Source organism: Marinobacter albus, assembly GCF_030238305.1.
GTDB lineage: Bacteria > Pseudomonadota > Gammaproteobacteria > Pseudomonadales > Oleiphilaceae > Marinobacter > Marinobacter albus.
This window is the reverse complement of record NZ_JASSQD010000002.1, coordinates 632,573-745,786: the sequence shown is the minus strand read 5'-3', so window position 1 is coordinate 745,786 and position 113,214 is coordinate 632,573. Positions and strand designations below refer to the sequence as shown.

The window sequence follows — 113,214 nt, the reverse complement described above, 5'->3', positions numbered from 1 at the left end:
CCCGGCTTACTGCTTGTTTCGAGAGGGCGCATTCTACACCGAACCACCTCTCTGTCAACCGCTTTCTGAAGAATTTTCAAACTCGATTTCTTCAGTACTTTCAAACGGTTATCTTTCGATTTCCGGCCCGCCTCAGTGGCGTTCCCCTCGAAAGAGATGCGCATTCTACAGACCTGCTCAGAGGTGTCAACGGCGATTCTGAAAAAAACTCAAAACCGCCGAAAATCGGTCACGCAGTAATCACCACCCGGGCGATTTTCTTCTTCCCCGCCTGGACGACGCAATCATCTCCCTCAACAAACATACGATTACCGTCGAACTGCTCACCATCTACAAAGACTGCACCGCGCTTCAGGACATCTCTGGCAGCAGCTCCGTTCTTCACCAGGTCTGCAAGACGCAAAACCGCAGCCATCGGCATTTCTGCCTGCCCTTCCAGGGAAACCTCAACCGTTGGCACATTGTCCGGGATCTCGCCAAGCGCCACGCGGTTGCCCGCGGACTTGTGCGCCGTCTTGGCCGCTTCTTCATCATGGAAGCGGGTGATGATCTCCTCGGCCAGCAGCTTTTTATAGTCCTGCGGGTTGGCACCAGCCTCGACAGCCTTGCGGAATTCCTCCACCTCAGCCAACGGGCGGAAACTCAGCAGTTCGAAATACCGCCACAGCAAGGCATCCGGCATAGAGAGAAGCTTGGTGTACATCTCGCCCGGCGAATCGTTTACCCCGACATAATTCCCCAATGACTTCGACATCTTCTGGACGCCATCCAGGCCTTCCAGAATCGGCATGGTCAGGATGGCCTGGGGCGACTGGCCGTAAGCCTTCTGCAGGATACGGCCCATCAGCAGGTTGAACTTCTGGTCGGTACCGCCCAGCTCGACGTCAGCTTCCATGGCAACCGAGTCGTAACCCTGCACCAGGGGATAGAGGAATTCGTGAATGGCAATGGGCTGCTCGGCGCGATAGCGCTTGGTGAAATCGTCCCGTTCCAACATCCGGGCAACCGTGTACTGGCCCGCCAGTTTGATCATGTCGGCCGCGCTCATCTTGCTCATCCACTCGGAGTTGAACATGACGCGCGTCTTTTCCGGATCGAGGATCTTGAACACCTGCTCTTTATAACTGACGGCATTGTCTGCAACCTGCTCCTCGGTTAATGGAGGGCGCGTCGCACTTTTTCCTGTGGGATCGCCGATCATGCCGGTGAAATCACCAATCAGGAACATGACCTCGTGGCCGAGATCCTGGAACTGCCTCAGCTTGTTGATAAGAACCGTGTGCCCAAGATGGAGGTCCGGCGCCGTGGGATCAAAGCCCGCCTTGATACGCAGGGGGCGACCTTCCTTTAGTTTTTCAACCAGCCCCTCTTCCGGAATCAGTTCGTCAACGCCGCGCTTGATTACGGCCAACGCCTCATCAATAGATGCCATGAACAACACGTCCCCAGTTTTGATCTCGATAGATTCTGACAGTTACAGACCTCTACAAAAGAAATCTGTGAGTTACCTGCACTCCTGCTAAAGTATAATCGTACAGTTTTTAAGCAATGCTGGATGAACAGGGCGGCGCATTATAGCAGTGCCGTGTGCAAAAATCCGGGGGTCATGGATCAGCAATCGTAATGTTCCATACTGTCCCACATACCGTTTATACGGTAACCTGTTTATCTATACTTAAATAACAGCTTTAATTAGGTAGCTCAACCTACCGTAATACCGATTAAAACGGATGCGATACGTGCTTAAAATGCTCCCAAAGACACACATTACCATTGCCGCCACTGCAACGGTCGTAGTGACCGCCGCCATTCTCATGAGCCCGAGTGCCGACGTGGAAGCCAAGCGCATGTCATATGCGTTGGACCTGGAACAGGGCACTGTCTCGGACAGTGGCACGGCGGAAAAGGCCCAACCCGATATCACGGACCGCAAAGCGATAGATGAAAAGGCGCCGGTGGTGTCCGCGAACCAGAAGGCCAAGGCAGTAGAACCCGCTGAACCAACGCTTGACTGGGATACGTTCGAGATCAAGTCCGGCGACACACTATCGTCTCTGTTCAAAAAAGCCGGCTTCAATGATGGCATCATGCTCTCGGTCATTCACGGAGAAGGTGACGCCGAACAACTTCAACGTCTCTACGCGGGTGAAACCATCCGGTTTGCCAAAGGCGAGGAAGGAGATCTGGCGGCGATTGAGCTTCAGCGCAGTCTGCTCGAGTCTCTCAAAATTGAGAAAACCGAAAACGGTTTCACCGGGCAGAAGGTTATTCGCGAACCAGAGGCTCGCCCGGCGTTTGCCTCTGGCACTATTGACGGCTCCCTTTATCTGGCCGCCCGCGAGGCGGGCCTGAATGATCGCCTGACCATGGAGCTTGCGGGCATCTTCGGCTGGGAAATCGACTTTGTCTACGACGTTCGCAAAGGTGACCACTTCGAGGTCGTATACGAAGAGCTGTACCTCGACGGCGAAAAGTTCGATACCGGACGAATTCTCTCCGCCCGGTTCATCAATCGTGGCGAGGACAACACAGCCCTGCTCTACACCGACAGCAACGGCGAGAGCGATTATTACTCCCCCAACGGCAAAAGCATGCGCAAGGCGTTTCTGCGCACCCCCATCAATGCCCGGGTCTCATCGCCTTTCAATCTCCAGCGCCGTCACCCGGTGCTGGACGTCGTGCGCCCCCATGAAGGCACCGACTATGGCGCGCCGACGGGCACTCCCATCAAGGCAGCCGGATCCGGCAGGGTACATTTTGCTGGCTGGAAAGGGGGCTACGGTCGTACTGTCATCCTTCAGCACGGTGACAACATCTCGACCCTTTACGCTCACATGAGCCGTCTTGGCCGGGGCATTAAGAAAGGCACCCGGGTAAAGCAGGGTGAGACCATTGGATATGTCGGTTCATCCGGCATGGTGACCGGTCCGCACCTGCATTATGAGTTCCGCCTCAACGGTTCACCCCGCAACTCCCGGACCGTAAAGCTGCCGGATGCCAAGCCGGTGCCGTCCTCTGAGATTGCGCGCTTCAAGCGTTATACCGAGCAGCGTCTGGCCCAGTTCGACGTCTTCCGCGAGAACTACCAGCAACTCGCTCTCGCCTCAGAAGAGTAGACGCCATGGAAGCCTGGATAGGGCTCATGTCAGGCACCAGCATGGACGGCATCGACGCCGTGCTGGTGTCCTTTGATGACCAGTCGGTCAACGTGCACGCCTCGGAAACCCTGAACTACCCGGACGATCTTCGACACCGGCTTCTGGCGGTCAGCCAGAACCAGGGCACACCCGACGAGGTCGGAGAACTGGACACACTGGCCGGAGCGCTTTTCGCCGATGCCGCCAGCAGGGTCATCAAACGCTCCGGCATCTCACCCTCGGCCATCCGCGCCATCGGTTCACATGGCCAGACGATTCGTCATCAGCCTTCCGGATTCGCTCCGTTTTCCATCCAGATTGGTAATCCTGCAGTTATTGCTGAAAGAACCGGCATAACGACCATCGCCGACTTCCGGCGCCGGGATATGGCGGCGGGAGGCCAGGGTGCGCCGTTGGTCCCGGCTTTTCACAAAGCTTTCTTCAGCTCCGACTGCGAGGACCGCTGCATCCTAAACCTCGGCGGTATCGCGAACATAACCTGGATTCCCGCGGATTCGACGGAACCGGTCACCGGCTTTGATACCGGCCCGGCCAACGCGCTGATGGATGCCTGGTGCCTGAACCAGACCGGACTTCCCTACGATACCGACGGTCACTGGGCTGACGAGGGTAGCGTGAACCAGGAGCTGCTTAAGGACATGCTGTCCGACGCCTATTTTGCGAGGTCAGCCCCCAAGAGCACCGGTAAAGAAAGGTTCAATCTGGACTGGGTGAAGACCCAGGTGCAGCGGCACCCGGATATTCCGGCTGAAGACGTTCAACGTACCCTGCTGCAACTGACCGTCACGAGCATTATCCACCAGTTGCCGGCCGTACCGGCCATGAAAATCTATGCCTGCGGCGGTGGAACACGGAACCCTTTACTGATGAGGGAACTGGAGCAGGCGGTGAGCCCCGCCTCCCTGGCCGTCACTGCCGAACTCGGACTGGATCCCCAATGGGTCGAACCGGTTGCGTTCGCATGGCTCGCACAGCAAACCCTCGCCGGCAATCCCGGCAACCTGCCGGATGTGACCGGGGCACGAGGGCCTCGGATTCTCGGTGCAATCCACCACGCCTGACGGCCCAGGCCGCAATGCCAATACAAAAAAAGGAGAGCACAATGCTCTCCTTTTTTGTTCCGTCCCTGGTCAGTCTGAACAAGTCAGATTGAAAACGAACTACCGCAGCCGCAAGTGGAACTGGCATTCGGATTCTGAACTACAAACTGAGACCCCTGAAGCCCCTCCTGATAATCGATGGTTGCGCCCACCAGGTACTGATAACTCATCGGATCCACCAGCAAGCTGACGCCATCCCGCTCGATCACGGTGTCCTCTTCATCCTGACTGTCATCGAACGAAAAACCATACTGGAAACCGGAGCAGCCACCACCCGTTACAAAGACACGGAGCTTGAGATCAGGATTTTCCTCCTCCTCAATCAACTCTCGTACTTTGGCAACGGCACTGTCACTGAAGAACAGCGGCGCGGCCATTTGTTGCTGAACTACACTCAAGTTCGCCTCCGGATCAGTTATGAACAACTCGGACGATTATGGTATTCCTGACTAAAACAATCAACTATTCGGACTTTCCACCACTCTCGACTTCAGCCTCAGCCTCTGCAGCCACAGATCTGTCGTCGGACGAAAAGCTCTCGGATTTCACTCGCGGCTTATCCTGAGTCAGCAGCCCTGCCGGTTCCCGCTGGTGGACCAGGTTACCGTTGACCGACGCACCCATCGCCATCTCAATCAGGTTGTAGTACACATTGCCGTTAATAGAGGCCTTTTCGGCCAGTTCAAGGTGAGCCGAGGCATAAACGTCGCCATGCACCGTGCCGTTGATAATGACATGGGGCGCGACAATGTCTCCGGCGATCTCACCGATCTCCGAGATCCTCAGTACGGCATCGCTGCCCTCTTCAGCTACGACTTTGCCATGGACCTTGCCATCCACGTGCAGACCGCCGGAAAACTGAACGTCGCCCTCGACCGTGGTGCGGGACGAAATCAGCGTATCAAAGTGGCCCGTTGGCCGACGCGGTTTCTGCTTTTTCTTTCCAAGCATGTCAATTCTCCGTTAAGTCATCCCAGTCAAATGTTCGTTCTGCCTGCGAGGATTTGCGGCCTTCGGCCTGGGCCACCACCTGGATCTCCAGCGGTTCGAAATCGTCCGGGAGCACCAGTAGACCTTCCACGTCCTGGAAGTAGCGGAAGCGGAATTTCACGCCGAGGTCTTCGATATCCTGAGACAGGTCGCGCAAGGCAATGACTTCTTTTTCTTCGTCGCGCAAGCCGATGACGTTCACCGCCACCACACCTGCTATGTAGCTTTTATTATTTCCCACCTGGGTCAGTACCAATTTGAAATCAAAGGCACCGGGCTGGCGATCGGGAGCCAGTGAGAAGCTGTCTACCTGAAGCCCCTTACTGGTTTCCGAGGGAGCCATGATATTTTTATAGAATGTCAGATCGGATTTCAGTGAAGCAATCCGGGTTTCAAGTTCAACGATGGTCTTTCGGGCCTGATTCAACGCCTGCTCATCGATGGCCCGGCCACGGTCCAGGTTGATCACCTGTTGTCGAGCCTCGGTGTAACTGTCCCGGAGCTTATCCAGCTCCTCTTCCAGAACGTCATTGGAGGCTTCGACGCTGGAAAATCGAAACCCGCCCTGGGCCAATCCGGCGGCATAGCCGGCAATGGCGGCAACAATGGAGAATACCAGCAGAATGGCTGTCCGCCGAAACCGGTAGCCCGGCCGGTGGCGGATCACGACATACTCTTGTGCCGGCTTGCGGTCCTGACTCACAGCAACGCCCTACGGAAGCAGCGCCGGGGCCTCGAGCCCGAGCGTTTCATTCAGATCGAACATAATGTTCATGTTCTGGATGGCCTGCCCGGCGGCGCCTTTCACCAGGTTATCGATGACTGACGAGACAATCACGATATTGCTCTGTTCCTGGCGATGGAGGGCCATCCGACACTGGTTAGCTCCGCGAACGCTGCGCGTCTCGGGATGACAGCCAAATGGCATGACATCAACAAAGGGCTCGTCCCGGAAACGGTCCTCAAAAAGCGACTGAAGCCGGTCAAACTGGCCCGGATCCTTGAGTTCCGCGTAAAGCGTCGCCTCGATGCCGCGAATCATGGGGATCAGGTGAGGCACAAACGTGATCCCGACCCCGGAGCCGGCCGCCCCGCTCAGCCCCTGACGGATTTCCGGAAGGTGACGATGACCCGAGGCACCGTAGGCCTTGAAACTCTCCCCGACCTCGCCGTGCAGCATGGCGATCTTACCCTGTCGGCCGGCACCGCTGGCGCCGGACTTGGCATCGGCAATCAATCTCGCCGGATCGACCAGGGCGTTTTCCAGTAACGGCAGGAAGCCGAGTTGAACGGCGGTCGGATAGCACCCGGGATTCGCCACCAGCTGAGCCTTTCGAATCTCTGCACGCGCCACTTCCGGCAGGCCATAAACCGCCTGCTCGGCCCACTCGGCGCTTTCGTGGGCCATACCGTACCAGTTCGCCCAAACATCCAGATCCTTCAGCCGAAAATCCGCCGACAGGTCAACAACCCGAACACCAGCGGCCATCAACTCAGGCACCATGCGCATGGCGACGCCGTGCGGCGTGGCAAAAAACACCAGGTCACAGGCTTTCAGTACGGTCGCATCTGGCTCTGAAAATGCCAGATCGTAATGCCCGCGCAAATTCGGGTACATGTCGGCCACAGGCATGCCTGCTTCCGACCGGGAGGTAATGCAACGCACTTCAACTTCCGGATGAACTGCCAGAATTCTCAGCAATTCCACACCGGTATAGCCGGTGCCACCAACGATGCCTACTTTAATCACCACTTTCTCCAGCGACGTCGTATCAGAGTTTGGACGAATAACGCCGTAGTCTACCATGATAAACCAAGGACTTATTGCAGCCCTCAGGGCGGTCGCTACAATGATGGCAGAATCGCTCCTTCACTTCATCGCACCCAACCGGAAATCCGGCGTTCATGCAAAGACTCTGGCACCAGATTACCGAGCATCTTATCCCTGTTTTCCGGCGCAGGTTATCGGGTGTCGATGCACTGCCTCAACTGGCGGTGCTCGGACTGTTATCCGGCCTGATCACCGGCGGCGTTATCCTGGTGTTCCGGCTTGCCATCGAGTGGCCCCTGGAACACTTTCTCCCCGGCGAAGGCTCTGAGTCCTTCGAAGAGCTGGACCTGCTTACCCGCGGCCTGCTGCCTCTGACCGGGGCGCTGCTGCTGGGGTTCATGCTGCATCGCCTTGCGATTCATGACCGCAAGGTGGGGATTGTGCACGTCATGGAGCGCCTGAATTACCACCAGGGGTACATTTCGCTCCGCAGCGCCATCGTGCAGTTCGTGTCCGGGGTCGCGACCGTAGTGACCGGCCAGTCTGCCGGTCGTGAAGGTCCGGCGGTCCACCTGGGCGCGGCTTTTTCAAGCCTGATGGGGCAATGGATGCGGCTGCCCAACAACAGCATCCGCACGCTGGTGGCCTGCGGTTGTGCCGCGGCGATTTCGGCCTCGTTCAACACCCCCATTTCCGGCGTTATCTTTGCCATGGAAGTGGTAATGATGGAGTACACCATTGCCGGGTTTACTCCGATCATCCTGGCGGCGGTCAGTGCGGCCATCGTGACCCAGGCCGTCTACGGCTCGGAACCCGCCTTCAGTGTGCCGGCCCTGACCATGAATTCCCTGCTGGAAATCCCTTGGGTCCTCGCCATTGCGGTCATCATTGGCATCGCCGCGGCACTTTTCATTCAACTGGTGGACACCATGGGCCGTCACCACCAGCGCCCGGTGATGCTTCGGATCGCGTTGGCAGGCCTGTTGATGGTTCCCTTTGCCATCCTGATGCCGGAAACAATGGGGATTGGCTACGACACGGTCGATGACACCATCAATGGTCAGTTGGGTTTCTGGCTGTTGCTGGGAGTCGGCGTTTCCAAGCTGTTGGTGACGTCACTCACCCTCGGACTGGGCATGCCGAGCGGCGTCATCGGCCCGACCCTGTTCATGGGAGCCACCCTTGGCGGTGCGATGGGGCTGGTGGGGGCGCAGATCTTACCCGAGCATGCCTCGTCCGTCGGGTTCTACGCCATGCTCGGCATGGGCGCGATGATGGGGGCCGTGCTGCAGGCGCCATTGGCCGCACTGATGGCCCTGATGGAATTGACCCGCAATCCGAACATCATTCTCCCGGGCATGCTGATTATCACCACCTCTACCCTGGTCACGAGTGAGGCTTTCGGCAAGAAATCGCTGTTCCTTACCATTTTGAAAAGCCAGGGGCTGAGCTACCAGAATTCGCCGGTTATCCAGGCGTTGCGACGGGTGTCCGTGGGCGCCATCATGGATCGGAGCCTTCTGCGTACGGAACGCCATCTGACCGTCGACGAAGCCAGGAAGGCGCTGAAGTCAGAGCCAAAGTGGCTGTTGGTCGAGGGCAGCAGTGGGCCCACCGCCCTGTTGCCCGCCGTCGACCTGGCGCGGTACCTGGAGGACACGGACAAGCTGGTCGCCGAGGACGAGGCTGAAGCCCCGGAATCCGTAGACCTGATGGACATTCCGGCCAATCGCCGGGATGTCGCGCCGGTCCAGTACCAGGCCACCCTCGAAGAAGCCCTTAATGTCTTCGATTCAAGCAATTCCGAGGCCCTCTACGTACAACGGCACGTAGCCCCGATGATTCAGCGGGTGTACGGGGTGATCCTGAAATCTGACATCGAAAGCTACTACCAATACCGACGGAGCTGATGAATGCTTTGGGTTAAAGCCTTCCACATTATCGCCATGGTGTGCTGGTTCGCCGGCATTTTTTACCTGCCACGATTGTTTGTATACCACGCCGCCTGCGAGGACGAGGCTGGCCGCGAACGATTCAAGGTAATGGAACGCAAGCTGTACCGGGGAATCACCACTCCCTCCATGATTGCCACGCTGATCTTCGGACTCTGGCTCATCGGTTACAATGTCTCAGGCTATTTCAGCCAGGGCTGGCTGCCCGCCAAACTGCTACTGGTGGGTGCGCTGATCGTTTACCATTTCTACTGCGGGCACCTGGTCAAGGTTTTCCGTGACGATCGAAACACCAGAAGCCACGTGTTCTACCGCTGGTTCAACGAACTGCCGGTGTTTATCCTGCTGGCGGTCGTGATCCTTGCCGTTGTCAAACCCTTCTAAGGAGTCGAGCCATCAAACGCTATACCCGACCTCAGGTTCTGATATTGTCCGGCCTTGATCCCTCCGGCGGCGCGGGCATTCAGGCTGACATTCAGGCGATTACGTCGCTGGGCTGCCATCCTCTGCCCGTCCTCACCTGCCTGACCGTGCAGGATACGACCAATGTTTATGGCGCCGAAGCGGTCGATGCCGAACTGATTCGCAAGCAATTGAAGTGTGTTGCCGACGATGCCCCGATTCACGCGATCAAAACCGGAGCCCTCGGCAACGCCGCCATTGTCGATGTGCTGGTGGAGTTTATCCACCAGCACCCGGGCATCCCGGTGATTACCGATCCGGTGATAAAGGCCGCCGGCGGTGGCGATCTTGCTGATGACGAACTGATCAACGCCATGAAACAGCGCCTGTTCCCACTGGCCGAAATGATTACCCCAAACGGGGTCGAATTAAGCATGCTGGGCGACAGCGCAAACCCGGAACAGGCCGCCCGGAACCTGCTGGAGAGTGGCTGCTCATCAGTCCTCGCGACCGGCGGGCACGGAACGGGACTGCATATCACCAATACACTCTTCAATCATGCCCCGGAGCCCATGACCTGGGAACTCGAACGTATCGGCGGCGAATATCATGGCACCGGATGCACGCTCGCTGCGGCTATTGCCGCTGGACGTGCAGCAGGCCTGTCCCAGCGTGCCGCTATCTCGCAGGCACAGAATTACGTGAACCGGGCGATCCTGCACGCGTTGGACGTGGGCAAAGGTCAGCCGGTTCCAGACCGGGGCATTCCGTGGGAACGGTGACCCAAGCCCTGCGGCCCGGACTGTATGCCATTACCGACAGCCGCCTGACGCCGCCGGAAACACTGATCGCCTCGGTTGAAGCTGCCCTGCGGGGCGGTGCCGTTCTGGTACAATACCGGAACAAGAGTGCCTCCATGGCCGAACGGCTCCGGCAGGCTCTTGACCTGCAGGCGGCCTGCTCCAACGCCGGTGTCCCGTTGCTGATAAACGACGATGTGGACCTTGCCCGGCGCTCGGGCGCGGCCGGCGTGCATCTGGGCCAGACCGACGACTCGCTGGCAAGCGCACGCCAACTATTGGGAGAAGACGCAATCATCGGCATCACCTGCCATGCGGACCTCGAACTGGCACAAACGGCCTATGCCGCAGGTGCAGATTACCTGGCCTTTGGCCGCTTCTACACCTCCGGCACCAAGCCCGATGCACCGGCGGCCGACCCGGCCGTGCTGACCGCAGCCCGGCAGTTTGACCGGCCGCTCACGGCCATTGGTGGGATTACCACCGAGAACGGTGCGCCCCTGATCCGAGCCGGTGCAGACATGCTGGCCGTCGTGGGCGGTTTGTTCGGCGGCACTCCGGACGACGTTGAGAATCGTGCCAGAGCCTTTGCCCGATTGTTCCAGCAACATCATCCACTTTTTTCAATTTCCAGATAACAGGACTACAGACCCATGACTCACTCCGAAACCCTGTTCGAAGAAGCCCAGAAATACATCCCCGGCGGCGTCAATTCCCCGGTCCGGGCTTTTCGTGGCGTGGGCGGCACCCCGGTGTTCTTCAAACACGCCGAGGGCGCTTATCTGTACGATGAGGACGACCGCCGATACATTGATTACATCGGCTCCTGGGGCCCGATGATTCTTGGCCACTCTGACCCGCGCATCAAACATGCCCTGCATGCTCAGGTGGACCTCGGTATCGGGTACGGTGCGCCCACCTCTCTCGAAACCGAAATGGCCAAAAAGGTCTGCGAGCTGGTCCCGTCGATTGACCTGGTCCGCATGGTGAACTCCGGCACCGAAGCCACCATGAGCGCCGTGCGTCTGGCCCGCGGCTACACGGGCCGGGACAAAATCGTCAAGTTCGAAGGCTGTTACCACGGCCACGTGGACTCCCTGCTGGTGAAAGCCGGTTCCGGCGCCCTGACCCTGGGCCAGCCCAACTCCCCCGGCATCCCCGCCAGCCTGGCCGAACTCACACTGACTCTCAATTTCAACGACATCGACAGCGTGCGGGAAACCTTTGCGAAGATGGGCGACGAGATCGCCGCAATTATTGTCGAGCCGGTGGCCGGTAACATGAACTGCATACCGCCCGTGCCAGGATTCCTCGAGGGACTGCGGGAGGTGTGCGACGAGCATGGGACGGTACTGATTTTTGACGAGGTCATGACCGGTTTCCGGGTATCCCTGGGTGGGGCCCAAGGCCTCTATGGGGTCACCCCAGACCTGACCGCTTTGGGCAAGGTTATCGGTGGCGGCCTGCCGGTTGGAGCCTTTGGTGGCAAGCGGGAAATCATGGAGCATATTTCGCCCCTTGGACCGGTCTACCAGGCGGGCACCCTGAGTGGCAACCCGCTGGCCATGTGTGCCGGCCTGACCACACTGAACGCCATCTCCGAACCGGGTTTTCACGACCGGCTGACGGAAAAAACCGTTGCCGTACGCGATGGCATCAAAGCTGCCGCCGACGCCGCTGGCATCCCTCTGGCCGTCCAGAGTGCCGGCGCCATGTTCGGTTTCTTTTTTACCACCGAGGAATCTGTCACCCGGTTCGATCAGGTGATGGCCTGCGATGTCGAGCGCTTCAAGAAGTTCTTCCAGGGCATGCTCAAAGAGGGCGTTTACCTGGCACCTTCAGCCTTCGAAGCCGGCTTTACCACGGCCGCGCTGTCCGACGCCGACATCGAGCACACCATCAATGCCGCGCATAAGGTCATGGCGACGCTCTGACCGCCGATCGATTGGAAACCCCACCCCCGGTCCCGCTGGCACATTCCATTGACGTGTCATGCGGGGCCAACCGGGTGACCCCTGTCACAACCTGAACACCTGCCCGGCCAAAGCGCCTCTCCGGACATTGACTTGATCCCCGGACCGCCAAACTATAGTCAGATCTCATTAGAGATAGTCTGACGGCAACAATCTAACAATCACAACACCGAAGTCAGCGCACGGAAGCCCTTATTCTGCCCTAGTAGGCAGATGCAGTAAGAGAAGCAGTCTCTGGAGCAGCCCGTTAGGTTGAGCCGCAGTTTGAATAACAAACACAACATCAAACTGTAGGAACGACAATGAAACTCTGGATCAAAGCAATGGCTCTGACCCTCGCGGTTGCGTGGTCAGCCCCCTCCGCCGCCTGGTGGTGGGACTCTACTCCCTCGAATTACACCGATACCCGTTATCCGATCGTGCTGGTACACGGCATGTTCGGGTTCGATTCCCTTGCCGGCGTGGATTACTGGTATGGCGTGGCGGAGGACCTTCGCAAGTACGGCGCGGATGTCTATACGACCCAGGTGCCGGCACTGGACAGCACCATCGCACGGGGCGAGGCCCTGTTGCCGCAAGTGCAGGCCATTGCCGCTGTGTACGGCAAGGTTAACCTGATCGGCCACAGTCACGGTGGTCCGACCGCCCGATACATTGCCCGGGTCAGACCGGATCTGGTGGCGTCGGTTACGTCCGTGGGCTCCCCCCACAAAGGCTCACCGGTGGCCGACCTGATCTACGGCTCCCCGGCCGAGAGCCTGGCGGCCTCTCTGGGCAATGCCCTGGGCGGACTCATTGATCTGCTTTCCGGTGGCGGCTACAACCAGGATCTGCGCTCGAGCCTTCGATCCCTGACCACCCAGGGCAGTGCCGAATTCAATCGCTTTGCGCCCGCGGGCATGCCCACCACATCCTGTGGCGAAGGTGCGCATTCTGCCAATGGTGTCCGGTTCTATTCCTGGGGAGGGACCGGCGTGCTTACCAACGTTCTTGATCCTTCGGATGCACTGCTGGGGACCACCAGTCTCGCCTTCGGTTTCAGTCAGAACGATGGCCTGGTGGGACGCTGCAGCAATCACTTTGGCAAAGTCATCCGGGATAACTACTTCATGAACCACCTGGATGAAGTGAATCAGGCATTGGGGCTGCACAGCCTGTTTGAAACCGATCCCAAGTCGGTATTCAAACAGCACGCCAATCGGCTGAGAAACGTCGGGCTCTGAATCTGCACCTGACTGGCCCCGGCCTCTGGCCGGGGCTAGAAACTCCCTTCCAGTGAGGCTATCAGGGTGTGGCGACGATAGTCGTAGCGGTCAATCCGGCTGTCATTGTCCTGTACCTGCCATTCTGCGCGAACCAGCCAGTTGCCAGTGAGCCGACGCTCGGCAAACACTCCTGCCTCGATCCGGCTATCAACTCGAATTTCGCTCACCAGGGCATTACCCTCGAGCAAGACGTGGGCATCCTGGTAGCGACTGTAACGGTATGCGCCGATCCACCCCAGAGTCAGATCCGGACGGAGACGGTAACGCCCCGTCAATTCCAGGGTGTGGTGCTGGGGCGACACGCTGATAAACTGGTCTCCGGCCCGAAAGTCCTTCCTGTCATTGACTTCCCATCGGTAGTCGCCGTCCAGCAACCAGCCCCTGAACCGGCGCATTGCGGACAAACGAAGCCGGTACCATTCGCCGTCGTAACCCTCGAAACCGTCGCCACCATCAACATGTGCCGCTGCCAGTGCGACCGAGCAGCGTTCCAGCACCATGAATCCACCACAGGCTGACCAACGCTGAAAACCTTCCACTCCGTAACGGCGCTCAAGCGCATCGGCATCGTACCAAGACTGACTCATGGTGAGGCTGGCCCCCTGGACCGACGACGCCAGGGTTCGTGACCAGATCAGTTCCCCCTGCAGAAGGGAGGTGTCGTATTCATCGTTGGCGGGGTAGTGACGGCCATAGGCGACGCCGCCAAGCCTTAGCCGGCCTTCGCCAAGCTCTCCAACCGTCGTTGAGGCGGCAGCCAGGACCTCACCAAAGATGCCCCCCTCACTGGTGGCAGAGGTGTCGGGCAAGCCGGCAATGTTGCTGTCGTAGCCGACGGAGGCCGCCAGGTAGCCCATACGTGAACCCCGGGAATAGTCCTCGGTGGCGTGGGGGGCCAGCTTTTCAAGCTGGACCTCGGCCAGCGCCCGAAGCTTTTCCGGCGTGCTCGGTGTCGCTACCCGCGCGAACCAGTGCCGCGCGGCGGGTTCTTTGCCCTGGGCCAGCGCGACAAGCCCGAGATTGTAACTGGCAAGGGCCTGGTGCTCCGTATTCAGAAGCTCATGAAAGGTCCGCTCGGCAGACTCATAGTCACCCAGACGGTAGTAAACCACACCCAGGTTGTAGACCAGCGAAACCGAGCTGAGACCACCGGCCCTGGCCGTCTCGAACGATTCGCGGGCCCCTTCCAGATCGCCCGACTGGAACTGCTCGACGCCAAACCTGAAGGTCTGAGCGGAAGAATCGTGTTCGGATGCAGCGACCCAGGAGGACGCCAGAGGAAGCAGCCAGCACAGAAGAGTTAGCCGAAATGCCAGCAAGGGTACTCTCCGGATCAACGAATGAGTCAGCAGGCTGGCGGAAGGACATACCAGCGCTACCGGGCGATAACGCTGGAGAGTATAGCAAGGAGGGCACTAAAAAAAGGGGAAGATCGCCTGACGATGCACAGACTCAGCCGATCGGATTACCGGTCCAGGCCTGGCGGGGTTTTACCCCGGATATCCTGTGCACGATCTTTTGCATCAGACGAGACCTCAGGGCGCTCAGGTTTCTGGGGAGCGTTAATTTTCTCCGGAAGCTCCGGCTTTTCCCGCACCGCGTCGACACTCCCTCTGGCGCCACGGGCGTCATCGGCAACAGACTGGCCGACTTCCCGACTGCTGTTCAGGCCATCTTGCGATGAATCCGGGTTCGACACCGATTTTCCCCTCTGCAATTCGGACGGGGTAGCCATGGGCAACTCAATCTCCCGGACGACGGATTCCGTTAATTCGGCATCGTCCAGAACCATGCGCATGGTGACATCAAGATCCTCTGCGGCCGCAGCGCCCAGGGACACAGACAATCCAGCGGCCATTACACAGGCACGAAGGAATACAGCAGTTCCCAAAGTACGATACATCACGACGATGGCCCCTCTTTCATTGGCATAGCGTTCTCACTCTCCGGAATCACTGCCCTGAATGTTTTCTGGCGATCACCGGTATCAAGCTTGGCAACCAGCTCTCCGGAACCGGGGAACAGAACCTTGAGAGGCAAGGACAAAACGTTCTCGCCGGCATCCAGGCTGACCTTCCAGCTCAACTCATGCTGGCCAGGCCAGGAGGCAAGCTCCACGTGGGGCGGCAGCTCAAGGGTCAGAGTGACATCTTCAAGCGCTTCACCCGAGCGGAAGGCCAGGCGGACGGTGCGCTCGGTCGGCTGACCAACCTCCGCCAGACTACTTTCGGGCTGACTCTCGCCCGCAGATTCAGCGCTCGCGACCGGCGTGTCCGGAGACGGTGACCGCTCGTCCAGCATCACACCCAGACCGATACCGAGTGCCAACGCAGCGGCTATCGCGCCACCCAGGACAGAGTGACTCCAGCCCTTGCCAGTCTCGGGCGCGCTACCGGTTGCCGCATCAAGCACCCGCGTCTCAAACCCACTCGACGGCGCGGGAATGGCAGCCTGGCGCCGTAGCGCACCGGTCAGAACCCGCTCGGATTCGAGCCAGTCACGACACAGCGAACAGGTGTGCAGATGCCGCGCAATCTCTTCAGTGCGTGCTTCTGAGAGCTCATTGTTGCTGTAAGCAGGTAGGCTTACACGAATTTCCCGACACAACATAGTCATTACCTCACTCTCCTACACGCCCGGACCCGGAGATTGGTTCCAGCTCCCGCTGCAATTTTTTTCGCAGCATTGCGCGGCATCGGTGCAGTCGGGATTTCACCGTACCGAGGGGTATTTCGAGTACCTCTGCAATGTCCTCCTGTCGCCAGCCATCGACGTCGTGCAGCAACACCAACGTGCGCTGGTCCGGAGAGAGTGTTTCCAGAACCCGGTCCAGTACCGGCCCCAGGCGTTCCTGCTCAAGCAGGGCCTCGGGACCTTCCTCCTCCGATTCGAGGCTGTCCAGCCAGTCCGCGTGGCTATCGCCATCAATCAACTCACTCAGTGGGCGATCGCCCTGACGGCCCTTGCGTCTGACCTGATCAATGAATTGTCGGTACAACACGCGGTTCAGCCACGGGCGGAGTTGTTCAACGGACTCGAGCTCTTCAAGCCTGGGGTAGAGTTTGACTACCACATCCTGAACGAGATCCTCGGCGTCGTGCTGCTGCCCCGCCAATCGATAGGCAAAACGGTACATCACCTCCAGATGTGGCTGCACAAGCGCTTCGAAACGCCGGGTCTTGGAAAGCCTGAACGGAACTAGGGACAAAACCGGTACTACCTGCGTGGTTTTTATTCGGCCCCGCAGTTTATAACAGTTACCTCCCCACTGCATTCACCGGCTGCTCCGGAAGCGGGTTCATGACTGAACCATGAGGAAACGTTAACAAAAATTGCGGAACTCTAAGGATTTCGCGAACGTGATAGTGACGTCACATAGCGATTTTTTTCGGCTATACACCAAGAAATAAACCAAGGGGGTTTATATGAAGCGTTCCATCCGTTTTTTCACCGTCTCAGCCCTGGCTGCAGGTATTGCCGCCTGCGGCGGTGGTAGCGATGGCTCAGGCTCAACCGGAACAGTTTCCTTTGACGTGACCGACGCGCCGGCCATGGAATTTTCCAATGTAACCGTGGCGTTCACCGGGATTTCCCTGAAACCCGAGAACGGCGAATGGGTCGAGTTCACTTTCGATGAGCCGAAAACCTGGGACCTCCTGGACCTGCAGGGTGGCATGAGCGAGCCGCTCATCACCGATGAAGAAGTGCCGGCCGGCCCCTACAGCGAGCTTCGCCTGCTTGTGGACACCGAAAGCTCTTTCCTCGTGCTGAAAGATCAACCCGACATCCAAAAAACCCTGGCAGTACCCTCTGGCGAGCAGAGCGGCCTGAAGCTCAAGGGTGACTTCCTGGTGGCAGCAGACACCACCACAGACTTCACCATCGACTTTGATGTCAGGAAGTCCATTGTGAACCCGCAAGGTGAATCGCTGGCAGACTACCTGGTTAAGCCGTCCCTGCGTCTGGTCAACAACCTGGAAGTGGGCTCGATCAGTGGTGAAGTGGATTATGTAACCATCAACTCCACCCGGTTGAACAGCGCCGAACTGGCCAACTGCTCAGATGGTTATGAAGGCTCCGCCTACGTCTATGAAGGCGCCGACGTAACGCCGACCGACATCAACGTGAACAGGGAAGAAGACATCGGTCCGTTGATGGCCATCCCGGTCACGGACGCCGATAACGACGGCATTCACTCCTACACTGCCGCGTTCCTGACTGCGGGCGAGTACACCGTCAGCTACAGCTGCCAGCTGGATGACAACGAGTCGGATGATTCTATCCAGTTCGAAGGTACGCAGAACGTGACGGTTGTTGTGAATACCGAAGCAAAAGCAGAGCCGATTCCGCTGGTGCAGTAACCAGAAGAATCCTCTGAACTGAAAAAGCCCCTGCCTTGGCAGGGGCTTTTTTTGTTAGAGCGCCGCAGCCCTCTCTTCGGCCTGATCTGCCCCCGCAACGTTACCACGGGCTCTTCGTATGTCCGCCAGCAATAACCAGCCCGCCCGTTGCATCTGGGCATCATTGCCAGCCAGCGAGAGACCTTTCAGGGTGAACTGCTCCGCCGCTCCCAACTGATTACTCGCCACATAAGCCTCTGAGAGCTTGAAGTAGACCTCGGCAGAACGGGGCGCAATTCGCTGGGCCCTCTCGAGCCGGGCGATGGCCGCAGGCGCGTCACCCCGGGCAAGCAGGCCGTCCGCCTCCCGAATCAGGCTGAGCGCGGCCGGAGACAGGCTCTCCCCGGAATCCCGGTAGCTTGGAGACGTACTGCGCGGGCTCGACTCCACCGGCTCGGACGTCTCCGGCTGCTCACTTTTTCGCCAAACCCTTGGCTCTTCGGGCTCACTCGTTGTTCGGGGCGGCTCCGGCGCCCTCGGTGCATCGCCACCAATGGGCACATAAATCGACTCTCCCGGCGACGAAGCACAGCCCGCAAGGGCAAGGAACGCCGTCATCGAACCGGCGCAAATCAGAAAACGCGTATTCATTGGAAAAATCCTTCAAACCAGCCTTGGATTCGACGCTGCAGGGTACCAGAACACGACACCGTTTGATCGGGTTCACTGCCGGCGATCAGTGGCACCAGCCGGGCATTGTCACAGTACTCGTCGGTCAACGCCTGCCTTTCGCTATTGACCCAGTGATAATTGACACCATCGGGAACGACCGGTGACAGGCCATGCTGGGGAACCCGGGCCATAAACCGCGACCAGACCGGCAGTGCGCCGCTGGCACCGGTCAACGACGTCGGGCCATTATCATCCCGGCCAACCCAGGCGACGGCGAGCAGATCGCCACTGAAGCCGGCAAACCAAGAATCGCGACCGTCGTCGGTGGTACCAGTCTTGCCTGCCAGGGCAAGCTCCTTCGGCAGCGTATAATAGGCTGACCGGCCGGTTCCTTCCTGCATGGTCTCCTGCATGGCGTACTGCACCAGATGCACCGCCGCCGGGTCAGCCACCTGATCAACTTCCAGGCTGTAACGGGAAAGCGCCTCACCACCGGAATCGGTTACTTCGCGAATGGTACGCAAGGGTGTATTGAAGCCGGATGTCGCCAGACCCTGGTACATCTGGGCCACGGTCACCGGATTCATGGACACCGATCCCAGCAGCATCGACGGATACTCGGAGATGCTGGAGGTGACCCCGAACTCCTGGAGGGTTTCCTTGACCACGTCCACCCCGATGTCCAGCCCTACGCGCACTGCAGGCAGGTTGTAGGAGTGCGACAGAGCCTCGTGCAGGGGTACCTCACCACGCTCCTTGGTATCGTAGTTCTTCGGTTCCCAACGCCGGCCATCATCAAACTCAAGGACAAAGGATTTATCGAGCACCGGCGTGATGAGTGTGTAGCGCTCGGGTTGCTCCAGGGCAGACAGGTAGATGAACGGTTTGATCAGCGAGCCGATAGGCCGATTGGCGTCGAGGGCCCGATTAAACCCGGCAAACTGGGGATCACGCCCACCCACCAGTGCCAATACCTCGCCGCTGTCCTTGGCCGTAACCACCAGCGCAGCCTCCAGCGCTTTCCGGGTTTCACCACTGGCCAGCCTGGGCAAGGTATCCGTCACCGCGTACTCTGCCGCGTACTGAATGGACGGATTGAGGGTCGTGAAGATGCGCAGCCCTTCGCTGCGAAGATCTTCCTCACGGTAATCCCGCGCCAGGTGTCGGCGAACCAGGTCGATATAGGCCGGATAACGGTTTTCGGAATAGGAGGGTTTTCCGCTGACCCCGAGTGGCAGCCCACGTGCGCGCGCCGCGCGCACGGAATCAATCAGGCCGGCTTCCTCCATTTCCGAGATCACGAGGTTCCGGCGCTCCGTGGCCCGGTCGGGATGGCGTCGCGGATTGTAGTAGCTAGGCCCCTTGACCATACCCACCAGGAGGGCAACCTGATGCACGTCCAGATCCTTCAGGGACTCCCCGAAATAGAACTGACTGGCCAGCCCGAAGCCGTTGATGCTGCGAGTGCCCGCCTGCCCCAGATACACCTCGTTCAGGTAGGTCTCAAGGATGTCCCCCTTCTCGTAATGCAATTCCAGAAGAATCGACATGAGGGCCTCATTGCCCTTGCGCAGCAGGGTCTGATCCCGGGTCAGGAAGAAGTTCTTGACCAGCTGCTGGGTCAGGGTGCTACCGCCCTGGACAATCTGCCCGGCGCGAATGTTGGCGAGCATGGCACGGGCTATGGAAAGCGGTGCGATTCCGAAATGGTCATAGAAGTTCCGGTCTTCTACCGCCATCAGTGTGGCCGGAAGCAGTGCCGGAACCTCCTCCAACTGCACCAGGATCCGGTCCTCCTTGTGGGACGGGTAGATTCCGCCGATCTGCGCCGGTTCCAGGCGCACAATGGGCGATGCTTCGCCGTTCAGCACCGAGAAATCCTGAACCCGGTCACCATAGATATTGAGCGCCAGCCGGCGCTTCGACTCGCTGCCATCCGGGAACCGGAATCCCCGGGTGCTGATGACAAAATGCCCGCCGCTGCGGCGATAGGTGCCGGCACGGTTACCATCCCCCTTGCGAAAGCCCGAGAGCTGGAGTTCCCGTTCCAGGGCGCCAGAACTGATACCGGCACCATCGTACAACTCCAGAGGGCGAGCGTAGACCCGGGAGGGCACTTCAAACCTTCGACCCTCAAAGCGCGAGGTAATAACCGCGTCAAGGTATACCGTCCAGCCAACCAGCAGAACGAATCCGATGGCGGCAAAACGGCCAAAGAACCGCCAGAACCATGGTCGGCGACCGTTCCTCGGTGACTTTCGGGGTGATTTCCTGCGTGATCTGGACGATGAGCTAGATTTTTTCATGACCGGATTATAACGAAGGCCATCGCAGTAAAGGCAGGCCAACTGTGTGTTATTTCTGTAATCTGGCGGCTATGATGGGCCGGTTAAAATTCAATGAGTTCAGGGAAAGTTAGGAGAACACCGTGAGCGAGACATCCTCAGAAATGCTGGTTCGGGCACTGCAGAATCCTGAGCTTTACGATCACCCAGTCAACGGATTTCAGGTCATTGAGACTCACATTTCGCAGGTTATCCTCACGGGTGACTACGCCTACAAAATCAAGAAACCGATGAATTTCGGGTTCCTGGATTTCTCGACCCTGGCCCGGCGCAAGCATTTCTGCGAGGAGGAGCTCAGGCTGAATCGCCGACTCGCCGAGCCACTGTACCTTGAGGTCCTGCCCATTACCGGCACACCAGACCAGCCAGTGCTTGGCGGGACCGGCGAGGCCTTCGAGTATGCCATCAAGATGCGCCAGTTCGGACAGGACCAGTTGTTCGATCGGTTGCAGGAGCAGGGCAACCTCGATCCCTCACTGCTGACGGACCTCGCCCGACAGGTGGCCGATTTCCACGACCGGCTGCCCACGGTCCCCGACGACAAGCCCCTGGGCACCCCGGAGGCGGTGTACGCCGCCATGCAGGAGAATTTTGACCAGATTCGTCCGATGATCGACGACAAGGACCTTCTGTTGCAGCTGGATAACCTCGAAGCCTGGACCGAGACCACCTTTGAACGGCACCGCGACCTGATTGCCCAGCGCCGGGCCAATGGCCTGGTTCGCGAATGCCACGGTGACCTGCACCTGGCGAATATCACGCGTTTTGAGGACAAGGTTACGGTATTCGACTGCATCGAATTCAATGAACCGTTCCGCTGGATTGATGTGATCAACGATCTGGCGTTTCTGCTGATGGACCTTGAGTCCCGACGGGAGCAGGCCCTCAGTAACTTGGTACTCAACACCTACCTGGAATACCGGGACGATTTCGACGCACTCCCGCTGCTGCCACTCTACAAGGCTTATCGTGCCATGGTGCGGGCCAAGATCGCCCTGTTCACCATGGGCAACCCGTCTTTGAGCGATGCGGAGAAAGCCGGGCTGATGCAGCGTTACCGTGATTACGCTCAGCTGGCCGAGGATTACAGCGCCATCCCCAACCCTTACCTGCTCGCCACCACGGGCCTGTCTGCCAGCGGAAAGTCCTGCGTGTGTTCGGCCATGGCCGGCGAACTGGGCCTGATACGACTGCGGTCAGATGTGGAGCGCAAACGAATCCACGGACTGGCTCCCCTTGCAAACAGCAAATCCCCCACCCGCGGCAACCTCTACACCCCGGAAGCCACGGAGAAAACCTACCGGCGCCTCGCGGATGTTGCCGGCAACCTGCTCGCGGCCGGGCTTCCAGTGGTAATAGACGCAGCCTGCCTGAAAGAACAGGAGCGTTCCCTCTTTGCCAAGGTCGCCGAAGAGCAGGCCGTGCCTTTCGCCCTGCTGCACTGTGAGGCACCGGAGGAATTGCGCCGGGAATGGATTCGCAAGCGTACGAACGACGCGTCCGAGGCGACCGAGGAGCTCCTGGACGAACAGCAGAGCTGGTTTGAGCCACTGACGACCGAGGAACGCAGTCACACCATCCACCTGCATACGGATCAGGAGCATGTGGCCGAGGCCGTCGCTGACCGGATTCGTCAACACTTCGGTTTTGGCCCGCGCTGACCGGGGAAGGATGCGTTCATGACCTCGACGCCAGCCAGCCCGTGGCAGCCAGTCTGCCGTCGGGACGAAATTACCGCGGAGCGAATCGTGGAGTTCCGCATTCAGCGCCCGAATGCGGAACCCGGCTCAATGCCACTGTCCGGGTTCCTGTTCCTGGACGGCGACGAGCTCCGGGCCTATGTCAATCAGTGTCCCCACCTGGGCATTGAACTGAACTGGATGCCCGGTCGGTTCATGGATTCCGACAACCTGTTCATTCAATGCTCGACCCACGGGGCGCTGTTCAAGCCCGGCACCGGCGAGTGCATCGCCGGCCCCTGCCAGGGCGACGCGCTGACCGCCCTCGATACAAGAATTGAAAACGGGGAGGTTCAGATCAGATTTCAAGAATGACCGGCACCGAATCGGTCAGGCTCATCACTCCCGTCGGGTTACCGCTCTCGCCCATTAGATCGGCCCGATAGGCAATCACCTCGACACCGGCGTCGCAGGCTTCCCTCAATAACTGTCCGTAGGTCGGATCAATATGGTCCGCCGGTCGAACGGTCTCGATGCCCGTGTGATTCACCACAAAAAACAGCACGGCCCGGTCGCCCGCGGTTACCTGAGCCATCAGTTCCCTCAGGTGTTTCTGCCCCCGGGTCGTCACCGCGTCGGGGAAAAAACCTTGACCGTTCTCCGCCAGGGTGACGTTTTTCACTTCCACCCAGGCATCCGGCTCGCTGCCATGCCCGGATAACAGAAGGTCGATACGGCTTTTCTCGGAGCCGTATTTCACTTCTGTCCGGCAAGATTCGTAGCCGGTGAGTTCGGCCACCCGGCCACTTTCCACCGCCGAGCGAGCCTGGGCGTTCGGCCGGACAGTATTGATGCACGCGAGCGCACCCGGCGCAGTTTCGACCAGTTCCCAGGTGAATTGCAGTTTGCGCTTCGGGTTATCACTCCGACTCAACCAGACCCTGGCATCGTCGGGCTGGCACCCGAGCATCGAGCCGGTGTTCGGGCAATGTGCCGTCACCTCGCTTCCGTCTGCAAGACGCACGTCTGCGAGGAAGCGCTTATATCGGCGAATCAGACGCCCTTCAACCAAAGGTTCTGGAAACTTCATGTGATCTCCGTACAAAAGTAGTTGTCACAAGGCTGGCACCCCCGTGACTAATCTGCTATTTTCCGCAAATTCCCGTTTTCAGGACGTCTGCTTCATCCAGGGTTCAACCGCTCAGCCACGGGGGCTCAGGCGGTGGGAAGCAAAGCGTTCTTGTGAAGTACAAACAAGAGGCCGGGTTCAATGGCAAACACTGCAGAACAACCACGCGAACGTTTTACTAACTTCACCCCTTACGAAATGAAGAAGGGTGAAGAGTACATGAGTGCAGACATGCTGGAGCACTTCAAGAATCTGCTGCGGCAATGGAAGCAGGAGCTGATGGAAGAAGTGGACCGCACCATGCACCACATGCAGGAAGATGCAGCAAATTACGCGGATCCCAGCGACCGCGCAACCCAGGAAGAAGAATTCAGCCTGGAACTGCGGACCCGCGATCGCGAGCGCAAACTGATCAAGAAAATCGATCAGACCATCGACCGTATCGACAAGGACGACTATGGCTTCTGCGACCAGTGCGGTGTCGAAATAGGCATCCGTCGTCTGGAAGCGCGCCCGACTGCAACCCTGTGCATCGACTGCAAAACACTCGCCGAAATTCGCGAGCGCCAGACCGGCATCTAAGCCAGGCCAACCCCCAGCAGCCGGCACCGCATTTATTGAGCGGCCGGCTGACTGACTGCCCATGACACCATCACGTTACCGGGGCCGTTTCGCGCCCTCCCCAACCGGCCCGCTGCACTTCGGCTCTCTGGTCGCGGCGTTAGCAAGCTATCTTGAAGCCCGCCAGCATCAGGGCATGTGGTTCATCCGCATTGAAGATCTGGACCCTCTGCGAGAGCCTCCCGAGGCTACCGGCCAAATTTTGCAAAGCCTTGAGGCCCACGGCCTGATGCCCGATGAGGCGGTACGCTTCCAGTCGAGACGGCACGACGCCTATCAGGCTGCCATCGAACGCCTGCTCGCCAGTGGCAATGCGTACCGCTGCGCCTGCTCGCGCAAAGAACTGAAACTTCATGGCGGCCGTCACCCCAATCACTGCCGGGAGGGCAACATCACGCCCGGTGATCGGCCGTACGCCATTCGCTTCGCGCTGAACGACGAGACCAGCCATTGGCAGGACCAGCTTCTCGGCCCCCAGGTCCAGCACGTTACGGCGGAACTGGATGATCCGGTGATTCTCCGCAAGGAGGGGTTCTACGCCTATCAACTGGCGGTGGTGGTGGACGACATCGGCCAGGGCATCACCGACGTGGTCCGCGGCTCCGACCTGCTGGACATGACCGCCCAGCAACAGCAGATCTACCGGGCGCTGGGCGCCGAGCCTCCCAACTGGCTGCACATTCCCGTAATTCTCAACGAACAGGGGCAGAAGCTGAGCAAGCAAACTCATGCACCGCCCCTTGATGACGACCACCCGGCGGAGAACCTGGTTCAGGCGCTGGACGCCCTGGGGCAGCAACCACCAGGGACGCTCGGCAAGGAGACTGTCGACACGATTCTTGACTGGGGCGTCAGGCACTGGCGGCGGGGAGCCATCCACCTGACATCAAGGTAAGCGACATGGTATAAAGCCTTTCACAAACCTCAGCGCGGATGGCATACCTGATGTATATCTACCGTCTGGTCTTCCTGTTGGTCCTGGCCATCTACATTTTTTCGCCGAACATCCTCGATTGGTGGACGTCACCGGGAAACGCTTGGTACAGCCCTTATGCGATCTGGGCCGGACTCATTGCCGTAGGCTTCTGGCTGGAATGGCGACGGGACCCCAATGAGTTTTAGCGCCGCCGGGCTGCTATTCGCCAGCCTGTTCTACCTGGTTATCCTGTTCGGCATCGCCTGGATCACCGAACGCGGCGTGCTGCCCCGACACTGGGTCAGGCACCCCCTGGTGTATACCCTCAGCCTCGGCGTCTATGCCGGCATCTGGGCCGTTTACGCGGCCGTCGGCGTGGCCGCCGAAACCGGCTACGGCTTCCTCGCCTATTACCTTGGTATCAGCGGCGCCTTCCTGCTGGCTCCGGTCCTGTTGAACCCGGTGCTGCGTATCGGCCGCGCTTACCAACTGACCTCCCTGGCCGATCTGTTTGCTTATCGCTATCGCAGCCAATGGGCCGGCACCCTGGTCACCCTGTGTTCCGGCGTCGCGATTCTGGCGCTGCTCAGTATGCAGATCCAGGCGGTCACCACGTCGGCCAGCATTCTGGCGCCGGACACCTCGCCCAACGTCATCAGCGTGATGTTCAGCCTCACCGTCGTGCTTTTTGCCATGCTGTTTGGCGCCCGCCGGGATCAGACCTCCGAAAACCATCAAGGGCTGGTCCTGGCTATTGCCTTCGACTCCCTGGTCAAACTGGTGGCCCTCCTGGTCCTCGGTGGTGTCATCCTGTTCAGCGTGTTTGGCGGCATGGACGGCCTCGATGCCTGGCTGCTCAGCAACAGTTCGTCGGCGACCACCATGACCCTCAACGTCGACGATGGCAGCTGGCGAGCCCTTATGCTGATGTCGTTCGCCGCCGCCCTGGTGCTGCCTCATATGTACCACATGACATTCAGCGAAAACCCCTCGCCGAAGGCACTTGCCAAAGCCAGCTGGGGGCTGCCCCTGTACCTGTTGCTGCTCGGCCTGCCGGTCCCGCTGATACTCTGGGGCGGCCAGGAATTGGCCGTCACCACCGGCTCAAGCTTTTACACCATTGGCACAGCCCAGGCGCTGGGCAGTCGCGGTCTGACCCTGTTCATGTTCATTGCCGGCCTGTCCGCCGCCAGCGGCCTGATGATTGTCAGCACCCTCGCCCTTGCGGGCATGGTCCTTAACCATGTGGTGCTTCCCCTGAAGACACCGCGTGAACAGGGTGACATCTACAGCTGGCTGCAGTGGATCAAGCGCCTGCTGATCGCCGTCATCATCTTTCTTGCGTTGCTGTTCCACGAAACCCTGGGCAAGAACCTCGACCTCTCAATCCTGGGTATCATTTCGCTCTCGGGGATGCTGCAACTCCTGCCCGGCGCACTCGGCGTCATTTACTGGCCGGAGGGCAACCGGCGCGGACTCATCGCCGGCCTTTTGGTGGGCCTGACGATCTGGACCGCCACCCTGGTTCTGCCGTTCTCCCACACGGCGAATCTGCTGGCCGTTCTGGGCGCTCCGATCATCCCGGATTACAGCAACTGGCACATCTTCGTCTTTGTCAGCCTGACAGCCAATGTCACGGTGTTTGCGCTGATCTCCATGCTGAGCACCAGCACCGGAGAAGAAGCCAGTGCCGCCCAGGCCTGCTCAATGGGGGCGCTCTCCCGCCCGCAGCGGCGGGAACTGCTGGCAACATCATCAATGGAATTCGCCAAGCAGCTGGCGGAACCGCTTGGCTTTGGTGTGGCCAAGCGCGAAGTGGAACGGGCGCTGGCGCAACTCAAACTGCCCAATGTCGAGTATCGCCCCTACCAGTTGCGCCGGCTGCGGGATCAGGTGGAAATCAACCTGTCCGGCCTGCTCGGGCCTTCCGTCGCACGGGATATGGTGAAGCGTTACCTGGGTTTCAAACCCATGACCAGAGGCGGCACCGCGCAGGACATCCGCTACGTGGAACGGGCACTGGGCGAGTACCAGAACCGGTTGACCGGCCTGGCCGGGGAACTGGACAACCTGCGACGTCATTACCGGCAAACCCTTCAGAACCTCCCCATTCCCGCGTGTTCTGTCGGTGAGGATGGCGAAATCCTGATGTGGAACAACGCCATGGAGAGCCTCACCGGCATCACCGCAGACGACGTGGTCGGTGCCCGACTGCTGGCACTGCCCGAACACTGGCACCTGCTGCTGGATGACTTCAACAGCGGCGAGGAGTTGCACCGGTACAAACACCGGCTCGACCTGCGGGGCAAGCCCCACTGGCTGAACCTGCACAAGGCAGCGCTCAGCGGCCCGGACCACCCGGAAGGCGGCAGTATCATCCTGGTGGAGGACCAAACGGAGACCAGGCTTCTGGAAGACGAACTGATGCACAGCGAGCGTTTGGCGTCTGTTGGTCGACTCGCCGCGGGGGTGGCCCATGAAATCGGCAATCCGGTAACCGGCATTTCCTCCCTGGCCCAGAACCTGAAACTGGAAACCGATAATCCGGACATACTCGACACCGCGGAACAGATTCAACAACAAACCCGCCGGATTTCCACCATTCTGCAATCGCTGATGAATTTCGCCCGTACCGGCAACCATGCGCAGGCCAACCACTACGAGCCAGTCACAATCCGACGCTGCGTGGACGAATCCATCAACCTGCTGTCGCTAAGCGACAAAGGCCTGCGCATCCACTTCATTAATGACTGCCCGGCGAACCTGCAAGTGCTGGGGGATGAACAGCGCCTCGTCCAGGTTTTCGTCAACCTGTTGGCAAATGCCCGGGACGCGTCCCCCGATGGCGGCACCATCCGGGTCAGTGGAAACGGTGACGGCTACTCCGCTATTATCGAGGTCATTGATGAAGGCTCAGGCATTCCCCAGGATCAGCTCGACCACATCTTCGAGCCGTTTTACACCACCAAGGCACCCAATAAAGGTACAGGGCTTGGCCTGTCGCTGGTGTACAGTATTGTGGAAGAACATTACGGTAACGTTCAGGTGGAAAGCCCGGCCGCTTCCGGCAAGGGAACCTGTGTACGCCTGAGACTGCCCGCCTTCGAACCGGAAACCGGCATTACGCCCATCAGCCAGAACGAAAGGTCATAACACTTATATGCCTCGCATTCTGATCGTAGAAGATGAAGACATCATTCGCTCGGCGGTACGAAAGCTGCTGCAGCACGCCGGTTACGAAGTGTCCGACGCCGGCTCGGTAGAAGAGGCTGAGCAAAACTTTGAACCGGAACATTTTGACCTGATCATCTCCGACCTTCGGTTACCGGGCGCCGCTGGCACCGAACTGATTAACCGCGCGCCAAATACCCCGGTGCTGATCATGACCAGTTACGCCAGCCTCCGTTCGGCGGTGGATTCGATGAAGATGGGGGCGGTGGAATATATCGCCAAGCCCTTTGATCACGACGAAATGCTGGCCGCAGTCGAGAACATTCTGGCCCGTCAACCCCCCACTCCGGGCAAGTCCGACAATCAGGGCAGCTCCTCCTCCGCACCGGAGGACGGTGATCCGGCCAACGTCATGTTCGGCCAGTGCGACGCCATGGAGCGGGTGTTCACCCTGATTCGCAAGGTGGCGCCAACCGAGACTACGGTACTGATTCGGGGGGAATCCGGCACCGGTAAGGAACTGGCTGCCCGGGCACTCCACCTTCTCAGCCCCCGGGCCTCCAAGCCCCTGATCTCGGTCAACTGCGCAGCCATTCCCGAGAGCCTGATTGAATCCGAACTATTCGGCCACGAAAAAGGCGCTTTCACCGGTGCCGTATCGGCCCGGACCGGGCTGATCGAGGCTGCCGATGGGGGCAGCCTGTTCCTGGACGAGATCGGTGAACTGCCAGCCGAGGCACAGGCCCGGCTGCTCCGAGTCCTGCAGGAGAGTGAGATCCGCAAGGTGGGCTCGACCCAGAGCCGAAAGGTGAACGTCCGGATGATTGCCGCAACACACCGGAACCTGAAAGCGATGACCCGGACCGGAGAGTTCCGCGAGGACCTGTATTACCGTCTGAACGTCATGCAGATTCGCATACCACCATTGCGCGAGCGCCAGGGAGACACCCTCGGGCTGGCCCGGCGTTTCCTGACGCGCCAGGGCGAGAAGATGGGCAAACCCAACCTCAACTTCAGCCCGGAAGCCATGCGCGTCCTGGAACGCCACCGCTGGCCCGGCAATGTTCGTGAGCTTGAGAACGCTATTGAGCGCGCCACCATTCTTTGCGACGGCGATGTCATCACGCCGGCGCTGCTGGACCTGGACAGCGAAGTCGGCGACGAACACATTCCGGAAACCCTGGTGGAAGGCAACAACGAACAGAGCCGAGCCAGCGATGTCGATTCCTCCAACGATCTGTCGCTGGAGGATTACTTTCAGCACTTTGTGCTGGAAAACCAGGATCGGATGAGTGAAACCGAACTGGCCCAGAAGCTCGGAATCAGCCGGAAATCCCTGTGGGAACGCCGTCAGCGCCTCGGTATTCCCCGGAAAAAATCCTCAGGCAACTGAATTGGCGAAGACCGGGCCGCGCCCGACTTTGGCCTGGCCCGGCAAAAAGTGTGAACCTCTGCTCATTTGTTACCTGCCTGTTCCTGTCGGTAACACTCCATCCAGAATTAACGTGACCTGAGTAACACTTTGGTTGGGTACGGGGTAACACTTACGACCTAAAAATTCGTAACGTGCTGTTAATAAAGCAAATCCAAAAACTGGCACACCGACTGCACTCTATTAAGCGCACAACAACAAAAACAACAATGACAACGCAGCGCTAAAACAAAAACAAAAAGCTGCAGAGAAACGTTCAGCAACAAAAACAAATACAGAACGTGAGCGAACTGAGTGTTTTGGGTACTTTGCTTTTTAGTGGTCCCACGGCACGTGTGAGTTGTAGATGTAGAGAAGAATCGTCGACAGGCGACGCTGCAGCTACCCCTGACTCGCCCGATGTCCCTAGCCGCTCTATGTATTCAAAGCTTTCCGTTTGCGCTGCTGAGATGCCCCGTTGTTCGGGGATATGCAGTGGGGTACAAAAATCAAGAAAAATCCCGGTAACAACAACAACAATGCAGATCGTCAACGCTTTCAGGGCGGATTCGTGAAAACGGATCCGCCTTTTGATTTTCTGGCCTTCCTGTATTTAAACGCCACTTTCCCGGCCAGACGTGGGCAAATCCTGCGCAAACCGTTAAACTCTCGGTTTTTGCTCATCGCAACCACGGATTTCAATGCCTAAACGACTCGTCGACAAACTCCGTTCTTTCATTCCCGGCAGCGGAAACAAGAAGCCTCGCCCCTATCAACGAAGGGAAATTCCGCGCGACCAGCACAATGTCTCCCGCTCGGTAATCAGCGACCCCGCGAAAAAGGTGCTCAACCGGCTGAACAAGTCCGGGTACGAGGCGTACCTCGTTGGCGGTGGTGTGCGCGACATTCTCCTGGGCGGAACACCGAAAGACTTCGATATCGCCACCAATGCCACTCCCGAAGAAGTCCACGATCTGTTCCGCAATTCGCGGCTGATCGGCCGCCGTTTTCGCATAGTGCACGTGGTATTTGGCCGGGAGGTCATTGAGGTGACCACCTTCCGCGGGAACGCCGCCCAGGCTGATGACGACACACCGGATGATGACCGCAGAACCAGTGAACACGGACTGCTGTTGCGGGACAATGTCTATGGCAGCCAGGAAGAAGATGCTCTGCGGCGGGATTTCACAGTCAACGCCCTTTACTATTGCATTCGCGACTTTACCGTCATTGATTTTGCCGACGGCATTGAGGACCTGCGCAATCGCCAACTCCGGCTGATCGGTGACCCCGAAACCCGTTATCGGGAAGACCCGGTCCGCATGCTCCGGGCCATCCGGTTCGCCGCCAAGCTGGACTTCGACATCGAACCGGAAACCGAGGCACCGATCCGGGAGTTGGCCCCCCTGCTGACCCATATTCCTCCGGCGCGGCTGTTTGATGAAGTCCTGAAGCTGTTTTCCGCCGGCCAGGGCGAAGCTACCTACGATCTCCTGATCCGTTACAACCTGCTGGCCCCCCTGTTCCCCGAAACCGTCCGGGCCATCGACAATGGTGAACCGGACGAGCTGATTCGCCAGGCGCTGCAAAACACCGACGCCCGCATTGCCCAGGGCAAGTCCGTCACCCCCTATTTCCTGTTTGCGGCCATGCTCTGGCCAGCCCTGCAGGCTGAATGGACCCGCCGCCAGGATCATGGCGATCCGGTGCAGCCTGCACTGCATGGGGCCATCGGCAAAGTCATTGGGCGCCAGGTTCAGGCCACATCCATACCCAAGCGCTTCTCCGGCCCCATGAAGGAAATCTGGGAGCTGCAGATGCGTCTGCCCCGCCGCCAGGGCAAGCGCGCGTTTGTCACCATGAGCCACCCTCGCTTCCGGGCTGCCTATGACTTCCTGCTGGTGCGGGAAGCGGCCGGTGAAATCGAGCCCGGTCTCGGTCAGTGGTGGACCGATTTCCAGCAAACGGACGAGCGCGGGCAGGAGCGCATGCTTTCCGAACTGGGCAGTGACGCGCCGAAGAAGCGCCGGCGTCGCGGCAAACCACCGGTGAAACGGCCCGCCCAGCAATGATGACTGACGCCTTCATCGGCCTCGGCAGCAACCTCGAAGATCCGGCGGCCCAGTTGGCGCGGGCGGTGACGGCACTGGCGACATTGCCGGAGTCCGTGCTCGTCGCCCAGTCACCCTTCTACGCCAGCCGCCCGGTTGGCCCCCAGGATCAACCGGATTTCGTCAATGGCGTTGTCTGGCTGCGCACCTCACTTACGCCACATGCACTCCTCGATCACCTGCAATCGATTGAACAGCAGCATGGGCGGGAGCGACTTCGCCACTGGGGCCCCAGGACCCTGGACCTCGATCTGCTGATCTTTGGCGACCAGACCCTTGAGGACGAACGGCTAACCGTCCCCCACAAAGAACTGCCGAACCGCGATTTTGTGCTTCAGCCCCTACTGGACCTGAATCCGGACCTGACACTTCCTGACGGCCGGAGCATCAGCGCACTTCGCCAACACTGTACCGACAACCGGCTGCGCAAGCTTCCCCCGATCAACAGGGATCCCCTCGCCCCATCTTGAGAAAGGCCTGGGCGCCAGGACAGACGGGCCTATCCGCGCCAGGGTTCGTGCTACTATTGCCTCAGACATACCCCCGGATTACCCTTAGCACTGAATGCCGGCAGACCCCGGCCCGGTCTTGGCCCATCCACCCACAAGGCAAGGATTTTATGGCTGTTACCATCAATACCCTTCGGGAATACAAGCAGAAAGGCGAAGCCTTTTCTGTCCTCACCTCCTACGATGCCACCTTTGCCCAGCTGGTCAGTGAAGCGGGCGTTGATGTCATTCTGATTGGAGACTCCCTTGGCATGGTTCTGCAGGGGCACGACAGCACCCTGCCCGTCACCATGGACCAGATGGTTTATCACACCAGCTGCGTTGCCAAGGGCAACCGTGGCGCACTGATCATGGCCGACATGCCGTTCATGACCTACGGCACCGTGGACGCCGCACTGGAAAACGCCGCCGAACTGATGCGGGCCGGCGCCCATCTGGTCAAGCTCGAGGGTACCGACTGGATGAAAGACACCATCAGCGCGTTGAGCGAGCGAGGTGTCCCGGTCTGTGCTCATCTGGGCCTGACTCCGCAATTCGTCAACAAGTTCGGTGGCTACAAGGTACAGGGGCGTGATGAGAAGGCGGCGGAAATGATGATTGAGCACGCCTGTGAACTCGAAGCGGCCGGGGCCGATGTCATCCTGCTTGAGTGCGTCCCGGCACCCCTGGCGGCTCGTATCACCCAGGCGGTCAAAGCCCCGGTTATTGGCATTGGCGCCGGTGCCGACACCGACGGACAGGTCCTGGTGCTGCACGACATGCTGGGCGTAACCACCGGACGCAAACCCCGTTTCGTGAAAAACTTTCTGGCCGAGACCAACTCGGTTCAGGAAGCCCTTGCCGCCTACGTTTCCGCAGTACGCGAGCGCACTTTCCCCGCCGAGGAGCACACGTTCAAGGCATGAGAACCGTACATTCCCTAAAAGAACTGCGCACCATTCTCCGCGGCTACCGGCAACAGGGTAAAACCATCGGTCTGGTTCCGACCATGGGCAACCTGCACGAGGGTCACATTTCACTCGTTCGCAAAGCTGCCGAGGCCGCCGACGTGGTCGTCACCAGCATCTTTGTCAATCCGATGCAATTCGGTGCCGGCGAGGATCTGGACAAGTACCCACGCACCCTGGCCGAAGATCAGGAACAGCTCGAAGCGGCTGGCAACACCCTCGTGTTCGCTCCCGGCGTCGATGAAGTCTACCCAGAAGGCCTGGCCCAACAGACCCAGGTCGTCGTGCCCGAGGTCAGCGATGGCCATTGCGGCGCCAGCCGACCGGGGCATTTTGAAGGCGTGGCGACTGTAGTGACAATGCTGTTCAATATGGTCCAGCCAGACCTTGCCGTGTTTGGCGAGAAGGACTTCCAGCAGCTCGCGGTAATCCGAAAAATGGTCAGGGATCTGATGATGCCCGTGGAAGTTGTCGGCGCCCCCACCGTCCGGGAAGACGACGGTCTGGCGAAAAGCTCCCGCAACGGTTACCTCTCGGCGGACGAACGCAAAATAGCTCCGGCAGTTCACCAAACCCTGCAGGACACTGCTCGGGCGCTGTCCGAGGGGCGTTCCGATTTCCAGACTCTTGAGGACGAAGCCCGGGACAAGCTCAGCAAAGCCGGGATGCGCCCCGATTACTTCAATATCGTGAACAGCCGGACCCTCAAACCCGCAACCGCAGAAGACACCGAAATCACTCTTTTGGCAGCGGTATTTCTGGGCACGACTCGCCTGATAGACAATCTTTCCATCACACGGTAATCAAGCAAACCCGACAGAGAAAGGATGTTCTGATGCCCGACACCGCGAGCAAGCTGACCTCCAAACCGGAATGGAAGGCATTGGAGCGTTTACAACAGCAGCTTCTGGCCACGCCCATGACCCGACTGTTTGCGGATGACCCGGGCCGGGCAGAGCGGTACTTCATTGAGGGCGCCGGCCTGTCTCTGGATTTCTCCAAGAACCGGATCACCGACGACGCCTTCAACGGCCTGCTGGCACTGGCGCGGAGCTGCCAGCTGGAAGATCGTCGGGACGCCCTGCTCCGGGGTGACAAGGTCAACACGACGGAAGACCGACCAGCCCTGCACACCGCCCTCCGGAACCCGGGCAACGCGGCCATAATGGTGGATGGCGTCGATGTGGTCGAGGAAGTCCGGAACACTCTGGATCGCATGGAGACCTTTGTGACCAGCGTTCTCGAGCAATCCCGAACCGGATACAGCGGCAACCCCCTGACCGACGTGGTCAGCATTGGAATCGGCGGCTCTTACCTGGGCCCGAAGCTGGTGGGCGAGGCTCTGCAACCTTATTGGCAAGGCAGTATGCGCTGCCATTTCGTGGCCAATATTGACGGCACGGACATCTGCGAAACGCTCAAGCTGGTCAATCCCGAGACCACCCTCTTCCTCATTCAGTCGAAATCCTTCCGCACTCAGGAAACCCTGGAAAACAGCGCCGTGGCACGACAGTGGTTTCTCGATCACTGCGGTGACGAAGCCGCCATTGCCACCCACTTTCTGGCCGTAACGGCCAACGTGGCAGATGCGGAAGCCTTTGGCATCGATGCCGACAACGTATTTCCGATGTGGGACTGGGTGGGCGGAAGGTACTCGTTGTGGTCCGCTATCGGCCTTCCCGTGGCGTTGGTTGTAGGCATGGACAACTTCCGGAAGCTGCTGGCCGGCGCTCACGCCATGGACAGCCATTTCCGGGACGCGCCACTGGCGCAGAACCTCCCGGTAGTAATGGGGCTGCTGAGCGTCTGGTACAACAACTTCTGGGGCGCCGACACCCACGCCATCCTGCCGTATGACCACTACCTGCGCAGCCTGCCGGACCATTTGCAACAGCTGGACATGGAAAGCAACGGCAAAAGCGTGAACGAAGCCGGCGATCCGCTGGGTTATGAAACCGGGCCAGTCATCTGGGGCGGCACCGGTTCAAATGGCCAACATGCCTATCACCAGCTGATTCATCAGGGCACCCGGCTGATACCGGCAGATTTCATTATTCCCCTGAAGACCCACAATCCGGTCGCCACCCACCATGCCGATCTCTTTGCCAACTGCCTCAGTCAGGCCCGTGCCATGATGGCCGGCAAGTCCCTGGAGGTGGCCCGATCTGAATTGAAGGCGGAAGGACTGGCGGACACCGAGATCGAACGGCTGGCCCCCCATAAGGTGATTCCCGGCAACAAGCCCAGCAACATGCTGATCATGGACAAGGTAACGCCGGAAACGGTCGGCGCGCTGATAGCCCTCTACGAGCATCGGACCTTTGTGCAGGGTGTGATCTGGGGCGTGGATTCCTTCGATCAGTGGGGGGTGGAGCTGGGCAAGCAGCTGGGCAAGGGCATTCTCCCGCGCCTGCTGGGTGAGGGCGAACAGACGTCAGACAGTGACAGTTCGACCGACCACCTGATCGACCTGTTTCGGTCAGCGGGCGGCCAGTGAGATCCGGCGGCCCTTCCAGGTGAAATCCACGGGCCAGAGTTTCTGGCCCGTATTGTAGTCGTTCCACAGCTCCCGGTACTTCCGGCCGCAAACCGGATGCTCAACCTCCGGCGCAATATCGGCCAGAGGTCTCAGGACAAAGGCGTTCTTGAGAATCTCCCCGCGAGGAAGCTCCACACCATCGATCTGACCTACCTGATCACCGTAGGTCAGGATGTCCAGATCCAGGGTTCGGGCACTGAACTTGGGCACATCGCGACGGCGCCCATTGTCCGCCTCGAGCTGCTTGAAGCGACGGGACAACTCGCCGACCGACAGGGTTGTGGTTACTCCAACCACCAGATTCAGAAACGGAGACCCGTCAAAGCCTACAGCTTCACTTTCATAGACCGGTGATATATCCAGTTCGCCAAACCAGGCCCCAAGCGCATCCAGCGCCGCGGACACATAGCGTTCCCGGTCGATGTTGCTGCCAATGCTGATGTACACCCGGACCTGACCGGCCATTAACGTGCTCCCCTTTCGATTCGGACACCCACCGCCTGCGCCGCCGGCACGGCCCCGGGCTTTCTGAGTGTCAGTCTGAGCCAGGCGATCCCGAATACCTCCTGCAATTCCGCCGCAAGCCGTTCGGCACCGTGTTCCAGTAACTGGGGCCTGAGCGCCTGCAGGCACGACACCACCCGTTCAGTGACGGCGGAATAATCGAGAGCATCATTTACGTCGTCGGATGCCCCCGGAATCCGGTTGTCCCAGGCCATCTCCAGGTCCACCAGCAATTGCTGGTCAACCTTTCGCTCCCAGTCGTAAACGCCGACGACGGTTTCCACCACCAGACCTTCAATGAGCACACTGTCTGCCAAAGGAACTCCCGGAGTATTCCACTCTTTGCTGATTGAATAACACACAACCAGCGGATACTGTGTTAACGCCGGCCTGCGATTTCAGGGCCGGCATTTTCGCACACAACACCCTGAGACGTCTCCGCCTTAGAGCCGATACCATGAATCTGCCCAGTGACCCGGTTGTAACCGTCCTGCTTTGCGCAGCCGCCTATCTTGCCGGTTCCGTGCTATTTGCCCTGCCGGTATGCCGGCTGTGGAAATTGCCAGACCCCCGGGCTCAGGGCTCCGGCAATCCCGGAGCGACCAACGTCTACCGCACCGGAGGCTGGCCGCCGGCCATAGCGACACTGATCCTGGACGCCGCCAAGGGCTGGTTGCCGGTTTGGCTGGCGCACGCTAGCGGGCTCTCGGTGATGGTACAGGCCATGGTAGCCCTGTTCGCGGTAACCGGGCACATGATCCCCGTGTTCTACCATTTCAAGGGCGGCAAGGGCGTGGCGACAGCACTTGGTGCCGGCCTGGCCCTGGCTCCTGTGACCACCCTGGTGATGGCGGCAATCTGGCTGCTTGTCATGTGGCGCTGGCGCATCTCTGCCCTTGCCTCCCTGATCGCCATCATCAGTGGCCCCATCATCAGCGCCTTTCTCGAACCCAAAACCTTGCCGCTGTTCGGTCTGCTGGCGATCCTGATTGTCGTTCGCCACCGGAACAACCTGATTCGACTGGCCCAGGGCCGGGAGACAGGGCTTTAAGGGCCAACCTCAGTCCACCAACCCTTCAGAGCGGGGCTCGGTGATCGGCGGCAGCGTGTTCATCGGCCAACGGGGCACGGCAACGATTCGTTCGCCATCCCGCTGGCCTGCTTTCAGGCGCTGGGCGCCGGCGTAGGCAATCATGGCACCGTTATCGGTGCAGAACTCCGGCCGGGCATAAAAGACACCTGCCTTCAATTTGGTCGCCATTTTCTCCAGCCCGGCTCGTAACCGCTTGTTGGCACTGACACCACCGGCGATCACCAGGCGCTTGCAGCCGGTCTGTTCCAGTGCACGTCGACATTTTATGGTCAGTGTATCGACGACCGCCGCTTCAAATGCCAGGGCAATATCCGCACGAGTCTGATCGTTAAGATCGCCGGCTTCGCGGGCGGCGTTGACCGTGTTCAGGGTGAAGGTTTTCAGTCCGCTAAAACTGAAATCCAGTCCCGGGCGGTCGGTCATCGGCCGCGGGAACCGGTAGCGGCCGGGTGTACCCTGCTCCGCCAGGGCCGCAACCCGGGGTCCGCCGGGATAATCCAGACCCAGCATTTTAGCGGTCTTGTCGAATGCCTCACCGGCCGCGTCGTCCACCGATTCGCCCAGCATTTGATAGGCACCGATGCCGTCGACGCGCACCAGCTGGGTGTGCCCTCCGGAGACCAGCAAGGCGACAAATGGAAAGGCAGGTGGATTGTCTTCGAGCATTGGTGCCAGCAGATGGCCTTCCATGTGATGAACGCCCAGAACCGGAAGCCCGAGGGCAAACCCCAGGGAGTGGGCGACCGAGCCACCAACCATCAGTGCCCCGATCAGCCCGGGACCGGCGGTGTAGGCTATGCCGTCCATGTCGGCCCTGGTCTTGCCGGCCTCGGACAGCACCTGGTCGCACAGGGGTAGAAGCTTGCGCACGTGATCCCGGGAAGCGAGTTCAGGTACCACGCCACCATAATCCGCGTGCATGTCGATCTGACTGAACAGCGCATGCGCCAACAGTCCCTGCTCGCTGTCATACAGCGCCACACCGGTTTCATCGCAGGAGGTTTCAATACCAAGAATCAGCATAATGTCCAGGCCACGTTGGTTGGCTATAATAAAGAGAGCGGCATTTTAGCAGAAACCCGAAACGCGCTGTCAGTTTGGTCGAACAAACATTGACCTCGCCATAAGGCAAGCGCTATCATTGCCGCCCTAAAATATGCACTGGTCGAGTTTTAGCCAATCTGACCAGGGATCGAACCAGTCTGGCCCGGCCAGATGGACAAAATTGAAACCGAATCTATCAGGTAGGTGATTTCCGAATGCCAGCTGTTAAAGTGAAAGAGAATGAACCGTTTGACGTAGCACTGCGTCGCTTCAAGCGTTCCTGCGAAAAAGCGGGTGTACTTTCCGAAGTACGTCGTCGCGAGCACTATGAGAAGCCGACCGCTGTTCGTAAGCGCAAAGCAGCCGCTGCCGTTAAGCGTCATCTCAAGAAGCTTCAGCGGGAACAGCGCAAGTTTGAGCGTCTGTACTAAGTTTTAACCGACGCCGCTTGACTGCAAAGCACTGATTGCCTGTCCAGCCGCAGGCTGCACAGAGCGACTCACAAAATGCCGCCGAGGCCTGGCTTCGGCGGCATTTTTGGCTATGGCCGAACCCGACAAGTCCTGGTTGATCTGGAGTCTCCATGAGTGGACTGATCCCTCAACGTTTCGTTGAAGACCTGCTTGATCGTCTTGATCTGGCGGAGCTGATCGGTTCACGCATCACTCTCAAGAAAGCCGGCGCCAACTACAAGGCCTGCTGCCCGTTCCATGATGAGAAGACCCCGTCTTTCAATGTAAGACCAGACAAAGGCTTCTATCACTGCTTCGGATGTGGCGCCCATGGCGATGCCATCAGCTTTGTCCGGGAGTTCGAGGGCCTCGGCTTTACCGAGGCGGTCGAGGAACTGGCCAAGCGGGCCGGCCTGGAGGTGCCCTACGACAAGGCGGCCAAACAGGAAATCCAGCAGGCGCGGACACTGACCGATGCCCTGGATTTTGCCAACCGCTTCTATCAGTCGGCACTGGGCGGCCAGCAAGGGGCCTACGCGCGGGATTACCTGAAACAACGGGGCCTTGACGACGCCATCGTGCAGCAGTACCAGATTGGTTATGCCCCGGCGGCTGGCACGGCGCTGTTCGATGCCGCCAGCAAGGACCTGAAGGGCCCGCTGGTTGAGACCGGCACGGTTTCCGACAAGTACGGCCGGCCACGCGACCTGTTCCGCAATCGGGTCATGTTCCCGATCCGGAACAGCCGGGGCAAAACCATCGCGTTTGGCGGACGCACCCTTGGCGACGACAAGGCGAAGTACATCAACTCCCCGGAGTCCGATGTCTTCCACAAGAGCCGGGAGATCTACGGACTCTTTGAAGCCAAGCAGGCACTGAGACAACTGGACAAGCTGCTCGTTGTCGAAGGCTACATGGACGTGATTGCACTCGCCCAGCACGGCATTCATTACGCCGTCGCGACACTGGGCACCGCAACGAACCAGGACAGCCTGACCGCCCTGCTCCGGCAAGTGCGACACATAGTGTTCTGCTTCGACGGTGACGAGGCCGGGTTCAGGGCAGCCGATCGCGCCATGGACAATGCGCTCGAATTGATCGCCGACGGCATGCACCTCCAGTTCCTGATGCTGCCACAGGGCGAAGACCCGGACACACTGGTTCGCAAGGAAGGCCCGGAAGCCTTCCAGAAGCGGATCGACGCGGCAACGCCGCTGTCCCGATACCTGTTTGACCGGCAGAGTGAGGGTCTGGACCTTCAGTTGCCGGAACACCGGGGTGAATTGCGGGCGCGGGTAGAACCGCTGCTGAACAAAATGCCCAAGAGCACCCTGCGGGATGCCATGTGGCATGAAATGCTGCGCCTGTGTGGGGGCCGTAACCAGTGGCAGAACCGGCAGAAAAACCAGGGCGGCCAATGGAAAGGTGAGCGCCGGAACCGCATCGCAGAAGAACGGATCGACGTAAAGCTCAGCAAAGACAGCATCCTGTGTCTGGCATTGCTGGAGGCACCGGATATGGCGACTGAGGTCATCGAACTGTCGAGAAGCTCACGCCAGTTCGATCAGGCCCGCAACTTTGCGGGCTGGATTCTGGAGCAGGACATCGGGGACCGTAAAACCCTGGTGCGCTGCCTGGCCCTGAACAATCAGGCCCGGGATCGCTTCTTTCACCTGTTCGACGGGATTGAGCACATTCCCGCGCGGGAGAGCACATTGGCGGCGGCACGGGAATTACTGAGTCCCAATGAGGAAACATCGCGCCAGCAGCGCCTCGCGGCACTGTTGCGCAATTTTTCGAACCTTACGACCGAGGAACGGAAAGAATTGAGGGCCCTGAGTAGTGGCACTCAGGACTAACAGCACTTGAAACTAGACGCATTGATCACCATCTAACCATTCGGTGGCAGTGCAACTGAGCGACAGCTATAATGGCTGTTTAACTTTTTTTCCTTCTAAAAAGCGAGTTCACAGGGTGTCTATGTCAGGCAATTCGCAGAAATCACGTTTAAAAGACCTCATCGCACGAGGCAAGGAACAAGGTTACCTGACTTACGCCGAGGTAAACGATCACCTCCCGGAAGACATCGCCGACCCGGATCAGGTCGAAGACATCATTCGCATGATCAACGATATGGGTATTCAGGTCACGGAAGAAACGCCGGACGCCGATACCCTGCTGATGACCGAAGGCGATTCCACCGCTGACGAGGCGGCCGCCGCCGAAGCCGCCGCCGCACTCGCCGCCGTAGAAACCGACGCCGGTCGCACCACCGATCCGGTCCGCATGTACATGCGGGAAATGGGCACCGTGGAACTGCTGACCCGTGAAGGCGAGATTGTCATTGCCAAGCGCATCGAGGAAGGCATTCGCGATGTCATGGCTGCGGTTGCACACTTCCCCGGTACCGCCGGCACCGTCATCCAGGCCTACGAGCGCATCATCGAGAACGAAGGCCGAATCAATGACATCGTGACCGGCTTTCTCGACCCGGACGACGCCGAGCCGTTCATGGGCGAAGAAACCCAGACCGAAAGCTCCGACGATGCCGACTCCTCGTCCGACGACGATGATGATTCCAACGACGAAGAAACCGAAAACGGTCCGGATCCGGAAGAGACCCGGCTGCGCTTCGAGCTTCTGAAAGAGAAACTGGATGCCGCCGACAAGGCGCTCGCCAAGCATGGCCGCTCCGACAAGAAAACCCAGGAAGCCCTGAATGAGCTGGGCCAGGTGTTTGCACCGTTCAAGCTCGCCAACAAAGCGTTCGATGAACTGGTTAACGTGGTCCGCTCCACCAACGATCTGGTGCGCGAGAACGAGCGCGCGATCATGCAGATCTGTGTTCGCGACTGCAAAATGCCGCGCAAGGATTTCATCAAGTCGTTTCCGGGCAACGAAGTGAACCTGGACTGGGCCGAGAAGATCGCAAAAAGCAAGAAGCCCTACGCCGCACCGATGGCCGAGCGCATTGACGAAATTGTTCGCCTGCAGAAACGCATCCAGAACGTTCAGACCGAAGTGGATCTGGATGTGGCGGACGTCAAAGAGATCAACCGTCGCGTGTCCATCGGTGAAGCCAAGGCCCGCCGCGCCAAGAAAGAGATGGTCGAGGCGAACCTGCGTCTGGTTATCTCGATCGCCAAGAAGTACACCAACCGTGGCCTGCAGTTCCTCGACCTGATCCAGGAAGGCAACATCGGCCTGATGAAGGCTGTCGACAAGTTCGAATACCGCCGCGGCTACAAGTTCTCGACCTATGCCACCTGGTGGATCCGTCAGGCCATCACCCGCTCCATCGCGGATCAGGCCCGTACCATCCGTATTCCGGTACACATGATTGAGACCATCAACAAGCTCAACCGTATCTCCCGCCAGATGCTGCAGGAGATGGGCCGCGAGCCGACCCCGGAAGAGCTGGGCGAGCGCATGGAAATGCCGGAAGACAAGATTCGCAAGGTCCTGAAGATCGCCAAGGAGCCGATCTCCATGGAAACACCGATCGGCGATGACGAAGACAGCCATCTCGGTGATTTCATCGAAGACATCCAGGCGCTCTCGCCGGTGGATTCCGCCACTGCCGAAGGCCTGCGCGAGTCCACCCGCCTGGTACTGGCCGGCCTGACCGCCCGCGAGTCCAAGGTACTGCGCATGCGCTTCGGCATCGAGATGAACACCGACCATACCCTGGAAGAAGTCGGCAAGCAGTTCGACGTAACCCGGGAGCGGATCCGCCAGATCGAAGCCAAGGCCCTGCGAAAACTGCGCCACCCTTCCCGCTCCGATCACCTGCGCGGGTTCATTGACGATCAGGGCAACCAAGGTTAATTGCCCGAACAGTAGCGGGCGCCACACCTCACCGGTATAATGGCGCCCGCTTTGTTTTCCCTACCAGGAAACATCCTTCAAAACAGCATTTTGCTGCTTGGGCCTATAGCTCAGTTGGTTAGAGCAGGGGACTCATAATCCCTTGGTCGCTGGTTCGAGTCCAGCTGGGCCCACCATTTTTCAGGCGTTACCCAAACCTTCCCTTCTCCGCCAGGACCGCTCCAGGCGAGCTGGTTTCGAGCGGGCATAAAAAAGCCCCGGGAGTACCGGGGCTTTTTTTCTTTTTTGTCTGTCAGTCTCAGGATTTCATGAATCGACGTCTGCATCCAAGAGCAAAGAGACCTACCCCCAACAGGGCAAGAGTGCCTGGCTCCGGCACATCGACGGTTCCACCGATCGGTGCAATATGACTGATCGTGAATCCGTCGCTGGGCAGATTGAACCCGGCGGCGAGCAGTGAGGTGTCAATCACAGCCCAGTCCAGTTCAGGGGTGTTCTCGAAAAGCCCGTACCACCCCGCATTCTTGATGAAGAAATACTCTGTCGGACTCGACAACGCGAACGCAATGACGGTGGAGCTGCCATCAACCGTTGAGTACGGCTGCGTTTCGACCTTGTCGCCCTCTTCATAAGTCGTTGTACCTCCGCCCAGACTCGACAGAAGGTTGTTGATCCAGCAAAGCTCGGTGGTCGGGCTGTTACCGGAACCACAGGTGCCAGTGGGATTGGCATTCAGATCGTCGGTTTGTCCCAACAATGTGTCTGCTCCACCGACATCCTCGGTTCCGATCATGTAGGCCGAGGCCGGAACGACCCAGGCGAGGCTTGCAGCCAGAACCACAGATTTAGTTAATGCCTTCATATCCTTATCTCCCCCAGTAGGGACTATCAAATCCAACCGCTTGATCCTGTTAAAGTTACAGGCCCTCCAAGCGAGTTACCACTGATGCCACCCAGAACTCCAGGCGAGTGATTACACGCGTTCGTCCTATTCATGCACAGTCCGCGCCAAGAATTGATTACCGGATTAAATACAGGACAATGCTGAAGCTTCGGAAAAACGTCACTCGGGGCAGTGTAAAATTCCTCGACAGACGATTCCCTCTGCATTACAGCGCTGCCCGTCTTGCGCAATCTCACATTTCGGCCAAAGAACCACACGACTTCCATACAGAACGAAACGTGAATTCTGCGATTAAGACCTTGTTTTCCCGTTACTTTTAAATGCCACTTGTGCCTACGTGGTTTTGCAGACACCCACCTGTGTCAAACAAGCCAAAGTCCTGATAAGACAAGCCTCATACACTAAACCTGAACAAACGTACCAGTCGTGATCCCGCTCCGGCCAACGACATGCGTATAAAAACAATGAAATGATGGAGTGTATCGATGATTTCCAACTCCCGGTTTTCAGTACGGGCGATGTCCCTCGCCGTTGCAACACTATCTGCCGGCCTCTCGATGCCAACTAACGCCAGTATGGGCAACCTCGGTACTACCTATGGGGTCATGCCGGTGGACGTTGCTACTGCGCAATCGCTTTCCATGTTCAACGACCAGGTATCAGCGACCTACTACAACCCGGCCTACCTCACCCAGGACACACGGGGTGAGCTGACCACAGGCATCCTTCATGCCGATCAGGAACTGCGATCAGCCAATCCGAACGCCGACGGCGATGTGCTCTCCAATTCCCCGAGCCAGCACGTACTGATCGGCATGAAGACCAACCTCGGCTCGTTGACCCGTTTCGACCATCCGATCTACCTGGGCTTCATTGCGGGCGTCGAGAAATATGGCAAAGAAATGCTGGCTTTCAGCTCGCAAACCACGGAAAGCGGACAGTTTCTCCAGTACGGCAAGGAACCCCTGTTCCTTAATATCGGCGGTGCCACGCCCATTTGGCGCGGAATTTCAGCCGGTGCCTCAGTGAGAATCACCCTTGAGGCGGCGGCCAAACTTGATGCAGTCTCGACGCTCGGCGGTGAAACCAGTCGCGAGAGGCTGTCGGTTAACGCCGAGCCCTCGCTCAAGAGCATCCTGGGCACCAACATCGATCTTGGCCGCACTTTCTGTCCCAATTCCGATTGTTTCCTTGATGGCTGGGAAACCGCACTGACCTACCGAACCAAGTCCGCCGCCTCCACCGCCATCGATTCCAACATCATCGTTACCCAGACCATCCCGGACCCTGGCCTGAGCCTCGCGGTGTCGACCATCGATTCGTTCCAGCCCGAGACCCTGGCAATCGGCACTCAATACCGGGGCAAAAACTGGCGCGTGGGTGGTTCGATTGAACAGCAGAACTGGTCGGAACTGGAGGATGAATTCGCCGCCGACACCATCAAGGACCAGCAGTCCGCAGCCCCCGGGGATCGCATCAAAATTGATGACATTGTCATCCCCAGGATCGGCGCGGAGTACGAACTCAACAAGAACTTTGCCGTTCGTGCCGGGGTAGCCTTTGAGGAATCCCCGCTGAAGTCCACCCGCAACCCCGAGATCAACTATCTGGATACCGACAAGATCGTATTGGGTCTTGGCTTGAGTGTCACCTACGACCGTACCCGCCTGCTTGCCTACCCGGTGCGCCTGGACATTGGTTATCAGTACCAGCAACTCCAGGAGCGGGATTTCACACTGGTGGATTACGACGGTAACGAAACCGACGTAACCGCCGAAGGCGATGTTCATGTAATCAGCGGCTCCATCACCCTGAAGTTCTGAGGAGAGGTTCTGCCATGAAATACAACAAGACTCTGGCATTGATTCCAGCCATGCTGCTCGCAGCCTGTGGCGGCGAAGAACAAACCGTGAACAAGCCGGCGATTCCGGGTTCGGTGGTCTATTCCTACCCGGCGGATGGCCAGTCCGGCATCAGCCCCACAGCCAGCATCGTTGTCCGTTTTTCTCATGCCATTTCGGACAAGGAAGCAGACCTGCAACAAAAGATTCTGGTGACGGATGGCAGCACCCCCGTTGCCTTTACTGTCACCAAGGTGGATGGCGGCCGGAGCCTGAAACTGACGCCGACCAGCGAACTGACGACAGGCACCGACTACTCGGTAACCTTCACTGACCCACTGCTCGCCGAAGGCGCCCGGGAAGTCAGTACCCCGAACGCCCAGGGCCCCGACGGCATACAGTTCTCCACCCGGGGCGGTTTCACCGGCATCGCGGACCTGGACAGCCTGAGTGGTGAGTTTGGCGTTGCTGAACTGATTCCCTCCCCCAACGATCAGTTCAAGCCCATGAACTTCTCGACATTCCGGCTCACGCTGACCCAACCGGTGCATCCGGAATGGCGAGCAATGGGCGGCCAGATCACATTGGAGAATGGCGAGGGCGAGACCGTACCGACCACAGTCCTGGTTGATGGCCGCCGCATCACGGTCGATCCATGCACGGTTGGGGCAAAGGAACTTTGCGGCACCAAAGACGATGCGCTGACCGCCGGTGAAACCTATACCCTCCGGATTCAGGGGCTGCCAAGCCAGACCGGGGCCGGCACACTGGACTTCACCCAGGTGTTTGTCCCCCGTGAAACCGGGCCGACCGTCGTCCTGTTCCAGGAAGTGATCGATTCCGGATTACTGGCAGGGGCCGACGAATCCGGGGCCCAGAAGTCCGTACTAAACGGCCAGATCATCAACGGGGTCACCCTGAACTCTGTTTTGCAGGGCGTGGCGGGCCCGTCACAGCAAACCGGCGGTCTGTTCGCGGAACTTGCCTACGCCCCCTCATTCTCGGCGGATGAACCCTTGCCGCTTCGGGTCCCCAAGGGCAGCGTCCTGACCAGCAGCAGCCTGGACGTGAGAATCAATGGCAGCGTGCCCGTTCTGGACGCCGGCACCGGACAGCTACAAACCACTGGCGACATCAACGTCACCATGCTTTCCGATGCGACTGGCTATCTGTCCCCCAACCCCTATACCGATGACCTGAGTGCGCCACGCCATGTGAAGCTGTTTATGGATGTGGCCATGAACACGGAAGAGGCGCAACCGAATGCCTCCCTCTCCCAGGATCTGCTCGGTGTCGAACTCAGCGGTATTGCCCTGGTCAAGGACGGCGTACTGACCATTGACGCTATTGGCGTCGTTGAGCCGGAGCTGTTGGGCCAGGAGTACACCGATTCCACCATCGCCTTTCAGATCGAAGCGGCGACGGACGCCAATTCGGTTCTGGATGCGGAGCAGCTCTGGACCCCGGACACCACCAGCCCGCAACTGGTCAGCTGGATGCCCGGCCCCACCGATGCCATTCCGGCCACGCGCCAGTCCATGCAGCGGCCCGGCGACCCGGTGATTCTGAACTTTGACGAGCCGCTGGATGGCGAAACGTCAAGCGCAGCGTTTACGCTCTTCGAAGAAAACTCGACGGTGCCTTTTAAGACACGTGTGGACGGTACGACGGTCACGATAAACCCAGAGGGAGGACTGAAGCATGGGGTTGATTACAGTCTTCTAATCAGCCCCGAGCTGACCGATCTTGCTGGAAACGGTGCAACCGAACAGACTCTGAGGTTCTCACTACCCGCTATCCGTGACGGCCAGGAAGCCTCGTTCCCCTCACCGATTGCGCTGACGACCTATCCCGGTTTTCCGTGCGTCACCGAAAATCTGGACATCGCAAACGGCGAACATGGAACCTGCATCGATGACGCACCAGGCGACACTGTTCGAGACCAGATCCCTGTTATGACGATGCCCCGGGATCGCCCAATTGTAGTGAAATTCTCGCAATCCATGGATCTGGCCTCGATCAACCCCCAATCCTTTGTGGTCGAAAAAATTGCTGACCCTTCGGCTCCCGGGCCAGTCGGGTCCGAAACAATTCTTTCCGGACGCCTAGAGAAGAACAACCAGCACGTACGCTTTTACCCGGATCAGCCTTGGGAAATTGGCGAAACCTATCGCTATACAATGCGCTCAGAAGTCGACGGCGACTGTTCATCAGGTTCATTTATTTGCTCCGAAGAAAACCGCCCGCTTCAAACTGACTTACTAGTCGCACCAAGTGATTTTGGCGGCCCTGACCTGTCAATCTATTTTACTGGGTCAACGGCATTGGATAGCGTATTTACCCCTTTGCGGAACCTACCAATTCGGGACACCAACTCGAACTACATGGTTGATTGCGATTCACCGCAAAATGAAGGTTGCCTCGAGCCGTTTGACCATGAAACGGACGGTAACGGCGGTTTTTTACCTTCGGCCAATTCCAGCAAGTTGACCATCGTGAATGGGGAAAGCTCTCAAGGTCCAGCCAGGGTTGGTTGCTCACCCGACGGGGCGGACTGCCCAACCGAGAAGTTCATCTACCAAACCTATGGACTGGATACAGAGGTTATCGGCCCTGCTCTTGACGATTCTGGGAACACAATTGGAGTCAGGGTATTGTTATATCCGACTTTGCTCGCTACCTCTTCAGCCAGAGTGATTGTAAGTGCCAACCTTCTGCTGGGAAGCGACATCACTTCTGATACCGGCACACAAATCCTGCGTATGACCTATGGCGAACCAACGGATGATAATCCACTCGGATTGGTCGAGGGGGTCATCGTGGAGGGTGCAAATGGCGGCCCCGTTTTTAAAACCGAGGCAAACCTGACCTTGGACGCGCCAGAACTGAGTGGCGTCGACAGCCACGACGTATACAGCAAGCCCCTCACCCTAAAGCTCGAAGGGCCTATTACCTTCTTCGACGATGGACGCATGCAAATCGAGCAGCGCAACGTAGTGCAGGAAGATATCATCGTCAATGCAACGTCATTCGGCTTCGTTGACGTAAAAATTCCACTGAGAATCCCTGCTTTAGGGACTTATCTCAATTTCATCTCCAACCCTATAAAGGAAATTCCGGCACAGCAATAACCTCAGGCCCGTGCCTTTCAGGCCAGCCTACACAGCTGGCCTTTTTTGTGCCCGAAGTGGCCTGGGGACCTTTTCCCATCCCTGTGCTTTCCTGCTAATCTGGTTGCACAATGAAACTGCCTCGTTCACAACAATAACCTGCCAGGAGAGAGCATCCATGGAAAACGGCACTCACTACCGCACCTGCCATCTTTGCGAAGCCATGTGTGGCGTTGCGATAGAAATGAAGGATGGACACATCGCGTCTATCAAGGGTGACGAAGAAGACCCGTTGAGCCAGGGACACATCTGCCCGAAAGCCGTGGCCCTAAAGGATCTCCATGAGGACGCTGACCGGCTGCGAAAGCCCGTTCGGCGCACCGACAATGGCTGGCAGGAGATGGAGTGGGACGAGGCATTCGACCTGGTGGCGGACAAGCTGCATCAGACCCGAAAGGAACACGGTCGGAACAGTGTGGGTGTCTACCTGGGTAACCCGAATGTCCACAATCACGGCTCTCTCGTGGCGACCATGCCATTTTTGCGAGCCATCGGCACCCAGAACCGGTTCTCGGCCACATCCAACGATCAGCTTCCTCACATGCTGGCAAGCCTGGAGATGTTCGGCCATCAGGTACTCTTCCCGATTCCGGATATCGACAATACCGATCTGTTCATCTGCATTGGCGCCAACCCCATGGCCTCCAACGGCAGCCTGATGACGGTTCCCGACTTCCGCGGCCGGATAAAGCGAATGAAGGGCCGGGGCGGAAAACTGGTGGTGGTCGACCCCCGGCGAACCGAAACCGCCAAGCTCGCAGACCAGTTCCATTTCATCCGGCCCGGCAGCGATGCCCTGCTGCTGATGGCCATGGTGCACACGCTGTTTGCCGAGGATCTGGTCAACCTGGGGCCCGCCGAACACCTGGTCAAAGACGCCGACCTCCTGCGACTGGCGTCCCTGGCATTCACCCCGGAAGCCGTGAGCCAACACACGGGCATCGCCGCCGACGAGATCCGTAACCTTGCCCGACAGCTGGCCTCCACGCCCAAGGCCGCCTTATACACCCGTATGGGCACCAGCACTCAGGCCTTTGGCGGCGTGGCCACGTGGCTCGCTTACTGCCTGAACATTCTGACGGGCAAACTGGATACCCCGGGTGCCATGCTGTTCACCCAGCCCGCCATCGACCTGGTTACACTGGGTGCCATGGCGGGACAACACGGCCATTTCGGCAAGCGCCACAGCCGGGTCAAAGGGCTGCCGGAGTTTGCCGGGGAATACCCGGCGAGCACCATGGCGGACGAAATCCTCACCCCGGGCGAAGGTCAGGTCCGTGCCTTTGTGACCGTGGCCGGCAACCCGGTGCTGTCCAGCCCCAATGGCAAGCGCCTGGAACAGGCCTTCAGCGGGCTCGAGTTCATGGTCTCCGTGGACTACTACCTGAATGAGACGACGCGCCACGCGGACGTCATTCTGCCTCCGACGGCGGCGCTGGAGCGCAGTCATTACGACCTGATCTTCAGCATGTTCGCGGTGCGAAATTTCGCCAAATACAGTGAGCCCCTGTTCGACGCCGGTCCCGACAGCCGCCATGACTGGCAGATCCTGCTGGAGCTGGCGCATCGGCTGGAAAAACGGCGCAAGGGCGGGCGTCTCCCACTGCGCTCGGAACTCGGATGGCGGGCTTTCAAACAGGTCGGACCGGACCCGATCCTGGACCTGTTATTGCGAACCGGGCCCTATGGCTCGGATGCAGGTCGTGTTCGCGGGTTGGTTCAACCGGCCATTGATCTGGTGATGGACGTTCTGCCCACGCGGCACCCACTCCGGGGCCTGGCAAATCTCAGTCCGCTCAACCGGCGCTGGAAGGCACTGCCGAAGGGCCTCTCCCTGCCGGCGCTGAAAGACAACCCCAACGGTGTGGATCTCGGCCCCCTGCAGCCGTCATTGCCCGACCGCCTGTTCACCCGGGATGGCCGGATCAACCTCGCCCCGAGACTCTACCTTCAGGACCTGGACCGTTTGCACGAACACCTCGCCCAACCGGCAACCGACACGCTGGTACTGATTGGTCGGCGCCATGTCCGCAGCAACAATTCGTGGATGCACAACAGCCAGCGCCTGGTCAAAGGCAAGGACCGCTGCACGCTGATGATCCACCCCAAGGATGCCAGCCGGCTGGGCCTTCAGGCCGGGGACTCCGCCGAAATTTCCGCCGAGACCCGAAAGATTGTGCTGCCGGTGGAGATCACGGAGGACCTGATGCCCGGAGTCGTATCCATTCCCCACGGCTGGGGTCACAACCGCCAGGGTACAGGGCAATCGGTTGCGGCCGCTCATGCCGGCGCGAGCATCAATGATGTCCTCAGTGACGAGCAGATTGATCCGCTGGTCGGTACGTCCGTATTGAATGGGCAGTCGGTAACTGTCAAAGTCTGGCGTCCAGAACGACAACGCAAACGCGCCTGAATCGAAACGAGGAGACCAGAATGCCATCGTGGCTGCAGTGGACCCTGATTATCGCAGGACTGATTGCCATCACTCTGCTGCTGGCCTTTATCCGGCGCCAGGTTGGCACCCTTTCCGAGGGCCGCCGGCGCCGGCTGAAAGCCGAGGCGTTCCAGCAGAAGCGCCGTGAAGACATGATCGACAGCATTCGTGTGATCGCGATGGCGGTCGAAACGGAGCAGGTCGAGTATTCCGAGGCCTGCCTCCGTATAAAAGGCCTGCTGGATCATGTTGCGCCCGAGCTGCTCGAACAGACACCTTTCAGGGTTTTCCAGGAAGTGCACGAAAAGCTGGAACACATGCCCACCCATCGGGCCCGCCAGGCGACCGACACTCGCTTCGTCGAAAAGATGGACAAGGAGCGGTTTGAAGTGGAAAAGGTCCACGCAGACGAGATCCGGCGGGCGGCTACCGCCATTCGCCATCATCAGTTTGATGCCAGGTAGGCAAAGTTATCTCGTTACCTGGTCAGACCGCCTTTTTGTAACTTTTTGTAACCGAAAAACCAGTCAACAGTGCAGGTTAGTCCTGAAAATCAAAAGCTTCCAGAGGACAGAAAAGTTGACAGCAAACTCATTCCTTGACACCTGCAACTATTGACTTTTCTTTTCCCTTCCTTCGGCTAAATTGAAGTCAGGGCGTTGCCTAAATCTGCGACGGCAACAGTCCTTCGTTGTTTTCTCCTGAAAAGTTTGGACGACTCTGCAACAAGCGGGTGAGCTTGCCGGCCTTAGGGCCGGCTTTTTTTGGGGAACTGTTTCAGGCGGTCGTTTGGTGGCCCATCATTCCGGCCATGGTCATGATGCTGCTTTTGCTCTTCACCAGCTCATCGAACTGTGCCTCCACCTGCTCACGATCAAGCCCGAGTTCATCGTACACTGCCTGGCTGACTGATTCCCCCGCACCAAGGGCAACGCCTCTGGCGGTCAGCAGCTGGCGGCCCAGCCAGAGCAGCTTGGCGTAGACGCTGTAAGGGCCATTGTAGGCCCGGTTTTTCTGGTAGCGAATTGCCATGATTACCTCATCCGGCATGCCCCAGTTTTCCATCAGCTGGGCCGCAATCTGCTCCCGCGTGATGCCCAGCAAATAGTGTTCAGTAACCGATGAGTCGATCTCTGGATTAACCTCGAGAGACCGGCAGACCAGCTTGAAATGGGGCGGAAAAACCTGCGCCAATACCAGATGACCAAAGTTGTGCAGCAGGCCACCGAGGTAGGCAAGCCCTAATAATGGTCGTTCACCGCGGGGCATCATGCTGGCAAGGATACCTGCGGACTGGGCCTGCCAGATCGCCTGCTGCCAGTAATCAACGTAACCCTCCGGGTGATCCTGAGGTTTTTTCAGGGCGCGGCCAAGAGACAGGCCCATCGCCAGGTTCATCACCAGATCAAAGCCCAGCACCCGGGAAACCGCGTCATGAACGGATCGCACCTGCCCTGCCGCCGCATAAAACGACGACGAAGCCCAGCTGACAACCTGGGCCGCCAGACTCGGATCACTCTCGACAATATCGACGAGGTCTCCCATTACGGCATTGGGGTTCACCCGCAGGTGGATGATGCGCTGGGCGGTTTCCGGAAGCGGTGGCAGTTCCAGCGTGTCTTCAAGACGCTGTTGAATGCGCAGGCCGGTGAACTTCTTGATAGCACATTGCAACTGATCCCGATCCCGGCCGTGATCGTCCAGGTTGACTGCGATCGACTCCGGATCCACCGCAAAATCCAACCGATCGGCACCGCTCGTCAGCGCCTGAAATTCGTTTGCGGGGACCACCATGGCCAGGTTCTGTTCTTCCAACTCCAGTGCCACAGCGGGCAATGCATCAACACGGCTGTCAACGACGGTCGGCCAGCCCGTCAGGGAGGGCAAGGCCGGCAGGGTCGTTAATCCTGCCCGCTCGTGGACACGGACCTGCTCACGGCGTTTCATGACCCGGAAGTCCCGCCCGAGCCGCTTGTTCAGTTCTTCAAGATCAATCAGATCGTCTTTGCGACAGATCACCTGGAGGTTGCCGCTCCCGTCACTCAGCAACGCCATCCGCAGTAGTTGATCCTTGTCTGCCTGGCACGCACTGCGCAGCGACACGCCTGAGACCGAATCACCAAGGGCTTGCTGGACTGCGACAGGTAGTTCCATAGTCTGCTCCATTTCTTGCTGCAGGCTGGCTTCCAGCCTTTCCTTGAAGGGTCAGGGTCAGTATAGGCAAACCCGACAGCTCAACGGGCATTCTCACACATCACCGTAGCGAATTCTTTCACCCAACCAACGGCGTATAAGGGCTTGAACCACGTCCCGGTCCGGCATCAGCCGGGGGGCCATTTCTCGGACCGGCTCAATCCAGCCCTTATCGCGCTCAAAATCGGCGAGTCGAAACTGCATCATGCCAGTCTGGCGAGTACCTAGCACTTCACCCGGCCCGCGAATCTCCAGGTCTTTCTCGGCAATAAAGAAACCATCCTGGCTATCCCTGAGCGCCTGCAACCGGGCCTTGCCATTGCTGGACAGGGGCGGGTGGTACATCAGAACACAGAAGCTGGCCATTTCGCCTCGTCCCACCCTGCCCCGCAACTGATGCAACTGGGCCAGGCCCAGGCGTTCCGGATTTTCAATGATGATCAGCGACGCGTTGGGAACATCTACCCCAACCTCAATAACCGTGGTGGCCACCAAAAGGTCCAGCTCGCCGTTCTTGAACTGTTCCATAACCCCGGCCTTTTCTGCCGCCTTCAGACGACCATGGACCAGGCCAACTTTGAGGTCTGGCAAACGCTCCGACAATTCCAGCGCCGTGACCTCTGCGGCCTGGCACTGCAATGCTTCCGACTCCTCGATCAGAGTGCAAACCCAATAGGCCTGCCGCCCCTCACGGCAAGCATTGCGCACCCGCTCGATCACATCTTCCCGACGGCTGTCCGGGATGACAATGGTTTCAATCGGCTTCCGCCCGGGCGGCAGCTCATCTATTACCGAGGTGTCCAGGTCGGCATAGGCGCTCATGGCCAGGGTTCTCGGAATCGGGGTCGCCGTCATGATCAGTTGGTGAGGCGCAAGCCTGGCGCCAACACCTTTTTCACGAAGCGCCAGGCGCTGGTGAACGCCAAACCGGTGCTGCTCGTCGACAATCACCAATGCCAGGCGGTCAAACACCACATCGTCCTGAAACAGGGCGTGAGTACCGATCACCACGCTAACCGAGCCCGCCTGCACGGACTCCAGGGCCTGCTGGCGCGCCTTACCCTTCACCTTGCCAGAGAGCCAGGCCAGATTGATACCCAGGGGCGCCAGCCAGCTGTGAAAGTTCTGGAAATGCTGCTCGGCCAGTATCTCGGTCGGAGCCATCAGCGCGACCTGCGCACCGGCGCCAATCGCTTGCAAGGCTGCCAGTGCCGCAACCACGGTTTTGCCAGACCCAACATCGCCCTGAACCAGCCTCAGCATCGGCAGCGGTTGGCTCAGATCCTGGCGGATATCCGTCATTACATGACGCTGGGCACCGGTGAGCTGAAACGGCAACAAGTCCAGGAACCGGTCGGAGAGATCACCCGTTGGCAACAGGGGCAGAGCCTCCCGCGCCTGGATCTGTTCCCGAACCTGCAACAGACTGAGCTGATGGGCCAGCAATTCCTCCATGACCAGTCGTTGCTGGGCCGGATGGCGACCTTCCATCAGCAGGTGGACCGGCGCGTCTGCCGGGGGCGAGTGCACCAGTTGGACGGCCTCAGTGATTCCGGGCAACTGGTAGTCTGCCAGTAAAGATGGAGGCAGCCAGTCCCGGATCGGAAAACGCTGGAGGTAAGCCAGCGCCTGCCGGCAGAGTCCACGCACCCGGGGTTGCTGAATGCCCTCGGTGAGGGGATACACCGGTGTCAGGGTGGCTTGCCCCTCAGCGGGCATAGGTGGGGGATTGACCTGATATTCGGGGTGATAGAATTCGTAGCCGGCACGACCGGGCCGCACTTCACCAAAGCAGCGCACCCGGGCTCCTTCCGTGAGCTGGTTTTTCTGGGCGGCGTTGAAATGAAAGAACCGCATGACCAGAAAGCCGCTGCTGTCCTTGAGGGTAACCTGCAGGCTGCGACGCCGGCCCATCACCAGGTCCGCCTTCATCACCTCTCCTTCCGCAACCGCCACATCGCCGATCCGGAGACTGCCCATCGGGACGATCCGGGTACGGTCTTCATACCGGTGAGGGAGGTGAAACAGCAGATCCTGCAGCGAGGCGATGCCCAGTTTGGCGAGCTTTTCCGCCAGGGCGTTGCCGACTCCCTTGAGCTGGGTGACCGGAATGTCATCCAGTGACGTCATGCGGAGACTCAGGCGCTCTCGGCCACGGCCGGCGTGTCTGTTTTCGCCTTCTCAATGACCCGGCACTGGCTCGCCGCTAGAGACAGGACGTCGATCGCTTTTGGCCTTGGGAAGGTCACTCGCCAGGCGAGCGCAACGGTCCGGAACGGCACGGGAGGCGCGAACCGGCGTACCGCCAGAATGTCCTCTTGATACTGCATGGCGGTCGCCGCCGAAAGCGGCAGAACCGTGATCCCGAGGCCGGAGGCGACCATGTGCCGAATGGTTTCCAGGGAACTGCCCTCGGTCACCAGCGACGGTGACGCCGTGTCCACACGCCGGGTGACGGCTTCAACCAGCGGCGGGCAGGATTCCAGAACCTGATCCCGGAAGCAGTGTCCCGGCCCGAGCAACAGCAACTGTTCCTGCGCCAGCTCCTCGGCCGTCAGCTGGTCCTTCTTGGCCAGCGGGTGCCCCGCCGGCAACAACACCACAAACGGCTCATCGTAGAGTGGCAGGGTAAGAACCTCTGGTTCCTCGAAGGGCAACGCAATGATGATGGCGTCGAGTTCGGACTGGCGCAGCTTCTGGCGCAGGGTTGCCGTGTAGTTCTCTTCGATGTACAACGGCATATCAGGCGCCGCGCGGCGCAGTTCCGGCAAAAAATGAGGAAACAGGTAAGGGCCGATGGTGTAGATGGCCCCGACTTTCAGCGGGGAATTCAGCTGATTTTTGCCGTCCTGGGCCATGTCCTTGATCACACCGACCTGGTCCAGTACCCGCTGGGCCTGTTCAATGATACGCTGCCCGGTCTCGGTCACCCGAATGCTGCTTTTGCTGCGCTCAAACAGGGGAATGCCGAGTTCGTCTTCAAGCTTTTTGACGGCGACACTGAGCGTTGGCTGACTGACATGACAGCGCTCGGCAGCGCGGCCAAAATGCCTTTCTCGGGCAAGCGTAACGACGTATCGTAACTCGGTGAGAGTCATGTTGAGCTCCGGTCAAATGGGTCCAGGTCGAAGTTTCGCTTATTTATGGGTTCAAGCATAAGGATTGAAATTGTCTATGGCAATGACTGAAACCACGAACACTCCCAGGGTTCTTGTAGCCGGCTGCGGCAACCTCGGAGGCGCCATTGCCAGCCTGCTGACCGACTCCGCCACCGTCTATGGGCTGCGGCGAAATCCTGACCGCATTCCCGTCGGCATTCACCGCCTAAAAGCCGACCTCATGCACCGGCATTCCCTGGAAGCGACGGTGCCCGAGAACCTCGACGTTGTCATCTATTGCCTGACCCCGGCCAGTTATGACGAGCAGGGCTATCAGGACGCGTACGTGAATGGCCTTAGCAATCTCCTGGCGACGATCGCAGGGCAGCCGATAAAACGGGTCATCTTTGTCAGCAGCACCAGCGTCTACGCCCAGGACGACGACAGCTGGGTCGATGAGACCAGCCTGACTCAACCACGGCGCTTCAGCGGTGAGAAAATCCTGGCCGGCGAACAAACCGCTCTGGAATCCGGGCATCCTGCCACCGTGGTGCGCTTCAGCGGCATCTACGGTCCGTCCCGACGACGGTTCCTCGAGGAAGTTATTGAAGGCCGAATGGATCCACAAAAACCGGCTCCCTACAGCAACCGCATCCACGAAGAGGATGCCGCCCGGGTCGTCCAGCATCTGGTGGAACGGGTACTGTCTGGCCAATCCTTGCAGGAACTCTACGTGGCCAGTGATTGCGAGCCGGTTCGGCTCGACGAGGTGGTTGACTGGGTGCGCCAACAAACTCCCTGCGCAGAGCCGGCCGAGGGCGCCAGAAAGGGCGGACGTGCAGGAAGCAAACGCTGCAGCAACCAGCGTTTACTGGAAACCGGCTTCCGGTTCCGATTCCCGAGTTTCCGGGACGGCTACCGGGGCATGATTGCAGACCGGTAGTTTGGCAGACACAAACAAAAAGGCGGCCGTAGCCGCCTTTCCTACCCTAATGGTTTCGGGTGCCAGCTCACTCAGCTGAGCACCATCACCGCTTCCATCTCAATGGGCACACCTTTGGGTAGCGCCGCAACGCCCACGGCGGCCCGGGCCGGGTAAGGCTCCTCGAAATACGTCGCCATGATTTCGTTTACGGTGGCAAAGTTGGCGAGGTCCGTCATGTAGATGTTGAGCTTCACGATATCTTTGAGCTCGCCACCAGCCGCTTCACACACCGCCTTGAGATTTTCGAATACCTGCCGTGTCTTGGCGGCAAAATCTCCGGCAACCACTTCCATGGTTTCCGGTACCAGCGGAATCTGGCCAGACAGGTACACCGTGTCACCGGCTTTCACAGCCTGCGAGTAAGTGCCAATCGCCTGCGGGGCGCTTTCAGTCTGGATAACGGATTTGTTGGTCATGACTTTGGAATTCCTCTCTTTCAAAACGCCAATCGTCACCTCTCGGCGCTGCGACTGTCAACCAGCCATTGGTCCGTATCAGTGGCGGACACGGCCGATGTGGGTGACCGCCCGGATGTTACGGACGCGCCGCATGACACGGGCCAGGTGCCGGCGCCCGTTGACGTGGAGCACCAGGCTGACGATGCTGAACTTGGCGTTCTGGTCTTCTACGTTGATCCGTTCGATGTTGCCGTCGGCCATCGCCACGGCATTGGCCACTTCCGCGATCACGCCCCGCTGCCGCTCAAGCTCGACCCGCAATTCCACAGAGAACTCGTCGGTGATGTCCTTGGCCCATTTGAGGTGGGTCAGCCGCGCACGTCCCTCATCGTCATCGGGTAGACGGGCGCAGGTATCAGAATGAATCACCATGCCCTTCCCGGAGTCCATCATACCGACCACCGGGTCGCCCGGAATCGGTTTGCAGCAACTGGCGAACCGAACCAGAAGCCCCTCGGTACCCCGGATGGTGACCGGGCTGTGATCACCATTGCGATGAACATCCCTGGCAACGTCGACACTGGGTTCCGATTCCGCGCCGGTCAACAGCTGCCGCGCGACCAGATAGGCCATGCGATTCCCGAGGCCGATGTCGCTGATCAGATCGTCAAGGCTGTTGACCTGATTGTGATTGACCACCGCCTGCACCTGGGCATCGCTGATGTCGGCCAGACGGGCACCAAAGCCCTTAAGGGATTTCTTCAGCAGGGTTTTACCCAGATCCAGGGATTCGGCCCGTTTCTGACTCTTGAGCACATGCCGGATACTGCTGCGGGCTTTGCCCGTGACGACAAAGCTGAGCCATGCCGGGTTCGGGCGAGCGCCTGGAGCGGTAATAATCTCAACGGTCTGACCGCTCTGCAGCGGCTGGCTCAGTGAGCTGAGGTTGCGGTTGATGCGGCAGGCGACGGTGGCGTTGCCGATATCGGTATGGATGGCGTAGGCGAAGTCCACCGGGGTAGCCCCGCTGGGCAACTCCATGATCTTGCCCTTCGGCGTGAACACGTATATTTCGTCCGGGAACAGGTCGACCTTCACGTGCTCGATGAACTCCAGTGAGTCATCGGCCCGTTCACGCATTTCCATCAACCCCTTGACCCAGCGGTCGACACGGGCCTGATTGGCATTGGTTACACTGCTCGGCTCATTCTTGTACATCCAGTGGGCCGCGATACCGTTATTGGCGATATGCTCCATTTCCTCGGTGCGGATCTGGATCTCGATGTTGACGTGCATACCGAACAGCGTCGTGTGCAGGGATTGATAGCCGTTGGCCTTGGGCATCGCAATGTAGTCCTTGAAACGACCAGGCAGGGGCTTGTACAGGCTGTGGACGGCGCCCAGGATACGGTAGCAGTCGTCCTCGGTATCGGTAATGATCCGGAACGCATACACGTCCATGATTTCGTGAAAGGATTTCTGTTTGAACTTCATCTTGTTGTAGATGCTGTTCAGATGTTTCTCGCGCCCCAGGATACGGCCCGGCAACCCCCGCTCCTCCAGCTTTTCCTGCAACTTGCCACGAATTTCTTCGATGATTTCCCGATGACTTCCCCTCAGCTTGTCGACAGCCTTCGAAATGTATTTTGACCGCATCGGGTACAGGGAGGAAAAACCGAGGTCTTCGAGCTCGGTACAGATCGAATGCATGCCGAGACGATTGGCAATGGGCGCGTAGATGTCGAGGGTTTCGGTGGCGATACGCTGGCGTTTCTCATAGGGCATGGGACCCAGGGTGCGCATATTGTGCAGGCGGTCCGCGAGCTTCACCAGGATGACGCGAATGTCCCGAGCCATCGCCAGTGTCATCTTCTGGAAGTTCTCGGCCTGTGCTTCGGCCCGCGAACGGAATTCGATCTGGGTCAGTTTGCTGACGCCATCCACCAGCTCTGCCACATCCTCGCCAAACTGCTCAGAGAGGGCATCCTTGGGAATACCGGTGTCTTCAATCACATCGTGGAGCATGGCCGCCATCAGACTCTGATGGTCCAGTCGCAAATCGGCAAGGATGTGAGCGACTGCAAGGGGGTGGGTAATGTAGCGATCGCCGCTTTTGCGCATCTGCCCTTCGTGGGCCTGCTCGGCATAATAGTAGGCCCGACGCACCTGATTGATGCGGCTTTTATCCAGATAGGTACTCAGCTCTTTCGCGAGCCCTTCAACTGTAGCCTCTGCCGACACCGCGCCTCCGTATACTCCAGAATTTCAGGGACAAAAAAACCCGAATGCACGCATCCGGGTCCTTCCTGATCCTGCCAACGACGTTCTATAGCTACACTATAAAAGCGCGGGGCCAGATTTCAATGCTTCCAAGGTACGGATACGTACTTGTACCCGCGACGGCGTTACTCGTCGTCTTCTTCCTTCAGCAATTCACGACCGACCTTGCCCTCGGCGATCTCGCGCAGTGCGATAACCGTCGGCTTGTCGTTTTCTTCCGCCACCATTGGTTCCGCACCTTTGGTCGCCAACTGACGGGCACGCTTGGTGGCCAGCATCACCAGCTGGAAGCGGTTATCAACGTTTTCCAGACAATCTTCAACGGTAACTCGTGCCATAACTTCCCCGAAAATAAAATGACTGATTCAGCAGACCGCGTAGTTTACTGCGGCCGGCTCATTTTGTATACAGCTACAATCGCTCCCGGCACTATTGCGAAAGTCCCGCCAGAAGCTCGCCGTGACGCTCCTGCTGTACCGACATCCGCAGGCGTTGACTGCGGACAACCGCCAGCAGATCCGCCAACGCCACCGCGAACTGATCGTTCACCACCAGGTAGTCAAACTCAAGGGCGTGCCGACACTCCTCAGCCGCCTCGGCGAGCCGGCGCTCCACCACCTCCGGCGCGTCCGTTCCGCGTCCGGTCAGGCGCTCCCGAAGGACGTCCGACGAGGGGGGCACGATAAATATGCTAACGCATTCCGGCATCAAACGGCGCACCTGTTCGGCGCCCTGCCAGTCGATCTCCAGGATTACGTCCCGGCCTTGCGCAAGGGTGTCGCGAACCCATATGTGGGAGGTGCCGTAGTAGTTCCCGAAAACATCGGCGTGTTCCAGAAAATCGCCCCGCCCGATCATTGCCTCAAAGGCTTCGCGACTCACGAAGTGATAATTCACACCGTCCTGTTCACCCTCGCGCATGGGGCGGGTGGTGTGGGAGACCGAGACGCAGAGCTTCTCGTCATTGCGCAGCATTGCCGCCACAAGGCTGGTCTTCCCGGCACCCGAGGGGGCAGAAACGACATACAACGTACCTTGCTCACCTGCTTGACTCATGAACAAACAACTCCAACCCGCGTGTATTCAGACGGCCGCCCGAAACCGCATCAGCGCCGCGAAAGCGCAGGATTATACGATTTTCGGTCCGCGCCCGCACCTCATTCGAGGTTCTGCACCTGCTCGCGCATCTGCTCGATCAGCACTTTCAGGTCCACCGCAGCGCGGGTTACCCGGGCATCGATGCTTTTGCTGCTCAGCGTGTTGGCCTCCCGGTTCAGCTCCTGCATCAGGAAATCCAGCCGTCGCCCGATGGCGTCATCGCTCTTCAGGGTGTCGCCAACTTCACTGATGTGGGCATCCAGCCGCTCCAGTTCTTCGGCGACGTCACTCTTCTGGGCCAGCATCACCATTTCCTGGGCGACGCGCTCAGGATCCAACTCCACCTTGGCCTTCTCGAAACGGTCGCGCAGACTCTGCTCCTGGGCCACAAGGAGTTCCGGCATCAACTCCCGCACCTCGGATACCAGACGACTCATGGCATCCAGTCGGTCCTCGAAAAGCGGCCTGAGGCGCTCTCCTTCCCGTTCGCGGACACTCACCAGCTCACCGACCGTCTCCTCGAAGAGTTCGGCGGCTGCAGCCCGGGCCGGACCATAATCCTGCTCAGGCACCGACATCACCCCGGGCCAACGGAGGATATCCAGGGCGCTGATGTGCGCGGGATTGTCGAGAATGCGGTTGACGTGATTGGCGGCTTCATTGAGCGCCTTCGCCAGATCATCGCTGACCTCGAAGCTCTGGGAGGACGTATCGGCTGACTGCAGGCGCATGGATACATCGACCTTACCCCGTTTCAACTGCCTTCGAAGTTCTTCGCGGAACTGATTTTCAAGTTCACGAAAGGCCTCCGGCAAGCGAAACGACGGCTCCAGGTACCGATGATTGACCGTGCGAATCTCGCAGGTCAGCGTGCCCCAGTCTCCTTGGGCGTCCCTTCGCGAAAATGCGGTCATACTTCGGATCATGGCAGCTCCGGTCATGGTTGTTGGCATGGAAATCGAGTTTAGCAGGCTCCCAGCGCTGCCGGCGAGTGCAACCCGAGCCAAAGCCATCCGGGCCTTGATCGACGTGTTATACTCCCACTCCTTTCAATACACGCTCAACCGGGACACGTGCCCGGACACCAACTTCAGACTTCAGGAAATACTATGCGACCAAGCGGCAGAACGCCCGAGCAACCCAGAGACGTTCGAATCACCCGTAATTACACCCGTCATGCCGAAGGCTCGGTACTGGTGGAATTCGGGGACACCAAAGTGATCTGCACTGCCTCCGTCGAAAACAAGGTTCCCCCATTCCTGCGCGGTGAAGGCAAAGGCTGGATCACTGCCGAATATGGCATGCTCCCACGCTCCACCGGCAGCCGCATGGGTCGGGAAGCAGCACGCGGCAAACAGGGTGGGCGCACCGTGGAAATCCAACGGCTCATCGGCCGCTCACTCCGGGCCGCCGTCGACCTGAGCGCACTGGGTGAGCACAGCATCACAATCGACTGCGACGTCATCCAGGCAGATGGTGGTACCCGAACCGCCGCCATCACCGGCGGCTGCGTGGCATTGGTGGATGCGCTGAATTTTCTGGTCGCCGAAAAGCGCCTGAAGAAATCACCACTGAAACAGATGGTTGCCGCGTTTTCGGTAGGCGTCTACAAGGGCACTCCGGTGGTCGATCTGGACTACCCGGAAGACTCTGAGGCTGAAACCGACATGAACGTGATCATGACCGATCAGGGAGGGTTCATTGAAATTCAGGGCACCGCCGAAGGCGCGCCTTTCGTTCAGGAAGAACTGGACAGCATGCTAGGCTTGGCCAAGCAGGGAATCGAGAAGCTGTTTGAGATTCAGAAGGCAGCGCTGGAAGGCTGACCCGTCAGTCCGGGGCGCCGTAACGGCACTCCGGACCTAAAACCCGATTTCGATGTCGTAATCCATGATCACGGGTGCGTGATCCGAGAACCGGGTGCTGTCGTCAATCCAACCATCCTGGATGGTATTCCGGATGCCCGGCGTCAACAGTTGGTAATCCACCCGTATACCCGCATTCTTACGTGCACCCTCGGCCTGTTCCGGCCACCAGGTAAACTGATTACTCTGTTTGTTGATTTCCCGGAACGCGTCAATAGAGCCCATCTCATCAAAAAGACGGTCCAACCACGCCCTTTCATGGGGCAGGAAGCCAGAGAAATCATGCTTGTGGTAGAGCGGGCTCGCATCGGTTACGTGGTGAGCAGTCTGCAGGTTGGCGCAGAAGATAAACTGGCGGCGCTTGCGCAAGGTCTTCTGCATATGCAAGCCGAAGGCGTCCATGAATTCGTCCTTGTGATCCAGCACCGTGAGGTCATCCTCACCGAGAAGCTCTTCCTCACGCCCCAGCGCACAAGGAGCCAGCACACAGGCAACCGAAACCTTGTCAAAGTCCGCCTGAATAAAGCGGCCTTCACGGTCCGCCTGCTCGTTGGCGAAACCGTACATGATGGCCTTGGGAAAATGCCGGGTGTAGATACCGACGCCGCCATCTGCGTTGTTTTCGCCGTCAATGAAGTAGGCCTCGTAACCTTCCGGGATGAGATTGTAATCCTCAATCTCGTAGGCCCGCATGCGGTGATCCTGAACGCAAACGACGTCAGCGTCCTGATCGGCCAGCCAGTCGAAGAAACCTTTATCAACGGCCTGCGCAAGACCATTGACGCTGATTGATACTACCCGCATACGTGTTCCCTGATTCGGTTTGTGTGTATGATACCGGTTTTACGCGCTAATTAAAGATCCACACCCGCCAGAAGCCTTGCCATGCACGACTATCAGCAAAATTTCATCGAATTTGCCATTCGCCGGAACGTACTTCGCTTTGGTGAATTCACGCTCAAATCCGGCCGTACCAGTCCGTACTTTTTCAACGCGGGGCTGTTCAACACGGGCGACGACCTCCTTCAGTTAAGCAAAGCTTATGCCGCCGCGATAGAACGCAGTGGGCTGGATTATGACATTATTTTCGGGCCTGCCTATAAGGGCATTCCGTTGGCCACCGTGACGGCCATGGCGCTCGCTACAGACGGTAACAGCAAACCCTTTGCCTTTAACCGCAAGGAAAAGAAAGATCACGGTGAGGGCGGCAATGTGGTCGGCGCGCCATTGCAGGGCAAAGTCCTGATTGTCGACGACGTCATTACCGCAGGCACTGCCATCCGGGAATCCATTGACCTGATCCGCAGCGCCGGCGCCGAGCCGGCAGGTGTGCTGATCGCTCTGGACCGCCAGGAAAAAGGCAACGGGGAGCTGTCCGCCATCCAGGAAGTCGAGCAAGAATTCGGCATCCCGGTTGTCAGCATCATCCGCCTCGAACAGGTTCTGGACTACCTGAAGGCCAATCCGGAATTTTCCGACCACGCCGCGAAGGTGGCCAGTTATCGGGATCGCTACGGAGTCTGATTCATGACCAACCGTTTAACTCCATTCAAAATCGCAGCTGCGATGACGTTGGCACTGGGAATTGTTGCCACCGCTCACGCTGGCATGTACCGGTACACGGATGAAAACGGTCAGGTCGTCATCAGCAACACCATCCCCCAGGAAGCCACCCAGCGGGGTTACGACATTCTCGGCAATAACGGCCGGGTCATCGAAACTGTCGATCCGGCGCCGACCGAAGAAGAAATCGCCGCCCGGGAAGCCGAAAAACAGCGACAGAAAGAGCGGGAAATCCAGCGTGAAAAGGACCGCCTGCTGCTGAAGCGCTACAGTCATCCAGACCAGGCCGTTCGTGCCATGCACCGCAAGGTTCGCGAACTGGAAGGCCTGATCCAGCTGAAGCGGGGCAACATCGCTGTCATCTCGAGCCAGCTGGACAATGAGCAAAGCCGCGCAGCTGACATGGAGCGCGCCGGTCGCGACATTCCGGAGGCCTCGCTGGAAAAGATCCGGCGACTGGAATCCCAGATTCGCGACCTTGAACGGGAAATCGATGTCCAGAACCGGGAAATTGACGCCCTCAAAGCCGATTTCAAAGCCGATATCGAGCGTCTGGAAGAAGTGACCGGGGAGCCGCGCACGCTGTCACTGAATGGGACGGACAAGGACTAGCAGTCGACCGTCCGAAACAAAATGTCCGGACACAAAAAAGGGCGGAGGTTATCAACCTCCGCCCTTTTTACTGAAGACCACCGACACGCGGCGTTCCATCAGGCGTCTTAGGCAGACGCAGTCGTCTTCTTCTCAGAAGAAGTGGTCTTGCGCGTAGTGGTCTTGCGCGCAGCCGGCTTCTTGGTTGTTACTGAAGCCTTGGCACTTTGCGCAGCACTGGTCACTTCGTCAGCGGTTTCGGAGACGGTATCCGCCGCTTCCTTCTCCAGCTTGGCAACCAGATCGGCGGCAAAGTTGCCGAAGCGGCTGTTCAGGCTGCGCAGCTGGTCGAACAGGTTTTCGCTGTACCCGTAGTAACGCTTGCGCAGAGTCTTGACGCTGTATTCGCGAGCTTCGGACTCCAGCTTCTCAGCATAATCAAACGGCTTCGAAGCCAGTTTTTTCTGCTGCTCTTCGGCAGTGTTGATGCCTTTCTCAACGATTTCCTGAATCTGTTCCTGATACGATTTTAGTTTACCCATAACATTTCTCCTTAGGTTTTCTGAAAGCACTTTCGGTCCAGCGGCCTAGCGTCGACTTCCGGCCTTTTCTGAATTTCGACTTCCAAGGTACGGAGAAAAATTAGAATGTTCATACTAAAAGCTGACAGGTGACCCAAGCTCACCGAATTTCCCGATTCCAGACCGGGCACCAGCCACACCTACCAGCGAAACAGCACCCAGCTCGGCACCAGCATGTCGGACTCGGTTTCCCGGATCCAGCCGCCCCCGTCCGAAGGGACGAGGTAGTATTCCGGGCCGACCTCCGGTACCACCTTGATCTCCATGAGCTGGCCGTTCACCCGGTACTCGTAGAAGACCTCATTCTCTCCGGGTCGAATGACAATCTGCGGGCCGTCGCTGCTGGGCTGGTAATCCGAGATCACCACGGGCTCGTCCGGAGTTTCCACGAGCGTCTCATCCAGGGCACCGTCATTCTGGGCAATAACCACTCCGGAAAAACACGCAAGCAGTAACGCTCCGGGAAAGGCGAATCGTTTCATTTTCGTGATACCCTTTTGCCAATTGAATTAAGTACAGATTTGCACAAGCCAACCAACGCTTCAATCAGAATCCGGACCCGTTTTGACATGACTGAGCAAAAGACTCCGCCTGTGGTTCTTGTGGACGGTTCGTCCTACCTTTTCCGCGCCTATCATGCACTTCCCCCGCTCACCACGAGCAAAAACCAGCCGACTGGAGCCATCAAGGGCGTAATCAGCATGCTGCGGCGACTGGAACAGGATTTCCCGGGCTCGAAGATGGTGGTGGTGTTTGACGCCAAGGGCAAAACCTTCCGCCATGACATGTACGAAGAGTACAAAGCCAACCGCCCGCCGATGCCGGACGACCTTGCCTGCCAGATAGAACCCATCCACGAGATCGTGAAGGCCATGGGCCTGCCGCTGCTGATTGTCACCGGCGTGGAAGCGGACGATGTGATCGGCACTCTCGCCCACGAAGCCACCAGCAAGGGCATAGATGTGGTGGTATCCACCGGTGACAAGGACATGGCCCAACTGGTCAGTGATCACGTCACCCTCATCAACACCATGACGGAAACCCGCATGGATCGGGACGGTGTGCGGGAGAAATTCGGGGTAACGCCCGAACAGATCATCGACTATCTGGCGCTGGTCGGCGACAAGGTCGACAACATTCCGGGCGTCAACAAGTGCGGCCCGAAGACGGCGGTAAAGTGGCTTGAGAGCTACCAGGACCTCGACAACCTGATTGAGCACTCGGATGAGATCAAGGGCAAGATCGGCGAGTATCTTCGCGAAGCCACGGAGACCCTGCCCCTGAGTCGGGAGCTGGCCACGATCAAGACCGACGTGGATCTGGACTTCGGGCTCGAAGACCTGAAACTCAGGCAACAGGACGATGACCTGCTCCGGGACCTGTTCAAGGAATACGAGTTCCGGAGCTGGGTCGCGGAGCTGGAGCAAGACCATGGCAACGACGAATCCGCAGATCCGCCTGATGCCCCGAGCAGCCCGCCCGGGGAAAAGAACTATGCCATCATCACCGACCAGGCTGAACTGGACAGCTGGCTGAAACGGTTAAAGGACTCGGATCTGTTCGCCTTCGACACCGAAACCACCAGCCTTCGGTACAGTGACGCCGAGGTGGTCGGGGTATCCTTTGCCGTTGTGCCCGGCGAAGCCGCCTACGTACCCCTGGCGCACGATTACATGGGCGCGCCCGAGCAACTGGACCGTGACGCGGTACTGGACCAACTCAAACCACTGCTGGAAAACCCGAAACAGGCCAAGGTCGGCCAGAACCTCAAGTACGACAAGAACGTACTGGCGAACCACGGCATCAATCTGGAAGGCATCGCCGAGGACACCATGCTGGAGTCCTATGTGCTCAACTCCGTCCTCACGCGCCACGACATGGACAGCCTGGCGCGGCAGTACCTGGATGAGAGCACCATTACCTTCGAGTCCATTGCCGGCAAGGGCGCCAAGCAGCTGACGTTTAACCAGATTGAACTCGAAAAGGCCGGCCCCTACGCGGCTGAAGACGCCGACATCACCCTGCGCCTGCACCAGACGCTGAAACCTCTGCTGAAAAAAACCGGCAGGCTGGAATCGGTATACCGTGAGATCGATCTGCCTCTGGTACCGGTTCTGTCCCGGATGGAACAGCGGGGCACCCTGATCAATGCCGGCACGCTTCGCAGGCACAGCCAGGAGCTGGCCGAACGCATGGCCGAACTTGAGCAGGAAGCCCACGAGGTCGCCGGAGAAACGTTCAATCTCGGCTCCCCGAAGCAACTGCAAGCCATCTTCTACGACAAAATGGGCCTGCCGGTCGTCAAGAAGACCCCCAAGGGCGCCCCCTCAACGGCCGAGCCAGTGCTCCAGGAACTCGCCCACGAACACGAACTGCCACGACTCATTCTTGAGCATCGCAGTCTGAGCAAACTGAAATCCACCTATACGGACACGCTGCCAGAGCTGATCAGTCACCGCACCGGCCGGGTTCATACGTCTTACCACCAGGCAGTTACGGCCACCGGTCGCCTGTCCTCATCCGAGCCCAACCTGCAGAACATCCCGATTCGCAGCGAACAGGGCCGCCGGATTCGTCAGGCCTTCATCGCTCCGGAAGGCTACAAGCTGGTAGCGGCTGACTACTCCCAGATTGAATTGCGCATCATGGCACACCTGTCCGGGGACAAGGGCCTGCTGAGTGCGTTCGAACAGGGCGAGGACATCCACAAAGCGACCGCGGCCGAAGTGTTTGGCGTCGCCGTGGACGAGGTTTCAGGGGACCAACGCCGCAGCGCCAAGGCCATCAACTTTGGCCTGATCTACGGCATGTCCGCGTTCGGCCTGTCCCGCCAGCTGGATGTCGAGCGCAAAGTCGCGCAGGCGTACATTGACCGTTATTTCGAACGCTACCCGGGCGTACTCAGATACATGGACAATATCCGCAAACAGGCCCATGAGGATGGTTTTGTGGAAACCCTGTTCGGCCGGCGCCTCTACCTGCCGGAGATCAATGCCCGTAACAAACAAATGCAGCAGGCTGCCGAACGAACGGCGATCAACGCCCCGATGCAGGGTACGGCGGCCGACATCATTAAACGGGCCATGATTGAGGTTGAGGACTGGCTACTCCGGGAGCATGCCGACGAGGCCAGGATGACTATGCAGGTCCACGACGAACTGATCCTCGAGGTCCGGGAAGCGGCGCTGGACAAAGTCCGGGATGGACTGGTGAAACGGATGTCAGCGGCGGCCAGGCTCGATGTTCCGCTCGTCGTGGAGGCGGGCGTCGGAGACAACTGGGACGAAGCCCATTAACTAACCGGGCTGTCCCGCTCTGTCAGACAACACCGGGCCAAAGCCCGGTGCTTTTCCATTAACGCCCCCAAAACAGGGCAACAGCTCACAAAATGCACCTTAAAAAAGCGTAACCTTCCGACCAAGACGCTGAATTTTCTCCGCTCTCCCCTCCTCCCGACCTTTGATAACAGCACTCCACGGCTTTCTTTCAGAAGCGGCACGAAATTCGCTTTATTTTTCAGTGTCGGCGTTCGCCCGTCCCACTGAAACCAGGCAGCGCCATTCGTGACACATCCAGTCCGAGGTCGTAACCATGACATCTATGGCATCTGAACGAAGCTGGCTGCTGGATCCGGGCCTGCTCAAGCTGGTTCACCAGTGCCGCCGCCTGATTCGCTCCGAATTCGGCGTCAAATTGCACCTCACAGAAGAACATCTGGAACAACAGCTGGCGGAATACGCGAGCAAAACGCGCTCCAGTCACCTGACCCGTACCTGGGAGGCATTGCAGGAAAAGGTGCCGCAACTGTGTGTGGCAATTGACGATGCAGAAGCGCCGAAACGGATGTATCGGGGCCAGGAAATCGCTGAGGACAACAGGCCTGCAGTAGAGGCAAGCGAAGCGGATACAGAAGCGGACCAGGCACGGAAGAAGAAGGTCATCTACCGCGGCCAGGTCATCGGCTGATCAGCAGACGCTGATCAGCCCTGCATCATGATTAGAAGGCCTTGCTGACCTGCACTGACGCACTCCAGGCACTCAACTCGTAAGCGCCCTGATAATTGGCGACCGAGCTCGGCCGGGTCGGGTTCTGGTGCGTGTAGTACCGGTCATCGACTTCCGCGTCATCGGCAAAAATCAGTGTACCAATCGCCGCATCGACCGCCCAACCACTTTGGACATCCTTCCACTGGGCACCCAGGGTCAGCCAGTGCCGGTCTTCCGAGGGAATGCGGGCGGTAACGAACTGGTCAACGGGTGACTCGTCCCAGGCGTAGCCTGCCTTGAACGCCCATGCCGGGGTCGCCTGCCAGATTCCGCCAAGGTTGAACTGCCAGGTGTTCTTCCACTTCTCGGTAATGTGGGTGATGTAGGCTCCCGGGACGCCAGCAATCTCTCCGTTCGGATCCCGGCTGATGATATCCAGCTCCTCGAAACGCCCCCACCTGGCGTAGGTCGCCCCTGCCAGAACCGTGACCTCGTCGGTCAGCTGGTGCCGGGCGCCAAAGGTCACGCTCTCGGGAATCGCCAACGGCACGGTCACCTTTTCATTCAGGGTTGTAGTGTCAGTGAAGGTCGGCGGTACCGGCACATTACTGATTTCCGCATCCCCCTTGAGTTCCAGCTCGGTTCCGGTCTGGGCTGTCAGGCCGAACTGAGTCCGATTCGAGAGCTCATAGAGGAAACCCACCCGGAAGGTAACAGCCACATCATCGCCTTCGATGTCGGCGTAGGGCTCGGGCAGGGCAAGCGCAGCCGGTCCGGCTGTCGAGCTCAGATCCTGATAACGGGTAAGACGGCCCTCGGCGTAGATCAGGTTGAGGCCCGCGCCCATAGACAGTCCCTGGCCGTTGCTGACTGAGACGGAAGGTGTAAAGGCAATGGCCGTCAGCTCGGTCTTGTCGGCAAAGAAGCGACCGGCGAAATCGTCGTCGTAATCGGCGGCCAATCCGTAGGGCGCGTGAATACCGAAGCCGACGTCGATCTCGTCACTGACTTCGTGGCTCAGGTAAAAGTTGGGCAGGACCGCAGGGTCGGAAATATCGCCACCGTTGGTGGCAGGCCGCACCGGAACTGCAGGGTTTTCACGGGTTGCGGAAATGCTGTCCTGCTTCGCTTCGGCATCAATATCCAGTACTGCGGCACCAAACGAGACATTGGTCCCGGACAGCTGGCTCATGCCAGCCGGATTGAACAGCACCGTGGTGGCATTTTCCGGGTTGGCCGCCGCACCGGCGTTCGCCGTGCCCATAGCACTGGCACTTTGCTCATTCAGGGAAAAACCGCCAGCCAGCGCCGTGGCCGGCCCGGTGATGGCGGCCAGAGTGGTCAGGCGAACGGCTCGCGCAAGCAGTGTGGATCTCATGTGCAGGTATCTCCTTTTTAATTCGGCGCGGAGTATACGCAGCACGGGCTAATGGCCTCAAATGCCAATCCTACTGGTTCGCGAGACTAACAATTTACGACTTTTGTCTAATCACCCTGGATCGACAGCTTGTCGACTGTCGAGGACAACTGATCCGCTCCCTGGGCATCGGCACCCAACTTGATCATCAGACGCAGATCGTTGGCGGAATCGGCGTGGGCGAGTGCATCTTCATAGGTAATCGAACCTTCCGCGTAAAGCCGGTAGAGTGCCTGATCAAAGGTCTGCATGCCCGATTCGGTGGATTTGGACATCAGTTCCTTGAGCTTGTGCACCTCGGCCTTGCGGATCATGTCGGCCACCAGAGGCGTATTGATCAGGACCTCGATTACCGCCTTCCGGCCCTTGCCATCCGGTGTCGGGACCAGTTGCTGGGCCACGATCGCCTTGAGGTTGAGGGACAGGTCCATCCAGATCTGGTTGTGCTGTTCGGGCGGGAAGAACTGGATAATCCGGTCCAGCGCCTGGTTGGCGTTGTTGGCGTGCAGGGTCGCCAGGCACAGGTGGCCGGTTTCGGCAAACTGAACGGAATACTCCATGGTCTGGCGGGTCCGGACCTCGCCGATCAGGATTACGTCGGGCGCCTGACGCAGGGTGTTCTTCAGGGCCACCTCAAAGCTTTCGGTATCGATCCCCACCTCACGCTGGGTAACGATGCAGCCCTGGTGCTGGTGGACGAATTCGATCGGGTCTTCGATGGAGATGATATGCCCCCGGCTGTTCCGGTTCCGATGCCCCAGCATCGCCGCGAGCGACGTTGACTTGCCGGTACCGGTGGCGCCCACGAACATGATCAGGCCCCGTTTGGTCATCGCCAGGTCCTTGACCACCTCCGGCAACGACAGGTCATCGATCTGGGGAATCTTCACCTCGATCCGACGCAGCACCATGCCGCACAGGTTCCGCTGGAAGAAGGCGCTCACCCGGAAACGGCCGATGCCCCTGGCACTGATCGCGAAGTTGCATTCGTGGCTTTCCTCAAACTCGGCCCGCTGCTTGTCGTTCATGGCACCGTAGACGAATTCCCGGGTCTGTTCCGGAGTCAGCGCATTCTTGGTGACCGGTAGCACCTTGCCGTTCACCTTCATGCTGGGCGGAACTCCTGCCGTGATGAACAGGTCCGAGCCCCCTTTTTCAACCATCAGACGAAGCAGCTTTTCAAATTCCATGAGAATACCTGTGGCGGTTCTTGTTTCTTGTCAGTCGCGGATCAGAAGTTGTCCGGCATCTTGGCTTTGGCTCGTGCCGCATCCCTGGAGATCAGCCCCTTCTGCAGCAGGCGCTCCAGGCACTGGTCCAGGGTCTGCATGCCCAGGGAGCCACCGGTCTGGATGGACGAATACATCTGGGCGATCTTGTCTTCTCGGATCAGGTTTCGAATGGCCGCAGTACCGATCATGATCTCGTGGGCCGCGATCCGGCCACCGCCCATTTTCTTCATCAGCGTCTGGGAAATAACCGCCTGCAGCGACTCGGACAGCATGGACCGGACCATGGACTTTTCTTCCGCCGGAAACACGTCGACGACCCGGTCAATGGTCTTGGCGGCCGAGGTGGTGTGCAGGGTGCCGAACACCAGGTGGCCGGTTTCGGCCGCAGTCAGCGCCAGCCGGATGGTCTCCAGGTCCCGCAGCTCGCCCACCAGGATGATGTCGGGGTCTTCCCGCAGGGCGGAACGAAGCGCTTCGTTAAAGCCCAAGGTATCCCGGTGCACTTCCCGCTGGTTCAACAAACACTTCTTGGATTCGTGCACGAATTCGATCGGATCCTCGATCGTGAGGATATGCTCGTAACGGGTGTCGTTGATGTAGTCAATCATCGCCGCCAGCGTGGTGGACTTACCGGAACCGGTCGGTCCGGTCACCAACACGAGGCCACGGGGTACCGAGGCAATATCCTTGAAGGTCTGGCCCATGCCCAGATCTTCCATGGTCAGGACTTTGGAGGGGATGGTCCGGAAGACCGCACCGGCGCCACGGTTCTGGTTGAAGGCGTTGACACGGAAGCGGGCGACCCCCGGCACTTCGAACGAGAAGTCGGTTTCCAGGAATTCCTCGTAGTCCTTACGCTGCTTGTCGTTCATGATGTCGTAGATCAGCCCGTGAACCTCTTTGTGCTCCATGGGCGGCAGGTTGATCCGACGGACATCGCCGTCAACACGAATCATCGGCGGCAGGCCAGCAGACAGGTGCAAGTCAGACGCACCCTGTTTGGCCGAAAAGGCAAGCAGTTCAGTAATATCCATAGGAATCCTCGGAAGGCTTTTTCTTTTATTCCGGCAGCGCCGGCCCGGCGGATTCCCCGATGCAGTTCACTTGGCATTTCAGTGACCTGTGGGTAACGTGTCACCGTACAGGTGGCGGACCGGACGTGGCGATTTCACAGTATGAGCAGCATAGCAGACAACATCGGGAGCGTAACCCGACGCATACAAAAAGCAACATTGCAGGCGGGCCGGGAGCCCGGCTCTGTGCACCTGTTGGCAGTCAGCAAGACCCGTCCGGCCGAAGATCTCCGGGAAGCGATCGCCGCCGGCCAGACCGCGTTCGGGGAAAACTACCTTCAGGAAGCCCTCGACAAGATAGACGCGCTTGCCGACCTGCCGGATATCCACTGGCACTTCATCGGCCCGATCCAGTCAAACAAGACCCGCCAGATTGCCGCCGCATTCTCCTGGGTACACAGCGTGGACCGTCTGAAAGTAGCCCGCCGGCTCAGCGAACAGAGAGCCGCGACCATGGGGCCATTGAATATCTGCCTTCAGGTCAACATAAACGAAGAAGACAGCAAGGCGGGATGTGGGCTAGAGGAATTGCCCGACCTGGTCTCCGAGATCGGCGAGCTGCCAAATTTGTCTCTGCGTGGCCTGATGGCAATCCCTGATCCCGACCAACCCGAAGCCGATCTGCGCCTCAGCTTCCGCAAACTCGCTGGGGCGCTGAAGGATCTGAAAGCGAGACACCCGGGCGCAGGCCCCCTCGACACCCTCTCCATGGGCATGTCTGGTGATCTGGAGCTGGCCATTGCCGAAGGTGCTACCTGGGTGCGGGTTGGCACGGACGTTTTCGGGGCCCGCCCGGCGAAGAGCTGAAACCGCCCGTTCCTGCTATGATCAGGTCCGGACGTTTAACCGATCAACCGTTGGAGTGAACCTTGAGCACATCACCAACCATCTCATTCATTGGTGCCGGCAACATGGCCAGCGCCATCATTGGCGGTATGCTGGACAGCGGCTATAAGGCCGCTGATATCTGGGTCAGTGCCCCGGACGATGGCCACCTGCAGTCCATCCGCAAGAAATTCGGCGTAAGCGTCACAACCGACAACCGATACTGCGCCCAGCAGGCAGACATGGTGGTCCTTGCGGTCAAACCGCAAGTCATGGCGGACGTTTGCCGCGATATCGCTCCCGTGGTGCAGAACACCCGGCCATTGATGGTCTCCATCGCGGCCGGACTGACAGCAGATACCCTCGATGGTTGGCTGGCCGGCGGCCTCCCCCTGGTTCGGGTCATGCCCAACACCCCGTCACTGGTTGGCAAGGGCGCGGCGGGCCTGTTCGCCAACGACCAGGTTGAGGAAGAGCAGAAGAAGATGGTCCAGTCGGTGTTCGAGAGCATCGGTTCCGCGCTGTGGGTCGACGACGAAAACCTGCTGCACGGTGTCACAGCCCTCTCCGGCAGTGGCCCGGCCTATTTCTTCCTGATGCTTGAAGCCTTGGAAGAGGCGGCCACCGAAGCGGGCATCGCCCCGGACACGGCCCGCGAACTGGCTATTCAGACCATGGCCGGGGCCGCGGAAATGGCCGCACGCAGCGAAGACGACCCCGGTCAGCTCAAACGCAACGTCATGTCTCCTGGCGGCACCACCGAACAGGCCATCAACACCTTTGAAGAAGGCGGCATGCGCGATCTGGTCCGCAAAGCGTATAAGGCGGCCTTCAGGCGCTCGGAAGAAATGGCCAGTGAACTGGCAGGCAAACAGTAACCGATAACGGAGACACGGCTTCATGCTGGCAGAAATCCTGATTACGATCCTGCTCATCGCGTCCACCTTTTACATGACCATTGTCCTGCTGCGGTTCCTGCTGCAGCTGGCCCGTGCCGATTTCTACAATCCTATTTCCCAGTTCGTGGTCAAGGCCACCAATCCGCTGCTGCGCCCCCTGCGCCGTTTCATTCCGGGCTGGGGCGGCATTGATGGTGCCTCGCTCGTCCTGGCCATCATTATCCAGGCCATCACCTTTTTCCTGATCCTGATTGCCCTGAACGGCGGCATTCCCGCCATCAACCCCGTCACCTTGCTGGTTTGGGCGGTGCTCAGCGTCCTGGACCTGATCGTGAAGATCTACTTCTGGTCGGTGATTGCCGTCGTGGTGGTGAGCTGGATTGCTCCGGGCAGCGGCCATCCCGCGATTCAGCTGGTGGCCCAGATCACCGAGCCGGTCATGCGCCCGGTGCGCAATATCATGCCGTCCATGGGTGGCCTGGACCTTTCACCCATCATCGTATTCCTGATTCTGAACGTGATTTCGGTCGTCATTGAGCACATGAAAATGGCCGCCGGGCTCGGCTCAATCGGCCTCGGAATGTAAACCGCGTCTCACTGATACACTTCGTAACAGTTCGCGACGAAATCCAAAATACCGAAGCTGCAAAGTCATCCCTCTGATTTTGCAGCTTTTTTATTGTAATTCCTGCCGATTTCAACGACAGTCTGCAAAGCACCCGCCCACAAAGATCCGGTTAACAGGATAGTATTACCGGTAATTAATCCGTTACCCGAAAGCATTGTGCCCCAAGCACCCGGTAGTCGCGCAGAAGGAAGATCCAATGAAACAACAGGGAACTCTGTCGCAGCAGGTAGAGGCATACCACAACTGGAAAAAAGAGCTGATTCGCCAGATCGGCCGATACCGGTTATGGCTGCAGGACAACAACCTGTTTTCCGACGATGTCAGCACCCGAATCCGCCACGGCCTTGAGCTGCTGATTGAAGACGAACTGACCATCGCTTTCGTGGGTGAATACTCACGGGGCAAAACGGAGCTGATCAACGCCCTGTTCTTCTCGGAATATGGCCAGCGCATGCTGCCGTCCCAGGCGGGGCGGACTACCATGTGCCCTACAGAACTATTTTTTGACCGGAACGCCAATCAGAACTACCTGCTGCTACTGCCCATTGAGACCCGAACCGGGGAGCTGTCCCTGCAGCAGTTGCGCAAGCAACCGGAACGCTGGGTCAAGCACGAACTGGACGAGCGTGACCCGGAGATCATGCGTGAGGTTCTGGCCGAGGTGGCCCGGGTCAAGAGCGTCCCCCCCGACGAGGCCCGAAACCTCGGCTTCGACGAGGACATGCTGGAGCACGACCGTAACAACCCCGGCAACGTTCTGGTACCGGCGTGGCGCAATGCCCAGATCAGTATTCGCCACCCACTCTTTGAGCGGGGCCTGCGGATTCTGGACACACCCGGCTTGAACGCACTGGGTTCGGAACCGGAGCTGACCATCAGCATGCTGCCCCGGGCACACGCCGTCATCTTTGTGCTGAGTGCCGATACCGGCGTAACCGCCAGCGACATGACCATCTGGAAAGAGCACATCGATACCGAGCACGCCGATCACCGTGCCGGGCGCTTTGCGGTGCTGAACAAGATCGACGTGCTCTGGGACGACCTGCAGGGCGAAAAGCACACTCAGGATGCCATTGATCGGGTCCGCACCTACACCGCCGATCATCTCGGCATCCGCCAGCACGACGTCATCCCACTGTCGGCCAAACAGGGCTTGGTGGCCCGTGTCCGGCAGGACGAAGACCTGTTTGATCGCTCCAACATCGGGCGGCTGGAACAGCTCATTATCCAGCGCATCCTGATGCACAAAGAACAGCTGATCACCCAGAGCCTGATCAATGACCTCCTGGGCATGCTTCAGAACAGCCAGGCCGCCATGCAAACCCGGCTCGATTCCCTGGAGGAAGAGCTTGAGGCCTGTTCCGGCGTCACCATGGACAAACAAGCCCTGAGCCGACTGGCCGACCGAGCCCAGAAGGATTACGACTTCTACTACAAGAAGCTGATCACCCTGCGTTCCAGCCGCCGCCTGATGAATTCACAGGGTGAGCTGCTGAAAAACCTGGTCAGCGAGGAGCGTTTCGAGGGCCATGCCGACCGGATTCGCCACTCCATGTCGAAAAGCTGGACCACCGCCGGAATGAATCGTGCCATGGACCAGTTTTTTGAATTGCTGGAAAGCGACCTGACCAACCTGCTGAGCGAAGGGCATCTGGCGGAGAAAATGGTAGGCGCCATCTACCGTCGCTATAACGAAGACACCCGGGCCCGTCATCTCGAGCCGATTCCGCTGCGGTCGGGCCGGCACGTAATCGCCATTCGCGAACTTCGCAAGAAAGCCCGGCGTTTCCGCATCAGCCCCAAGAACCTGCTGACCGAGCAATCCCTGCTGGTGCGCCGTTTCTTCAACGTCATGGTCGGCGAAGCCAGGACGCTGCATGGCCGGGTCCGGGCCGATGTCGAGCGCTGGCCCCAGGAGGCGCTGCTGCCCATCATGCAGTACTCCATGGAACAGAAGCAGCTCCTGGAGCACCAGATCCGGCGCTTGCGGGACATGGTTCGCAGTGACCGCGATGGTCGGGCCGAGCGGGAACGACTGAACCACACCATTTCAGACCTGCGGCGCCAACTGGAACTGGCCGACGCCATGCAGCGTCAGATCCGGAAACCGGCTCCGACCTTGATCCAGCAGAAGGTCGTCAATATCTCCGGGGCAGTCTAAGCTCCGGCGCCCACAGCGCCTCCGGTTGCAGCCATGACGGCCCGGCTTTAAACTGCTGGGCTGGCAATGACTTTGTCATTGCTGTTCCAGACACTTACGGATCGAACCAGGAACCTGTCGCGCCAATGCCCGATTCCCTCCCTGCGGATTCTGTCGGGATTGTTTCCCCGCAGATTTATCATTTTGATACGCCCATAGATCTGGCCTGCGGTCAGGCGCTGGACAGCTACGACCTGGTTGTTGAGACCTACGGCGAACTGAACGCGGACGCCACCAACGCCGTCCTGATCTGCCATGCTCTGAGCGGGCATCACCACGCCGCCGGTTACCATGCCATGGACGAGCGCAAGCCCGGCTGGTGGGACAGTTGCATTGGCCCCGGCAAGCCCATCGACACCAATCGATTCTTTGTGGTGAGCCTGAACAACCTGGGCGGCTGTCACGGCAGTACCGGGCCCAGCAGCAACAATCCGGCCACGGGCAAGCCCTATGGCCCGGATTTTCCGGTCATTACCGTCGGCGATTGGGTAAAGAGCCAGGCCCTGCTCGCCGACCGGCTGGGCATCCAGTGCTGGGCCGCCGTTGTCGGCGGGTCGCTGGGCGGCATGCAGGCGCTGCAGTGGAGCCTGGATTATCCCGACCGACTCAAACACTCGGTGGTGATTGCGTCCACACCCAGACTGACGGCCCAGAACATCGCGTTCAACGAGGTCGCCCGACAGGCGATCACCTCGGACCGGGAATTTCACGGCGGGCGCTACTACGATTTCGACGTCGTGCCCCGGCGCGGCCTGATGCTGGCCAGGATGGTGGGGCACATCACCTACCTGTCCGACGCCTCCATGGGCGAAAAATTCGGTCGCGAACTGCGGGACCAGGCCTACAAGTTTGGCTACGACGCCGAGTTCCAGGTGGAAAGCTACCTTCGATACCAGGGCGAGCGCTTTTCCGAAACCTTCGACGCCAATACCTATCTGCTGATGACCCGGGCGCTGGATTACTTTGACCCGGCCTACGACTACGGCGGCGATCTCTCCCGGGCCCTGGCCGGCACCAAATGCGAGTTTCTAGTGCTGTCCTTCAGCACCGACTGGCGTTTCAACCCGGGTCGGTCCGAGGAAATGGTCAATGCCATGATCGCCGCCCGCCGGAAAGTCAGTTATTCCGAGATTGACGCGCCCTGGGGCCATGATGCCTTCCTGATTCCAACCCCGAGGTATACCGATGTCTTCACCGCCTATATGGATCGCGTTGCACGGGAGGTAGGCGCATGAGACCGGACCTCGAAATTATCCAGCAGTGGATCAAGCCCGGGCATCATGTGCTCGATCTTGGCTGCGGCGACGGCACCCTGCTCGACTACCTGCAACGGGAACGCGGCGCCAGTGGTTTTGGCCTGGAGATCAACCCGGAACACATAACCACGTGCATGGGCCGGGGCGTGGCGGTGATCGAGCAGAACATCGACACCCAGGGACTCGGCAATTTTGATGATGCCAGCTTTGACACCGTCCTGATGACCCAGGCCCTCCAGGCCGTGCGCCGGCCGGACAAGGTGCTGGATGAAATGTTGCGGGTAGGCCGCGAAGGCATCGTCACCTTCCCCAACTTTGCCCACTGGCGACTGCGCTGGGGACTGGCACTCAGCGGTCGCATGCCCGAATCCGAAGCACTACCGTATAAATGGTATAACACCCCCAACATCCGGTTGTGCACCTTCAAGGATTTTGAAGCCCTGTGCCGCCAGAAAGGCATTCGCATCAAGAGCCGACGGGTGGTTGATGGCCAGCACCAGAACAGCTGGCTGGCCCGACTGTGGCCCAACCTGTTGGGGGAAATTGCCATTTACCGCATCACACGGGAGAACGAGCAATGATCACCGCAAGGCGTCGAACCCTCATCCAGTTTGCCCTGTTCGCACTGCTCTGGCCTGGATTCTCAATCCACGCCCAGGCGGCCGGAAACACCGATTTCGGGGACTACCAGGTGCACTGGAGCGTACTGCCCAGCACGTTCATAGCGCCGGAAGTTGCCCGGGCCAATGACCTGCAGCGAAGCAAAGGCATTGGCATCGTGAACATTTCCATCATGAAAGAGAATGACGATGGAACTCTATCCCCAGTCAGTGGTCAGGTTGAAGGCAAGGTCACCAATGACGTCCAGCAGGTGCGGTTCCTGGCGTTCCGGCGGATCCAGGAAGGTGATGCGGTCTACTTTATCGCGGAATATCAGTACAGCTCCGGCGAACTTATGACCTTCAACATCACCGCGCGCCCGACCGGGGCCACCCGGGACCTGCCGGTACGGTTTGCCCACACACTGTTTAGTGACTGAATTACCGATGCCAGAGCCAACCGCAGACAAGCTGGTGATCGCCAGCAACAACAAAGGCAAGATCGCAGAACTGGCGGACCTGCTGGCGCCGCTGGGCCTGACGCCCATCGCCCAGGGGGAACTCGGGGTCGGCGAGGCGGAAGAGCCGGCGGTGACGTTCGTGGAGAACGCCATTCTCAAGGCCCGTCACGCCGCCCGTGAAACCGGCTTGCCGGCACTGGCAGACGACAGTGGCCTGTCCGTCGACTGCCTGGGCGGGGAGCCTGGCGTGCGCTCAGCCCGATACGCCGGCGCCAATGCCAGCGACGAGGAGAACGTAAAGGCGCTGCTGGCAACTATGGCTGATGCCCCGGAACCGCGCCGAACGGCGCAATTCCATTGCGTGCTCGTGTTCCTGCGCCACGCCGATGATCCGACGCCAATCGTTTGTCATGGCCGATGGCCAGGGGCGATCCTGAATGAGGCGAGGGGCGACGGCGGTTTTGGATACGATCCGGTGTTCTGGGTGCCCGAGCACCAATGCAGCGCCGCCGAACTGACCCGTGCGGAAAAGAGCCGGATCAGTCACCGCGGGCGGGCCCTCTCGCTATTGGCCCAGCAGCTAAGAGCAGGAGCCTAGTCCGGTGACCGCCCCAGCCACGATGGCGGTCCGACCGCCACTCAGCCTGTACCTGCACGTACCCTGGTGCGTTCGCAAGTGTCCCTATTGCGACTTCAACTCCCACGCCGTCAAGGGCGAGATCCCGGAAGATCGTTACCTCAAGGCGATGCTGGAGGATCTGGACCAGGATCTGGCCGCTGCAGGCGCCCGGGAAATCCAGACCGTGTTCATCGGTGGCGGCACGCCGTCGCTGATGAGCGGCGAATTCTATCGGCGTCTGTTCCGGGAACTTCGCAGCCGACTGAACTTCGCCACCGATGCCGAAATCACCCTGGAGGCCAATCCGGGCACCCTGGAACAGGGGCGATTCGAGGCGTTCCGGGCGGCAGGGATCAACCGACTCTCCATCGGCGTCCAGAGCTTTAACCCGGCGCACCTGACCACCCTCGGTCGCATCCACGACAACAACGCCGCCCACCGGGCAATTGAGGCGGCCCTTCAGGCCGGCTTTACCAACTTCAACGTTGATCTGATGCATGGTTTGCCCAATCAAACACCGGAGGATGCCATTGCGGACCTGGAAGCCGCACTCAGTCATAACCCTCCGCATCTGTCCTGGTATCAGTTGACGCTGGAACCGAACACCGAGTTCTACAGCCGCCCTCCCGACCTGCCCGATGACGACAGGCTCTGGGAGATCTACCGTCGCGGAGCGGACTACCTCAGACAGCGGGGATTACGTGATTACGAAGTGTCGGCCTGGAGCCAGCCGGGCATGGCCTCGCGCCACAACCTCAACTATTGGACTTTCGGGGATTACCTGGCCCTTGGAGCCGGCGCCCACGGCAAAATCAGCCTGACCGACGGCAGCATTCGCCGCTACTGGAAGACCCGGCAGCCCGACGCCTACCTAAACCGGATCGGCAGCCGAACGGCAGGGGCGGAGAGCATTGCGCCCGAAGACCTGCCACTGGAGTTCCTGATGAATGCCCTGCGCCTGACCGACGGCGTCGATGAAGGACTGTTTACCGAGCATACCGGTTTACCGCTGGCCTCAGTTGCGGTAAAACTTAAACAGCTGCGTGGTGAGAAGCTGCTGGAAGGGCATCGCATCCAGGCCACCGATCTGGGCCAGCGATACCTGAACACCCTGTTGGAGCGTTTTCTGTAATGGACTGGGCAAAAGAACTTGCAGCACTGCCGAGAGGACTGAAGGCATCCCTGATTGCGGTGCTGGTGTTGCTTGGCACCCTGTTGTTGGTCAATCAACCCCTGCAGACCGGTTCCGCTCCCCAGGGCATTGTCAGCTTCCAGATGGCCGGCACGGCTGAGCAGGCCCATGCGATTGTTCGCAGCTGGCGGCCGGAAGGTGTGGTCTGGGCACAGATGTCACTGTGGCTGGATTTTCTGTTTATCCCCGCCTACGTCCTTGCGCTCGTTCAGCTCACCCGGCACTTGATGCGAGACCGCCCCGGCGTCCGCGAACGCATGGTCGCTCGTTGGATCCGCGCCCTGTTTCTGGCTGCCGGACTGAGCGATGCCACCGAAAACATTCTCCTGCTGAACAATTTCAACCCGCCCACCGACGTGATCAGCCTGTCCGCTACGATCTGTGCGCTGGTCAAGTTCACCGGCCTTACCCTCGGGATCGCCGGCCTGGTGATTATCCGGGCCGCCCGCCGCCATCCGCTGGCCCACGGATGACGGAGTAACCCCTCACCGGTCAGTTGGTGCGATAGAACAGCAGGTCCCATACCCCGTGTCCGAGTCCTTCCCCGCGTTTCTCGAACTTGGTGATCGGGCGATCGTCTGGCCGCGGTGAAAACTCACCCACGGCCTGGGTATTGGCAAAGCCTTCCGACTCGCTCATCACCTCCATCATGTGCTCGGAGTAGTTCTCCCAGTCCGTCGCCAGGTGCAGAATGCCACCCACCCGCAACTTGTGACGAAGCCGCTGAACAAACTCCGGCTGGATCAGCCGGCGCTTGTGGTGCTTTTTCTTGTGCCAAGGGTCCGGGAAAAACACCATGACCCGATCAAGACAGGCATCCGGCAAATACAGATCGATGACGTCATTGGCGTCAATGTTGTAAATCCGGACATTCTCCAGACCTCGATCTTCCAGTTCCTTCAGCAGCGCACCTACCCCGGGTAGGTGAACCTCGACGCCGATGAAATCCTGCTCAGGCGCAGCCTCGGCCATATCGGCCAGCGACTTGCCCATGCCAAACCCGATCTCCAGATTGAGCATGGCATCACGCCCGAACACCTGACGCGGATCGATCATGCCATCCTCTCGGGTCAGGCCGTATTTAGGCCAGCTGCGCTCATACGCTTTCTTCTGGCCCTCGGTCATCCGGCCCTGGCGCAGGACAAAGCTGCGCACCCCTCGACGCATTGTGATCGGCGAATCGGCGACCGCGTCTTTCGGCTCTTGTGGGTCATTCTGGTCGGTCATCTGAAATCCTCAACCGCGAATTGCGGGTCTGATTAAACGGATTGTTGGCGACAGTTTACCAGAGACAACGGACTCAAGAGGACACCAGCGAGTTCTGCCCCTGCCGGCGGTCAAGCTGGCGATACCCCAGCGCTTCGACGAGATGCGCCTGGGCCAGCGCGTCACAACCTTCAAGGTCCGCGAGGGTCCGGGCCACCCTGAGAATGCGGTGCAGCGCTCGCGCCGAAAGCCCCAGCTTCTCCATCGCGCCAGACAACAGGCGCTCACCCGGCCCATCCAGCCGACAGGCCTCGTGCAGAACCCGGCCTGACAAAGCCGAATTCAGATGCCCGCGGGCAGCCTGACGCGATCGAGCCTCAGCAACCCGGGCGGCAATCACCGCACTGGATTCCCCCTCCCCGCCCGGTCGCATCAGGAGATCGCCGCTCTGAACCGGCACCTCGACGTGTAAATCGAACCGGTCCAGAAGCGGTCCGGAAATTTTCGATCGGTAGCGCAGAACCTGCTGAGGTGTGCACTGGCACTCAACAGTGGGGTGCCCGCTGAATCCGCACGGGCAAGGGTTCATCGCTCCCAACACCTGGAAAGAGGCGGGGAAACGAACCTGCCGTGCCGCCCGGCTGATGGCAATTTCCCCGGTTTCCATGGGTTCTCGCAGCACCTCAAGCACCCGGCGTTCGAACTCCGGTAACTCGTCGAGGAAAAGTACGCCGCGATGGGCGAGGGAGATCTCCCCTGGCCGGGGACTGCTGCCACCACCAACCATCGCCACGGCGGACGCGGTATGGTGGGGCGCGCGAAACGGAGGCCTGCGCCATCCTTCGGTCCCTGACACCAGGCCCGCAACCGAATGCACACTGGCGACCTCCATGGCGGCTTCATCGCTCAAGGCCGGCAGAATCCCCGGCAGGCGACTGGCCAGCATGCTCTTGCCGGTGCCGGGCGGCCCGAAGAACAGCAGATTGTGGTTTCCGGCCGCGGCCACTTCCAGGGCTCGCCGGGGAACGGCCTGGCCGCGAACATCGGACAGGTCCGGCACGTCCCCGGCCCCCGCCGAATTGAGCAGCGCTGATGCCCTCCCAATCGGGATCAGTCTTGCGCGGGCTGAGAGATGCTCACACACGGTCAGTAGGTGCCCCGCCGCCAGAACATCCTCCTGGCTGGCCAGTGCGGCTTCCTCGGCGTTGGCCTGGGGCACCAGCAGAACACGACCATCGCCGCGGGCTGCGAGCACTGCGGGAAGAATGCCCTTCAGAGGACGGAGTGCACCATCAAGGGACAATTCTCCGACAAATTCCAGCGTACTGAGGCTGTCGGGAGGAAGCTGGCCAGAGGCGGTCAGAATGCCAAGCGCAATGGGCAAATCGAATCGACCACCCTCTTTAGGCAGGTCGGCGGGCGCCAGATTGATGGTGATCCGGCGGGCAGGAAACTCAAAACCGGCATTGAGCAGGGCACTGCGAACCCGGTCCTTGCTTTCCCTGACACCGGTTTCCGGCAGACCGACGATGGAGAGTGCGGGCAGGCCACCCGAGAGATGGACTTCGACGGTCACCGCGGGAGCGGATACGCCAATACTGGCGCGGGAATGAACAATAGCAAGCATGACAACCTTCCATGGTCTGTTGGCAGCAGGTGAGATAGTCGGGCGCGGCATCCTGCCGGCCCACTACAGGTTATTGGTCCTGCAGTTTCTGCTCGAGATCAGTAACCCGGCGTTCAAGGGCCTCGACCTTCTCACGGGTCTTCATCAACACGGCCTGTTGGGCATCAAACTCTTCCCGGGTAACCAGTTCCAGGCGAGACAGCACGGCCATCACGGTGGCCCGCGCCTGAGCCTCAAAGTCTTCCCGGGCAGCACGGGCCATATCGGGAACGAACTGGCCAAACTGGCCCTGCAACTGGGAGAAAAAATCCTGCGGACCTTTCACGCATCACCTCGCTGGTTCAAATAATGGACGATCCAGACCAAAGGACAGGGCCTGTAACCGCTTCGCGGGAGTGTATCACACCGCAGCCCCTGCCATACTGTATCCGGTCGACGGTATAATGCCCGACGACGCTCCGACAGAGCCCGCTCTAATTTGGCTCATTCCGGGGTACAGCGCCCATTTTTGGTGCACGCTTTTGCTCCAAACTGGGACAGACATTAGGTAACGCACTGTTATTTAATGTTTTTTTTGCGTTGGCACATACGATGCTACAGGTCTCGCACGCAATCCGCACAATTGGTGTGCGAGGTGGCAGCATCCCGAACTCAGCAAATGGCCGACGGGCCCTCTCTGCTGAGACGGCTATATCAAGGAGAAAGCAATGAAACTTGTGACAGCGATCATCAAGCCTTTCAAATTGGATGATGTCCGTGAGGCACTATCCGAGATTGGAGTGCAAGGCGTAACCGTCACTGAAGTCAAAGGCTTCGGTCGGCAGAAAGGCCACACAGAGCTTTACCGTGGCGCGGAATACGTAGTGGATTTCCTGCCCAAGGTTAAGGTGGAAGTTGCCATCGGCGACAACCTGCTTGACCAGGTCATCGAATCCATCACCAAGGCGGCCAACACCGGCAAGATCGGTGACGGCAAGATCTTCGTGACTGAACTGGAGCAAGCCATCCGGATCCGGACTGGCGAAACCGGCGAAGAAGCGGTCTGATCCAGCTCGAATAAACGAACAGCCAACGCAAAAAAATTTATAACCTGAAAAGCCTCGTGCGGAGGGCTTCACATGGAAAGCAATCTTAATCATATCTTTGAACTGCAGTACGCAATGGACACCTTCTACTTCCTGGTGTGCGGTGCCCTGGTCATGTGGATGGCCGCGGGTTTCGCAATGCTGGAAGCGGGTCTGGTGCGTGCGAAAAACACCACTGAAATCCTGACCAAAAACATTGCCCTGTTCGCCGTTGCCTGCACTATGTACCTGATCTGCGGCTACGACATCATGTACGGCGGCGGTATCTTCCTGAGCGGCATCACCACCGTTGCTGAAATGGACGACGCGGCAGTAGCCGGCGTTCTGGCTGCTTCGACCGAAGCGGGCTTTGGCGACATGGGTGAGTACAGCGGTGCTTCCGACTTCTTCTTCCAGGTGGTCTTCGTTGCCACTGCCATGTCCATCGTTTCCGGTGCGGTCGCCGAGCGCATGAAGCTGTGGGCCTTCCTGGCCTTCGCCGTTGTCATGTGTGGCGTGATCTACCCGATGCAGGGTTCCTGGACCTGGAACGGTGATTCCGTATTCGGTATCTACGAGCTGAGCTACAGCGACTATGCCGGTTCCGGTATCGTTCACATGGCTGGTGCAGCTGCCGCTCTGGCTGGCGTCCTGCTGCTGGGCGCTCGTAAGGGCAAGTACGGCGCGAACGGCCAGATCAAGGCCTTCCCGGGCGCCAACCTGCCACTGGCAACGCTTGGTACCTTCATCCTGTGGATGGGCTGGTTCGGCTTTAACGGTGGCTCTACCCTGAAACTGGGTGGTATCGGCGTCGCCAACGAAGTTGCGAACGTGTTCCTGAACACCAACGCTGCCGCAGCGGGCGGTCTGATCGGCGCGCTGATCGTGGCACGCATCATGTTCGGCAAGGCTGACCTGACCATGGCCCTGAACGGCGCCCTGGCTGGTCTCGTAGCGATCACCGCTGAGCCGGCTGATCCGTCTCCGCTGCTGGCCACCATCATCGGTGCCGTTGGTGGTGTGATAGTGGTCTTCTCCATCGTCACCCTCGACAAGCTGCGTATCGACGATCCGGTCGGTGCCATCTCCGTCCACGGTGTGGTCGGTATCTGGGGCATCTTCGCAGTTCTGCTGTCCGACGCAGACGCGACCTTCATGGGTCAGCTCGTGGGCATGCTCACCATCTTCGTCTGGGTCTTCGGTACCAGCCTCATCGTCTGGGGCATCCTGAAAGCCATCATGGGCATCAGGGTCTCCGAAGAAGACGAGTACGAAGGTGTGGATCTGTCCGAGTGTGGTATGGAAGCCTACCCGGAGTTTGTCAGCACCAAGCCGTAATCCCAGCTGACAGGATCAAAAAGGGCGCCCCTCGGGGCGCCTTTTTTGTTTCTTGGTTGCGCGTTTTCAGCCTGTACCGCTGTATAGCACATCGTCGGAGTGGCGCAGATACAGCAGCAATTCCATCTGTGCCTCCCTGATATTGTCGAATGGACCTTCGAGCGATCCCTCTCGGGTCTGAAAATACCATTGTCCATTCACCAACTCGAACCGATCACTGCGAAACCAGTGACGTTCTGCCTCACCCTTGCGTACATCCATTTTCCACATCTCCTGCACAGCGAACCACGGCACCACTCACTTTCTGAGCACACCCCTGAGTGTAGCCAAATTGGTCAGGCTGTCGAGTCGACGAGCGCTTCAGGCTTCACCGGGTAGAACGGGATCCTCCAGGGCATCCAGCATGAACTGGGGCATGGCCAGGGCTCCGTTATGAACGCCGGCGTTGTAATAACGCGTCACGAACGGACGGTTGTCGGCGTCCTCCTCTCGGAAGTAGCGGACCGGTTTGTCTTTTCCGGCCATGGTACAACTCCACCAGCCGGTCGGGTACACCGGTTGCGGGAACGGCAGGGTCTGGACATGGTCAAAGCCGGCCTTGCGCATATCCTCGTGGATCGACTTGATGATGGTGTTGGTGTGCAGCAGGGGCGATTCGCTCTGCTGCACGATCAGGCCGCCGTCACGCAGGGCCAGCATCGCGTCGCGATAGAAGTCGAGCGCAAACAGGCCTTCAGCCGGGCCCACCGGATCGGTGCTGTCGATGATAATGAGATCCAGGCTGTTCGGCTCGATATCGCGGACCCACTGGATTCCGTCGCCGAAAAAGAAGTTGGCTCGAGGATCTCCGTTGGATTCGCACAGCTCCGGAAAGTACTTCTCGGACATGCGGGTCACCCGCTCGTCGATCTCCACCTGCCAGGCTTCTTCCACCCCGGGGTGTTTGAGCACTTCCCTCAGGGTGCCGCAGTCACCACCACCGACAATCACCACTTTTTTCGGGTCTTTATGCGTGAACAGGGCCGGATGGGTCATCATCTCGTGATACAGGAAGTTGTCCCGGCTGGTGAGCATCACACAGCCATCCAGTACCATAAGATTGCCGAAGGTCTCGGTTTCATAGATTTCCAGTTTCTGGAACGGGGTCTGCTCTTCATGCAGTTTCTTCTTCACCTGCAGGGAAAAGGCGGTTCCCTGATCCTGAAACACCTCGGTAAACCAGCCTTCGTTCAATGCCGTCATCATGTTTCTCCTGCTGTGGTCCGTAAGCGGGGTCAAAAGGCGTATTGTAGGGATGCCACCCGGGCAGCTAAAGCTTTAATCAACGGGATACGCCACGTATTTTCCACACCCGGTTCTTTTAGCCTGCGTGCGGAATCCATACAATGCGACCTAACAACGGCCTCGGTTACCTGTACCCGGACGGCCCCGGTTTTCTGACAGGATAGCAAGCATGAGCGAATCCAGCGGCACCGCTGCTCACAAGGTCTACAATATCGCCCATTGGAGCGATGGTTACATCGGCGTGAACGAGGAAGGCGAAGTCCTGATTCGCCCGGACCGCGGTCGCAGCCCGGCGCGTATCAACCTGCCGGAACTGACACGCTCGCTGTCGGATTCCGGCGTTCAGCTGCCTGTGCTCATACGTTTTACCGACATCCTCCATGATCGGGTCAACAAGCTGTGTGACGCTTTCAATCGGGTTGCCGCAGACCAGGACTTCCAGGGCCGGTACACAGCGGTCTACCCGATCAAGGTGAACCAGCAGCACCGGGTGGTCGAGGAACTGGTGTCCGCCGAGCCGGCCGCCAGCAAGGGCCAGATCGGACTGGAGGCGGGCAGCAAGCCCGAGCTCATGGCAGTGCTGGCCATGTCCCGCCAGCCAGGCTCGGTGATCGTCTGCAATGGCTACAAGGACCGGGAATACATCCGCCTGGCGCTGATCGGCCAGAAACTGGGCCACCGGGTGTTCATCGTGGTGGAAAAGCAGTCAGAGCTGCCACTGATTCTCAAGGAAGCCAGGGACTTGGACGTTTCCCCCCTGATCGGGGTCCGCGCCCGGCTTGCCACCATCGGCAAAGGCAACTGGCAGAACACCGGTGGCGAAAAATCCAAGTTCGGCCTGTCGGCAAGCCAGGTTCTGGATGTGGTCAACACACTGCGTGACGCCGACGCGCTGGACACCCTGCAGCTGTTGCACTTCCACCTTGGCTCCCAGATCGCGAACATCCGGGACATCCAGACCGGCTTGCGGGAATGTGCCCGCTTCTACAGTGAATTGCGGCAAATGGGGGCGCCCATCGGCACCGTCGACATCGGAGGTGGCCTGGGCGTGGATTACGAAGGCACCCGCTCCCGCAGCAGTTGCTCGATGAATTACAGCGTGCACGAATACGCCTACAACGTCATTCATGTGCTGCAGGCGGAGTGCGACCGGCACGGCCTGCCGCATCCGGACCTGATCAGCGAGTCCGGCCGCGCCCTGACCGCGCACCACTCGGTGCTGGTGACCAACGTGATAGACCGGGAAGTACCGGACAATCGCGACCCGAAGCCTCCCGCTGCCGAAGCCTCAGGCCCGCTGCATGACCTGTGGCGGGACCTGCAAAGCCTTGAGGATGCCGACACGCCCCGGTCGCTGGCGGAGATCTATCACGACGTAATGCACGCCATGGCCGACGTTCACGCCCAGTTCGCCCACGGCCTGCTGTCCCTGCGAGAGCGAGCCGACGCTGAAACCCTCTACACCCGTTGCTGCCGCATGCTCCGCAGCCAACTGGATACCGCCAACCGGGCGCATCGGGAGATCATTGACGAACTGAACGAGAAACTTGCTGAAAAACTGTTCGTGAATTTCTCCCTGTTCCAGTCGCTGCCCGACGTCTGGGGTATTGACCAGATCTTCCCGGTCATGCCCATTAACGGTCTTAACCGACCGCTCAATCGCCGCGCCGTCATTCAGGACATCACCTGCGACTCGGACGGCCGTATCGACCAGTACGTTGACGGCCAGGGCACCGAAACCACCCTGCCGCTCCCGGAGGACCGGCCCGGGGAGCCATTGCTGATGGGGTTCTTCATGACTGGCGCCTATCAGGAAATTCTCGGCGATATGCACAACCTGTTCGGCGACACCCACTCGGTGGACGTACGAATGGGCTCGGACGGCGGCTTCGAAATCGGCAAGCCAATCAACGGCGACACCGTTGCCAAGGTGCTTCGCTATGTGAACTTCGAGCCCGACTCCCTGCTGCAGGCGTATCGGCACAAGTTCCGCGCCAGTGACCTGTCGGAACAAAACCAGACGGCATTGCTTGCCGAACTGGCGGCGGGTCTGGAAGGGTACACCTACCTGGAAGAGTGATCGTCGCCGACCTGGCCGTCCGGGTTGCTCCGCCAGATGCCGGGGGAAACGCCCTGCCACTTCCGGAACGCCCGGCTGAAATTGGAGGGATCGCTGTAACCGAGCGTTTCGGCAATGGCATCGATACCCAGTTCTTTGCGACCCAAAAGTTCCAGCGCCCGCCGATGGCGCAGTCGATCCTGTAACTGCTGAAACCGCAAGCCTTCGCTCGCCAACTGGCGCCTCAACGTCCGTGGCGACACGTGCATCTGGCCCGCAATCTCCTCCAGACCGGGCAACCGCCCGCCCCGGGCCGATTCCAGCGCACGCTCCACCCTTTCCGACACCGAGGTGGCCGCCTCGATGGAGCGCATTTCCTGTTCACACTGGGCCTCTGCCACCCGCCGGGTGACCGGATTGGACAGAGACATCGGCAAGTCGAGGAACCGCCGCTGAAAACGCAGCTGATTGACGCCACAACCGAATTCCAACCGTTGTCCGAACAGGCTCCGGTATACCGAACTGTCTGCCGGCTCGGCAAAGTCCAGCAGACAACGCCCCCCTTCAATCAATCGCTGGCCGAACAGCAGGAGATTGACGTCCATGAGGGAGGCCATCACCACTTCAATATTGAACCGGTAAAGGTCTGCAAATTCGTGTCCAAGCTCAAGCTGCAACACTGCTTCGTCCGCTTCGGTAAAGAAACACAGGTTCATGTAGGCGAAACGGATCCGGAAATACTTGATCAACACCGAGAGCGCCTGCTCTAGGTTGTCACAACTGATAGCGGCCTGGGCCAGGGAGCCATGGGTGGTGAATTTCAGACGGTTACCGAATTCCAGGCCGAGCGTGTCATCGCCGCAACGGTCCAGCGATTCGCGACACAATGCGGTGAACTGATCCACCGTGATGAAATTCTCCGGATGCCCCAGCATCGACGGACGAATCCCGGCCGCCGCAAGCAGGGCCTGCCGTGAAACACCCTTGTCTTCTGCGAGCTGGCACAGTATATCCGCGTAATGGGCACGCATGACCGGCAAGGTGCCGGTGGAGCCTGGGGCTTTCATGGCGTTGGGATACTCCGGACTTGTTGTTTTTCTCAAGCCTAGACCGCCGCTTGAGCTTCGGCAATTACTCCCGAGACGCCTCCCATGCGGCGCTACTGTCACTACTCCGGCCCTCTCTCCGGGATCTTCCGGATTAAATTCAGCGCGGGCTGATCCAGACGAATAAACAGCCCGTAAACACAGAACTGACAAACCCGGGACGAGTGCATAGAATGATGACCAGAACAAGTTCAAATCATGCGACTGTCAAGGAGCGCCCAGTGACCACACTGGAGCACAAACCGGCCAACTCTGAGGGACGAAAGGACCCTTGGAGCCAGCTGCTGCAGAAAGTTGGCAAGAATCAGGATCGAGAGGCCTACCACGCGCTCTTTGAGCACTTCGGCCCCCAGATCAAGTACTACGCCATGGCAAATGGCCTTGCCAGCCATGCGGAAGAGCTCGTGCAGGAGGTGTTCGTGTCCATCTGGCGCCGGTCCTGCCTGTACGACTGGCGCAAGGCAGCGGCTTCCACCTGGATTTTTACCATTGCCCGGAACCAGCGCATCGACATGCTTCGCAAGATGCAGCGCACCAGTGCGGAAATGCCAATAGAGACCGAAGATCTCTGGCAGATCCCGGGTGAAAACGAAAATGAACCGGTGACGTCCCTCCACCGTCTTATGTCGGAACGGCGCATTCGGGAATCCCTGAGCCATTTGCCAGAAGAACAGATCACGGTGATCGCCAAGGTTTACATGGAAAACAAGTCCCACCAGATGGTAGCCGATGAACTGGCGATCCCTCTCGGGACCGTCAAAAGTCGGGTTCGCCTGGCGTTGAACAAATTGAAAGTGATTTTGCAGGACCAGAACGTATGACACGGCATCATCCCGACAGCTTCAGTCTGATGGAGTACAGCGCCGGCAACCTGAGCGAGCCACACGCGCTGTGCATCCGGTTGCACCTGAATGAATGTCCGCAGTGCCGGAGCCGCGTGGATACCCTCGACAGCCTGGGCGCCGTGATGATGGAGTATCAGCCCAAAGTGTCGGTGTCGGAAAACATGTTCGACGACATCCTTGCCAAAATCGACGGCGCGCCGGAAGTGGACCCTTCGATTCCGGCGGTGAAGAAGATGGGCCCGCTGGAAAAGCTGCTTGGCGAAGACATCAACAAGTTGCCGTGGAAGCGTCAACTCGGGGACGTCAGCGTACTGGACATCACCGACCGGTTTCCGGGTCAGCGCGAACAGGTGGTGCTGCAGAAACTGGCTGCAGGTGGTAAGGCGCCGGCCCATACCCATCGCGGGGAAGAGACCACCATCGTGCTCCAGGGTGCGTTCGCGGACCAGAAAGGTGTGTTCAACCAATGGGACTTTGTGGTGCTGACGGATCAGGACGAGCACAAGCCAGTTGCGGTTGGCTGTGAAGACTGCATCACCCTGTCTGTGCTGAGCGCGCCGGTCAAGCTGACCGGCACCTTCACCCGGATGCTCAATCCGTTTATCCGCTAAAGGTGCTGTAAATCTGGCAAGCAAAAAAGGGGGATCACTGATCCCTCTTTTTTTGGGTTTCTACCTGCTCACCAGGGCAATTCTGACCCGTCCCAACTCAAGAAACGGCCGTTATCCCCAGCTCCGACCGCTCGCAACACGTTCAGAAGATGATCGGCGGTCTGCTCCGGGGAATGCACCGTCAGCTGCGCCAGGGACTGTCGAAACGGTTCACTCAGCGCCGACTCGGTGGTGCCCGGATGTAACGCCAGGCAGGCCACGGGCTTGCAGCGCCTGGGCAATTCCACCGCCAGGGTCCGGACCAGCATGTTCAATGCGGCTTTGGAGCTGCGGTAGGCATACCAGCCGCCGAGGCGGTTATCCGTGATGGACCCGACCTTGGCCGACACAGCAGCAATGCGTTTGAGTTCCCGGTGCCGGAGCCAGGGCATCAGCGCACGCACCAGTAGCGCGAACCCCGTAGCGTTCACGGCAAAAGCCCGGCCCATGGCATCGGCGGACAGATCCTCCAGCCGTTTCTCGGGGAACATGTTGTCCGAATGCAGCAACCCGGCTGCGTATACCAGAGTGTCTATCCCCTCGCCCGCCGGAATCACGGATGACAGCGCTTTCGTGACGGAGGCGAGCGACCCACTGTCGACGGCATCCCAGGCCGCCAGCGTAACCCTACCGGCTTCCTGGAGAGCGGCAGGGGCCCGGTCCGGGACCCGGCACAAGCCGACAACCTGACTGTCCGGATTCTGATCCAGCATGGCCTGAGCCAGTCCTGCGCCAATTGCCCCCGACACACCTGCGATAACCACTCGCTTCATGTTGCTCCCCTCAAGTAACGACCATAGCGGCCCCTTGCCTGTCGCAAAGGGCATTGAGTCAGTCTCCCGAAGAGATACGAAAAAATAATCGGCTGGACCGCATTGCCCTGTGAACCGTCGCATTAAAACACTCGTATGAATCGGGTGTTTGACAGAGTTACAGGTGTTGGGCAGACCGCCCGACACCGCCACAAGAGAAACACGGTGAGGAGAGTATTCCATGCAATACCAGGCTCCAGCGAACGACATTCGCTTCCTGCTGTTTGACGTCCTGGGCGCGGACCGGCTCCACGAACTGGAGAAGTACGCCGACGCCACACCAGACCTGATCTCCGCGGTCATTGACGAGGCCGGAAAACTGGCGGCGGAAGTGATCCAGCCAACGAACCAGATTGGCGACCGTGAAGGGTGCAGCTACGATCCCGAGACCCACGCGGTCACCACGCCCGAAGGTTTCAAGGAAGCCTACCGGAAATTTGTTGAAGGTGGGTGGACCGCGCTGGACGCACCCCTGGAGTTTGGTGGTCAGGGTCTGCCCCACACCCTGAAGTTCGTGGTTGACGAGATGATCTGCTCCACCAACCTCTCCCTGGGCATGTATCCGGGCCTGACCCACGGCGCCATCAGCGCCCTGTACGCCCATGGCTCCAACGAGCTGAAGCAGGCTTACCTGGAAAAACTGATTTCCGGCGAATGGACGGGCACCATGTGTCTGACCGAACCCCAGTGCGGCACCGACCTGGGCCTGATCCGTACCCGCGCGACCCCGAACGACGACGGCAGCTACGCCATTGAAGGCACCAAGATCTGGATCACCGGCGGCGAGCACGATCTGGTGGACAACATCGTGCATCTGGTGCTGGCCAAGCTCCCCGGCGCCCCCAATACCACCAAAGGCATCTCCCTGTTCGTGGTACCCAAGTTCCTGCCGGACACCGGCGAGCGCAACCCGGCCTTCTGCGGCGGGCTGGAACACAAGATGGGCATTAAAGGGTCGGCCACCTGCGTCATGAACTTCGAAGGCGCCAAGGGCTGGCTGGTGGGTGAGCCCAACGACGGCATGCGCGCCATGTTCACCATGATGAACGAAGCCCGGCTGATGGTCGGCATGCAGGGCCTGGGTCTGGCCGAAATGGCCTACCAGGAGAGCCTCGGCTTCGCCCGAGAGCGGCTGCAGAGTCGTTCATTGAGCGGTCCCAAGAATCCGGACGGCCCAGCCGACCCGATCATCGTGCATCCGGATGTACGCCGCATGCTCATGCGTCAGAAAGTTCTGAACGAAGGCATGCGGGCGCTGGCGCTGTTCACCGGTCATCATCTGGACCTTTCCGTTGCTCACCCGGATGACGCCGTCCGCGAGTCCTCGGACGACCTGGTGCAACTGCTGACACCGGTCGTGAAGGCGTTCCTGACCGATGAGGGTTTCAACAACGCCAACACCGGCCTGCAGGTGCTCGGCGGATCCGGCTTCACCACCGACTGGCCGCTGGAACAGCTGGTTCGCGATGGCCGGATCGCGCGCATCTACGAGGGCACAAATGGCATTCAGGCCATGGACCTGGTGGGCCGGAAGCTGAGCCTGAAGGGCGGACAGCTGGTCCGGACGCTGTTCGGAGTGCTGACCGGCTACCTCAAGGACAATCCCGAGGCCCCGTATCGGGAAGCGTTGCAGGGCGCGATAAAGTCTCTGGAAGACGCGACCATGTGGCTGGCCAGCAATGCCCCCCAGGATCCGGAACAGGCCGGCGCGGCGGCGACGCCGTATCTCCGGCTCATGGCCCTGACCGTGATCGGGTACCTCTGGTCCCGCATGGCCGGTGTCGCCAGGCAGCAACTGGAATCCGACGCTGCCAACAAGCCGCTACTGGAGAGCAAGCTGGTCTCGGCCCGCTTCTATTTCGAGAAGCTGGCGCCGGAAACCCAGTGGTTGCTGGGCGACATCAAGACCGGCAAGGACAGTTTGATGGCATTTGACGACGGTCACTGGTCCGCATAAGGGAAACTGCAGCTCGGGGCTTCCCGGCGCCTGACCGGAAATGACCGATGCTTGGCATTTTCTGACCTTCATCGGGAACGATCAGAGTTCAATAATGACCGGGTTGATTAGTGTCTCTGAACTAGTCCTGCCCATGCTTCTTCGGACTGGGCACCCTTGAAAGCCACGCACTGCGTGGCTTTTTTTTGACGGCTTTTCGGTCTGGCCCGGGGCTGGGTTACAATTGCGCTCTTTGATTCCGTCCGGCTTCGCACCGGACCCGACCGGAGGCCGCATGAACGCCGACGATTACGCATTCCGCTTCGGCGGTATTGAACGACTGTACGGACGTCGAGCCCTCGATGCTTTCCGAGGCGCCCACATTGCCATCGTCGGTCTGGGCGGCGTGGGTTCCTGGGCCGCGGAATCCCTGGCCCGCAGTGGTGTTGGCACTCTCACCCTGATCGATATGGACGACATTTGCGTCTCCAACACCAACCGCCAGCTACATGCCCTGGAACAGCAGTACGGCCGCACCAAGACGGACGCCATGGCGGAGCGCCTGAGGGCCATCAACCCCCATGCGGACATCCGCGTCCATTTCGGTTTCCTGACCACCAAAAACGTCGCCGATCTGATCGGCCCGGACATGACCGGCGTTATCGATGCCATCGACAGCGTAAAAGCCAAGGCCGCGCTCATTGCCCACTGCCAGCGGCGCAAGCTGCCAATCGTCTGCGCCGGGGGCGCTGGTGGCCAGATGGATCCGACCCAGATTCAGGTCGCAGACCTCAGCAAGACCACACAAGACCCACTTCTCGCCAAGGTTCGTAACCTGTTGCGCCGCGAATATGGCTTTTCCCGCAACCCGAAACGTCGCTTCGGCATCGAAGCCGTATACTCACTGGAGCAGCTGACGTATCCTGCCGGTGACGGCGAGGTGTGCCTGCAAAAGCCCGCCACCGACGGCCCGGTGCGCCTTGATTGCGCCTCGGGTTTCGGGGCTGCAAGCCCGGTCACCGCGAGTTTTGGATTTTTTGCTGCATCCCGGCTGCTCAACCGTATGGCAAGGCGTGCCAACCAATAACCCAAAAGGATCTGCTCCGCTATGCCTGTCAGTACTGTCCTGCTTCTTGCCAGCATCGGCGTTCTCTCCCTGTTTTGCCAATGGCTGGCCTGGCGCGTGCGGATGCCAGCGATCCTGTTTCTGCTCGCCGGAGGCATTGCCGCCGGCCCCCTTCTGGGCTTTCTGGCACCGGAAGCGGTGTTCGGCGAACTGTTGTTCCCGGTCATCTCCCTGGCGGTCGCCATCATCCTGTTTGAGGGCAGCCTGACCCTGCGCTACGCCGAGATCCGGGGCCACGGCAAGATGGTCCGCAATCTGATTCCGGTCGGCTCCATTGTCACCTGCATTATCGGAACACTGTCGGTACGCTGGCTGCTGGACGTGTCCTGGCCGGTTGCCCTGCTGTTCGGTGCGATTTCCATTGTCACCGGCCCGACGGTAATTGCGCCGCTGTTGCGCTCGGTTCGACCGGACGCCAAGCTCGCCAACATCCTGCGCTGGGAAGGCATCATCATCGATCCGGTGGGCGCCCTGCTCGCGGTTTTGGTGTTTGAGGGTATCGTGTCCTGGGGCCAGGGCAACGTGTTTGGCCACTCCCTCTACATATTCGGCAAGACCCTGGCGGTGGGTTTTCTCCTCGGCGCCATCGCCGGCTACCTGAATGGCCTGGTGCTACGGAAACACTGGATTCCCCAATACCTGCACAACGCCGGCACGCTCACCTTCATGCTCGGGGTCTACGCCATTTCCAACGAGATGGCGCACGAGTCCGGGCTGTTGACCGTCACCGTGATGGGCATCTGGATGGCCAACATGAAGCAGGTGCCCATCGACAGCATTCTGGAATTCAAGGAATCTCTCAGCGTGCTGCTGATCTCGGCGCTGTTCATCATCCTGGCCGCACGGGTGGAATTCAGCGCCATTGCCGAACTCGGCTGGGGCCTGGCCGTGGTATTGGCCATCCTGATGCTGGTGGCCCGCCCCCTGAGCATCTTCCTGTCCGCCATTGGCACCAGCCTGAACTGGCGGGAGAAACTGTTCCTGAGCTGGATAGCGCCCCGGGGTATCGTTGCCGCGGCGGTCTCGGCCCTGTTTGCGTTCCAGCTCCAGAAGCTGGGCTATGAGAGCGCTGGCACACTGGTGCCCCTGGTGTTCATGCTGATCATTGCCACCGTTACGCTCCAAAGCCTGACCGCCCGGCCAGTGGCGCGGATCCTGAAAGTGGCGGAACCGGCGGAGTTCGGCTTCCTGATTCTTGGTGCCAACCCGGTGGCGCGAATGATCGCCCTGGCGCTCAAAAAACACGAGGTGCCGGTCACCCTCGCCGACACCAACTGGGAGAATGTTCGTCAGGCGCGCATGGACAACCTGCAAACCTACTTCGGTAATCCGGTCTCCGAACACGCCTCAACGCACCTGGATCTCACCGGTATCGGCAACCTGCTGGTGATCTCGCCCTACAAGCACATGAACTCGCTGGCGACCTACCACTTCCTGGACTGGTTCGGTAACAACTGTGTGTACACCCTGGCGGAAGGGGACCAGGACCAGAAAGCCCGGCACCAGACGGCCGAAAAGATTCAGATGACCCGGGGCCTTTTCGGCGGAGTAAGCTACGCCAAGCTGGCCAGCCTGGCCAGCCAGGGCTATACCGTGAAGACCACCCAGCTCAGCGACGAATTCAGCTACGACGCGTTTCTGGAGAAGTACCAGCGCGATGCCCTGGTGCTCTTTGTCTTTGACAGCAAGGGCCATGTTGAACCGGTCCGGGATATGGAAGACCTTAAGCCCGAGAAAGACTGGATCCTGATCAGCCTGGTACCGCCCCAGGCGCGCAAGGAACGGAAGGAGAAGGACACGTCGGAGTCCACGGGCAACGACGAATCCGAGACGGCTGCGGAGAAATCGGAAACGCCGCTGCCGGATGGGGAAAAGCGCTGAGGGAGCGGCCCTCAGCGGCAGTCGAGCACCAGTTTACCGCGCACATGACCGCCTTCCAGAAGCTCGTGGGCGTCTGCGACCTTCTCCAGCGGGAATGACTGGTCGATGTGCACGCGAACATCGCCGTCTTCAATGAGTTCGGCAATCTCGTCCAGGTGGAAAACGTCCGGTCGCACCGTCATGCCGTGCGCCCGCAATCCCATTTCCTCGGCCGCGCTGATGATCTCGTCGGCCGTGACCGTCGGGATGGTGACCAATACTCCCTGTTCGCCCAGGGTGTGCAGAGAGCGCTTGCCGGCTTCGCCTCCAACCAGGTCCAGAACCACATCCAGACCGTAACACTCCTCGGCCACATCGGTGGTGCGGTAATCAATCACCTCGTGTACGCCCAGTTCTGCCAGAAAGTCCCGGTTGGACGCCGACGCCGTCGCCACCACGTGCGCCCCCCGTTCGAGCGCAAACTGGACCGCAAAATGCCCGACACCACCGGCACCGGCGTGGATCAGGATTTTCTGGCCGGATTCCAGCTTGGCCACTTCAAACAGTGCCTGCCACGCCGTCAACGCTGCCAGGGGCAATGCCCCGGCGACCATCAGATCCAGCTCTTCAGGCACGATGGCCAGTTCATCGGCACCGGCCACGGCATACTCTGCATAGCCACCGCCGCCAGCGGGGAAACCGATCATGCCCATGACCCGATCTCCCGGCGTCAGCGTGGTGACGTCCTCCGCAACCGCAACCACCTCACCAGCCACGTCGTAGCCCGGAGTCCACGGCAGCGAGTTCTCGATCTGCCGCGCGGCGAAGCCCAGGCCCTTCCGGGTTTTCCAGTCGATGGGATTCAGGCCAGCCCCATGGACGCGGATCAGGACCTGACCGGCTTCCGGTTGGGGGATGTCCGAGTGGGTCACCTTCAACACATCACGGTCACCAAACCGGTCATAGCTGATATGCCGCATGGTGGTGTCAGTGCTCTGTTCATTGGGGTTTGCCATGATGATCTCCGGACAACGGTGTTAACGGACAACGGATTTTGTTCAGACTAGCAGAAGATGCCTGCAAAGGTGACTCAATCGGCGGCCAGGCCGCGACCGCCGGCGACGACCGCGGCCCCGAGGATCTCTGCAAACTCCCCGGGGGCCCGGGAGGGGCGCTGGGTTTTCATGTTCACGCAGGCGTGGGTTGACACGGCCCTTACCAGGGTTTTGCCATCGGCAGGACGTATCAGCTGGAATTGACGGGACGAGCGGAAACGCCCGTCATAACCGGTCAGCCAGGTACCAAGGACCAGCCGGTCACCGGCATTGGCGGACGCCAGGTAGTCGATTTCGGTGCGTGTGATCGCCATGGCCTTGCCGGTCGCCTCGTGCAGCTCCCAGGTCATTCCCAGGCTTTCGATGTGGGCCCAACTCACCTCTTCCAGCCAGCGCACATAGACGACATTATTGGCATGGCCCAGCCGATCAGTGTCCTCATTTCGCACGGTGATATCGAGGGTAAACGGATCCGGAAGATCCCACTGCATCGTGCTTTCACCTGTCATGCTTCGTCGTCTCCAAGGCCGGGAATGGCCCGTAACGGTATCCGACCGATGCGATCGTTGTTAAGTGAACCAAAGTATAGGTAGCCGTCGTGAGGATTCACCGAGGTGATCTCCTGCAGGTGGGTGCCCCGGGTATCATGGAGGCTGGTAATCACTTCGCCATCGCGGTTGAACGCGACCACCAGACCATATTCCTGGGGCGCAGGTTTCAGGCTGTCAGGGAGCTTGGCCACCAGATCCTTGAGCCAGGGCGTCCGGTGCAGGGCATCCACCTGCGAGTTCCGAAGAGTCGGGAAAGCAACCCAGTAGCGCCCTTCCCCATCCACTGCCAGATTGTCCGGGAAGCCGGGAAGGTTGTCGGCGAACACCTCCGCCTGTCCGGCCTTGGGGCCCTGGATCCAGTATCGCAGGATGCGGTATTTCCAGGTTTCGTTCACCAGCACGAACGAGCCGTCGGGCGACACGGCCACGCCATTGGCGAAGTGAAGGTTACCGAGCAAAACCTCGGCTTTGCCAGTGCGGGAGGAATATCGCAGCAATCGACCGTGGGGGCGCATCTCCAGAAGGTCCAGGCGATAATCCGGCTGCTGGAAACGGGAACTGGCGTCGGTAAAGTAGATCCGTCCATCGGGGGCTATATCGACATCGTCGGTGAACCGGAATGGGGTACCCTCCGCCTCCCGGGCCAATACAGTGATGGTTTTATCCGGCGCAATGGACAGGAGGCCTTTCCAGGCATCCGCCACGATCAGGTTGCCATCCCGGTCAAACACCATACCGAGTGGACGCCCTCCGGTCATCAGCCAGGTTTCCAGGCGCCCGTCCGGGAACAGACGGATGATCCGGCCATCCTGGGTGCCGGCATAAACCACGCCATCCTTGCTCACCGTGGTATCTTCCGGGCCATAAACCTGACCGCGGGCCAGCAGGTCAGCCAGGCGAAGCCGCTCATTCGGTGCCAGCGGGCCGGTTAGAGGCGGTGGAGACGGAGGCTGCCAGGCTTTGCTATCGATGGGCGATGGTGTCAGGAGAAAGCTTCCCAGCATCACAAACAGGATCAGCACTCCCACCATCAACCATTTCATAGACCATGTCCGCCTGTGTTCGTGTGCGATGCATTTCGCCGCAATGGGTTAACCTAGGTTAACCTTAGCAGACCGTCCCCAGGCCATGAAAATGCCGTTCGCGCCAACGACTAGCCGTCATTGGCCAGGAAACGCCGGCACAGAGCCGCAAACGAATCGGCCTTTTCGGCATGCAGCCAGTGCCCCGTGCCCTTGATGATACGAAGCTCAGCCGCCGGAAACAGGCGTTGGATCTCGTCTCGATGTTTTTCCTGGATGTAGGCAGATTCCTCGCCTTTGATGAACAGTACCGGGCCCTCGAACGCTTGGGGCCCCTCAGGGGCGCTGGCCAGGTTGGCGTAACAGGCATCAATCACAGGCACGTTCAGGCGCCAGCGAAAGGTCGGACCGCCCTCGCTCTGCTCCTCCTTGGGTATCCGCTCGAGATTTTTCAGCAGGAACTGCCGGGTGGACGGCATCTCCACAAATTCGGCGAGCAGCGTGTCGGCGTCCTGGCGCGAACGCACACCAGTCAGGTCGATGCTCTTCAGTCCCTCCAGGACCTCATCGTGACGGGGCTTGTAACTCACCGGGGCGATGTCGGCCACGATGATTTTCTCCACACGCTCCGGAGCCTGCAGCGCCACCTGCATGGCCACCTTCCCGCCCATGGAATGGCCAAGGATGCTGGCCCTGTCGATGCCCTGATTATCCATATACGCGATCACGTCCGCGGCCATGGCCGGATAGTCCATGGTGTCGGTGTGGGGCGAACTGCCATGATTACGCTGGTCCAGAGCATGTATCTGCCACTCGTCCTGCAGCCGGCGGGCGATACCGCCCAGGTTCTCCAGGGACCCGAACAGGCCATGCAACAGAATCAGCGGCGCGCCTTCGCCGGTAATGCGGTGGTTCAGATCTACAGTCATGGGCAGGCAGCCTCCGGGTTGGCTCACAGTTTCCGAGCGGATACATTACCACTGACAGTCAGTTGAGCAAGTCGGGAAGGGCGGGAGAGATTCTGCGGACGAAAAAAAGCCGGGGGTTCCCCGGCTCCAAGGTCATAGGCTTTACGCCTGACTGATCAGCAGTAGAAGATGCTGTTCAGATACTCTGCGAGCGCCATCACGTTTTTCCGTTCACGCTCAGTATGAGGTACGAAAATTTCCTGTTCCATAAAACACCTCCTGAAAACACCTTTCCATTGCTTCAACCTGATGACTTAATGCTATCGTTGATGGCATGACAAACCGTTGACAAGCTGTTTCACCCATTTGACATTTTGTATCAGTCTGGATGAAAAGTTGTTAACCATCGGGACCGATATTTTGATTCCTGTTCAGTCCGACGACAGCAGCACCCCCCTGGTTGCCGCCTCCAGCACCCTGGCCCTGGTCCACTACCTCGAACGCCAGGGGGTTCTGGACCCGGACCGTGTGGGGCAGATCATCGGTTTGGACCTGGAGGCGTTGTCGGACCCGGACCTGCGGGTGCCGGCAACCGCCCACTATCAACTCTGGGACTATGCCGAACAGGTGACCGGAGACCCCGGCGTGGGACTGCATGCCGGTCAGGTGGTCGACCCTGAACGCATGGGGCTGGTGGGCCACGTATTCTTCAACTGCGACACCCTGGGCGAGGCCGTTACCCAGTATGTCCGTCTGCACCGGCTGATCAACGAATCGGTCATTCTGAGCTTCGAGCAGACCGGCGAGCTGGCCATCCTGACCTGGCAACCGGATATCCCGGATCACTATTGCCGGCAAGACATGGACCGGACCCTGGCCGCGGCGCTCAGCCGGACCCGCCACTTCATTCACCCGCAGATCGCGGCGGAATGGGCAGAGATTGCCCACCCCCGGCCAGGCTATGCGAAAGAATACGAAAAGGTCCTGGGCGGGCCGGTACGGTTTGACTGCGCCACTACCCGTCTCGCCTTTAACAGCCGCCACCTCAGCCACCCGATCCCCCGGCGCAACCCCTACGTATACTCGGCCGTCCTGAAACAGGTGAATGCGGTTCTGGCCCGCCTGCAGCCCAGACGCTCGTTCGGTCGCAAGATCCGGCGACTGATCTCGAAACAGATGGCCACGGACAGGATCGACGCCGACAGCCTGGCCCGGCAATGCCACATGAGCCGCCAGACCCTGTACCGGAAACTGAAACGGGAGGGACTCGGGTTCCACGAACTGGTTGAACAGGTGCGCAAGGACAAGGCCTTGCGTTATGTTGCGGCAGACCACTATGCCCTGGGCGAAATAGCCTTTCTGCTGGGATTTTCCGAGCTCAGCGCCTTCAGCCGGGCCTTCAAGCGCTGGACCGGTATGGCACCGGCGCAATACCGGGCCAGCCACCTTGCCCGCCCATCCAACGAGCCCGACCCGGAAGCCAATACGGACGCGGAAGAATGATCATGGAGAACGTCTCACTGGTGGCCGTGGCGGTTGGCCTGCTGTACCTGGCGGCACTGACCTGCATCTACCGGATTCTGCTGACCTATCGTACCGCCCAAGGCGCCATTGCCTGGATCATTGGCCTGCTTGGCCTGCCCTACCTCGCCGTCCCCCTGTTCCTGCTGTTCGGGCGTTACCGGTTCGGAGGTTACGTCAAGGCCCGGCGCATGGGTGACGAGGCCCTGACCACCCTGCTCAATCGCTTTGAGCGGCAAACCACCTCGATTCCGGCACCGGCCGACAAATACTTCACCGATGAATTGCAGGTCCTGTGCAAACTTGGTCGCCAGCCGTTTACCGAGGGCAATCGCTGCACCCTGTTACGGGACGGCGAGGCCACCTTTGAAGCGCTGTTTGAAGCCATGGAAAATGCCACCCGCTACATTCTCCTGGAGTTCTACATCATTCGCTCTGATCGGGTGGGGCAGCGCATCAAATCCATTCTGGAACGGAAACTGGCCCAGGGTGTGGCAGTCTGGTTCCTGTACGACAACATCGGCAGCGTATGGCTGCCCCGAACCTACCTGAAGCAGCTGGCGGCGGCCGGTGCCAGAATCGCATCGTTTGGGGATGGCAACATCCGCCGGCGACGATTCCAGATCAACTTTCGTAATCATCGTAAACTGCTGGTCTGCGACGGCGTCATTGGCTTTGTCGGTGGCATCAACCTTGGCGACGAATACCTGGGCACGGCCATCGATCAGGAGCCCTGGCGAGACACCCACTGCCGTATCGAGGGGCCCGCTGTCATTGGCCTGCAGTTGAGCTGGCTGGAAGACTGGAACTGGGCCAGCAACGACGTCCCGGAACTGGACTGGGCGCCGCGGGTCTCCAGCGCCGGCGGGGACCGTGTGCTGATGCTGCCGACCGGCCCCGCCGACGACTGGGAAACCTGCACCCTGTTTTTCCTCAACTGCATCAACAATGCCCGCAACCGGCTTTGGATTTCCTCGCCCTATTTCGTGCCTGACTTCCAGATCATGAACGCGCTGCAACTGGCGGCACTCCGGGGCGTGGATGTCCGGATTCTGATTCCGGAAAAATCGGACAGCCGCCTGATTGGGCTGGCCGCTTACTCATACCTTGTCCAGGCCTGCAAAACCGGCATACAGATCTACCGGTACCAGCCGGGTTTCATGCACCAGAAGGTTATTCTGGTGGACGATCGTTACGCAGCAGTGGGCACGGCCAACCTGGACAATCGCTCCATGCGCCTGAACTTCGAGATCATGGCCGTCACCACCGCCCGGCATTTCATCACCAGCGTGGAGTCCATGCTTGAGGAAGACCTCGACAACTGTCGATTGATGGTCGAAAGCGATTACCGGGAACGCTCCATTCCCTTCCGCCTGACCTGCCGGGCCATTCGCCTGCTGGCGCCGCTACTCTGAGAAAAGCTTCGCACTGGTTTCTGCAAGCTCATCTGTGCGAATATGCCCTGACGAATCAGCCAGTACGCAGTAACGATAAAAAAACCATGAACGCGTTCAAACCCAGAGAGACTTTGACCGAGCAGGTCGCCCGCCACATTGAGAACCTGATTGCTTTCGGCCAGCTCCGCTCGGGCGAACGAATCTACGAAGGTGCGATGGCCAAGGAAATGGATGTCAGTCACGGCTCCATCCGGGAAGGCCTGCTGCTGCTGGAAAAGCGCCACCTGGTGCGCAACGTGCCGCGCAAAGGCGCTTTTGTCACCCCGCTGGACGACTATTTCGTCCGCAGCCTTTACGAGACCCTTGAGCTCTACCTGACCCACACCGGGCGCAAGCTGGTCCGGCAATGGCAGCCGGCAGACATGGAACGCCTGGAGTCACTGTATGCCCGGATGAAGGATTGCTTCGAGAAAAGTGACCTGATGGCCTTTCTCGAGCTCGGCATCGAGTACACCAAGGCCTCCCTGGCCTATGCCGATAACTACTTCATCGTCGCGGCCATTGATGACCTCTGGCCCTCCGCCAAGCGTTGCGCGTTCGTGGCCTTTCAACAGGGGGGCAGCCACGTGTTCGAGGACAACCTCGCTCACATGCAGGAATCCATTCAGGCCATCAAGGACCGGGACGAGGAAAAGCTTGCGGGCATCCTGCACCGTTACGCCATGCAGCAATGCCAGCAGGTGCTGGACGCAATCGCAACCACGGACCGCAAGGGCGCATAGCCGAACTATTGGTAGAACAGCTGGGTGTAAGAGAAGCCGATGTTCAGATAGGCGGTCCAGTCGTCGCGGTTATTATAAGCGGTGGCGATCTGAATCGGCCCGAGGAAGGTATCCACCCCGGCAAACAGGCTCCAGGACCGGACCGAGTTGTTCCAGCTGGCCTGATCAAACGATTCCCAGGCGTTACCCGCCTCAAAGCCCGCACCGGCAAACCAGGGCAGCAGGGGACCTCCAAAGGCCTGGCTGGCGTATACCGAGCCCAGCAGGGCGTTATCACCGGTGATCTGACCGGAGGCGTAGGCCGAGAGTCGGCGAAAGCCGCCCAACCTCACGGCGTTCTCAATGCCCGGTTCGCCCCCGGTGACCGCCGTTCCGTACACGAGCCCGGTCAGGTTAAAGCCCTGCCAGCTGTCGGTGCCGAGCAGCATTCCGGTCACCGAATCGAAGTGACGGTCCGAACCCAGCTCCTCCCGTTCCATTCTCCCTCGTACGCCAGCAAAGGCCCCGTGGCGCGGGTAGAAGGAATCGTCCAGGGAATCATGGACCAGTTGCAGGCTGATGCCGCCCCGATGGACGTTGTCCTCCCTCACAACCGGCTGCCCGACCAACTCGTCAACCGATGCGTAGCCGCGAGTGTACTTTAAACGGGCCTCGGCGTTTCCGCCCAACTCCGTGCCCAGGGCAAGATCCAGCTCCCGAAAAGTGACATCCACTTCGGCTACAGGATCGGTGCCTCCGTCGTACAGACTGAACGTTTCCCGAGTGTACTCGCCACCCACGACCAGGAAGCGCTGGTAACCGTAATCCAGAGGCTGGTACCACTGGGTTCGCACCCAGGGTTCCGTGCCCAGTTGAACACCGGTTTGCCACTCGGCACCTAAATCGTTGAGCTCGGTCATCCTCAAGCCCGAGGCAATATTGAAGCGGGTCTCGCCATCGAAGTTGTCTTCATAACTGAGGCCGAACGACAAGTAGTTCGGGCCCCAGCTTTTTTCCCGGACCTCAATCGTCAATACCGTGCCCTCCGGGGACGGAGCCAGCGAGTACGACACGGTCTCGTAGTAACCCAGGCCGTAAATCCGTTTCAGGTCCTCCTCGAGCACCTCGACATCCAGCGGTTTCCCGGTCTCCTGTTGAATCCGTTCCCGCAGGAACTCCGGAGCCAGAGACCCGCCCTGTTCGATCCTGATCCGTGCGATGGGGGTCGAACTGTAGGCCCGGGAGGACAGCTGGGCCTTGTAGTCAGTCCAGTCGGCCCGGGGTACCGTCAGTGGTCTCAGTTCCACCGCGTGTTCCCGGGCTCCGGTGGCACCCAGCTCAAACAGCGTCAATGCGTCGTAGAAATCGGCGGAGCTGTACCCTTTCAGATCGGGCTGGATCAGGACGTCCTTTTCACCCAGCAGGGCCAGCTGTTCATCGGTGTTGCGCCGGGTCATGATGGTGGTGAGCTGACCCATGACGGAGAAGGCTTCTCTGAGCTGCTCGGTGTCCACGAGTGAGTCAGTGATGTCGACGGCAATGATGACGTCAGCCCCCATGTCACGGGCCACACTGACCGGCAGGTTATTGGCCACTCCGCCATCCACCAGCAAGCGCCCGTCACGTTGGACCGGGGCGTAGACGCCGGGAATACTCATGCTGGCACGAATGGCTTCGGCCAGGTTGCCCTGTCCAATTACCACCTGCTCACCGGTTTCGAGGTCCGTTGCCACCGCCCGGAACGGGATGGCCAGGCGGTCGAAATCCTCCACCAGGGCGGCACTGCGGGTCAGTTCATTCAGGATAAAACCAAGGTTCTGGCCGGCAATGATGCCGCCGCCCACGTGCAGGCCATCCGCCCGTAGGCCGATGCCCGGCGTGAGCGGCAGTCGAACCTCCTCACTCTTGCGCCGTACCGGTTTGTAGACGCGGCCAGGGTCGTCCTGAAAACTGGAGAGCCAATCCATTTCGATAAAGCGGCTCTCGATGTCTTCAATGGGCATGCCCGATGCGTAGAGTGCACCGACCGCCGAACCGGCGCTGGTTCCCACCACGACATCCACCGGGATGTTCATCTCCTCGAGCACCCGCAACACGCCGACATGGGCCATCCCCTTCGCCCCGCCGCCACTCAGCACCAGTCCGACCCGGGGACGTTCGGCCGCCGACAGTGGCGACGCCACAACGGCGACCACGAGGGCAAGCATCAGAAGGACATTTGTCACCGGCTGAAACATCCTTTTCCCAGCGTCCACATCACTGTTTACCGGAGGTGTCATCGTCCGCCAGAGAGAGGTGCGACACATCCGGTACCACGGGCGGCGGAAGTTCCCGGTCGACGCCCAGATCCGTTCCCGCGGGCGCCAGTGTCCAGTCGTCGAGGTGCTGGAACATGGGCGGTTCCACCTCGGTGTGTTCCATCAGGGTCACACCCACCGGGTCGAGACCAAGACCCGAGCCCGAAAGGATGTCATCCACCTTGTCGCCGGCAACGGGCAAGCGCTCACCGGGCTCGGTTTCCGGAACCTTGCCCCCGGGCGCAGCAGTCCGGGGTTCAGGGGCCGATTCGGTCCGTGCCGGCGTTACTTTCGCTGGCCCGGGATTTGGCCGGGCCGGCTCCGCCCCCGCCATCGGCTGCACGTGGGCAATCATGCCGTGCTTCTTCAGCACCGCCCGGTACTTTTCGGCCTGCACCTCTTCCAGTTTATTACGGATCACCACCGGCTGGCCGCTGAACATCCGGTCCACCTGCTCGACGCTGGCCTTGAAAAGGCTTCGCGCATTATTCCTGGCGGTTTCCAGATCCGTACCGGGAGCGCATTCTCCCCTAAAGACAAGCTGAAACATGCGATTTCCTCTTTATGACTGTTCTAATGACAGAATAGTTGATAGCGTGGCCGCCGGCGGCTCTCGCCCCCTCAACCAAACACATGCAAACTGCAAACAATTGAAAAATCCATGCACTGGATCACGCAAAATGCCACCAACTCTGCGACAATCCACTGCAACAAAAATTTACATTCAGTAACGAAAATGCCGGATTGTCACCAGGAGTGGCTCTCATGAAAACCCCTTTAGCGCTCAGTCTCGTGACCGCCGCATTGTTGATGCCCGCCTTTTCAGCCCACGGCGAAAATCTCGACCTCCTGATGAGCCAGATATTCCCCCAGGATCAGGCGACCTACATCGGGTACGAGAGTGTGGAGCGCGAGGATATTCCCGCCTCCTCGGCCATCGACCGCAAGTACCTCATTGTTGATTTCCGCTTCGAGTCCCGGCAGCCCCCAGTAGAGCAGCTTCAGGCAAGCGTGCACAAGGTATGCATGACGCTCCTGGGCGACCGCCAGCTGATCCGCCAGTTATCGGACTCCGGTTACGACATGGTCGCCGTGGCCTTTGACCGCCGCTCCCAGTTCGACTGCCTCTGACGCGTCCATGTCCATGCCGTCACTGACGGCCCAGAAGCTTGGGAAACGCCTCCAGGGAACTGTTCACCGCATCCAGATTGAACGCCTCTACGTCGGCCAACAGTTTCTCGCCATAGCGGGTCACCGAACGCGAGCGAAACCGCTGCCCCCACGCCAGCACCCGCCGTGCAAAATCCTTCATCTGCTCCGGATCACCGCTCTCTCGCACGGTTTTCCATTCGTCCCCAAAGTCCGTCGCCAACTGCTCCCGTAGCCAGCCCCGCTCCTGCATGCTCAGCGTCTGGGCCAGCAGACGTTCCGCTTCTCTTGGCGCCCCCTCATCCTCGGCCTGTTCACCGGTTGCCGCCACTCTGGGAATGACCACTGTGAACACGGACCCGACTCCGGGCTCGCTCTCCAGTTCCAGATCGCCCCCCATCATGCGCGCCAGTTTGCGACTGATGGCGAGACCCAGTCCGGTACCTCCGTAGCGACGCGTATTCTGGCCTTCCTGCTGTTCGAACGCATCAAAAATGCGCTCGCGCTGGTCCGGGGGAATACCGATCCCGGTGTCCTTTACCGTAACCACCAGATGGTAATACTGGCGGTCGGCTTCGACACCTTCCTCCGTTAGCTCTCCCAGCTTGAGAGGCGTCGCCGTTGCCCTGACTGTCACGCCTCCTTCGTGGGTAAACTTGATGGCGTTGCCCACCAGGTTGAACAGCACCTGGCGAAGCCTCGTCTCGTCCAGCATCATGGCGGCGGGCATTTTTGAATCGACACTGACTTCGAGGGTGATGCCCTGTTCCCTGGCCCGCAGATCGAATATATGACGGACGTCACCGAGCAACTGGCGCAGGGAAACCGCCGAGTAGTCCAGGCGCATCTTCCCGGCTTCAATGCGGGACAGATCCAGGATGTCGTTGATCAGCATCAGCAGGCTGCGACTGCCGGCCCGAATGGCGTCGAGGTACGTGCGTTGCTGAGGATCGGTGACCGTGTTGTTGAGCAGGTCGCTGTACCCGATCACCGCATTCATTGGCGTTCGGATCTCATGGGACATGTTGGCCAGAAACTCGCTCTTCGCCAGGCTCGCGGTTTCCGCCTCCCGTGCCAGGCGCTCGGCCTCCAGTTTTGCCGCCCGGAGTTCGTCCTCACTGCGACGGAGGGCATTCTCGGACCGGATACGCTCATCCACCTCCCGCGACAGCTTGCGGTTCCAGTACAGGAAAATCAGCACCACCAGCAGGGCAATCAGCACCACCCGGCGCACCACGGTGTAGTCGGTTTCCTGCTCGATATCCAGATGAATCCAGCGGTTATAGATCGCTTCGGTCTCGGTGGCTTCGAGGCTGTTCAGGGCCTGGTTCAGAATGCGATGCAGCTCCGGCCTATCCTTTCTGACAGCCAGCCGAAGATCGTACTCGTAAGGGGTGATACTGGTGATCCGGAGGTTCGAGAGCCCAAGCCTGGCCACCGTGTAACTCACCGCCGGGATGTGGGTCACCATCACCTCCAGGTCGCCGTTGGACAAGGCCAGCAGCCCTTCCTCGACCGTATCCATGGGGTAAATATCGAGGTTTGGATGGTTGATCAGCAGGTAGTCGTGAGCCGCGTGTCGGTTGACCACGCCAACCCGCTCATCCCGCAACTCCCGCAGATCGCCGATAAAGCGACCGTCGTCCCGGATGGCCAGGGCGATCGGTACGGTGAGGTAGGCGCGGGTAAACAGATACTCCCTGTCGGTGCGGGGCGTCCGCGACAGTCCCGGTAGGATATCGATGTCTCCGTCCTTTAACTGAGCTTCAGCCGCCATGCGGTCCGGCACCACAGTACGGTTGAACCGGGCGTTGAGTTCGGTTTCAAGCCGCGTCACCAGGTCCGGCACCAGCCCGGTCGGGCGACCATCCTGGGCGTACTCGAACGGAGGCCAGTCAGCCCGGAACGCGACCCGCAGGTTCGGGTGCCGCTTGAGCCATTCCTGATCGGACACCGACAACTCCAGCCCGCTGCGTTCCAGCGCAGGCACATCGGCCTGCAACCAGGATTGCCGAATCACCCGGTGCTCGGTATGGCTGATTGCGGCTATGGCCTGATTCAGGACGTAATACAGGCGGTCGTTGTTGACATCCACCTGGAACACTACATCGACTGTGGTCTCATCAAGCAGGGCAGCCAGGCCGATGCCGTTGATCATCGCCGATTGCAGGTAATCCGAAACCACCGCCACCGGGCCCAGAAACGCATCGGCGTTGCCCGAAAGCACCTCGCTGACGGCCTCGGCAATGCTCTCGACCTCCACCGGCGTGAAGCTCTCGACCGGATCCAGCATGGGGTACTGGTTGAGATCGCCGTCAATAACCGCGATCCGCCCTCCTTCCAGGTCCGCCAGACCGCGGATTGCGACGTCACCGGCACTGACGAACAGGCCATAGGTGAGAGTCATGAGCGGTTCGCTGTAACGTTTCCCCGGCGTTATCTGGGTGTCCGGCAAGCGGGTCGTCAGTACGGCATCGATCTCAGGCACGGTCTGCTCGGGTTCCGGGTCGCCATTCGTGGGGGTTATCACCGGGTTCATTGGCACCCCGAGCTTGTCAGAGAGCCGGGCCAGATAGTCGATATAGGTGCCTGCCAGGCTGCCGTCACCGGTATCGAAGATCAGCGGGACCTGACCGACGTGGACCCCAATCCGGAAACTGTCCTGCTCGGCAAGCCAGGCCAATTCGTCACTGCCAAGAACCGGCGACGGCGATGGCTGGGGCGGATCCGCTCGAAGCGGGGATTGAAACAGCGCAAGCAGGCAGCATAGTAAGAAGGGAAGGATGACCTTCACTGGATATCCTCAAGGGTTCCGCTACATTTCAGGGAACAATACCTGCAAACGACCGGGATTTCATTCAGGCAACCGTCAATCAGGAGATCTGTATCCATGGATACAAGCAAGCACACGCTCAATACCCTTTTCGAACAGCTCGGCCTGGCGGCCGACGAAAAGAGCATTGAGGACTTTGTGGCCAGGTACTCGCCACTGCCCCGGGAAATCGCGCTTCAGGATGCTCCATTCTGGTCGGAAAGTCAGTCCCACTTCCTGGAAGAAGGCCTTGAGGACGATAGTGACTGGGCTGAGATCATCGACGAACTGGACGCAATGATGCGTCACTGACCCACCTGCTCTGCACTGATCTGAACACGATTCCGGCCGTCGTCCTTCGCCAGATACAGGGCGCGGTCGGCACGATCAAACACCGTCTCCTCAGAATCGCCCTGTCCGACAGCCGCCAACCCGGCCGAAAAAGTGACCCTTACCGGCTCACCACTGAAATGAAATGGCAGGTTGCCAACATGCTGCCGGAGCTTATCCATCGCCACTTTGGCCGCATCCGGCGTGGTTTCAGGAAACAGCAGGACAAATTCTTCGCCACCAAAGCGGGCAATGAAATCCGTTGCCCGAAGCCGCTCGCTCAGTTCCCTGGCGACCAGTTGCAACACCCGATCACCGGCTTTGTGACCATAGGAGTCGTTGATTCGTTTGAAGAAATCGATATCCAGCACGCCAATGGTCAATGCC

At 59.4% G+C, this 113,214-nt stretch carries 104 protein-coding genes and 1 tRNA gene (1 of these 105 running past the window's edge); 60 read left to right on the top strand and 45 right to left on the bottom strand.

Translation table 11 applies throughout. The annotated features are described in order from the left end of the window. Positions 1–229: 229 nt before the first annotated feature. Entirely contained in the window at positions 230–1,432 is a 1,203-nt protein-coding gene (tyrS, locus tag QQF73_RS14900; RefSeq protein ID WP_219868021.1) for a tyrosine--tRNA ligase, read from the bottom strand. Between the two features lie 307 nt (positions 1,433–1,739). On the opposite strand from tyrS, the gene QQF73_RS14895 reads away from it, so the two are divergent. After that, positions 1,740–3,116, top strand: a complete 1,377-nt coding sequence (locus tag QQF73_RS14895) for a peptidoglycan DD-metalloendopeptidase family protein (protein ID WP_285368664.1) — start codon at positions 1,740–1,742, stop codon at positions 3,114–3,116. A 5-nt stretch (positions 3,117–3,121) separates the two neighbouring features. Beyond that, positions 3,122–4,219, top strand: coding sequence for an anhydro-N-acetylmuramic acid kinase (locus tag QQF73_RS14890; protein ID WP_285368663.1), 1,098 nt, complete (start codon positions 3,122–3,124; stop codon positions 4,217–4,219). Positions 4,220–4,302: 83 nt separating this feature from the next. Here QQF73_RS14890 and erpA read toward each other — a convergent pair whose 3' ends face one another. The 4 genes from erpA to argC all read right to left on the bottom strand — a co-directional run bounded on the left by erpA (position 4,303) and on the right by argC (position 6,998). Beyond that, positions 4,303–4,635 carry an iron-sulfur cluster insertion protein ErpA gene (gene erpA / locus QQF73_RS14885; RefSeq protein ID WP_219868150.1) on the bottom strand — a complete coding sequence of 111 codons (333 nt, stop codon included), beginning with the start codon at positions 4,633–4,635 and terminating at the stop codon, positions 4,303–4,305. 85 nt (positions 4,636–4,720) lie between these two features. After that, positions 4,721–5,209 carry a bactofilin family protein gene (locus tag QQF73_RS14880; protein ID WP_219868018.1) on the bottom strand — a complete coding sequence of 163 codons (489 nt, stop codon included), beginning with the start codon at positions 5,207–5,209 and terminating at the stop codon, positions 4,721–4,723. A 1-nt stretch (position 5,210) separates the two neighbouring features. Beyond that, positions 5,211–5,951, bottom strand: a complete 741-nt coding sequence (locus QQF73_RS14875) for a DUF6776 family protein (protein ID WP_219868017.1) — start codon at positions 5,949–5,951, stop codon at positions 5,211–5,213. Between the two features lie 9 nt (positions 5,952–5,960). Next, complete coding sequence (gene argC / locus QQF73_RS14870) at positions 5,961–6,998, bottom strand: N-acetyl-gamma-glutamyl-phosphate reductase (protein WP_219868016.1); 1,038 nt, start codon at positions 6,996–6,998, stop codon at positions 5,961–5,963. A 155-nt stretch (positions 6,999–7,153) separates the two neighbouring features. Here argC and QQF73_RS14865 point away from each other — a divergent pair, with 155 nt between their 5' ends. The 6 genes from QQF73_RS14865 (at position 7,154) to QQF73_RS14840 (ending at position 13,369) form a co-directional block, all read left to right on the top strand. Further along, positions 7,154–8,929, top strand: a complete 1,776-nt coding sequence (locus QQF73_RS14865; RefSeq protein WP_219868015.1) for a chloride channel protein — start codon at positions 7,154–7,156, stop codon at positions 8,927–8,929. Between the two features lie 3 nt (positions 8,930–8,932). Beyond that, positions 8,933–9,355 (top strand): protoporphyrinogen oxidase HemJ, encoded by a 423-nt coding sequence (gene hemJ / locus QQF73_RS14860; protein ID WP_219868014.1) that lies wholly within the window; start codon positions 8,933–8,935, stop codon positions 9,353–9,355. A gap of 41 nt (positions 9,356–9,396) precedes the next feature. After that, positions 9,397–10,155, top strand: coding sequence for a bifunctional hydroxymethylpyrimidine kinase/phosphomethylpyrimidine kinase (gene thiD, locus QQF73_RS14855; RefSeq protein WP_219868149.1), 759 nt, complete (start codon positions 9,397–9,399; stop codon positions 10,153–10,155). Beyond that, complete coding sequence (thiE, locus tag QQF73_RS14850) at positions 10,143–10,811, top strand: thiamine phosphate synthase (RefSeq protein WP_219868013.1); 669 nt, start codon at positions 10,143–10,145, stop codon at positions 10,809–10,811. Before thiD ends, thiE begins: the two co-directional genes overlap by 13 nt. 15 nt (positions 10,812–10,826) lie before the next feature. After that, complete coding sequence (hemL, locus tag QQF73_RS14845) at positions 10,827–12,107, top strand: glutamate-1-semialdehyde 2,1-aminomutase (protein WP_219868012.1); 1,281 nt, start codon at positions 10,827–10,829, stop codon at positions 12,105–12,107. Between the two features lie 341 nt (positions 12,108–12,448). After that, positions 12,449–13,369, top strand: coding sequence for a lipase family alpha/beta hydrolase (locus tag QQF73_RS14840; protein WP_219868011.1), 921 nt, complete (start codon positions 12,449–12,451; stop codon positions 13,367–13,369). 35 nt (positions 13,370–13,404) lie between these two features. Here QQF73_RS14840 and QQF73_RS14835 read toward each other — a convergent pair whose 3' ends face one another. The 4 genes from QQF73_RS14835 to QQF73_RS14820 form a co-directional block, all read right to left on the bottom strand. Beyond that, positions 13,405–14,730, bottom strand: a complete 1,326-nt coding sequence (locus QQF73_RS14835; protein ID WP_219868010.1) for a tetratricopeptide repeat protein — start codon at positions 14,728–14,730, stop codon at positions 13,405–13,407. A gap of 146 nt (positions 14,731–14,876) precedes the next feature. Then, a complete protein-coding gene (locus QQF73_RS14830) occupies positions 14,877–15,251 on the bottom strand; it encodes a hypothetical protein (protein WP_219868009.1) in 375 nt (124 codons plus the stop codon). A 62-nt stretch (positions 15,252–15,313) separates the two neighbouring features. After that, complete coding sequence (locus QQF73_RS14825; RefSeq protein WP_228743381.1) at positions 15,314–16,027, bottom strand: anti-sigma factor family protein; 714 nt, start codon at positions 16,025–16,027, stop codon at positions 15,314–15,316. A gap of 4 nt (positions 16,028–16,031) precedes the next feature. Then, positions 16,032–16,619: an RNA polymerase sigma factor gene (locus QQF73_RS14820; protein ID WP_219868008.1), complete on the bottom strand. Its 588-nt coding sequence runs from the start codon at positions 16,617–16,619 to the stop codon at positions 16,032–16,034. A 217-nt stretch (positions 16,620–16,836) separates the two neighbouring features. Between QQF73_RS14820 and QQF73_RS14815 the strand changes: the two genes are divergently transcribed. Next, positions 16,837–17,772, top strand: a complete 936-nt coding sequence (locus QQF73_RS14815) for a DUF4382 domain-containing protein (protein WP_219868007.1) — start codon at positions 16,837–16,839, stop codon at positions 17,770–17,772. A 54-nt stretch (positions 17,773–17,826) separates the two neighbouring features. On the opposite strand, the gene QQF73_RS14810 is transcribed toward QQF73_RS14815, so the two are convergent. Together QQF73_RS14810 and mrcB are read right to left on the bottom strand one after the other, a co-directional pair. Next, positions 17,827–18,402, bottom strand: a complete 576-nt coding sequence (locus QQF73_RS14810) for a tetratricopeptide repeat protein (RefSeq protein WP_219868006.1) — start codon at positions 18,400–18,402, stop codon at positions 17,827–17,829. Next, positions 18,399–20,729, bottom strand: a complete 2,331-nt coding sequence (mrcB, locus tag QQF73_RS14805) for a penicillin-binding protein 1B (protein WP_219868005.1) — start codon at positions 20,727–20,729, stop codon at positions 18,399–18,401. Before mrcB ends, QQF73_RS14810 begins: the two co-directional genes overlap by 4 nt. 143 nt (positions 20,730–20,872) lie before the next feature. Here mrcB and QQF73_RS14800 point away from each other — a divergent pair, with 143 nt between their 5' ends. Together QQF73_RS14800 and QQF73_RS14795 are read left to right on the top strand one after the other, a co-directional pair. Beyond that, positions 20,873–22,429 (top strand): bifunctional aminoglycoside phosphotransferase/ATP-binding protein, encoded by a 1,557-nt coding sequence (locus QQF73_RS14800; protein ID WP_425607962.1) that lies wholly within the window; start codon positions 20,873–20,875, stop codon positions 22,427–22,429. An 18-nt stretch (positions 22,430–22,447) separates the two neighbouring features. Continuing rightward, the gene (locus QQF73_RS14795; protein ID WP_219868003.1) at positions 22,448–22,822 is read left to right on the top strand and encodes a Rieske (2Fe-2S) protein; all 375 of its coding nucleotides are present in this window, start codon (positions 22,448–22,450) and stop codon (positions 22,820–22,822) included. On the opposite strand, the gene sfsA is transcribed toward QQF73_RS14795, so the two are convergent. Beyond that, positions 22,806–23,537, bottom strand: coding sequence for a DNA/RNA nuclease SfsA (sfsA, locus tag QQF73_RS14790; RefSeq protein ID WP_219868002.1), 732 nt, complete (start codon positions 23,535–23,537; stop codon positions 22,806–22,808). The two genes, QQF73_RS14795 and sfsA, sit on opposite strands and share 17 nt — an antisense overlap. Positions 23,538–23,717: 180 nt before the next feature. On the opposite strand from sfsA, the gene dksA reads away from it, so the two are divergent. The 11 genes from dksA to pgi all read left to right on the top strand — a co-directional run bounded on the left by dksA (position 23,718) and on the right by pgi (position 35,759). Continuing rightward, positions 23,718–24,158, top strand: a complete 441-nt coding sequence (gene dksA / locus QQF73_RS14785; protein WP_219868001.1) for an RNA polymerase-binding protein DksA — start codon at positions 23,718–23,720, stop codon at positions 24,156–24,158. Positions 24,159–24,219: 61 nt separating this feature from the next. After that, positions 24,220–25,092 (top strand): tRNA glutamyl-Q(34) synthetase GluQRS, encoded by an 873-nt coding sequence (gene gluQRS / locus QQF73_RS14780; protein WP_285368658.1) that lies wholly within the window; start codon positions 24,220–24,222, stop codon positions 25,090–25,092. A gap of 50 nt (positions 25,093–25,142) precedes the next feature. Further along, on the top strand, positions 25,143–25,319 hold the full coding sequence (locus tag QQF73_RS14775) for a hypothetical protein (RefSeq protein WP_219867999.1): 177 nt from the start codon (positions 25,143–25,145) through the stop codon (positions 25,317–25,319). After that, the gene (locus tag QQF73_RS14770) at positions 25,309–28,266 is read left to right on the top strand and encodes an ATP-binding protein (protein WP_285368657.1); all 2,958 of its coding nucleotides are present in this window, start codon (positions 25,309–25,311) and stop codon (positions 28,264–28,266) included. Before QQF73_RS14775 ends, QQF73_RS14770 begins: the two co-directional genes overlap by 11 nt. Before the next feature lie 7 nt (positions 28,267–28,273). Beyond that, a complete protein-coding gene (locus tag QQF73_RS14765) occupies positions 28,274–29,677 on the top strand; it encodes a sigma-54-dependent transcriptional regulator (protein ID WP_285368656.1) in 1,404 nt (467 codons plus the stop codon). Between the two features lie 508 nt (positions 29,678–30,185). Further along, positions 30,186–30,404: a hypothetical protein gene (locus QQF73_RS14760; protein WP_219867996.1), complete on the top strand. Its 219-nt coding sequence runs from the start codon at positions 30,186–30,188 to the stop codon at positions 30,402–30,404. Next, entirely contained in the window at positions 30,397–31,767 is a 1,371-nt protein-coding gene (gene pcnB / locus QQF73_RS14755; protein WP_219867995.1) for a polynucleotide adenylyltransferase PcnB, read from the top strand. Before QQF73_RS14760 ends, pcnB begins: the two co-directional genes overlap by 8 nt. Then, complete coding sequence (folK, locus tag QQF73_RS14750; protein ID WP_219867994.1) at positions 31,764–32,276, top strand: 2-amino-4-hydroxy-6-hydroxymethyldihydropteridine diphosphokinase; 513 nt, start codon at positions 31,764–31,766, stop codon at positions 32,274–32,276. Before pcnB ends, folK (QQF73_RS14750) begins: the two co-directional genes overlap by 4 nt. A 149-nt stretch (positions 32,277–32,425) precedes the next feature. Next, positions 32,426–33,220: a 3-methyl-2-oxobutanoate hydroxymethyltransferase gene (panB, locus tag QQF73_RS14745; RefSeq protein ID WP_285368654.1), complete on the top strand. Its 795-nt coding sequence runs from the start codon at positions 32,426–32,428 to the stop codon at positions 33,218–33,220. Then, complete coding sequence (panC, locus tag QQF73_RS14740; protein WP_219867992.1) at positions 33,217–34,065, top strand: pantoate--beta-alanine ligase; 849 nt, start codon at positions 33,217–33,219, stop codon at positions 34,063–34,065. The genes panB and panC overlap by 4 nt, the downstream gene beginning before the upstream one ends. A 32-nt stretch (positions 34,066–34,097) precedes the next feature. Beyond that, complete coding sequence (gene pgi, locus QQF73_RS14735; protein ID WP_285368651.1) at positions 34,098–35,759, top strand: glucose-6-phosphate isomerase; 1,662 nt, start codon at positions 34,098–34,100, stop codon at positions 35,757–35,759. Here the strand turns inward: pgi and folK (QQF73_RS14730) are convergent. Together folK (QQF73_RS14730) and QQF73_RS14725 are read right to left on the bottom strand one after the other, a co-directional pair. Beyond that, the gene (folK, locus tag QQF73_RS14730; RefSeq protein ID WP_219867990.1) at positions 35,742–36,266 is read right to left on the bottom strand and encodes a 2-amino-4-hydroxy-6-hydroxymethyldihydropteridine diphosphokinase; all 525 of its coding nucleotides are present in this window, start codon (positions 36,264–36,266) and stop codon (positions 35,742–35,744) included. The genes pgi and folK (QQF73_RS14730) overlap by 18 nt on opposite strands. Beyond that, positions 36,266–36,622 (bottom strand): dihydroneopterin aldolase, encoded by a 357-nt coding sequence (locus QQF73_RS14725; protein ID WP_285368648.1) that lies wholly within the window; start codon positions 36,620–36,622, stop codon positions 36,266–36,268. Before QQF73_RS14725 ends, folK (QQF73_RS14730) begins: the two co-directional genes overlap by 1 nt. Before the next feature lie 140 nt (positions 36,623–36,762). Between QQF73_RS14725 and plsY the strand changes: the two genes are divergently transcribed. Continuing rightward, complete coding sequence (gene plsY, locus QQF73_RS14720) at positions 36,763–37,356, top strand: glycerol-3-phosphate 1-O-acyltransferase PlsY (RefSeq protein ID WP_219867988.1); 594 nt, start codon at positions 36,763–36,765, stop codon at positions 37,354–37,356. Positions 37,357–37,365: 9 nt separating this feature from the next. Here plsY and tsaD read toward each other — a convergent pair whose 3' ends face one another. Continuing rightward, a complete protein-coding gene (gene tsaD / locus QQF73_RS14715; RefSeq protein WP_219867987.1) occupies positions 37,366–38,421 on the bottom strand; it encodes a tRNA (adenosine(37)-N6)-threonylcarbamoyltransferase complex transferase subunit TsaD in 1,056 nt (351 codons plus the stop codon). 236 nt (positions 38,422–38,657) lie between these two features. Here tsaD and rpsU point away from each other — a divergent pair, with 236 nt between their 5' ends. The 4 genes from rpsU (at position 38,658) to QQF73_RS14695 (ending at position 42,898) form a co-directional block, all read left to right on the top strand. Further along, complete coding sequence (gene rpsU, locus QQF73_RS14710) at positions 38,658–38,873, top strand: 30S ribosomal protein S21 (protein WP_007153483.1); 216 nt, start codon at positions 38,658–38,660, stop codon at positions 38,871–38,873. A gap of 152 nt (positions 38,874–39,025) precedes the next feature. Beyond that, a complete protein-coding gene (gene dnaG, locus QQF73_RS14705) occupies positions 39,026–40,753 on the top strand; it encodes a DNA primase (RefSeq protein ID WP_219867986.1) in 1,728 nt (575 codons plus the stop codon). Positions 40,754–40,874: 121 nt separating this feature from the next. Further along, entirely contained in the window at positions 40,875–42,722 is a 1,848-nt protein-coding gene (rpoD, locus tag QQF73_RS14700) for an RNA polymerase sigma factor RpoD (protein ID WP_219867985.1), read from the top strand. A 99-nt stretch (positions 42,723–42,821) separates the two neighbouring features. Further along, positions 42,822–42,898 (top strand) — tRNA-Ile (locus QQF73_RS14695). Positions 42,899–43,020: 122 nt separating this feature from the next. Here the strand turns inward: QQF73_RS14695 and QQF73_RS14690 are convergent. Continuing rightward, a complete protein-coding gene (locus tag QQF73_RS14690; protein ID WP_285368644.1) occupies positions 43,021–43,584 on the bottom strand; it encodes a PEP-CTERM sorting domain-containing protein in 564 nt (187 codons plus the stop codon). 527 nt (positions 43,585–44,111) lie between these two features. On the opposite strand from QQF73_RS14690, the gene aupA reads away from it, so the two are divergent. The 4 genes from aupA (at position 44,112) to QQF73_RS14670 (ending at position 51,535) form a co-directional block, all read left to right on the top strand. Then, positions 44,112–45,449, top strand: a complete 1,338-nt coding sequence (aupA, locus tag QQF73_RS14685; protein WP_285368642.1) for an alkane uptake protein AupA — start codon at positions 44,112–44,114, stop codon at positions 45,447–45,449. A 14-nt stretch (positions 45,450–45,463) separates the two neighbouring features. Beyond that, positions 45,464–48,598, top strand: coding sequence for an Ig-like domain-containing domain (locus QQF73_RS14680; protein ID WP_285368640.1), 3,135 nt, complete (start codon positions 45,464–45,466; stop codon positions 48,596–48,598). Positions 48,599–48,755: 157 nt separating this feature from the next. Then, a complete protein-coding gene (locus tag QQF73_RS14675) occupies positions 48,756–51,050 on the top strand; it encodes a molybdopterin-dependent oxidoreductase (RefSeq protein WP_285368639.1) in 2,295 nt (764 codons plus the stop codon). Between the two features lie 20 nt (positions 51,051–51,070). After that, positions 51,071–51,535, top strand: a complete 465-nt coding sequence (locus tag QQF73_RS14670) for a DUF2489 domain-containing protein (RefSeq protein WP_219867960.1) — start codon at positions 51,071–51,073, stop codon at positions 51,533–51,535. A gap of 313 nt (positions 51,536–51,848) precedes the next feature. On the opposite strand, the gene QQF73_RS14665 is transcribed toward QQF73_RS14670, so the two are convergent. The 3 genes from QQF73_RS14665 to QQF73_RS14655 form a co-directional block, all read right to left on the bottom strand. Beyond that, entirely contained in the window at positions 51,849–53,225 is a 1,377-nt protein-coding gene (locus QQF73_RS14665; protein ID WP_285368636.1) for an HDOD domain-containing protein, read from the bottom strand. Between the two features lie 93 nt (positions 53,226–53,318). Further along, positions 53,319–55,394 carry an ATP-dependent DNA helicase RecG gene (gene recG, locus QQF73_RS14660; protein ID WP_219867958.1) on the bottom strand — a complete coding sequence of 692 codons (2,076 nt, stop codon included), beginning with the start codon at positions 55,392–55,394 and terminating at the stop codon, positions 53,319–53,321. Between the two features lie 8 nt (positions 55,395–55,402). Then, positions 55,403–56,362 carry a hydrogen peroxide-inducible genes activator gene (locus QQF73_RS14655; protein ID WP_219867957.1) on the bottom strand — a complete coding sequence of 320 codons (960 nt, stop codon included), beginning with the start codon at positions 56,360–56,362 and terminating at the stop codon, positions 55,403–55,405. 76 nt (positions 56,363–56,438) lie between these two features. Between QQF73_RS14655 and QQF73_RS14650 the strand changes: the two genes are divergently transcribed. Next, complete coding sequence (locus QQF73_RS14650) at positions 56,439–57,305, top strand: NAD-dependent epimerase/dehydratase family protein (RefSeq protein ID WP_219867956.1); 867 nt, start codon at positions 56,439–56,441, stop codon at positions 57,303–57,305. 71 nt (positions 57,306–57,376) lie between these two features. Here the strand turns inward: QQF73_RS14650 and QQF73_RS14645 are convergent, their stop codons facing one another. The 5 genes from QQF73_RS14645 to QQF73_RS14625 all read right to left on the bottom strand — a co-directional run bounded on the left by QQF73_RS14645 (position 57,377) and on the right by QQF73_RS14625 (position 62,049). Further along, entirely contained in the window at positions 57,377–57,763 is a 387-nt protein-coding gene (locus QQF73_RS14645; RefSeq protein WP_219867955.1) for a RidA family protein, read from the bottom strand. Positions 57,764–57,841: 78 nt separating this feature from the next. Beyond that, positions 57,842–59,986 (bottom strand): RelA/SpoT family protein, encoded by a 2,145-nt coding sequence (locus QQF73_RS14640; RefSeq protein ID WP_219867954.1) that lies wholly within the window; start codon positions 59,984–59,986, stop codon positions 57,842–57,844. Positions 59,987–60,150: 164 nt separating this feature from the next. Further along, positions 60,151–60,363, bottom strand: coding sequence for a DNA-directed RNA polymerase subunit omega (gene rpoZ / locus QQF73_RS14635; protein WP_219867953.1), 213 nt, complete (start codon positions 60,361–60,363; stop codon positions 60,151–60,153). Positions 60,364–60,454: 91 nt separating this feature from the next. After that, on the bottom strand, positions 60,455–61,081 hold the full coding sequence (gene gmk / locus QQF73_RS14630; RefSeq protein WP_219867952.1) for a guanylate kinase: 627 nt from the start codon (positions 61,079–61,081) through the stop codon (positions 60,455–60,457). Between the two features lie 101 nt (positions 61,082–61,182). After that, positions 61,183–62,049, bottom strand: coding sequence for a YicC/YloC family endoribonuclease (locus QQF73_RS14625; RefSeq protein WP_285368635.1), 867 nt, complete (start codon positions 62,047–62,049; stop codon positions 61,183–61,185). A gap of 183 nt (positions 62,050–62,232) precedes the next feature. On the opposite strand from QQF73_RS14625, the gene rph reads away from it, so the two are divergent. Then, a complete protein-coding gene (gene rph / locus QQF73_RS14620) occupies positions 62,233–62,949 on the top strand; it encodes a ribonuclease PH (protein ID WP_219867950.1) in 717 nt (238 codons plus the stop codon). A gap of 36 nt (positions 62,950–62,985) precedes the next feature. Here the strand turns inward: rph and QQF73_RS14615 are convergent, their stop codons facing one another. Then, entirely contained in the window at positions 62,986–63,792 is an 807-nt protein-coding gene (locus tag QQF73_RS14615) for an exodeoxyribonuclease III (RefSeq protein ID WP_219867949.1), read from the bottom strand. An 81-nt stretch (positions 63,793–63,873) separates the two neighbouring features. Here QQF73_RS14615 and pyrE point away from each other — a divergent pair, with 81 nt between their 5' ends. Together pyrE and QQF73_RS14605 are read left to right on the top strand one after the other, a co-directional pair. After that, on the top strand, positions 63,874–64,512 hold the full coding sequence (pyrE, locus tag QQF73_RS14610; protein ID WP_219867948.1) for an orotate phosphoribosyltransferase: 639 nt from the start codon (positions 63,874–63,876) through the stop codon (positions 64,510–64,512). Between the two features lie 3 nt (positions 64,513–64,515). Continuing rightward, positions 64,516–65,163, top strand: a complete 648-nt coding sequence (locus QQF73_RS14605) for a DUF4124 domain-containing protein (RefSeq protein ID WP_219867947.1) — start codon at positions 64,516–64,518, stop codon at positions 65,161–65,163. 107 nt (positions 65,164–65,270) lie between these two features. Here the strand turns inward: QQF73_RS14605 and QQF73_RS14600 are convergent, their stop codons facing one another. Together QQF73_RS14600 and QQF73_RS14595 are read right to left on the bottom strand one after the other, a co-directional pair. Then, positions 65,271–65,684: a hypothetical protein gene (locus tag QQF73_RS14600; RefSeq protein ID WP_219867946.1), complete on the bottom strand. Its 414-nt coding sequence runs from the start codon at positions 65,682–65,684 to the stop codon at positions 65,271–65,273. Positions 65,685–65,863: 179 nt separating this feature from the next. Next, on the bottom strand, positions 65,864–66,205 hold the full coding sequence (locus QQF73_RS14595; RefSeq protein ID WP_219867945.1) for a DUF2782 domain-containing protein: 342 nt from the start codon (positions 66,203–66,205) through the stop codon (positions 65,864–65,866). 87 nt (positions 66,206–66,292) lie between these two features. Between QQF73_RS14595 and polA the strand changes: the two genes are divergently transcribed. Together polA and QQF73_RS14585 are read left to right on the top strand one after the other, a co-directional pair. Beyond that, entirely contained in the window at positions 66,293–69,019 is a 2,727-nt protein-coding gene (gene polA, locus QQF73_RS14590; protein ID WP_285368633.1) for a DNA polymerase I, read from the top strand. 295 nt (positions 69,020–69,314) lie between these two features. Then, positions 69,315–69,689 carry a hypothetical protein gene (locus QQF73_RS14585; RefSeq protein WP_219867943.1) on the top strand — a complete coding sequence of 125 codons (375 nt, stop codon included), beginning with the start codon at positions 69,315–69,317 and terminating at the stop codon, positions 69,687–69,689. A 31-nt stretch (positions 69,690–69,720) separates the two neighbouring features. Here QQF73_RS14585 and QQF73_RS14580 read toward each other — a convergent pair whose 3' ends face one another. The 3 genes from QQF73_RS14580 to QQF73_RS14570 form a co-directional block, all read right to left on the bottom strand. Beyond that, positions 69,721–71,094: an OmpP1/FadL family transporter gene (locus QQF73_RS14580; protein WP_416383215.1), complete on the bottom strand. Its 1,374-nt coding sequence runs from the start codon at positions 71,092–71,094 to the stop codon at positions 69,721–69,723. A gap of 101 nt (positions 71,095–71,195) precedes the next feature. After that, a complete protein-coding gene (locus tag QQF73_RS14575) occupies positions 71,196–72,317 on the bottom strand; it encodes a PilT/PilU family type 4a pilus ATPase (protein ID WP_219867941.1) in 1,122 nt (373 codons plus the stop codon). A 41-nt stretch (positions 72,318–72,358) separates the two neighbouring features. Further along, on the bottom strand, positions 72,359–73,393 hold the full coding sequence (locus QQF73_RS14570) for a type IV pilus twitching motility protein PilT (RefSeq protein ID WP_219867940.1): 1,035 nt from the start codon (positions 73,391–73,393) through the stop codon (positions 72,359–72,361). Between the two features lie 141 nt (positions 73,394–73,534). Here QQF73_RS14570 and QQF73_RS14565 point away from each other — a divergent pair, with 141 nt between their 5' ends. From QQF73_RS14565 to QQF73_RS14520, 10 genes are all read left to right on the top strand, one after another. Next, positions 73,535–74,239 carry a YggS family pyridoxal phosphate-dependent enzyme gene (locus tag QQF73_RS14565; RefSeq protein ID WP_219867939.1) on the top strand — a complete coding sequence of 235 codons (705 nt, stop codon included), beginning with the start codon at positions 73,535–73,537 and terminating at the stop codon, positions 74,237–74,239. Between the two features lie 62 nt (positions 74,240–74,301). Then, positions 74,302–75,135, top strand: coding sequence for a pyrroline-5-carboxylate reductase (proC, locus tag QQF73_RS14560; RefSeq protein ID WP_219867938.1), 834 nt, complete (start codon positions 74,302–74,304; stop codon positions 75,133–75,135). Positions 75,136–75,157: 22 nt separating this feature from the next. Continuing rightward, positions 75,158–75,742, top strand: a complete 585-nt coding sequence (locus QQF73_RS14555; RefSeq protein ID WP_219867937.1) for a YggT family protein — start codon at positions 75,158–75,160, stop codon at positions 75,740–75,742. A 238-nt stretch (positions 75,743–75,980) separates the two neighbouring features. After that, complete coding sequence (locus QQF73_RS14550) at positions 75,981–77,945, top strand: dynamin family protein (protein ID WP_285368629.1); 1,965 nt, start codon at positions 75,981–75,983, stop codon at positions 77,943–77,945. Positions 77,946–78,070: 125 nt separating this feature from the next. Continuing rightward, complete coding sequence (metX, locus tag QQF73_RS14545; RefSeq protein WP_219867935.1) at positions 78,071–79,219, top strand: homoserine O-succinyltransferase MetX; 1,149 nt, start codon at positions 78,071–78,073, stop codon at positions 79,217–79,219. Next, positions 79,216–79,821, top strand: a complete 606-nt coding sequence (gene metW, locus QQF73_RS14540) for a methionine biosynthesis protein MetW (RefSeq protein WP_219867934.1) — start codon at positions 79,216–79,218, stop codon at positions 79,819–79,821. The genes metX and metW overlap by 4 nt, the downstream gene beginning before the upstream one ends. Further along, positions 79,818–80,279 carry a DUF4426 domain-containing protein gene (locus QQF73_RS14535; protein WP_219867933.1) on the top strand — a complete coding sequence of 154 codons (462 nt, stop codon included), beginning with the start codon at positions 79,818–79,820 and terminating at the stop codon, positions 80,277–80,279. Before metW ends, QQF73_RS14535 begins: the two co-directional genes overlap by 4 nt. Positions 80,280–80,286: 7 nt before the next feature. After that, a complete protein-coding gene (gene rdgB / locus QQF73_RS14530) occupies positions 80,287–80,898 on the top strand; it encodes an RdgB/HAM1 family non-canonical purine NTP pyrophosphatase (RefSeq protein WP_285368628.1) in 612 nt (203 codons plus the stop codon). Between the two features lie 22 nt (positions 80,899–80,920). Further along, positions 80,921–82,051: a radical SAM family heme chaperone HemW gene (gene hemW / locus QQF73_RS14525; RefSeq protein WP_219868147.1), complete on the top strand. Its 1,131-nt coding sequence runs from the start codon at positions 80,921–80,923 to the stop codon at positions 82,049–82,051. Further along, a complete protein-coding gene (locus QQF73_RS14520) occupies positions 82,051–82,584 on the top strand; it encodes a hypothetical protein (RefSeq protein ID WP_219867931.1) in 534 nt (177 codons plus the stop codon). The genes hemW and QQF73_RS14520 overlap by 1 nt, the downstream gene beginning before the upstream one ends. A 19-nt stretch (positions 82,585–82,603) precedes the next feature. Here the strand turns inward: QQF73_RS14520 and trmB are convergent, their stop codons facing one another. The 3 genes from trmB to QQF73_RS14505 all read right to left on the bottom strand — a co-directional run bounded on the left by trmB (position 82,604) and on the right by QQF73_RS14505 (position 85,269). After that, positions 82,604–83,338 (bottom strand): tRNA (guanosine(46)-N7)-methyltransferase TrmB, encoded by a 735-nt coding sequence (trmB, locus tag QQF73_RS14515; protein WP_285368627.1) that lies wholly within the window; start codon positions 83,336–83,338, stop codon positions 82,604–82,606. A 73-nt stretch (positions 83,339–83,411) separates the two neighbouring features. Beyond that, complete coding sequence (locus QQF73_RS14510; RefSeq protein ID WP_285368626.1) at positions 83,412–84,944, bottom strand: YifB family Mg chelatase-like AAA ATPase; 1,533 nt, start codon at positions 84,942–84,944, stop codon at positions 83,412–83,414. A gap of 70 nt (positions 84,945–85,014) precedes the next feature. After that, entirely contained in the window at positions 85,015–85,269 is a 255-nt protein-coding gene (locus QQF73_RS14505; protein WP_219867928.1) for an accessory factor UbiK family protein, read from the bottom strand. 382 nt (positions 85,270–85,651) lie between these two features. Here QQF73_RS14505 and glnK point away from each other — a divergent pair, with 382 nt between their 5' ends. Further along, on the top strand, positions 85,652–85,990 hold the full coding sequence (gene glnK / locus QQF73_RS14500; RefSeq protein WP_004578958.1) for a P-II family nitrogen regulator: 339 nt from the start codon (positions 85,652–85,654) through the stop codon (positions 85,988–85,990). Between the two features lie 72 nt (positions 85,991–86,062). Then, positions 86,063–87,346, top strand: coding sequence for an ammonium transporter (locus tag QQF73_RS14495; RefSeq protein WP_219867927.1), 1,284 nt, complete (start codon positions 86,063–86,065; stop codon positions 87,344–87,346). Positions 87,347–87,412: 66 nt separating this feature from the next. Here the strand turns inward: QQF73_RS14495 and QQF73_RS14490 are convergent, their stop codons facing one another. Beyond that, on the bottom strand, positions 87,413–87,607 hold the full coding sequence (locus tag QQF73_RS14490) for a DUF6316 family protein (RefSeq protein ID WP_219867926.1): 195 nt from the start codon (positions 87,605–87,607) through the stop codon (positions 87,413–87,415). Between the two features lie 99 nt (positions 87,608–87,706). Beyond that, positions 87,707–88,588, bottom strand: coding sequence for a polyamine aminopropyltransferase (gene speE / locus QQF73_RS14485; protein ID WP_345782967.1), 882 nt, complete (start codon positions 88,586–88,588; stop codon positions 87,707–87,709). Between the two features lie 211 nt (positions 88,589–88,799). On the opposite strand from speE, the gene speA reads away from it, so the two are divergent. Then, on the top strand, positions 88,800–90,710 hold the full coding sequence (gene speA, locus QQF73_RS14480; RefSeq protein ID WP_285368624.1) for a biosynthetic arginine decarboxylase: 1,911 nt from the start codon (positions 88,800–88,802) through the stop codon (positions 90,708–90,710). On the opposite strand, the gene QQF73_RS14475 is transcribed toward speA, so the two are convergent. After that, positions 90,695–91,756 carry an AraC family transcriptional regulator gene (locus tag QQF73_RS14475; RefSeq protein WP_219867924.1) on the bottom strand — a complete coding sequence of 354 codons (1,062 nt, stop codon included), beginning with the start codon at positions 91,754–91,756 and terminating at the stop codon, positions 90,695–90,697. The two genes, speA and QQF73_RS14475, sit on opposite strands and share 16 nt — an antisense overlap. Positions 91,757–92,016: 260 nt before the next feature. Between QQF73_RS14475 and QQF73_RS14470 the strand changes: the two genes are divergently transcribed. After that, positions 92,017–92,616, top strand: a complete 600-nt coding sequence (locus tag QQF73_RS14470; protein ID WP_285368623.1) for a sigma-70 family RNA polymerase sigma factor — start codon at positions 92,017–92,019, stop codon at positions 92,614–92,616. Continuing rightward, positions 92,613–93,251 carry a ChrR family anti-sigma-E factor gene (locus QQF73_RS14465; protein ID WP_285368622.1) on the top strand — a complete coding sequence of 213 codons (639 nt, stop codon included), beginning with the start codon at positions 92,613–92,615 and terminating at the stop codon, positions 93,249–93,251. Before QQF73_RS14470 ends, QQF73_RS14465 begins: the two co-directional genes overlap by 4 nt. Before the next feature lie 68 nt (positions 93,252–93,319). Here QQF73_RS14465 and QQF73_RS14460 read toward each other — a convergent pair whose 3' ends face one another. Beyond that, complete coding sequence (locus QQF73_RS14460; RefSeq protein ID WP_285368621.1) at positions 93,320–94,063, bottom strand: SDR family NAD(P)-dependent oxidoreductase; 744 nt, start codon at positions 94,061–94,063, stop codon at positions 93,320–93,322. Positions 94,064–94,283: 220 nt separating this feature from the next. Here QQF73_RS14460 and QQF73_RS14455 point away from each other — a divergent pair, with 220 nt between their 5' ends. The 3 genes from QQF73_RS14455 to QQF73_RS14445 all read left to right on the top strand — a co-directional run bounded on the left by QQF73_RS14455 (position 94,284) and on the right by QQF73_RS14445 (position 99,045). Then, entirely contained in the window at positions 94,284–96,059 is a 1,776-nt protein-coding gene (locus QQF73_RS14455; RefSeq protein WP_219867920.1) for an acyl-CoA dehydrogenase C-terminal domain-containing protein, read from the top strand. Between the two features lie 274 nt (positions 96,060–96,333). After that, complete coding sequence (gene tcdA, locus QQF73_RS14450; RefSeq protein WP_219867919.1) at positions 96,334–97,125, top strand: tRNA cyclic N6-threonylcarbamoyladenosine(37) synthase TcdA; 792 nt, start codon at positions 96,334–96,336, stop codon at positions 97,123–97,125. A gap of 21 nt (positions 97,126–97,146) precedes the next feature. After that, positions 97,147–99,045, top strand: a complete 1,899-nt coding sequence (locus QQF73_RS14445; RefSeq protein ID WP_219867918.1) for a cation:proton antiporter — start codon at positions 97,147–97,149, stop codon at positions 99,043–99,045. Between the two features lie 11 nt (positions 99,046–99,056). On the opposite strand, the gene QQF73_RS14440 is transcribed toward QQF73_RS14445, so the two are convergent. The 4 genes from QQF73_RS14440 to QQF73_RS14425 all read right to left on the bottom strand — a co-directional run bounded on the left by QQF73_RS14440 (position 99,057) and on the right by QQF73_RS14425 (position 102,581). Beyond that, positions 99,057–100,040, bottom strand: a complete 984-nt coding sequence (locus QQF73_RS14440; protein WP_219867917.1) for an NADP-dependent oxidoreductase — start codon at positions 100,038–100,040, stop codon at positions 99,057–99,059. Between the two features lie 74 nt (positions 100,041–100,114). Next, the gene (locus tag QQF73_RS14435) at positions 100,115–100,588 is read right to left on the bottom strand and encodes an acyl-CoA thioesterase (RefSeq protein WP_219867916.1); all 474 of its coding nucleotides are present in this window, start codon (positions 100,586–100,588) and stop codon (positions 100,115–100,117) included. Beyond that, positions 100,585–101,673 carry an SMP-30/gluconolactonase/LRE family protein gene (locus QQF73_RS14430; RefSeq protein WP_285368620.1) on the bottom strand — a complete coding sequence of 363 codons (1,089 nt, stop codon included), beginning with the start codon at positions 101,671–101,673 and terminating at the stop codon, positions 100,585–100,587. Before QQF73_RS14430 ends, QQF73_RS14435 begins: the two co-directional genes overlap by 4 nt. A gap of 110 nt (positions 101,674–101,783) precedes the next feature. Next, positions 101,784–102,581, bottom strand: a complete 798-nt coding sequence (locus QQF73_RS14425) for an alpha/beta fold hydrolase (protein ID WP_219867914.1) — start codon at positions 102,579–102,581, stop codon at positions 101,784–101,786. Between the two features lie 399 nt (positions 102,582–102,980). Here QQF73_RS14425 and QQF73_RS14420 point away from each other — a divergent pair, with 399 nt between their 5' ends. The 3 genes from QQF73_RS14420 (at position 102,981) to QQF73_RS14410 (ending at position 106,260) form a co-directional block, all read left to right on the top strand. Further along, entirely contained in the window at positions 102,981–104,063 is a 1,083-nt protein-coding gene (locus QQF73_RS14420) for an AraC family transcriptional regulator (RefSeq protein WP_219867913.1), read from the top strand. A 2-nt stretch (positions 104,064–104,065) separates the two neighbouring features. Continuing rightward, on the top strand, positions 104,066–105,496 hold the full coding sequence (gene cls / locus QQF73_RS14415; RefSeq protein ID WP_219867912.1) for a cardiolipin synthase: 1,431 nt from the start codon (positions 104,066–104,068) through the stop codon (positions 105,494–105,496). Between the two features lie 86 nt (positions 105,497–105,582). Next, positions 105,583–106,260 carry a GntR family transcriptional regulator gene (locus QQF73_RS14410; RefSeq protein WP_219867911.1) on the top strand — a complete coding sequence of 226 codons (678 nt, stop codon included), beginning with the start codon at positions 105,583–105,585 and terminating at the stop codon, positions 106,258–106,260. 5 nt (positions 106,261–106,265) lie between these two features. On the opposite strand, the gene QQF73_RS14405 is transcribed toward QQF73_RS14410, so the two are convergent. Next, entirely contained in the window at positions 106,266–108,446 is a 2,181-nt protein-coding gene (locus QQF73_RS14405) for a patatin-like phospholipase family protein (RefSeq protein WP_228743549.1), read from the bottom strand. A 49-nt stretch (positions 108,447–108,495) separates the two neighbouring features. Further along, the gene (locus QQF73_RS14400; RefSeq protein WP_285368619.1) at positions 108,496–109,086 is read right to left on the bottom strand and encodes a hypothetical protein; all 591 of its coding nucleotides are present in this window, start codon (positions 109,084–109,086) and stop codon (positions 108,496–108,498) included. 260 nt (positions 109,087–109,346) lie between these two features. Between QQF73_RS14400 and QQF73_RS14395 the strand changes: the two genes are divergently transcribed. Next, entirely contained in the window at positions 109,347–109,667 is a 321-nt protein-coding gene (locus QQF73_RS14395) for a hypothetical protein (protein WP_219868145.1), read from the top strand. A gap of 19 nt (positions 109,668–109,686) precedes the next feature. Here QQF73_RS14395 and QQF73_RS14390 read toward each other — a convergent pair whose 3' ends face one another. After that, complete coding sequence (locus tag QQF73_RS14390; protein ID WP_285368618.1) at positions 109,687–112,479, bottom strand: ATP-binding protein; 2,793 nt, start codon at positions 112,477–112,479, stop codon at positions 109,687–109,689. A gap of 96 nt (positions 112,480–112,575) precedes the next feature. On the opposite strand from QQF73_RS14390, the gene QQF73_RS14385 reads away from it, so the two are divergent. Further along, positions 112,576–112,809 carry a DUF2789 domain-containing protein gene (locus tag QQF73_RS14385; protein WP_219867907.1) on the top strand — a complete coding sequence of 78 codons (234 nt, stop codon included), beginning with the start codon at positions 112,576–112,578 and terminating at the stop codon, positions 112,807–112,809. On the opposite strand, the gene QQF73_RS14380 is transcribed toward QQF73_RS14385, so the two are convergent. Then, on the bottom strand, positions 112,803–113,214 hold the end of the coding sequence (locus QQF73_RS14380; RefSeq protein WP_285368617.1) for a GGDEF domain-containing protein. Its footprint extends 1,028 nt past the window's final position; 412 of the gene's 1,440 nt are visible here — the last part of the coding sequence; its start codon lies beyond the right edge, outside the window; its stop codon occupies positions 112,803–112,805. The genes QQF73_RS14385 and QQF73_RS14380 overlap by 7 nt on opposite strands.

What these genes read in the sequence shown, in the direction of transcription:
- QQF73_RS14795 (WP_219868003.1), top strand. Translation starts at nt 22,448, where the DNA reads ATGACCTCGACGCCAGCCAGCCCGTGGCAGCCAGTCTGCCGTCGGGAC.
- QQF73_RS14405 (WP_228743549.1), bottom strand. Translation starts at nt 108,446, where the DNA reads ATGCTTGCCCTCGTGGTCGCCGTTGTGGCGTCGCCACTGTCGGCGGCC.
- QQF73_RS14570 (WP_219867940.1), bottom strand. Translation starts at nt 73,393, where the DNA reads ATGGATATTACTGAACTGCTTGCCTTTTCGGCCAAACAGGGTGCGTCT.
- mrcB (WP_219868005.1), bottom strand. Translation starts at nt 20,729, where the DNA reads ATGAAAAAATCTAGCTCATCGTCCAGATCACGCAGGAAATCACCCCGA.
- QQF73_RS14810 (WP_219868006.1), bottom strand. Translation starts at nt 18,402, where the DNA reads ATGAATACGCGTTTTCTGATTTGCGCCGGTTCGATGACGGCGTTCCTT.
- QQF73_RS14445 (WP_219867918.1), top strand. Translation starts at nt 97,147, where the DNA reads ATGCCTGTCAGTACTGTCCTGCTTCTTGCCAGCATCGGCGTTCTCTCC.
- QQF73_RS14815 (WP_219868007.1), top strand. Translation starts at nt 16,837, where the DNA reads ATGAAGCGTTCCATCCGTTTTTTCACCGTCTCAGCCCTGGCTGCAGGT.
- hemL (WP_219868012.1), top strand. Translation starts at nt 10,827, where the DNA reads ATGACTCACTCCGAAACCCTGTTCGAAGAAGCCCAGAAATACATCCCC.
- QQF73_RS14460 (WP_285368621.1), bottom strand. Translation starts at nt 94,063, where the DNA reads ATGAAGCGAGTGGTTATCGCAGGTGTGTCGGGGGCAATTGGCGCAGGA.
- QQF73_RS14880 (WP_219868018.1), bottom strand. Translation starts at nt 5,209, where the DNA reads ATGCTTGGAAAGAAAAAGCAGAAACCGCGTCGGCCAACGGGCCACTTT.
- rdgB (WP_285368628.1), top strand. Translation starts at nt 80,287, where the DNA reads ATGCCAGAGCCAACCGCAGACAAGCTGGTGATCGCCAGCAACAACAAA.
- QQF73_RS14825 (WP_228743381.1), bottom strand. Translation starts at nt 16,027, where the DNA reads ATGACTATGTTGTGTCGGGAAATTCGTGTAAGCCTACCTGCTTACAGC.
- QQF73_RS14600 (WP_219867946.1), bottom strand. Translation starts at nt 65,684, where the DNA reads ATGGGTAAACTAAAATCGTATCAGGAACAGATTCAGGAAATCGTTGAG.
- metX (WP_219867935.1), top strand. Translation starts at nt 78,071, where the DNA reads ATGCCCGATTCCCTCCCTGCGGATTCTGTCGGGATTGTTTCCCCGCAG.
- plsY (WP_219867988.1), top strand. Translation starts at nt 36,763, where the DNA reads ATGAATCTGCCCAGTGACCCGGTTGTAACCGTCCTGCTTTGCGCAGCC.
- QQF73_RS14455 (WP_219867920.1), top strand. Translation starts at nt 94,284, where the DNA reads ATGCAATACCAGGCTCCAGCGAACGACATTCGCTTCCTGCTGTTTGAC.
- aupA (WP_285368642.1), top strand. Translation starts at nt 44,112, where the DNA reads ATGATTTCCAACTCCCGGTTTTCAGTACGGGCGATGTCCCTCGCCGTT.
- panC (WP_219867992.1), top strand. Translation starts at nt 33,217, where the DNA reads ATGAGAACCGTACATTCCCTAAAAGAACTGCGCACCATTCTCCGCGGC.
- pyrE (WP_219867948.1), top strand. Translation starts at nt 63,874, where the DNA reads ATGCACGACTATCAGCAAAATTTCATCGAATTTGCCATTCGCCGGAAC.
- recG (WP_219867958.1), bottom strand. Translation starts at nt 55,394, where the DNA reads ATGACGTCACTGGATGACATTCCGGTCACCCAGCTCAAGGGAGTCGGC.
- QQF73_RS14800 (WP_425607962.1), top strand. Translation starts at nt 20,873, where the DNA reads ATGCTGGTTCGGGCACTGCAGAATCCTGAGCTTTACGATCACCCAGTC.
- QQF73_RS14490 (WP_219867926.1), bottom strand. Translation starts at nt 87,607, where the DNA reads ATGGATGTACGCAAGGGTGAGGCAGAACGTCACTGGTTTCGCAGTGAT.
- QQF73_RS14670 (WP_219867960.1), top strand. Translation starts at nt 51,071, where the DNA reads ATGCCATCGTGGCTGCAGTGGACCCTGATTATCGCAGGACTGATTGCC.
- rpoD (WP_219867985.1), top strand. Translation starts at nt 40,875, where the DNA reads ATGTCAGGCAATTCGCAGAAATCACGTTTAAAAGACCTCATCGCACGA.
- QQF73_RS14650 (WP_219867956.1), top strand. Translation starts at nt 56,439, where the DNA reads ATGGCAATGACTGAAACCACGAACACTCCCAGGGTTCTTGTAGCCGGC.
- QQF73_RS14550 (WP_285368629.1), top strand. Translation starts at nt 75,981, where the DNA reads ATGAAACAACAGGGAACTCTGTCGCAGCAGGTAGAGGCATACCACAAC.
- QQF73_RS14655 (WP_219867957.1), bottom strand. Translation starts at nt 56,362, where the DNA reads ATGACTCTCACCGAGTTACGATACGTCGTTACGCTTGCCCGAGAAAGG.
- QQF73_RS14510 (WP_285368626.1), bottom strand. Translation starts at nt 84,944, where the DNA reads ATGCTTGCTATTGTTCATTCCCGCGCCAGTATTGGCGTATCCGCTCCC.
- tcdA (WP_219867919.1), top strand. Translation starts at nt 96,334, where the DNA reads ATGAACGCCGACGATTACGCATTCCGCTTCGGCGGTATTGAACGACTG.
- QQF73_RS14625 (WP_285368635.1), bottom strand. Translation starts at nt 62,049, where the DNA reads ATGATCCGAAGTATGACCGCATTTTCGCGAAGGGACGCCCAAGGAGAC.
- hemW (WP_219868147.1), top strand. Translation starts at nt 80,921, where the DNA reads ATGGCGGTCCGACCGCCACTCAGCCTGTACCTGCACGTACCCTGGTGC.
- QQF73_RS14605 (WP_219867947.1), top strand. Translation starts at nt 64,516, where the DNA reads ATGACCAACCGTTTAACTCCATTCAAAATCGCAGCTGCGATGACGTTG.
- QQF73_RS14575 (WP_219867941.1), bottom strand. Translation starts at nt 72,317, where the DNA reads ATGGAATTTGAAAAGCTGCTTCGTCTGATGGTTGAAAAAGGGGGCTCG.
- QQF73_RS14840 (WP_219868011.1), top strand. Translation starts at nt 12,449, where the DNA reads ATGAAACTCTGGATCAAAGCAATGGCTCTGACCCTCGCGGTTGCGTGG.
- gmk (WP_219867952.1), bottom strand. Translation starts at nt 61,081, where the DNA reads ATGAGTCAAGCAGGTGAGCAAGGTACGTTGTATGTCGTTTCTGCCCCC.
- erpA (WP_219868150.1), bottom strand. Translation starts at nt 4,635, where the DNA reads ATGGCCGCGCCGCTGTTCTTCAGTGACAGTGCCGTTGCCAAAGTACGA.
- QQF73_RS14535 (WP_219867933.1), top strand. Translation starts at nt 79,818, where the DNA reads ATGATCACCGCAAGGCGTCGAACCCTCATCCAGTTTGCCCTGTTCGCA.
- QQF73_RS14425 (WP_219867914.1), bottom strand. Translation starts at nt 102,581, where the DNA reads ATGACTGTAGATCTGAACCACCGCATTACCGGCGAAGGCGCGCCGCTG.
- QQF73_RS14430 (WP_285368620.1), bottom strand. Translation starts at nt 101,673, where the DNA reads ATGAAATGGTTGATGGTGGGAGTGCTGATCCTGTTTGTGATGCTGGGA.
- speE (WP_345782967.1), bottom strand. Translation starts at nt 88,588, where the DNA reads ATGACGGCATTGAACGAAGGCTGGTTTACCGAGGTGTTTCAGGATCAG.
- QQF73_RS14410 (WP_219867911.1), top strand. Translation starts at nt 105,583, where the DNA reads ATGAACGCGTTCAAACCCAGAGAGACTTTGACCGAGCAGGTCGCCCGC.
- dksA (WP_219868001.1), top strand. Translation starts at nt 23,718, where the DNA reads ATGGCAAACACTGCAGAACAACCACGCGAACGTTTTACTAACTTCACC.
- rpoZ (WP_219867953.1), bottom strand. Translation starts at nt 60,363, where the DNA reads ATGGCACGAGTTACCGTTGAAGATTGTCTGGAAAACGTTGATAACCGC.
- QQF73_RS14585 (WP_219867943.1), top strand. Translation starts at nt 69,315, where the DNA reads ATGACATCTATGGCATCTGAACGAAGCTGGCTGCTGGATCCGGGCCTG.
- sfsA (WP_219868002.1), bottom strand. Translation starts at nt 23,537, where the DNA reads ATGAAGTTTCCAGAACCTTTGGTTGAAGGGCGTCTGATTCGCCGATAT.
- cls (WP_219867912.1), top strand. Translation starts at nt 104,066, where the DNA reads ATGGAGAACGTCTCACTGGTGGCCGTGGCGGTTGGCCTGCTGTACCTG.
- QQF73_RS14385 (WP_219867907.1), top strand. Translation starts at nt 112,576, where the DNA reads ATGGATACAAGCAAGCACACGCTCAATACCCTTTTCGAACAGCTCGGC.
- QQF73_RS14440 (WP_219867917.1), bottom strand. Translation starts at nt 100,040, where the DNA reads ATGGCAAACCCCAATGAACAGAGCACTGACACCACCATGCGGCATATC.
- QQF73_RS14665 (WP_285368636.1), bottom strand. Translation starts at nt 53,225, where the DNA reads ATGGAACTACCTGTCGCAGTCCAGCAAGCCCTTGGTGATTCGGTCTCA.
- folK (WP_219867994.1), top strand. Translation starts at nt 31,764, where the DNA reads ATGATGACTGACGCCTTCATCGGCCTCGGCAGCAACCTCGAAGATCCG.
- QQF73_RS14495 (WP_219867927.1), top strand. Translation starts at nt 86,063, where the DNA reads ATGGAAAGCAATCTTAATCATATCTTTGAACTGCAGTACGCAATGGAC.
- tyrS (WP_219868021.1), bottom strand. Translation starts at nt 1,432, where the DNA reads ATGGCATCTATTGATGAGGCGTTGGCCGTAATCAAGCGCGGCGTTGAC.
- pcnB (WP_219867995.1), top strand. Translation starts at nt 30,397, where the DNA reads ATGCCTAAACGACTCGTCGACAAACTCCGTTCTTTCATTCCCGGCAGC.
- rph (WP_219867950.1), top strand. Translation starts at nt 62,233, where the DNA reads ATGCGACCAAGCGGCAGAACGCCCGAGCAACCCAGAGACGTTCGAATC.
- QQF73_RS14400 (WP_285368619.1), bottom strand. Translation starts at nt 109,086, where the DNA reads ATGTTTCAGCTTGTCTTTAGGGGAGAATGCGCTCCCGGTACGGATCTG.
- QQF73_RS14865 (WP_219868015.1), top strand. Translation starts at nt 7,154, where the DNA reads ATGCAAAGACTCTGGCACCAGATTACCGAGCATCTTATCCCTGTTTTC.
- hemJ (WP_219868014.1), top strand. Translation starts at nt 8,933, where the DNA reads ATGCTTTGGGTTAAAGCCTTCCACATTATCGCCATGGTGTGCTGGTTC.
- glnK (WP_004578958.1), top strand. Translation starts at nt 85,652, where the DNA reads ATGAAACTTGTGACAGCGATCATCAAGCCTTTCAAATTGGATGATGTC.
- speA (WP_285368624.1), top strand. Translation starts at nt 88,800, where the DNA reads ATGAGCGAATCCAGCGGCACCGCTGCTCACAAGGTCTACAATATCGCC.
- QQF73_RS14435 (WP_219867916.1), bottom strand. Translation starts at nt 100,588, where the DNA reads ATGACAGGTGAAAGCACGATGCAGTGGGATCTTCCGGATCCGTTTACC.
- QQF73_RS14770 (WP_285368657.1), top strand. Translation starts at nt 25,309, where the DNA reads ATGAGTTTTAGCGCCGCCGGGCTGCTATTCGCCAGCCTGTTCTACCTG.
- dnaG (WP_219867986.1), top strand. Translation starts at nt 39,026, where the DNA reads ATGAGTGGACTGATCCCTCAACGTTTCGTTGAAGACCTGCTTGATCGT.
- QQF73_RS14475 (WP_219867924.1), bottom strand. Translation starts at nt 91,756, where the DNA reads ATGAAAGCCCCAGGCTCCACCGGCACCTTGCCGGTCATGCGTGCCCAT.
- QQF73_RS14465 (WP_285368622.1), top strand. Translation starts at nt 92,613, where the DNA reads ATGACACGGCATCATCCCGACAGCTTCAGTCTGATGGAGTACAGCGCC.
- QQF73_RS14565 (WP_219867939.1), top strand. Translation starts at nt 73,535, where the DNA reads ATGAGCAGCATAGCAGACAACATCGGGAGCGTAACCCGACGCATACAA.
- QQF73_RS14775 (WP_219867999.1), top strand. Translation starts at nt 25,143, where the DNA reads ATGTATATCTACCGTCTGGTCTTCCTGTTGGTCCTGGCCATCTACATT.
- QQF73_RS14395 (WP_219868145.1), top strand. Translation starts at nt 109,347, where the DNA reads ATGCCCGCCTTTTCAGCCCACGGCGAAAATCTCGACCTCCTGATGAGC.
- QQF73_RS14690 (WP_285368644.1), bottom strand. Translation starts at nt 43,584, where the DNA reads ATGAAGGCATTAACTAAATCTGTGGTTCTGGCTGCAAGCCTCGCCTGG.
- QQF73_RS14595 (WP_219867945.1), bottom strand. Translation starts at nt 66,205, where the DNA reads ATGAAACGATTCGCCTTTCCCGGAGCGTTACTGCTTGCGTGTTTTTCC.
- gluQRS (WP_285368658.1), top strand. Translation starts at nt 24,220, where the DNA reads ATGACACCATCACGTTACCGGGGCCGTTTCGCGCCCTCCCCAACCGGC.
- QQF73_RS14680 (WP_285368640.1), top strand. Translation starts at nt 45,464, where the DNA reads ATGAAATACAACAAGACTCTGGCATTGATTCCAGCCATGCTGCTCGCA.
- QQF73_RS14675 (WP_285368639.1), top strand. Translation starts at nt 48,756, where the DNA reads ATGGAAAACGGCACTCACTACCGCACCTGCCATCTTTGCGAAGCCATG.
- QQF73_RS14765 (WP_285368656.1), top strand. Translation starts at nt 28,274, where the DNA reads ATGCCTCGCATTCTGATCGTAGAAGATGAAGACATCATTCGCTCGGCG.
- panB (WP_285368654.1), top strand. Translation starts at nt 32,426, where the DNA reads ATGGCTGTTACCATCAATACCCTTCGGGAATACAAGCAGAAAGGCGAA.
- tsaD (WP_219867987.1), bottom strand. Translation starts at nt 38,421, where the DNA reads ATGCTGATTCTTGGTATTGAAACCTCCTGCGATGAAACCGGTGTGGCG.
- QQF73_RS14760 (WP_219867996.1), top strand. Translation starts at nt 30,186, where the DNA reads ATGCAGTGGGGTACAAAAATCAAGAAAAATCCCGGTAACAACAACAAC.
- rpsU (WP_007153483.1), top strand. Translation starts at nt 38,658, where the DNA reads ATGCCAGCTGTTAAAGTGAAAGAGAATGAACCGTTTGACGTAGCACTG.
- QQF73_RS14555 (WP_219867937.1), top strand. Translation starts at nt 75,158, where the DNA reads ATGCTGGCAGAAATCCTGATTACGATCCTGCTCATCGCGTCCACCTTT.
- pgi (WP_285368651.1), top strand. Translation starts at nt 34,098, where the DNA reads ATGCCCGACACCGCGAGCAAGCTGACCTCCAAACCGGAATGGAAGGCA.
- QQF73_RS14615 (WP_219867949.1), bottom strand. Translation starts at nt 63,792, where the DNA reads ATGCGGGTAGTATCAATCAGCGTCAATGGTCTTGCGCAGGCCGTTGAT.
- QQF73_RS14890 (WP_285368663.1), top strand. Translation starts at nt 3,122, where the DNA reads ATGGAAGCCTGGATAGGGCTCATGTCAGGCACCAGCATGGACGGCATC.
- trmB (WP_285368627.1), bottom strand. Translation starts at nt 83,338, where the DNA reads ATGACCGACCAGAATGACCCACAAGAGCCGAAAGACGCGGTCGCCGAT.
- folK (WP_219867990.1), bottom strand. Translation starts at nt 36,266, where the DNA reads ATGGCCGGTCAGGTCCGGGTGTACATCAGCATTGGCAGCAACATCGAC.
- polA (WP_285368633.1), top strand. Translation starts at nt 66,293, where the DNA reads ATGACTGAGCAAAAGACTCCGCCTGTGGTTCTTGTGGACGGTTCGTCC.
- QQF73_RS14520 (WP_219867931.1), top strand. Translation starts at nt 82,051, where the DNA reads ATGGACTGGGCAAAAGAACTTGCAGCACTGCCGAGAGGACTGAAGGCA.
- metW (WP_219867934.1), top strand. Translation starts at nt 79,216, where the DNA reads ATGAGACCGGACCTCGAAATTATCCAGCAGTGGATCAAGCCCGGGCAT.
- QQF73_RS14645 (WP_219867955.1), bottom strand. Translation starts at nt 57,763, where the DNA reads ATGACCAACAAATCCGTTATCCAGACTGAAAGCGCCCCGCAGGCGATT.